Raw genomic sequence first — 115343 nt, 5'->3', positions numbered from 1 at the left:
TGCGGTTCGCAAATGGATTGCCGATAACAGCAAAACATTTGCGCCGATCGTGCGCCCGGCACCGGCAACCATGACCAAGGCGCTTGTGCCTTATGGCGATGCAACGCATTTCATGACTGTTGCTTCCGCCGAACAGCGCGCCAAGGAAGCGACGGAATGGTGGGATAATTTCTGCGCCGAGAACAACGTCCAGCTTGGTATCGGACCTTGGGGCGAAAAGCGCACTGTCTATACCGACACAGCGTTTGAATCGCGCTTCATCGAAGGGCAGCGCCGCATCCATCATCTGGGCGTCGATCTGTTCATGCCTGCCGGAACGCCGCTTTATACGCCGCTGGCCGCAACCGTCGTCAGTGTCGAAATCGAACGCGAGCCGCTCGGCTATGGCGGTCTGGTCAAGCTTGAGCATCGTCCGGAAGGCTGCCCGCCTTTCGTAACCTTGTGGGGACACATGGCGCATGAGGCGCTTGGTCGTCTCAAGCCGGGTCAGAAGTTGCAGGCTGGCGATCTCGTTGGTCATATGGGTGACATTCACGAGAATGGCGGATGGACCCCGCATCTGCATTTCGAAATGACGACGGATATCAATCTGACGGCAACCGAAATTCTGGGCGTTGGCGAAGCCGCCTATCTCGACGTATGGGCCGATGTCTTCCCGGATGTGGCGGCGCTGGCCGGTATTCCGCCGGAAACCTTCCATCAGGATGGACGCACCCGCGCCGAGATCATCGCGAAGCGCAAGGAAATCCTGCTGCCGAACCTGTCGATTTCCTATTCGGAGCCGATCAAGTTCGTGCGCGGCGACGGGACGTGGCTGATCGACAATTATGGCCGCGCCTATCTCGATTGCTTCAACAATGTCTGCCATCTGGGCCATGCCCATCCGGAAGTTGTGGAAGCCATCGCCCGTCAGGCGGCGCTGCTCAACACGAACACGCGCTATCTGCACGACAATATCGTCGCCTATGCCGAACGGTTGACGGCAACCTTGCCGGAAGGGCTGACGGTTGCGTCCTTTGCCTGCTCGGGCAGTGAAGCAAACAGCCTGATGTTGCGCATGGCGCGCAATCATACGGGACGCAAGGAAGCCATCGTTCTCGACTGGGCCTATCACGGCACCACGCAGGAACTGATTGATCTCAGCCCCTACAAGTACAAGCGGAAGGGCGGCAAGGGACGGCCGGATCACGTCTATGAAGCGGTCATTCCAGACAGCTACCACGCGCCGGAAGACTGGCCGCTCGAGGAGCATGGCAAGCGCTTTGCCGAAAGCATTGCCGAACAGATCGACACCATGCGCAAGCAGGGTTGTGCGCCGGCTTTCTTCTTTGCGGAATCCATTCCGAGTGTCGCTGGTCAGGTGTTCTTGCCGGAAGGCTATCTCAAGGAAGTTTACGCTATGGTTCGTGCGGAAGGCGGACTTTGCGTTGCCGACGAAGTGCAGGTCGGTTTCGGTCGCGTCGGCAGCCATTGGTGGGCGTTTGAAATGCAGGACGTCGTGCCGGATATCGTCACCATGGGCAAGCCGATTGGCAATGGCCACCCCATGTCGGCTGTTGTGACCACCCGCGAAGTTGCAGACAACTTTAATAACGGCATGGAATATTTCAACACCTTCGGCGGCAATCCGGTGTCCTGTGCCGCGGGTCTTGCAGTCATCGATGTGATCGAACGGGACAAGCTGCGCGAGAATGCGCTGAATGTCGGCAACTATCTCATCGACGGTTTCCGCAAGATGCAGCAGCGCTTCGATATTATCGGCGATGTTCGCGGTCAGGGACTGTTCCTGGGTATCGAGCTTGTCACGGATCGCAAGACCAAGGCTCCGGCAACGGCGCTGGCCCGCAAGATCAACGACGGCGCGCGCGAACGCGGCATCCTGATGGGCACCGAGGGTCCGCACGACAACGTGTTGAAGATGCGCCCGTCCATGGTGTTCAACCGCGCCAATGCCGATCATCTGCTCAGCGTTCTCGCTGACAGTTTCGAGGCTGCGTTGAAGTAAAGGCTTCGATATCAGGGCCGGTTTTCAAGGTCGCACCCCCATTCGGTTCGTCGGATGGGAGCGCGGCCTTTTTCGCGCTCGGGGTTCAAGGTATGGCGCTTGTTCTATCGATGAGGGGCGGGACAGCACGTTCATGCTCAACGACGTATTTTCGTCGGGAAAAGCATCTCCTCCGCCGACAATATGCCGGTCAATTCCGGCAATGTGTCGGGTCCGCAGTCATATTGCAGGATGCTTGAAAACAACGCCTGTGCGAAGCTCTGCCGATGAAGGTTGATGGCAAACCATAAGCCTAACAATAAGACCATTCCAGAGGAAAACACAAAGCCATGAATATGAAGCTCAAGACCCTGTTTGCGGCGGGCGCCGTTGCGATTGCAGCCGCTTTTTCAGCCATGCCTGCGCATGCTGACGAGCTGGAAAAGCTGAAGGAAACCGGTGAGTTGCGCGTCGCCATGAGCGGCGCCTATCCGCCCTTCAGCTTCACGAATGCTGATAACCAGGTGGTTGGCTTCGACGCTTCCATCGGAACGGAAATCGCCAATCGTCTGGGCGTGAAGGTCAAGCTCGTGACCACGCCGTTTGACGGCATCATTGCGGGTCTTCTGGCGAAGAAATATGACGCCGTCGTCGCCTCCATGACCATCACGCCGGAACGCGAAAAGGCTGTCGACTTTGTGGGACCCTACTACCATGCGGGCCGCACGGTTGTGGTCAAGGAAGACTCCTCCATCCAGAAGCTTGAAGACCTCAATGGCAAGACCGTTGGCGTGACCATGGGCGATGCCCACGAGAAGTGGGCCAAGGCACAGGGCGACCTCAATGTCCGCACCTATAAGGGTCTGCCGGAAATGCTGATCGATCTCGATGCAGGTCGCATCGATGCGCTTATCATGGACAGCATTCCGGTGAAGATCGCCGTCAAGGAAACCGGCCAGAAGGTCCGCATTCTCGATACGCCGAATATTGAAGGCGGTCGCGAGGCGCTCGGCATTGCCATTCGCAAGAACAATCCGGAACTCAAGGCTGCCATGCAGAAGGCGCTCGACGACATGCTCGCCGATGGCGGCTACGAGAAAATCTCGATGCAGTGGATCGGTAGCGATATTCGCTAAGCCGGCTTTTAATCCGGCCCGGTTTGTCCGGGCCGGCACATGCGATCTTCCGGAGTAGTTTTATGGATCTTGCGTTAATGCGGCACGTCCTCCCGTTTTTTCTGGAGGCGGCATGGGTAACCGTGCAGATTTCCGTGCTTGCTCTCGTGTTGGGATTCGTCATTGCGGGCATTCTGGTCGCCGGACGCCTTTCAAACAGTACTATTTTGCGTTTTCTATCCGGCGCTTATGTCAGCATCTTTCGTGGAACGCCCTGTCTCGTGCAGCTGTTCGTTCTGTATTTCGGCGGCCCGCAGATCGGTCTGGAACTGGAGCCTTATGCGGCTGGTGTGATCGGTCTGGGACTCAATATCGGCGCCTATATGGCCGAGTCCATTCGCGGCGCGATTGCAAGCGTTGACCGGGGGCAGCACGAAGCGGCCCGTTCGATCGGCTTTGGACGCGGACAGACCCTGCGCCTCATCATTCTGCCGCAGGCCGCGCGCCTGATGATCCGCCCGCTCGGTGTGAATGCCGTTGCTCTGGTCAAGGGTTCGGCGCTGGTGTCGACCATTTCCGTGGTTGAACTCACCTATACAGCGCAACGTTTCATCAGCTCGACCTACAAGCCGTTCGAGATTTTCGCGGTTGCTGCGGTCATTTACATGGTCATCGTCTATGTGGTGGCGTCGATTGTCGATCTGCTCGACAAGCGTTTCGCTGCACGCTGAGGGAGGACGCTATGCCAGCTCTCGATTTCAGTATCGTCGCTCCCTATACCGATCTTCTTTTGACCGGACTGTGGTGGACTTTCGTTCTTGCGGTCGCATCCAGCGCGCTGAGCTTTATCCTCGGCATCGCGTTTGCACTGGTTGTGCTTTACGCACCGGCGCTGCTCGCCTATCCGGTCCGCTTCTTCATGTGGCTCTTCATGGGCACGCCGCTGCTTTTGCAGCTCTATCTCATCTATTACGGTCTGGTGCAGATCGGCATTGATATTCCAGCACTGTTTGCCGGCATTCTTGGCCTCAGCCTGCATTTCGCTGTCTATAATGCGGATGTGTTCCGGGCGGGTATTGTCTCGGTCGATCCCGGCCAGATGGAAGGTGCGCGATCCATCGGGCTCAGCCGTGGACAGGCGCTGCGCTATATCATCATCCCGCAGGCCATTCGCAACACCATCCCGCCCATCGGCAACAACATGATCGTGCTGTTGAAAGATACGTCGCTCGTGTCGATCATCGGCATTGCCGAACTGGTTCACAGCGCGCAGATCGCCATCAGTGAAACCTATAGTCCGTTTGAGTTCTATCTGACTGCCGCCGCACTTTATTATGTGGTCAATCTCGTCATGGAAGCGGGCCTGCGGCATATCGAAAGAAAAGTGGAGGTTACGCGATGAGCGCCTTGAAGCCTATGGTTGAAGTTAAGGGCGCCCGCAAAGCCTATGGTGCGCTGGAGGTCCTGAAGGGGATCGATCTTTCGGTATCGCGCGGCCAGATCATTGCGATCATCGGCCCCAGCGGTTCGGGCAAGAGCACATTGCTGCGCTCCATCAATCATCTGGAGACGCTGAATGGTGGCGAGGTCTGGCTGGATGGACTGCAGGTCAACCAGCCGCTCAGTGGGCAGGCTTTTGAAAAGCACATCAACTCGGTGCGTCAGCAGATGGGCATGGTGTTCCAGCACTTCAATCTGTTCCCGCATCTCACCGTGCTCGAAAACATCACGCTGGGACCGACAAAGCTGAAGGGCATGTCGAAATCGGCGGCCCGCGAACTCGCGCTGGAACTGCTCAACAAGGTGGGGCTCGCCAGCAAGGTGGACGTCTACCCGTCGCGCCTGTCCGGCGGCCAGAAGCAGCGCGTCGCCATTGCTCGCGCCTTAGCCATGCAGCCGAAGGTAATGCTGTTCGACGAGGCGACCTCGGCGCTCGATCCGGAACTGGTCGATGAAGTGAATGCGGTCATGAAGCAGCTTGCCGCTGAACACATGACGATGCTGATCGTGACGCATGAAATGCGCTTTGCCGGTGAGGTTGCCGACAGGATCGTGTTTATGGATGGCGGCGTTGTGGTTGAAGAAGGTGCGCCCGCAGACGTGCTGCGCAACCCGCAGCAGGACCGCACACGCGCCTTCCTGAAAAACTATATCGCAGCCTGATCCTCTGCCCGAAATGAAAAGCCCCCGGACTTGAAGAAGTCCGGGGGCTTTGTCTTAGAGCATTTCCAGCAAAAGTGTGTAGCGGTTTTGCGTAGGATAATGCGCAAAACAAATAGATAGAGCGGTTCCACGATTCCGTTTTAACCGGAACCGCTCTGGGAAAGCAGAGCTTGCGGTCAGCTTTCCTTATGCTGTTGCGCGGCCAGTTCTTCGACGCTCATATCCGGCTCGTTACGGGTCTTGTAGAGCGAGTAGAGGACACCGCTTGCGAGAATACCGAGCGTTACCACCAGCGACAGCAGCGTGTTGATGTGGACACCCAGCGGCACCAGGAAAATCTTGATACCGATCAGCACCAGAATGATCGCCAGCGATACCTGAAGATAACGGAAGCGGTTCATGGCGGCGGCAAGTGCGAAATAGAGCGCACGTAGGCCAAGGACGGCGAAGATGTTCGACGTGTAGACGATAAACGTATCCTGCGTGACGGCAAAGACGGCGGGCACAGAGTCGACAGCGAAGATCAGGTCGACGGTTTCAACCATGATCAGGGCGACCGCAAGCGGCGTCAGCCAGGTGACCAGCTTGCCGGTTTTCGGATCGGGCTTCTTGACGGTGAAATTGCGGCCATGCACTTCGCTCGTAATATTGAAGCGCTTGCGGAGGAATTTGAAGACCGCATTCTGCTCGATATCGGGCGTCTCATCCTGATGGCGGAACATCTTGAAGCCGGTGAAGACGAGGAAGGCGCCGAACAGGAACAGGATCCAGTTGAACTCGTGCACCAGTGCCGCGCCCAGTCCGATCAGGATTGCGCGGAAGGCGATGACGCCCAGAATACCCCAGAAAAGCACGCGGTGCTGGTAAAGGCGGGGGATGGCAAGAAAGCCGAAGATCGTTGCGATGACGAACATATTGTCCATCGCAAGGCTCTGCTCGATCAGATAGCCGGTGTAGAATTCAAGGCCTGCCTGCGAGCCGCGTTCCCACCAGACCCAGCCGCCGAAGGCCAATGCGATGAGGACATAGAAACCATAGAGGAGCAGGCTTTCCTTGGCTCCGATTTCATGTTCGTCACGATGCAGAATGCCAAGGTCGAAAACCAGCAAACCCACGACGATCGTGATGAATGCCGCCCAGAAATATACAGGTGTGCCGAGAAAATCGCCCGAAAGGGCTAAAATAAGCGAATCCATCGCCGGACCATCTCCATTTGAACAAGTGGAGCAGCCCCGACATCGCCATAGCGGAAAACCATGACCAGAGGGGCCCGGCGCTGCCTTCTTCAAATGTGTATGTTTTTGTCCCGTTCAAGACCCGGGTGTAAAATTTTTGTGATGAGCCATTCCAGTCTGGAGCTAAGCCGCTCCAGACTGATTTCGTTTGACAGATCAATGCTGTGGCGCTGCGGTCTCTTCCGCGTCCGGTTCCTTGATGCGGAACCAGGCCACGTAAAGCGCTGGCAGGAACAGGAGGGTGATTGCCGTGCCGGCGATAATGCCGCCCATCATCGCATAGGCCATCGGCCCCCAGAACACTTCACGCGCGATGGGGATAAGGGCAAGGCTTGCCGCCGCCGCCGTCAGTGCAATGGGGCGCATACGATGCTGGCTGGCAATCATCACTGCATCCCATGGTTTCATGCCTTCAGTGATGTGTTCCTCAATCTGCACGATCAGGATGACCGAGTTTCGGATCAGGATGCCAATCAGCGCCAGCACGCCCAGAATAGCAACGAAACCAAGCGGTTTGCCGCTCGGCAGAAGCGCTGCAACCACGCCTATCAAGCCGAGGGGCGCAACCGCCACAACAAGGAACAGACGCTGGAAACTTTGCAATTGCAGCATCAGCACAGTCGCCATCACGAACAGCATCAACGGAACAACGGCTGCAATCGGTCCCTGGCTCTTGCCGCTTTCCTCAACCGTGCCTGCTGTCTGGATGTAATAGCCAGCCGGTAGCTTGTCGGCGAAAGCCTTGATGGCAGGACCCAGATCTTTCACGATTGTATCGGGCATCGTCTTGTCGATGATGCCTGCCGCCACAGTGATGGTCGGGATGCGCGACCGCCGATAGATGACGGGTTGCTCAAGCTCGTAACGGAAATTGGCGATAGATGCGAGCGGCACGGAAGTGCCGTTGCCCGTCGCAATCTGCAGGCTCTGCAAAGTGTCGATGGAATCGCGTTCGTGCTTTTGCGCGCGCACGATGACATCGATCAGATAGATCGAATCCCGCACCTGCGTAACGGTAATGCCGCCGACGACACCGTTGAGAGTCGTGGCAATATCCTTGGACGAAATGCCAAGCTTGCGCGCCTTGTCCTGCATGACATCGACGCGGATCACGCGACCGGGTTCGTTCCAGTTATAGTTCACCACGCCGAGCCGTTGATCGGCACTGAGAATACCGGCAAAATCCTGCGCTATGCCGCGCAGTTTCTGAATGTCAGGGCCGGAAATGCGGTATTGCACGGGGCGTCCGACCGGCGGTCCAAGCTCCAGAAATTTCACGTAAACGTCGGTGCCGACATAATCCTTGCGGAAGACTTCATCGAACTTGGCTTTCAAGCGATCACGCGCTTCGACATCCTTGGCGACGACGACCATCTGACCGAAATAAGGATTGTTCGGCTGCACGTCGAAGGAAAGAATGAAGCGGATCGCGCTTTGCCCGACATAGGTGCTCCAATGCTCGATATCGGGATTATCCTTCAACATCGTTTGTTCGAAACGCTCCATCTGCGCCCGCGTTTCGGCGATGGAGCTGTTTTGCGGCAAGGTCCAGTCGAGAACCAGTTCCGGACGATCCGATTGCGGGAAGAACTGCTGTTCGATGAAGCGCATCCCGAAAACCGAAACCGCAAACAGGAGGATCGTGGTGACGATGGTCACCCAACGATAGCGCATCGCCAACAATAGCGCCCTGGAAAAGGCCTCAAAGAAGCGGCTGCGCTTTTCCGCATGGGGCTTCATTTTCTTGGGCAGGAAGGTGACGCCGAGCAGCGGCGCAAACAGCACCGCGACAATCCATGAAACCACAAGCGAGACGGCGATCACCACAAAGAGTGTAAAGGTATATTCGCCAGCCTGACTGGAATTGAGGCCGATTGGAATGAAGCCCGCAATGGTCACAAGCGTGCCGGTCAACATCGGAAATGCAGTATGCGAATAAACGTAAGTTGCAGCCTTGTTGATCGGATCGCCGAATTCCAGTCGCGCCACCATCATTTCGACGGCAATCATGGCGTCATCGACCAGAAGCCCGAGTGCGATGATGAGCGCGCCAAGCGACACACGCTGGAGCGAAATATCCAGAAGCGACATCGACAGGAAGGTGATTGCAAGCACAAGCGGGATCGAGAGCGACACCACGAAACCGGCGCGCAAGCCAAGGCTTACAAAGCTGACCGCAAGCACGATGACCACGGCTTCGAACAGCGCGCTGGTGAAGCCGGAAACGGCTTCCTTCACGACATGCGGCTGGTCGGCCACCTTGAATACCTTGACGCCGACCGGCAGTTCCGCCGTCACCTGCTGCATCATCTTGTCGAGCGCTGCACCAAATTCGAGCAGATTGCCGTTCGGCTTCATGCCGATGCCAAGCCCGATGGAATCTGCGCCATTGACGCGGAAGATGGATGTTGGCGGATCGACATAGCCGCGCGTGATGGTCGCGACATCGGAAAGGCGGAAGAACCGGTCATTGACACGCAGATTGACTGCGCGCAGATCGGCTTCGGAATTGAACTGGCCGCTGACGCGGACACTGATCCGTTCCGGTCCTGCCTGTACGACGCCGGAGGGCGTTATTGCGTTCTGGTCCTGCAAGGCTTGCAGCACGGCTTGCTGATCGAGACCGAGCGCCGCCACCTGCCGCGTCGAGAATTCGAGATAGATCGCTTCGTCCTGCGCGCCGATCAGCTCGACCTTACCGGCATTGGGCAGCGTCAAAATCTTGGCGCGCACGTCTTCGGCATAGTCGCGCAGCTGCCGCATCGACAGACCGTCGGCGGTGAAGGCGAAGATATTGCCGAAAACATCGCCGAACTTATCGTTGTAATAAGGCCCGTAGACGCCGCTCGGCAGGTCCGGCTTGATGTCGTCCAGCATATGGCGGACTTCGTTCCAGGCGTCGGTGACCTGTCGTTTGCGCACCGTATCCTTGAGGAAGACGAAGACAACCGACTGGCCCGCAGTGGTGACACTGCGCGTATAATCCAGCGTGTCGAGTTCCTCGAGTTTCTTCTCGATGCGGTCGGTCACCTGATTGAGCGTTTCCTCAACCGACGCGCCCGGCCAGTTGGCCTGCACCACCATCGTCTTGACGGTAAACTCCGGGTCTTCTTCGCGACCGAGATCGAGATAGGATACGAAGCCCGCGACCAGAAATACGAGCATGAAATACCAGACCAGCGATCTGTGGTTCAAAGCCCAGTCGGACAGATTGAATCCCTTTTTCACAGGCCAGTTCCTTTCTGGTCCAGACGGACTTTCTGTCCTTCTTTCAACTCATGTACGCCGGCTATCGCCACATAGCTTCCGACATCGACGCCACCGGCGACGAAATTGCTGCCCTGCCGTTCGATGACCTGAACATCGTGCAGCGAAACGGTCTGCTTGTCGGGATCGATGATCCAGATGCTTGTCTTGCCACTATCCTCGCGCAAAGCCTGGATCGGCAGCCGCACCAGATTTTTTTCCGGCGTTGCCAGAGCCGCCCGAATGGTCGCGCCAAGGCGGAAACCGTCGGGCGGATTTTCGATCGCAATTCTCACCCGGCGGCTGCGCGTCTGCGCATCGGCCTGCGGGGCCACTTCTCGCACGGTGCCTGCACCGGTCACTGACGGGTCGGCCTGAAGCTGCACATTGAAAGCAGCGCCGGGCGCAAAATACTGGGTCATACTGTCGGGAATATCGACCACGGCTTCGCGAATGTCCGGGCGCGCCACCGTCATCACGGCCTGACCCGCGGACACGACCTGTCCAACCTCGGCATTGGTTGCCGAAATCACCCCGTCATAGTCGGGGCGCAACACGGCATAGCTGCGCTGGTCCTGCGCCTTTTTCAGCCCGGCGCGGGCCTTTTCCAGATTGGCGTTGGCACTGTCGCGCGCCTGTCTGGCAGCATCGTAATCGGCCTGGGAAACATTGTTGCCTTGCAGCAAAATACGCTGCCGTTCTTCACTGGCCGAGGCATTGGCAAATTGCGCCTCGGCGCTTGCAAGATCGGCCTTTGCCGACTGGATCGCCAGATCGAGCGTCGACGGATCGAGCGTTGCGACGGTTTCACCCTTCTGCACCAGATCGCCCACCTGTACCGGGCGGGTGATAATGCGCCCGAGCACGCGGAAGGCGAGGTCGGTCGAATAACGCGGCTCGATCGTACCGGCAAAACCGGCCTGCGTGGCGGGCCTTGGTTCGACAACCATGTAGAGAACCGGGCGGACGGGTTCAGCCTTGGCGTCGCCTTCATCGCTCTTGCCGCAGGCAGCAAGCGCAATGGTGGCCATCAGGACGGCGGCGCGCATGAAGGGCAGGGTAACGGGCTTTCGGATATCTCGCGTCATTGCGCAACCGCCCCTTCCTGCGTCTGCATGATTTCGGTCGGCTCACCCGAACGCAGCATCTGTGCGCCCTTCGTGACGATCAGTTCGCCGTCGTTCAGGCCGCTATCCACGATCACCCGTTCCTTTTCATAGGAAAGCACGGTGATCGGCACCAATGTTGCGACATTCGTATCTCCAGCCACCCGCCACACGGCGGCGTGCCCGGCGTCGGAGGTCATGGCGCTCCATGGCAGGACGATGACCTGACGGTTCTCCATATGCACTGTTCCGGTTACAGTCGCGCCCAGCGCCATCTGGGGCGGGGTGTGCGCGATGCCGACCTTGACCCTGACTGTGCCCGTCTGTGCGTCGACGACGGGAGAAATTTCGCGGATTTGACCTTCGGCAACCACTGAAGCGTCCGACAGAAGCGCGATTGTTACGCCCATGCCGTCCTTGGCATGGTTCACCAGCGTTTCCTGCACGTCGAAGACGGCATCGCGGGGGCCATCTTCAGCAATGGAAAATGCCGTCTGGGCGGCCTGTATCACCTGACCCGCCTCGATGTTGCGCGCTGTCACGACACCGGAAACCGGGGCGCGCAGTTCGGTATAGGACAGCTGATCGCGCGCGTCGCTCAGCTGGCTTTCGGCGCTCGCCAGCGTGCTTTGCGCGGTTTGCAGGGTCTGGTTTGCCTGATCATAGGTGCTGCGGGTCGTGAAACCCTGAGCCAGCAGCGCCTTCTGGCGTTTGAAATTCGCATCCGCCTGAACGAGCTGTGCTTGCGCTGCATCCTTCGATGCCTGGGCGACACGCAGATTTGCCTGCTGTTCGGCATCGTCGATGCGGGCGATCAGCTCGCCCTTTTCGACATGCTGGCCGATCTCTGTCTTGCGCTCCACAACCTGCCCGCCAAGCCGGAACGATGTGTTGACCAGCGAACGGGCTTCGATCGCACCGGACAGCGTCAATTTAGGTTGATAATCGCTTGCCGCGACTTTCATCACCGCAACCGCAACCACATTGCGGGAATCGGCATGGGCTGGAACGACAAATGTCATTGCCGACATGCAGAATGCAAAAGCAGCCGTGGTTCCGAATATGACGCTTCGTCCGGAGCGGAGGAAACGGAAGGAAGGTTTTGCAATCATTGAACGATCCCGGTGGTTCGCATGTCCGGGAGAATGCAATCAAACGGGTTTCAACGAAAGCTTATTTTTTTACGTTTGCGTCAAATTAATTCGGTAGCGGGCTTCGCTCAGGCGCCGCTACAGGCACGGGGGCGTTCTCCATTGGCGAGCCGTTGTTCGATTGCCTCTATGACCGGAAGGAGATCGGCAACCGTATCGATGATGTAGTCGGGCTGGTGCCGGGAAAGAACGGCAGATGCCTTTTCGCGAAGCGCGTTTTTTTCGGCTTCGCTCATTTTGGCCAGTTCGTCCGGCGTGACGCCCGCTTCGTTGCCGCTCAGCGACACGCCCACTGTCCAGCATCCGGCTTCCCGTCCTTCGTCTATCCCGACGCCGGTATCGTCAACCTTGACGACAGCATGCGCTGGCCAGACATCGAGATCGAGAAAGCACTGGTACATGTTCATCGGGGTTGGGCGGCCGTGCGGCAAATCTCCGGCGCAGACCAGATTGTCGGTTTCATACCCTTGCGCCTTGGCAAGCGGCAGGACGCGCTCCATGATCGAGCGGGTGTAGCCGGTCGTGGAGCCGATCTTGAGGCCGCGTTCGCGCAATGCGCGGGCCGTTTCTACGGCACCCGGCACCAGATCAGCATATTGATCGACGACCTTTTCGTTAAGCGGAACGAACACATCGTAGACGGCCTGAATGTCGGCCTGTGTCGGTGCGTGGCCGTGGTGTGCTTCCCATGCGGCATGAATGCGCGGCTGCGCCAGCATGGCTTCGATGTGATCCCATTTCGGACGGCCCATGGGTTCGCGCGCCTCGGCAATCGAAACCTCAATGCCGAATTGCGCGAATGCTTCCACAAACACACCCATTGGCGCGAAGGAACCGAAGTCGATGACCGTGCCCGCCCAATCGAACACGACTGCTTTGAGATGTCCCATGACTGCTCCGTTTCTATGCGTAGAGTGAATTGACGACCTGCTCACCGAGCGCAAAGCCTGTCGAAGCGCCGGTTCCGCCTGTGACCATGACGAGGCGGATATTGTCGGCGGGTTCGTCAACCATGACCACGCGGTCGCTGGCCGAAGCATAGGTTCCGCACCAGCGCCCGATGACCTCGCGACCCGGCAGATCGAATATCTGGTCGAAGGCTTCCATGATCAGCGTATCGAAGCGTTCCTGTGCGAAAGGTTCGGGGGCATTGCCATAGACATGGCTGTCGCCCACCACCAGCGAACCGTCGGCGGATTGCACGGCGATCAGATGAATGCCACCGCGGCGCATTTCGCCAAGTTCGGCATCAAGACGGTCACAGAGCGCTTTGGCTTCCGGCAGATCGGCAAAGCCATCATAGCGGCCAAAGCTCAAGTCAGACATGACGGCCGCGCCGAAACGCGCTGCTTGGGCTGGCATGACGCGCAGCATCTGCAACGTGCAGATGCGCAGATCATAGGCGGCGATGCGTTCTGGAAACAAAGTTGAAAAATCGTCGCCGGGGCACACAACTGTGGCTTCCGCTTCGATGACGCCCCGACTGGTGGCAATTTTGTTGCCATCAATGACATTGACGGCGGTGTTCCAGTGGAAGGTGACGCCGTGGCGGCGTTCCAGCCACGCGGCAATTTTCGGGATGGCGTCGCGCGATTCGACGCGCAGTTCATGCGGGCTGAAGAGCGCGCTGCGCATCCCATCGGCGCGGATTGACGGCACATGTTCCAGTGCTTCGCCGGGTGTCAGCCTGCGGCAGTCTTCACCCATCGGCGTTTTCAGAAAAGCATCCAGCACGGTTTCCGCTTCTTCGCGGTAAGCAGGCATGACCAATCCGCGATGGATGATCTCAATACCCGCATCGTCGGCGATTTCGGCCCAGATATCGCGGGCGCGCCGCGCACGTGCCCAGTGATCGCCAGCCTTCTGGCCGGATATGGTGACGAAGCCAAAATTGCGGATCGATGCGCCGACAGCCTTGGCATTGCGCTCGACAACAACGACCTTCTTGCCTTTTCGGGCTGCGGCAAGCGCGGTGGAAAGGCCGACAATGCCCGCGCCGACAACCAAAAGATCGTATGTATTCTTCATCTGGGTTCTGTCCTCACCGAAACACATATCCTGCCATGGCTGATAGATATTTCAGTTTGATGACGGTCGACATGTGATGAGGCGGACGACAGAAAGTCTTGGGGGAAAGTAAGAAGGGGTGTGACCGACGAAATTACGTCACGAAACCGTCATGAGGGGCTTCTAGTATTCTGTGCAATCGCGCGGAGCCGCTGCGGTTTCGGGGATAATCTTCAGCTTATGGTGTGAACATGTTCGAGAACAGCCATCTGGACCGTATCAAGGCGGAAATCGCCGACAGTTTCGATGAAGAGCTGGAAATGCAGATCGAGGAAGAGCGTCTGGACGCGATGGTCGCCGAGGGCATGTCCGGCCCTGCCGAGCAGACGCTGGAACGCCGCCTGTATTTCCGCGAGTTGTTTCGCCTCCAGCATGAGCTGGTCAAGCTTCAGGACTGGGTGCAGCACAAGAAGCTCAAGGTCGTGGTGCTGTTCGAAGGCCGTGATTCTGCTGGCAAGGGCGGCGCGATCAAGCGCGTGACCCAGCGCCTCAACCCGCGTGTCTGCCGCGTTGTCGCGCTGCCTGCACCGACCGAACGCGAGCGCAATCAGTGGTATTTCCAGCGTTATGTGCCGCATCTGCCGACCGCTGGCGAAATGGTTCTGTTCGACCGCTCCTGGTATAATCGCGCCGGTGTCGAGCGGGTCATGGGCTTCTGCACCAAGGACGAACTGGAAGAGTTTTTCCGCTCCGTTCCCGAGTTCGAACGCATGCTCGTGCGCTCCGGGATCATTCTCATCAAATACTGGTTCTCGATCACCGATGAGGAGCAGGAATTCCGCTTCAACATGCGTATCCACGATCCGCTGAAGCAGTGGAAGCTTTCTCCGATGGACCTTGAAAGCCGCGTGCATTGGGAAGACTACACCAAGGCCAAGGAAGAGATGCTGCATCGCACGCATATTGAGGAAGCGCCATGGTGGGTTGTCGAGGCCGTCGATAAGAAGAAGGCGCGCCTCAATTGCATTGCGCATCTTCTGACGCAGATACCTTATGAGGATGTGCCGAAGTCTGCCATTCATTTGCCGGAACGTGTGCGTCATGACGATTATGTGCGTCACCAGACCCCGTCCGAAATGTATGTGCCGGAAGTCTATTGAACATTACGTGCGAGGCCGCTTTGCGCCGAGCATCGGTATACGACATTGAACATCATTCGCGGTTCCAACATGGAACATAGTCCCGGTCTGGTGGGTGCTTATCACAAGCGCCCCGACCAGCCGGTGGTTGAACTGAAAGCCAATGAGGTGGCCGCCGCTCTGGCCGCGCATGATGGCTGGGTCTGGCTGCATGTCGATCTGGTCGATCAGCGCGCACAGGGTTGGCTTTCGGAACGATGCGGCTTGCCAGCGTCGGCGCGGGCAATATTGGAGGGGCATGACGACAGTCTGGTGCTCAGCCATGAGGCCGGGACGATCCACGGTGTCATCGCCGATATGCATCAGGACATGGAGCGCATGTCCACGACTATCGGTCGCCTGCATTTTGCGGTGACGAGCGGGCTCCTTGTCACCGGCAGGCGGCATCCGCTGGAAGCCATCGACCGGGTCCGCCATTCATTCGCAAGCGGGTTCTGCCCGGCAACGGCCTATGAACTGTTCGAGGCCGTGGTGACAGGTTTCTGTAAGAATACGGCGAAAAGGCTCAACGAAGCGAGCAAAATGCTCGATTCCGTGGAAGACAGGCTGGTGACAGAGCGGTTGAACGACGAGCGCCGGGACCTCAAGGAAGTGCGCCGTCTGGCCGTTTCACTGCACCGCCCGGTGGCCGGTATGGTGGCTTTGTTCGAAGAAGAAGACCGTCTGGACTGGACCTTACCCGATATGGGCCATGCGGTTTTGAAGCGGCTTTCCATGCGGCTTGAGCGGCTCGACCGTGAAATCGTCATGGTCAATGATCGTGCGCGGCTGCTTCAGGAAGAGATCGCGGCGGAACTGGCGGATGATTCAAACCGCAGCCTTAAAGTAATGGCGGTGATGAGCGCCTTGCTGCTGCCGGGCACGCTGATTGCCGGGATTTTCGGGATGAACACCGCCGGACTGCCCTTCACCGGCGATGGGTCCGGTTTTGGCTGGGCGATGCTGCTGGGGGTAGGCGCGACAGCGCTGTTCTATTGGCTTCTCCGCAAGGCCGGTATCAGCCTGCGGTTTTGACTAGCATCGGTGGGGGCGTGTCCCAAACAGGAGGCACCGTTTCACACGACACCTCCCATTGGGAGTATAGTTATTTCTGGGTGGGTGCCGTAGTTTCTGCGCTCGCCGTTGTTTGCGGCTTTTCCATTTTGGTAGAAGATTGCGCACTATGGTAAGTGCAGTCTGCCATCGCAGCCGTAACCGACAGAGCGAGGACAGCGGTCGTCACAAATACGACTTTCATGCCTGTCTCCATTCAATGTTAGTTTCGTGGGGCATTACATCGAGGACTGTAGCAAATGCTGCAAGCCTTGTCTCATCACTTCATATTCTAGTCTCTTGGCAGTTGCCGTGCGCCCCATTCGCTTTCGGGAATGGCGTGACCAATGGCATAGCTGAAGGACTGGATCGACATCGCCTCGGCATCGATCTGACACTTGAAGTCCACGCCATACCACTGGGCGCGGCTGCGAAACGCACCGTTGCTGACCGTCAGGCCGGTGTTGGAAACGGAACCTCCGGCGCACGCCAGCATGTCGGGGAAAGCGCCCGGTTGCTGACGGCGGATCTGTTCAAGCGCTTCGATACTGCAAATCTGGATGACGCGATCCGTTGGCGAGAGTTTGCCGAGCGCTTGTTTTACACGCGGATCGGACAGGGCATCCTTCGAATAAAGCCTGCGCGCCTGTTTGAAATTTTCAGCCTTTTGCTCCGAAACGGCCTTGGCGGCTGGCCTTTCCTGTTCTGGCTTTGGTTGCGGAACGGGTGGGTTTTCGACAGCAGGGGCCGCGGCTCCGTTGGTGTCATCGACATTTGAAGATAGAGCGCTCAGCTCAGCCGCTTCCTGTTTGTCTTCCTGCAGCTGCTCGTTCTTGGCCTCGGCAGTTGCAGGCGGAACTTCGTCGGGTTTTTCGCTAGCTTCCGGGGCAGCTGGCGGGACATCCGGTTGCTCCGGCGTCTCATCCTTGGGGTCGTTGGAAGCGGACTCAAAGGCAAGCTTCTGGGCTTGCGCCTGCGGTGGCGGAGGGGCGGGCTCGTCCTGATCCAGCTTGGGCTTTTCTTCGGCGGGCGGTGGTGGCGGAACAAGCTCTACATTGACGCTCTGTTCCTGCGCCGTCGGCAGTTCTGGCAAGCGGACGAGCAGGACAAAGGCCAGCAGCAGATGCAGGACGATCGAGCTTGGAATACCCCAGCCGATTTCTGCAGATATTTTTCTGGCCAATTGCTGCATTGTTCAGACGATCAAGGATATCCAACTACACGCGCACGGTTACTTGCCGTTGGTGATATCACATTGCAGCGTCAACAACAGGCCCAACAGCACGTGTTGGGCCGAACTATCTTCTGAGCCGGGATGCCAGGCATCCCGGCAAAGTCTTATGCGGCTTCCAATGCCTGCTCGCATCGCAGCAGCATGCCGTAGAGATCGCGGGGTTCATCGGGGTCCGCAAGCATGTCCAGTTCAGCATAGAGACCGGTTTCTTCCAGCTTGCTGCGGACATAGCGCAGGGCGGAAAAGTCTTCGGTTGCAAAGCCGACGCTGTCAAACAGCGTGATCGCCCGATCCGATGTTCTGCCCGGTAGTTTACCGGTGATCACTTCCCACAGTTCCTTGACCGGATAATCTTCCGGCAATTGCTGGATTTCGCCTTCGATACGGGTCTGCGGCGGGTATTCGACAAAAATATCCGAGCGCAGCAGAATTTCCTTGTTCAGCTCGGTCTTGCCGGGGCAATCGCCGCCAACGGCATTGATGTGAACGCCGGGGCCAACCATGTTGTCGCTCAAAATCGTGGCATATTGCTTGTCGGCGGTGACAGTCGTGATGATGTCCGCACCCTCGACAGCTTCCTGCGACGAACCGCAGATGGTAACGGCAAAGCCCTTGTCGGCCAGATTGGCGGCGCAACGTTCGCTTGCCGAGCGGTCGATGTCGAACAGGCGGAGATTGTCGACGCCGAGCAGCGCCTTGAAGGCCAGCGCCTGAAACTCGCTCTGCGCGCCATTGCCGATGATCGTCAGCGTTTTGGAATCCGGGCGGGCCAGATGCTTGGCGGCCACCGCCGAGGTGGCGGCAGTGCGCAAGGCGGTCAGAATGGTCATTTCGGTCAGGAGCAGCGGATAGCCGCTGTCCACATCGGAGAGAACGCCAAAGGCGGTCACGGTCTGACGCCCGGCGCGGGTGTTCTTCGGATGGCCATTCACATATTTGAAGCCATAGAGCGTGCCGTCGCTGGTCGGCATCAGTTCGATAACGCCTTCCTTGGAATGGGAGGCGACGCGCGGCGTCTTGTCGAACTGTTCCCAGCGGCGGAAGTCTTCTTCCACAACCACGGCCAGTTCCTTGAGAAAGGTTTCGACACCCACCGTCAGAACCAGCTTCATCATGTGATCGACGCTGACGAAGGGGACGATATTCAGCTTTTCATTGGTCATTTAAATGAACCTTTTTGTTCAGGGCGCGTGCGCCCGATCAGCGCGCGCCGTTTCCGGTCTTCGCCGTGAGGAATTTTTCAGCGATCATCGAAACGATCTGCGGCAGAACCTCGAAGGCGTAGGGCGCGTGGACACGCTCAAGCTTCTGGTGGAATTCGCGACCCCATGGGCCGATATTGACCACAGGGAAGCGCAGCGCATTGGCGGCTGGATGATCGACGAGGCGCGACACGGGCGTGTTTTGCGACACGATATCCTGTCCAAGCGTTGCCTGACCGAGAAAGCTCATGTCGGAAATGCCCTGGAAATGTGGCTTCCAGACAAGGCTCTGATCGGGGAAGGCGGCGAAAACCTTGATGGTTTCATCAATGGCTTGCTGAAACAGGCGGTCGTTGGTTTTCGTGTTATCGAGATGGCTCGCGGGATAGTGCAGCCCGGCAAAGCCGACAACAATCGCCGGTCCGGCGAGATGGGCCACACCCACAAGCCACTCAGTCAGCTGGCGGCTGACAGCCAGCGGATTGTCGATGCCGGAAAGGCGCTGTTCCTGTTCGTCATAGAGACGTTCAAAGTCGTCGCCTGCAATGTCTGCCGCCATGGCGCGCAGCTGCGTGAAGGTTACCAGCTTCGGTTCAGGAGGAGTTGCTCCGGCGCGCTTGCCGACCAGCTTGCCATAGGCTTCGGCCTGTGCGGTAAAGCGTGCAACCGCATCGACGGCGCCGGTGCGCACTTCGTCCTGAAAGCGCTTGAACAGCTGTTCGGCGGTCATGCCGTGATAGAGCCAGTTAAGCGCGATCCAGAAACGTTCCGGCGTCGTCACTTCATACCCGTCGCGCAGGTCCTTTGCCTCAAGGCAGATGGGCGGTGGGGAAATGTCTTTTTCGTCGCGATCGGCAAGATCGGCATTACCCTCGAAGCGGGTGAGAATGCCTGCGGCCATCGCCTGTGCGCTGACGCCTTCATAAGGGTAGCTGGCATGGGAGCTGCAACCGATGACCAGCGCAAAAGGCAAAAGCTTGCCGATGGTGCCGGCATAGACGGCGCGGCCTTCGCTACCGTCGCCCTGATCGGAGGTCACGTCGAGATTGATGGCAGCCGAAATATCGAGATCGAAGTCCCGGGCAATATCCGGCAGCGCGTTGCGCATGGATCGCATGCCACGGCTTTCGCGTTCTTCATCGGGCGTGACGATCAGGACCAGATTGCCGCTGCGGTCGGGATCGGCGGCAAAGCGTTCAAGGCAGGCAATACCGGCGGCAATACCACTCTTCATATCGAGCAGACCACGACCGGGAAGAAAATCGCCGCTCAGGAGGTCTTCCAGTGCGCGCTCTTCCTGCTGCGAGCGTGAGCGCTTGCCAAGGTCCTTGATCAGCGCCTCTTTTAGATTGACGCTGTCGCAGGAGAGCGATTTCAACTCGTGATAATTGTCGGTCGCAACCGTGTCAAAATGACCGGCAAGCACCACCGTCTCGCGACCCTTGCCGCGAACGAGCGCCACCACATTATGGGTCAGCGGATCGCCATGGCTGGCAACCGTGCGGATATTTCCAGGATTCTGCTGGAAATAGGGAATTTCCTTGAGCAGTTCGACAAAACGGCCGGAGAATTCCGCTTCGCCGGGCGTACCGGTTTCGCTGCGCCAGCTGACCATGCGAAGAGCCAGCTCTTCGACATGCTTCGCATCGATTTGGTTATGCGCCGCCGTTACGGCGTTTTGCGCGCCGTTTGAAACATTCGCAGTCATTGAGTAGTCTCCGTAATATGGAGCGCATCCCGAAAAGTGTGAAACGGTTTTCGGGAAAGATGCGCGTTAAAACAAAGAATTAGAGCGCCGATCTGATCCAATCAGATCGAAACGCGCTCTAGTGCGAAAGATGCTTTCGCAGGAAAGCGCGGGTCCGTTCCTCTTTCGGATTGGACAACATCTGGTCTGGCGATCCCTGTTCGACCACCACGCCGCCATCCATAAACATCACATGGTCGGACACTTCAGCGGCAAAGCGCATTTCATGGGTCACGATAAGCATGGTCATGTGCTCGCTGGCGAGCTGCTTCATCACCTGATTGACCTCTTCAACCAGCTCGGGATCAAGCGCCGATGTGGCCTCGTCGAAGAGCATGACCTTGGGCTGCATGGCGAGTGCGCGGGCAATCGCCACGCGCTGCTTCTGGCCGCCCGACAGGCGGGCCGGATAGGCATTGCCCTTGTCGACAAGCCCGACCTTTGCCAGCAGGGCGTTGGCGCGGTCCAGCGCTTCGGCGTGCGGCAGATGCTTGAGCCGCATTGGTCCGATCATGATGTTTTGCAGCACGGTCAGATGCGGGAACAGGTTAAACTGCTGGAAAACCATCCCCATTTCCTGACGGATATGGTTGATGTGTTTTTCAAAGGCATGGCCCTTGAGCGGCTTGTTGACCTGATTGCCGTCGAGCCAGATTTCGCCGCCCGAGGTTTCTTCCAGCATGTTGATCGAGCGCAGAAGCGTGCTTTTCCCCGACCCGCTGGGGCCGATGATGGAAACGATCTTGCCCCGTGCAACGGTCAGGTCGATGCCCTTGAGAACTTCATGGTCGCCATAGGATTTCCTGATCTGGCGCAATTCGATCATGGGTGTCTGTGTGTTCATCGGATAGCTTCCGCTTTCTTGGCCGCTTTGCTCAATGCCCATTCCATCAGAAGATTGACGGCGTAATAGAGCACGGCGGCGACGAAATAGAATTCGAATGGACGGTAGGTTTCGCTGATGGCGCGCTGCGCATTCAGAACCAGTTCCGTGATGCCGAGGACGGAAAGCACGGCTGTATCCTTGAGCAGGATGATGCTGTTATTGCCCACCTGCGGCAGTGCGGTCAGGATCGCCTGCGGAATGATGAAATAGCGCAGCGACATGCCCCGGCTGAAACCCAGCGAACGGGCCGCTTCCATCTGGCCATTGTCCACGGCTTGCAGGGAAGCGCGGAAAATATCGGCATTATAAGCGGCGTAATGCATGCCAAGGCCGAACACGCCGGTCCAGAAGGCCGGAACCATGATGCCGATCTGCGATAGGCCGTAATAGAGAAGATAGAGCTGGAGCAGCAGCGGCGTTCCCATGAACAGGAACACGATGCCGCGCACCGGCAGGCTGACAACCTTAGGCGCATGCAGCGTCACCAGAGCGATGACGACGCCCAGCACCACGCTGATGATGCCAGCGAGGATTGTGATCAGCACCGTCCAGAGCAGACCGATGAAGAGCAGTTCCAGATAGGAAGGAACGACCGTAAAATCGAGGCTCATGCTTCGGCCCTCCTGTCAGCGTTGAAGAAGGTTTCAATGCCGCGAACGATCATAGAAATGATGGCTATGATGACGATGTAGGCGATACCGGCGACCGTGAAGACTTCGAAGGGCTTGTATGTCGATGTCACGAAACGCTGTGCCGAATAGGTCAGCTCGACCACGCCGATTGTCGAGACAAGCGCGGTGCTTTTGGTCAGGATGATCGTGTTGACGCCGAGCGAACGGATCATCAAGGGTGCTGCCTGCGGCAGAATGAAAAGCCGCATCGTGTTGAAACGTCCAAAGCCGATGCTGCGGGCAGCTTCGCTCTGACCCTTGTCCACGGCCAGAATGGCGCCGCGTATGCCTTCCGACATATAGGCCCCGATGTTGAAGCCCATGGTGATCACACCGGCCATGAACGGGCTGAATTCCAGACCGAATTGCGGGCCGCCGAAGAAGACCAGAAAAAGCTGCACCAGCAGCGGCGTGCCGCGCATGATGCTGACATAGCCTGTGGCGAACCAGCGGAACGGCTTGAAACGCGAAAAGCGGGCGATGACCAGAACGGTTGCGACGACCAGACCAATCAGAAGCGATACGACGGTCAGCTGAACGGTGACCCAGGCAGACTGAACAATGAAGGGAAAAATCCGCTCGATAAGTGCGATATCCATCCTTCAACCTTTCTTCCCCATCGGTGGCTCATGGAATAGCCAGAGGAACCGCGACGCTTGACCGGGCCGCTTGTCGGCGGTCAAAAAGCGGGCAGGACCAAGAAGCTTTCGGGGATCAAAACCGAAGATGGGTTGCGGTCGCAACCCATCTTCTGGAGAGGGAGATTAGCGGATATCCGCGCCGATCCACTTTTCGGAGATAGCCTTGTAGGTGCCGTCGGCCATCATGTCGTCCAGAGCTTTCTGCATGGCAGCGGCAAGTTCCGGATTGTTCTTGCGCACGGCAATGCCGATGTCGTAGCGCGGCAGCTGGTCATCCTTGACCTGCTTGATGGGCGCGTTGCTCTTGGAGATGGCAACTAGAACCGGCACGTCGTCAGCGACAACCGCATCGATACGGCCCGAACCGAGGTCGAGCAGCATTTCCGGCAGGCCCTTATAGGTGCGCACGTCGTATTTGCCCTGTTCGCGGACCCACTTTTCAGAGGTTTCGCCAAGCGTCACGCCGATGGTCTTGCCTTCAAATTCCTTGAGCGAGGTGGCAGCGTCGTCCTTGCGGACGAACAACGCCAGACCCGAACGGTAGTAAGGGCCGACAAAGGCAATGGCCTTCTTGCGTTCTTCGGTGATGCCCATCGAACCGACGATGGTGTCGTAACGGCCGGTGACGAGACCGGCGATGATGCCGTCCCATGCGGTGGTGACGATCTCCGGCTCGACCTTCAGGCGGTGTGCGATTTCAGAGCCGACATCGACGTCGAAGCCGACGACCTTGTTGGATTCATCCACAAAGCTGAAAGGAGGAAAAACGCCGGACAGGGCAATGGACATCTTGCCGGCCTTCTGGATCTTTTCCAGATCGTCGGCCTTGGCCGCGGTCATGGAAAAGCTGAGGCCGAGCGCCAGAAGCGCTGTCGAGAAAAATTTCGCGGTATTCATGTAAGTCAGTTCCCCAGTAAAAGCCCCGGATATCGGGACCGTGAAATCGCCGTTTGCATGCGCTTGTTTTCGTGACCTTGTGACCGGTCCAAGCAGAGATTGGCCGGGGCTGTCCGTGTGTTTCCATCGCGTTCGACGTCTGGAAACCACCTGGGCAATCCCCTTGGCGAAAATCAATATCTGCAATCAGATTGACAAAAAAGAACATAAAGTGATTATTTTTATAAATAACTGCCGATATAGGCAGGCGTACTTACTAAAAAGAAAGAGGGGACATGGACGAACTCGACAAGAGATTGATCACGGAATTGCGTATCAATGGCCGCGCATCGGTGCCACAGCTGGCCGAGCTTCTGGGGGTGGCGCGCGCGACAGCTCAAAAGCGTCTCGACCGCATGGTGGCCAATGGCGACATCAAGGGCTTCACGGTCCGTGTGCGCGACGATATCGGCAAGGACCAGATCAGGGCTTTCATGCTGATCGAAATGTCAGGCTCATCGCTCAAATCGACAATCAGCGCGATCAAGCGCGTGCCGGGTTTGACGGGTCTCTTCAACACGAACGGCATGTGGGATGTGATTGCCGAACTGGAAGTGGCGACCATGTCGGAACTCAACGAGGTGATCTCGACGATCCGTTCACTTCAGGGCGTCAGCAAAAGCGAGACCAACATCATGCTTGGCCCCGCCTGAACCTGCTCAATCATCTCCGACCAGATCGGCATAGACCAGATAACGAAGCGGTCCGGGTGTGATTGCGTCGAACGGGTAACAGGTCGCCAGCACGAGATGTTTTCCTGTCGCCTGCGGGTCGATCGGAGCTTCGTCCCAGCGGGCTAGGGCCATATGCGTCGTGCGATAGGTGACGATCTTTCCGTCGCGCCGCGTGATGCGGATCAGGTCGTTCGGTTCGACATTTTTCAGGAAGGCGAAATGGGTGTCGCGGTGCGCGGCATAGACTGCGGTGCCCCGATCTCCTGCTTCAGGCGTGTTGTCGAGATGCCCCGGGCCGAAGGCAAGCGCCTGACCGCTCGCGCCCTTGAGCGCAATTGCGGCAGCTTCCAGTCGCGGAACTTCGATCCGTGCAACCGGCCATGTATCAGCCCAGCTCCATGGCTTGACTGGCACGCCGGTCGCGACACTCTGTGTAAAAGCGCGTTCCAGCAAGATCTGCGCGGCAAAGGCCTTGGCGTGGATCCATATGCCCTGACCGGCGAGGACCAGACCGCCTGCAATCAGAAGGCAGGCGAGGAGTGTCGAGAGGGAGCGCGCAAGCGCGCCCCCTTTGAGGATGGACTGATGATTACTCATGGCTGCCTGCCTTTTCACGACGTGTGAACCAGAAGAGAAGGGCACCGACCAGCACGGCCAACAATCCCTGAAGCATCAGAAGGGTTGCAGGTGTCGCCGTTTGCGGCAGTGGAAGGTTCGGAGAAACCGGCGACGGAGCGGCCTGAGGCTTGGCTTGGCTATTGACGCCGCTCCACTCGGCGGTTTCGTTCTCGGTTGCCTGTCCGGCATTCGCGTCACGGGTTGCGCCGATACCGAGCAAGGTGCGGTAGTCCCAGCCAGCAGGCAGATGCAGCGGAATATCGGCCTGGGTCAGCGGTATATTGGCAGCGCGAGACGGGGTTACATCCACAGCAACGAGACTGGTCAGGCGCGTCACCAGATGATGATCGAGCGCCAGCCGCAGGATACGGGCATCTGCTGCGTCCTGGCTGATCGAACCGAGCGTAGCTTCAACCTCCGCATCATCAATCTTGCGACGCGCCCAGATCTTGGAAATGCCTTCCGCGTTGCTGGCCTGATCGAGCGGTAGTGTGACGGTCCACGGGTGGTCGCCAACCATGCCGTTGATGGTCACTTCACCGGTTGCCTTGCCCATGCGGGCTGCAATGACAAGCGGTTCGCCGCGATAAAGGTCGGGCAGCAATGTCGGCGTGAGGCTGACATTCTTTTCGGAAAAAGTGGCCCGGATGTCTGTGACGGCGGGGTTTTCCAGCTTGTCGAACAGGGCGCGCATGCGTTCGTCGACTTCCGCGGTCGAACCGATATGGGTGAAGCTGCCGCGACCAAGTTCGGCGGCGCGGTTCATCAGATAGCTGTTCGGGGCTGAACCGATGCCAACCATGAAGATGCGCGAGCGTCCACGCCGGGCGGCGATTGTATCGAGAAGCTCCTGTTCGTTGCTCACGTCGCCATCGGTCAGAAACACGATCTGACGCAGGCCCTTGCTCTGGTGACTGTCATCGAGGGCGGCGTGCAGCGGCGGCAGCATTTCCGTGCCGCCGGAGGCTTCCAGCTGGCCGACAAAGCTGCGCGCGGCGGTGACGTTCTCGCCGGTTGCGGCAACGCTGTCCGGGAAGAACTTGGTCAAAGTGTCGTCAAAGCGGATGACGTTGAAATGGTCGTTCGGTTCCAGTCGCGACAGGGCATAGTCGAGGCTGGCTTTCGCCTGCGCCATGGAAGTGCCGCCCATCGAACCCGAATTATCGATCACGAAGACAATCTCGCGGCTGGTCTTTTTGGGCGCTGCCAGAACCGGCGGTGTGACATAGGCAAGCACATAGTCATCGTTGCCGACCTGCTCACGAAACAGACCGACGGTTGGCGTGGCGCTTGCCGCAGCGCCCCATTCGAGCACGAAGTCGCGATCGGCAATGGCATCGCCCTGCAATGTGATCTGGCGTGCCTCGCCATTCAGCCGGTCGATCTTGACGGGGTGATAGAGGCTCTTCAGATCATCGACCGGGAACCCGGCGTCCAGCTTGATTGCAAGCGTAACCGGGTTGGTTCGTGCGCTGTCCGGTTCGGTCAGTGACGTATGGATCGGCGCGTCATGGGTGGTCTGCGCCGTGCTGGTGGTGGACTGTCGTCCCCAGCCACCATTCAGTTCTGCGCGCTGGTCGATGGCGGCCTTGTCCTGCGGATTGTAGCGCGGCGCAACGACCAGTGGCACGCGCAGCGAAAAGCGGTTATCGGCCAGACGAACGGCCTGCTGATATTCGATCTGCACGACGACCTTTTCATGCGGGCCGATATTGGCAACGGCATTTGTGAAGACGTTGGGCCGCTGCTGCTCAACCAATGCGGCCTTTTTGCCTTCGCTGCGGGCTTGCTCATAAATGGCGCGTGCGGCCTGTTTTTCCTTGATGTCGGCCACGACAACGCGATTGCCGATGATCATTTTCAACGAGTAAACCGCGCTATCTTCGGGCAGTGGAAACACATAGAGCGCTTCAACCCAACCATTGGTGGGATTTTCGAAAGCCTGGGTAAGACGCGCCCGCGCCGTCGGGCCGCTGACAGTGATGTCTACATCGGTGGCAAGGCGCGGGGCTTCGACATATTGTCCGGCCTGTTCGGTCTGCATCAGCAGGCTGCCCGATTCCATCTCATTCGGCGTCACGAAAGCGGTTGTTTCCGCGCGCGCTTGCAAGGGGTGAAACAGGGCGAAGATAACGGCCAGTGCGGGGAGCAGGATAGCGTTCCCAAACCATAGAAGCTGGCAGAAGCGGACGAGAAAATTTCGCCGATCCCTTTGATGTGAAACAGTGATTGCGGTGTGCATGACAGGCTCCCTTCCTCGATGGAGTAACTGGAGCGATTGTCTGCAAGGCGCTGTTTCCTCGCCAGCGTCAGCTTTGACCTCTTTCGTCCGCATCTTGCCGTAAACCGTCTTGCCGCTGGCGGACATGTGTGGAATTGTGAAAGAAAGTACGCAATCAGGAAATTGGCGCATGGTCCACGGGGACCCTTATCTGTCGGAAAATCAAAGCAGTAGCGTTGCGGCGCGGGTTCGCGAGGAAATCGCGCGGCGGCGCATTTCGCGCCAGCGACTCGCGGATGATGCGCGGATCAGTCTTTCAACGCTGGAAAAAGCGCTGTCGGGGCATAGGCCTTTCACGCTTGCCACTATCATCCGGCTTGAACAGGCGATGGGCGTAGCTCTGCGTGAGCCGGGCGGGGCGCTGGCACCGAAAGCCGGGGATGCCGCCGAGCGCCCAGTCGCAAACGGCTACGGAAGTGGCCACGCGCCCGAGGAACTGGGGGCCTATTCGCGGCCTGCCGTTTCGTGGCTGGAGGGAACCTATCTGACCCTGCGCCCATCCTTCGGCGACCCGGATGTGATCTTCGCCTATTGCACGGAAATCGTCTGGGACGATGAAGGCACGCGGCTGCGGTTTCGCGAGCGCGAGCGCACCGACGCCTCCTTTTCGCAGCACGGCTCTATATCCGTCCCGCATTTGTCCGGGCACATCTATCTCGTCACCAATACATCCGGGCAATATCGGATGGTGGTTCTGTCACGGCCCAGCATTACCGGCGAGATGTTCGGCCTGCTGACCACCTTGCGGGCCGGGCAAGGCGCGCAGCTGACGCCGGTTTCAACACCACTGGTGCTTTTGCCGCTATCGACCTTCACGGAGCCGACCTTTGGGCGTGTCGCCAGAGGTGAAGATCACTACAGCGCTTACGCGGCCATATTGGGCAAAGTGCTGGCTGATAATTATGCGGCCTTTGTCAGCCAAAGCTGACAACACTCTATTCGCTTGAACGCCTTCCCGTCTTGTGCCAGCATTCAGGTGGAGGAGGATGGTCATGGTGTCGACCCTGTCGCACATCAAGGAGATTGAGCGCGTCGCCATGGGCGGGGCCTCGGATCGTGATCGCCCTGTTATTCAATCCTGGCTGCGCTGCCTCAATGATTATCGGCTTAATCCTGCCCAGACGCAGGAAGCTTATATCGTGCCCGACACATTGCTGCGGGAGCATCGTGAGCAGTCGGAAGAACTCATCCGCATCGGGCGTACCGGTCTTGAAGCGCTGTTCAGGCAAGTCGCCGATCAAAGCTATGTCCTGCTGCTGTCGGATGCACGTGGCGTCACTGTGGAATTCATGGGCGACCCCACATTCGACAATCAGCTGCGCAAGGCGGGTCTCTATCTCGGATCGGAATGGTCGGAAGATCGCGCGGGAACCTGCGCCGTCGGGGCCTGCATGGTTTCGGGCAAGCCCGTCATCATCCATCAGGACGATCATTTTGACGCCTGTCATATCGGCTTGACCTGCACGGCAGCGCCCATTTTCGATACGTTTGGCGATCTGTCGGCGGTGCTCGATATTTCGCAACTGCGCTCGCCGACTGCGAAAGCCAGCCAGCAGCTGGCGCTGCATCTGGTCGCTTCGACAGCGCGGCGGATCGAGCTTGCCAATCTGATGACCAGGGCCCGCGAGGACTGGGTCTTGCGTCTGGCGCGATTGCCGGATTTTCTCGATGTCGATCCCGATGCGGCGATTACGATTGATGGCAGCGGTACGATTACCGGCATGACGCATGGCGGTTTTGGTGCGGTCGCACGCGGCATGAACCTGAGCACAATCTCGACCAGGGACTTTATCGGGAAACCCATTTCCAGTGTCTTCGATATCGATATTGATCAGCTTCCGGCGTTGATGCGCGGACGGCCCAATGGCGAGCGCTTGCTCCGGGCGCGCAACGGTCTGGCGCTGTTTGCAAGCGCCATTGCGCCTGTCAGCAGTTTCCGCGCACCTGCGACCAGCGTCTCCGTGCGATTGCCTGCGGCCTTGCGCCAGTTGAGTTTCGGCGACCCGGCCATGGAAGCGCTTCAGGCCCGTGCGGCCAAACTGGCGGACCGGCATATCCCCATTCTCATCAAGGGCGAAACCGGCAGCGGCAAGGAATATCTGGCGCGCGCCATTCATGACAGCAACGCCAAACCCGGCCCCTTCATCGCGGTCAATTGCGCGGCAATACCGGAACAACTGATTGAATCCGAATTGTTCGGCTATGTGCCCGGCGCTTTCACCGGCGCGATGCAGAAGGGAAAGACCGGGCTTATCGAGGCGGCCAATGGCGGCACGCTGTTTTTGGACGAGATCGGCGACATGCCGCTTGCGCTGCAAAGCCGCCTGCTGCGCGTTCTGTCCGAAAGCGAAATCCAGCCTGTCGGTGCGCTGAAGCCGAAATCGGTCAAGTTCCGGCTTTTGTCGGCATCGCATCGCGATCTGGCTGCGCTCGCTGCCGAAGGGCGTTTTCGTGAAGATCTGCTCTATCGGCTCAATGCCGCGACGCTGACCCTGCCGTCGCTGCGACAGAGGCAGGATTTCGACAATCTGGTCGATCATCTTCTGCGCCGTATCGGGGAAGAAGAGGGCGAGACGATCACGCTTGATCGCGCCGCGCGAAAAGCGCTGGCGGGCTATGGCTGGCCGGGAAATCTGCGTGAACTCGACAATACGTTGCGTGTTGCAGCCGCAATTGCAACAGATGCAACAATCACCATCGACTGTCTGCCCGAACATTTTCAGGCCGAAATCGCCATGGGAAATGGTCGTACAGACCAGCAAGCCTTACGCCGCGAGCTTGACGCATGCGGCAACAATATTTCCGCGCTGGCGCGAAAACTCGGCGTCAATCGGTCGACGATCCATCGTCGTTTGAAGCAGACACACTGACGGTGCAACAGTTGCAACAGCTGTTGCATAAACCCTGTTGCATCGGTTCAGGCTGGATTCTTTCATCTAAATAAAATAACGAAAAAACAATGGCTTAGATCATAGGCCGCAACTGGCACGCGGCTTGCTATTTCCTCCTTTGACGCAACTGGAGGAGAAATATATGCGTGCGTTGCGCTTTTATGCTGCCAAGGATCTGCGCGTTGAAGACGTGCCGGCGCCGGTTGATCTTGGCGCGGATCAGGTTCTGATTGAAAACCGCTTTTGCGGCATCTGCGGGACCGATCTGCACGAATATGCCTATGGTCCGATTTTCATTCCGACTGAACCGCATCCCTTCACCAAGGCGAGTGGTCCTCAGATTTTGGGCCATGAATTTGGCGGTGTGGTCAAGGCGGTGGGGGCTGATGTTCACCACGTGAGGGTGGGCGACCGCGTGTCGGTACAACCGCTCATCATGCCGCGGGCAGGCGACTATTTTGCTGATCGTGGGCTTTATCATTTGAGCACCAGTCTGGCGCTAGCGGGACTGTCATGGCATTCGGGCGGCATGGCCGAACAGGCCTTGCTCAACAGCTATAATGTCCAGCCCATTCCCGACGATCTCAGCGATGAAGAGGCGGCGCTGATCGAGCCAACGGCAGTTGCGGTTTATGCCTGTGACCGTGGCGGCGTGACGGCTGGCAACAGCGTGCTTGTCACGGGCGCTGGTCCCATCGGCATTCTGGTGGCGATGGCGGCGCGGGCCGCAGGCGCTTCGCAGATATTCCTGTCCGATCTGAACGAGACACGCTTGCAGCTCGCGCGTGAAAAACTGGGTGACATTCGCACCATCAATCCGAAATCGGAAAATGTCGGTGATGTGGTCCGAGCGGAAACCGAAGGCAATGTCGGCTGTGATGTGGCTATCGAATGCGTCGGCAATGAACATGCCTTGAAGAACTGTACCGATGCTGTTCGCAAACAGGGCGTTGTGGTGCAGACCGGCCTTCACCCACATGAAAACCCGCTCAACTGGTTCGATGTCACGTTCAAGGATATCGATATTCGCGGCTCCTGGGCCTACCCCACCCATTACTGGCCGCGTGTCGCAAGGCTGATTGCGAGCGGCCAAATCCCGGCGAAAAAGATCGTTACCAAGACAATCGCGTTGGAGGACGCTGTTGCCGAAGGTTTCGACCGCTTGCTCGACCCGGCGGGTACGCAGCTCAAAATTCTGATCGATCTCAAAAGATAACGCATTTCACTGCCGGGCTTGGGAGAGCCCGGCGTCAATATCTAAGGGAGGAAATTGCAATGCTTGAGAAAACACCAAATGTCCGCGTGCAGGCCTTTCTCGACAAGTTCGGCGCAGCACTTGAAGCGGCCCGGATAGATGAAGCAGTTTCGATGTTTGCCGATGATTGCTACTGGCGCGATCTGGTCGCCTTCACCTGGAACATCAAGACTGTGGAGGGTCATGATCAGGTGCGCGATATGCTGCAATCGCAATTGCAGCTTGTGAAACCGACAAAATGGCTCGTCGCAGCAGGGGAGACAGCGACGGAAGCCGATGGCGTCACCGAAAGCTGGATCTCTTTTGAAACCGAAGTTGCGCGTGGTTACGGTCTCATTCGACTGAAGGGTGGCAAGATATGGACCCTTCTCACCGTCATGTCGGAGCTGAAGGGTCACGAGGAAAAGTCCGGCTTTACCCGCCCGTTGGGCGCGAAGCACGGTCAGGATCTTGGCGCCAAGACCTGGAAGGAAGAGCGCGAGGAAGAAGCCCGCACACTCGGCTATGACAAGCAGCCCTATGTGCTGGTGATTGGCGGCGGGCAGGGCGGTATTGCGCTCGGCGCACGCCTGCGCCAGCTTGGCGTGCCGACGATCATCATCGAGCGCAATGAGCGCCCCGGCGATTCATGGCGCAAGCGCTACAAGTCGCTCTGCCTGCATGATCCGGTCTGGTACGATCATCTGCCCTATATCGACTTCCCGAAAAACTGGCCGGTTTTTGCACCGAAGGACAAGATTGGCGACTGGCTGGAATTCTACACCAAGGTGATGGAGCTGAATTACTGGACACGCTCCACGGTGAAGTCTGCGCAATGGAACGAGGACAAGAAGGAATGGTCTGTGGTCGTGGACCGGGACGGCGAGGAAGTCGTTCTGCGTCCAAAGCAGCTTGTCTTCGCGACCGGCATGTCGGGCAAGGCGAATATTCCAAGCGTCAAAGGGCAGGATCGCTTCAAGGGCGAGCAGCAGCATTCGTCCCGCCACCCGGGGCCGGACGGTTACAAGGGCAAGAAGGTCGTTGTCATCGGGTCGAACAATTCGGCGCATGATATTTGCGCAGCGCTGTGCGAAGCTGGCGTGGATGTGACGATGGTGCAGCGTTCATCGACCCATATTGTTCGCTCCGAACCGCTGATGAAGCACGGGCTTGGCGCGCTTTACTCGGAAGAGGCTTTGCAAAACGGCGTCACCACCGCCAAGGCCGATCTGATCTTCGCGTCGCTGCCTTATCGCATCATGCACGAGTTCCAAAAGCCCATCTATGACAAGATCCGCGAGATCGATGCCGACTTCTATGCCGCGCTTGAAAAGGCCGGCTTCCAGCTGGATTTCGGCTCGGACGGTTCGGGCCTGTTCCTCAAATATCTGCGGCGCGGCTCCGGCTATTATATCGATATCGGTGCTTCGCAACTCATCATCGACGGCAAAATCAAGCTTGCCTCGGGGCAGATTGATGAGATCACCGAGAATTCGGTCCGGCTCGCCAACGGGACAGAGCTGCCCGCCGATCTGATCGTCTATGCGACGGGCTACGGTTCAATGAACGGCTGGGTTGCCGATATCATCAATCAGGAGACGGCGGACAAGGTCGGCAAGGTCTGGGGTCTGGGGTCGGAAACGCCCAAGGACCCGGGTCCATGGGAGGGCGAAGAGCGCAATATGTGGAAGCCGACGCAGCAGGAGGCGCTGTGGTTCCATGGCGGTAACCTGCACCAGTCGCGGCATTATTCGCAATATCTGTCGCTGCAACTGAAAGCCCGCATGGAGGGCATCGATACGCCGGTCTATGAATTGCAGGCGGTGCATCACCTGCGTTGAAGTAGATTGTAAGACGCCTTGCCCGGTCGACAGCCGGGCAGGGTTTTGTTCAGGCGCCGATGGCCTTGTTTGCGGTTGCGCGGATTGCAGCGCTGAGCGCGCGCAGCGCAGCTTTTGCCTGTTGGTCGTGCACATTGGTGTAGAGCAGCACATCACGCGACGGCAGTGGGGGCAGGCCAGCTTGCGGCCCGATATCAATGGTTCCCGCCGGTGCGACGCGGCGACCCAACGCCGCGACGGCCAGCCCGGCGGAAGCGGCTGCGCCGACCGTCATGACGCCGCCGCCAACGAAGGCTTCCGTCCACGGAATATGTGCTGCATCCAGCGCATTTGTCGCCATGCTGCGCACATTGCAAGGCGCTGCCTGTGTTGCCAGACGCAAGGGTTCACCCTTGCGATATTCAAAATCGGGCGTGGCCATCCACCCGAAGGTTTCTTCCAGTATTTTCTCGCCATCGCGCCGGATGTTGTCGTGGTGCAGGACAATGGCCGCGTCGAGAAGACCGCGCTCGAAATCTGCCAGCGTATCGCGAGAGGTGGCTATCCGCATCTCCAGTACAAGGCCGGGCTCGGCGCTGCCTAGGCGCTTCAGCAGCAAGGGCAGCTCCGCACCGACGATATGATGACTGATGCCAACGATCAGACGGCGAGGATCGAGGTCGAAACAGGCGATGGCCTCCTCATGCGCCGCCACCAGTGCGCGGGCACGCGGCAAGAAGGCATCCCCGTCCGCGGAAAGGCGAACGAGCCTTGGCGTGCGCTCCAAAAGCTTGCGTCCGATGCCGTCTTCGAGACGCTTGATTTTCAGGCTCACCGCGGCTTGCGTTGTGTTGAGCGCCTCCGCGGCGCGGGTGAAGCTGCGAAGCTCGGCGGTCAGAACGAAGGCGCGGGCGGCCTCGATATCCAGTCCCTTCATGGGCATACCATTGCAATTTGTTATCATTGAAACATCTAATGATATTCTATTCAAATGTTCCGTCGATGGCTACCTTTCTTTGCATGATGCACGACATGCAAGGACATGGGTCATGATTATTGCCAATTACGGCCACCGGCTGCCATCGAACTACGATATCAATCTGATCCGGGAACGGGCGAGCGAGCGCGGGAAACTATGGGATTCCACGCCGAGGCTGCTTTTCAAGGCTTTTCTCCTCCGCGAAAGTGGGGCACTCGGCGCGACGGCCAATCACTATTCCTCGCTCTATCTGTGGCAGGACGATGCGGGTTTTCACGATTTTCTTGTCTCGGGCGCTTACATGACGGTGACGGACAGTTTTGGCCGTGCGGATATTGCGACGGCCCTCGCACTTGATGCCCGCAAAGGTGCGGCACGGAAAGCGCGCTTCCTGTATAAGGAAGAGATTGCCGTTCCGGTCGACAGCGAGCTGACCGATGTGATTGCCGCAGAGATTGAGCGCAATCGTCTGTTGGCCGGGCAGGCAATGACTGTGGCCGCTACCGTCGGTCTGGACTCGCTCAACTGGAAACTCACGCGGGTGCTGGTCTCGTCGGAGCAGCCTGAACCGACGGCGCAAGGTATTGCGTTTGAAGTCCTACATTTCGCTCGCCCGCTTCTGGAGATTTTGCCGGGAGCAGACCTGTGATGAAGAGGCAGAACGATGATGCGGATGCAGTTTCCGCAAGGCAGATAGTGCTCGCCCATTGCGCGGCTATTCTTGCGACGGCCCTGCTGGTGCTGGCTCTTGCTCTCGCGCTGGTGCCCCTTGGCAAGGCCCTGATGCCTGTGTGATCCGAACCAGACGCCGCTCACATGCACAAAAATGGCCGGGACTCGCGCCCCGGCCATTTTCGTTTGGTCTCTCTATCTGCCTAATTAAGCGGCAAGAGCTTCATCTTCCGAGGTCGGAACTTCGGAAATGGTCTTCAGCACCTGGGAGGCGATCTGGTATGGGCAACCCTGCGAGTTCGGGCGGCGATCTTCAAGATAGCCCTTATAGCCGTTCTTGACGAAGGAATGCGGAACGCGGATCGAAGCGCCACGGTCTGCAACGCCGTAGGAGAACTTGTTCAGCGGGGCCGTTTCATGCTTGCCGGTCAGGCGCAGATGGTTATCCGGGCCGTAGACGTCGATGTGGTCCTGCAGGTTCTTGTCGAACTGGGCCATCAGCGCTTCGAAATAGTCCTTGCCGCCAACTTCGCGCATGAACTTTGTCGAGAAGTTGCAATGCATGCCCGAGCCGTTCCAGTCGGTGTCGCCCAGCGGCTTGCAATGGAATTCGATGTCGATTTCATACTGTTCGCAAAGGCGAAGCAGAAGGTAGCGCGCCATCCAGATCTGGTCGGCGGCGTTCTTTGAACCCTTGCCGAAAATCTGGAATTCCCACTGGCCCTTGGCCACTTCGGCATTGATGCCTTCGTGGTTGATGCCAGCGGCGAGGCACAGGTCGAGATGTTCTTCAACGATCTTGCGGGCAACCGGACCAACATTGCTGGAGCCTACACCGCAGTAATATGGACCCTGCGGGGCAGGGAAACCGTGCTCAGGGAAGCCGAGCGGGCGGCCGTTCTGATAAAGGAAATATTCCTGTTCAAAGCCGAACCATGCATCGTCGTCTTCGAGAACGGTTGCGCGGCTGTTCGATGCATGCGGCGTGACGCCATCCGGCATCATGACTTCGCACATCACAAGCACGCCGTTCGTGCGGGCTGGATCAGGATAGATGGCGACTGGCTTCAGTACGCAATCGGAGCTGCGGCCTTCGGCCTGCATCGTCGACGAACCGTCGAAGCCCCAGAGCGGCAGTTGCTCGAGCGTCGGGAACGCATCGAATTCCTTGACCTGTGTCTTGCCACGCAGGTTCGGTGTCGGAGTGTAACCGTCTAGCCAAATGTACTCGAGCTTATACTTTGTCATCGCCTAGTCTCTTTTATGATGGGTATTGTACCAACACAGTAGGGGCAGCCACCATCAATATGCTCTTCCCTGCTTCTGCCTATTGAAATGCAAGTGTCATGCCAGTTTCAAAAAGGGCGAGCTTTTTGTGGGGCTGGCTAGCCTATATGTTTGAAAAGACGAGATTTATTGAGGAGCTAAAATTTTGTCTTCATCTCACGGATGGGGAATGGCGATCAGCCCGACAGACAATGGAGAGGCTTTGAGAATGACGGTGATTATTATTTAGGCATTCGTCTAAATAATCGCCATTTCATGGTGGTGCATTAAGCGCAAAAAAAGGGCGAAGCCGCAGCTCCGCCCTTTGTTACATGCATTGAGTGGCGCTTTCGCTTTATGTCAGTCGAAAGGCATCACAGCGTGTTCTTGTGAATGCGCCCGTCCTTCATAATGACCGCCATAGTCTCTGCTGGCTTTTCCAAGGCGTGGATATCTTCAAGCGGATTGATGTTCAAAACCAGAATATCCGCAAGCGCATCCTTTTCAATAACGCCGAGCTTGCCCGGATAGGGATTGCGCAGGTTGGAAAGGGTGAGGAGTTCCGCGTTGCCGGAGGTGGCCATGCGCAGCGCCTCGGCATTCGAATACCACTGGCTGAGATGGGTGAGCATGAAGCTCTGCCGCGGCGCCAGCTGGGGTGAAAACAAGATGTCCGAACCCCAGGCGGTTTTGACCCCGTGCTTCCGGATCAGCTCATACATCTTGGGCGTCGCGGCAAACAGCTGCTCTGCTCTTTCGGCTGAGGGGCCGCTTAGCGTCCCGGTATCCGCCGCGCTCATGAATGGCTGCGTGCTAAGCCAGACATTCTTGTCGACAAACATTCGCGCGGTTTCATCGTCCATCAGATGCGCATGTTCGATACAACCCACGCCGACATTGAGCGAGCGTTGCACCGTGTGCGGTGCATAGGCATGCACGGTCATATAGGTGTTCCAGTCGCGCGCCACGTCATTGGCGGCGCGTATCTCGTTTTCGTCGAAAGTCGACATATCAAGCGGGCTGCGTGGTGATGAAACGCCGCCGCCGCCGACCAGCTTGATCTGAGACGCGCCCTGCATCAATTGCTCGCGCACGCGCATCTTGAGGCTGCCTGCATCGTCCACGATAGCCGCGCCGCCGATCTTTTCGCCGAGGCTGAGTTCGTTACCGCTACGTGGAACTTCAAAAGGCATTCTCAGATCACCATGACCTCCAGTCGTGGTGATCATTGCACCGGATGGATAAATGCGCGGACCCGGAATGATGCCATTATCAATCGCCTGTTTGAATGTGAACACCGGTCCGCCCATGTCGCGAACGGTCGTAAAGCCGCGCTCAAGCGTGCGTGCGGCCTCCGCCGTTGATGAGGCGAATATGCCTGCGGGATCGCCGGTTAGCAGGACATTCAACGGAACGGCTGCATAAAGAGTGTGCCAGTGCGCGTCAATCAGGCCGGGCATGAGAACGCGACCGCCGCAATCCACCACGGTCGCGTCGGCGGGCGGTGCGCTGTTTGTCGTATCCACGGCGACGATTTTGTTGCCCTCGACCAGAATCTGGACGTCGTCGCGCAGGCTGTCAGACTTGCCGTCAAACAGTTTGACCTGTCGGAACAAGGTCTTGGCCGTTGCACCCGTCGTCTGGGCATAAAGCTTTTTCGGGGTCGCTGCCGCGATCGCCGTAGCTCCAAGCCCTGCAAGGAATGATCGGCGTGAAAAATTGTCTAGTCGGCGGGAAACCTGTTGCAAGGCGGGGCTGAGACAAGAGCAGCCGGAGCCATGGACGAAGGATTGATATTTTTGTCCCAGCCGAAACATAACAATTCCTCCCTTGTTACCTGATCGGTAAATTACAATAGCATTGAATGCTATTCAGGTGCGTTCAACTTGGCTTTGTTCCAGGTGATGCTTTCGGATTTTCAGTCAGGTCGCCGGACGGTTCGTCCCAGAGAAGCGGCTTGTCATTCGACATCAGTGTGGCGATCCACGACAGTGATGGCGATGCAGCGCAAAAGACAATGACGGCGATCAGGATCGGAACGCCGATGAAAGCGCCCGCAATGCCCCACATGAAGCTCCAGAAGAAGACGGCGAATATAACCGCGAATGGCGAGATCGACAGCGAGGCGCCGGCCAGTCGCGGTTCAAGATAGCTGCCAATGACAAACTGGATGACGTTGAGGCTGAGAAACACCACGATGGCAAATTGCCAGGAGTCGAACTGCACGATGGCGAACAGTGTTGGCAATGTCGTCGCAAAGAGCGGACCGAGCACAGGAATATAGTTGAAGGAGAAAGCGATAGCGCCCCATGCGGTCGCCAGTTCCAGCCCTGCGCCAAGCGCGAAAAGCCAGACGATCAGGCCGGTGAGCACGCTGGCAAATGTGCGCACCAGCATATAGCGCCGCAGTTTCGCGCCGATGATGCGGTCGCAAAGCAGGATGGTCTTGCCATAGGGCTGGGCATAGGGCGAAGTCAGACGCTTGTTGAAGTCATCAACTTCCAGCAGGCCGAGCATCAGGAAGATGAAGACGAGAAGCAGGAAGCCGGCAAAACTGTTCAGCCGTCCCGCCATGCCCTGCATGAAGCGGACCGCCCACAGAACATCGAACCGATCAGCCAATGGCCCGACAAGTGCAATGCCATGTTCTTCCAGCCAGTCAGTCCAGCCGAGATAAATGCTCTGCAAACGGTCGGCATTGACGAAGAACCATTGTCCGAGTTTGCTGATACCCCAGACGAGCGACGATCCGACGGCGATCATCACCGCCATGGAAACCACGAGGGTTATCAGCAAAGCGAGGCCGCGCGGCATATAGCGTTGCAGGATGGACTGGCACGGCCACACCATGGCGATGATGAACAGCGCGAAAACAAGCGGCGCGAAAACCGACTGCGCCACATACATCAAGGCAAGTATAAGTATGGCCGGTACGATGACGCCGACTGTCCGCGTGCTTTCTGTCATGCGACGGGCACCCCGCCATGTGTTGGCGTGGTGCTGAAGCAAGTCCGGTCAGTTCGACAGCGACCTGTCATGACCGCAACTCAGTAGTCGACAGCGTCGCGAATGATCGGGCAGGTCATGCAATGGCCGCCGCCGCGTCCGCGTCCAAGTTCCGCGCCGGTGATGGTGATGACCTCGATGCCTTGCTTGCGCAGCAGCGTGTTTGCATAGGTGTTGCGGTCATAGGCAAAGACCACGCCGGGGGAAGCGCAGACCAGATTGGCGCCGCTGTCCCATTGCGTGCGCTCGCGCATGTAATCATTGCCGCCGGTTTCGACGACGCGCATCTTCTTTAGGCCCAGCGCATCGCGAACGGTATCGACGAAGCTACCCTTGTCCTTGTGCAGCTCGACGCCGCCCTTGCCGTCAGGGCGATAGGAGAAGGCATCAATTCCGTCGACAATATCCGGATAGATCAGCACGCAATCCCGATCAGCGAAGGTGAACACCGTATCGAGATGCATTGCAGCACGCAGTTTCGGCATGGCCGCGACGATAACGCGTTCCGCCCCACCTTTGGCAAACAGGGCTTGCGCGACCTGACTGATGGCCTGCCGGGAGGTGCGTTCACTCATACCGATAAGCACATTGCCCTTGCCGATAGGCATCACATCGCCGCCTTCCAGCGTGGCCAGGCCCCAATCCTTCGTCGGGTCGCCCCACCAGACATTGACGTTACCTGCAAAGTCTGGATGGAACTTGTAGATGGACGATGTGAGAATTGTCTCTTCATGGCGGGCTGGCCAGTAGAGCGAATTGAGCGTCACGCCGCCATAGATCCAGCACGTCGTATCGCGTGTGTAGAGCGTGTTGGGCAGCGGTGGCAGCAGATATTCATTGGCCCCGGCGGCATCGCGGATCAGCGCAAGCTGCTCGCCGCCAATCGCCTCGGGAAATTCGGTCGTCGACAGGCCGCCGATCAGCGTTTCCGCCAGTTCGCGGTTGGATAGGCCTTCGAGATAGGAGCGTACTTCATCGATCAGACCAAGCCCGATCTGGTTCGGTACAATCTGATGGTCGAGAATCCATTTCTTTGCTTCCGGTACGGCCAGCGTTTCGGCAAGCAGATTGTGCATTTCCAGCACTTCAATGCCGCGATCACGCATCTTGGTCATGAAGTCGAAATGGTCGCGCTTGGCATTGTCGACCCACATGACATCATCGAACAGCAGATCGTCGCAATTGCTTGGGGTCAGGCGCTGGTGGGCGCGCCCCGGCGCGCAGACAAGCACCTTGCGCAGTTGACCGACTTCAGAATGTACACCAAGCGGAGTGCCGTTTGTCATGGTGCTTGAACCTCCCTACGCGTGATTATTCGCCGATTGACTCAATGTGTGATGAGGCCTGTCATCAGACCGTAGAACCCGATCAAACCCGCAAGCACGGTTATGCCGAAGATCACGAGTTCGACCGTGGTGAAGAGCTGCACTTTCTGTTCGCGACGTGCCCAGAAATAGAGGATCGTGCCCGGCACGAAGAGAACCGCCACGAGCAGCACATATTTGAGCCCGGCGGCGACGAACATGAAGATGGTGTAGATGGCCGCAATCCACGCAAAAGCCTGATCGCGTCCACGTCCGCCTTCGCCCGGCGCATATCCTTCTCCGCGACGGGCAACCAGAATGCCGTAACCGGCTACAAGCAGATAAGGCAGAAGCGAGGTCACGCTCGTCATATCGAGCATGAAGTTGAAGGCATCCTGCGACCAGTAGGTCGAGATGACGAACAGCGAGACGACGATATTGGTCAACCACAACGCATTGGCCGGAACCCGGTTGTTGTTTTGCGCGGCGAACATTTTCGGCATGTCTTCCGATTTCGCGGCGGCAAACAGAACTTCGGCGCAGATCAGCGACCATGCGAGATAAGCGCCGAGAACCGAAACCAGCACGCCGATCGAAATGAACACCGCACCCCAATGGCCAGCCACCGTTTCAAGAACGCTGGCAAGTGACGGTTGCTGTACGGCGGCAATGGCGGATTGCGGCATGACGGCATAGGGCAGCAGCGTGACTGCAACCATCAGGCCCAGCACGCCAACAAAGCCGAGAATGGTTGCCGTACCGACATCGGAGCGTTTCTTGGCGAAGCGGGAGTAAACGCTCGCGCCTTCAATGCCGATGAACACGAAGACAGTGATCAGCATCGTGTCGCGCACCTGCGCGATTAGCGGCTTGGCGGGCATATCGGGGCCGCCGAAGAAGTTCTCGGCAAACTGATCGTAGTTGAATGCAAAGATCAGCACGAGAATGAAGACGATGATCGGCACGATCTTGGCCACGGTGACGATCGTGTTGATGAATGTCGCCTGTTCGACGCCGCGCAGGATCATCAGGTGAAACGCCCAGATGCCGATGAGTGACACGACAATGGCTGGAATACTGCTGCCGTCGCCGAAAATATCGGGAAAGAAGCGGCCGAGCGTGGAGCCGATCAGCACCCAGTAAAACACGTTGCCGAGACAACTGCCGAGCCAGTAGCCAAAGGCCGACAGGAAGCCCATATAGTTGCCGAAACCGGCTTTGGCATAGGCAAAGACGCCGGAGTCGATATCGGGTTTTTTCTCGGCTAATAACTGGAAGACGCGTGCCAGCATATACATGCCGGTGCCGGCGATCAGCCAGGCAATGATGGCCCCGAATGGGCCGGTAGCCGCACCAAAACGACCGGGCAGGTTGAAGATGCCTGCGCCGACCATTGAACCCACAACCATGGCAGTGAGCGCGAGAAGCGGAAGTTTTTGATTGTCGCCTGACGCCATAGTCCCCTCTCATTACGTAACGAATAAGAACAAGATACGAAAGCAGTTCCGGGCAGATGATCGAGCAGTCTGATATGGGCGAGAGTTAGCTAAAAAGTCCCTGTATATTAGCTGTTCCGAAGCTACTGCATGTCAGATGATAAGTAAACCGCCAAGACGTCGATAGCAGACGCTAATAAGGCATATGTTTCAATCCGGTACAGGCATATTTAAGGATCAATAGGCGCGCAATAGCGTTCGTCAAGGCCAGTATCGGGAAATAAATCCACTATAAATTTGTTCGCATTGGCTGTGCCTCGAGATCAGCGATTCCGGGGCTGGAAAGGTACTTTTGGAGAGTACCTGTCAGCGGCGCTCCACCATTTGCGACTTGGCGATGACCTTGACCACCCAATCAGCAAAGACGCGCAGACGATTGCTGAGATGTCGGTTGGGCGGATAGACCAGATAAATCGGCATCGGTTCGATCTGCCAGTCTTCGAGGACTGGCCGCAACGTGCCTTTTTCCAGATCCTCCTGAACCATGAAGAGGGGCGCTTGTGCGACGCCCAGACCGGCGCGGACTGCCGCCAGATAGGTGGTCGATTCATTGGCGGCCACGACATAGCGCCCGTTGATCTCGACTTCCTCCGTGCCGCGCTTGAAGTGAAACGGCATTTGCTGCCCGGTGGAGGGTCGGAAATAGCCGACCGCATAGGTGTTGCTGGCAAGGTCCGACGGGTGGTGCGGCGTAGAACAGCGATCGAGATATTCGGCGGAAGCACAGGCAATAAAATGCATGTCGCCAATGCGCCGTGCGATCAGCGACTGGTCGGTCAACTCGCCAATGCGAATGGCGCAATCCACATTCTCCGCCACATAATCAACCGGGCGATCCGAAACGCCAAGGTCGATCTGGATATCGGGATAGCGCTGGTGAAACTCGATCAGGGCGGGAATGACGATTAAATTGGCGACGGCGCTCGCCATTTCCACGCGCAGGCGACCTTTGGGCAAGGTCTGTGCGCTGGACAGGCTGCCGTCGAGTTCCTGCAAATCGGCCAACAGGCGGGCCGCACGCTCATAGTAAAGTGCGCCGTCCGGTGTTACGAGAACACGACGGGTGGTGCGATTGAGGAGTTTTGCGCCCAGATGGGCTTCCAATCCCTGAATGAGATTGCTGATGGTTGCCTTGGGCATGCTGAGTGACGCGGAAGCGCGCGTAAAGTTTCCGGTTTCGACAACCCGGAGAAAGGCGCGCATGGCCGAGAGTTGGTCCATTGATTAATAACCGTCATTGTTCGATATTTTGGATAGTGTAACCAATCCAGGGGGACTATTCCAGATAATAGACAATGCTAATATTTGACCATGGCGGTTTGCCGCTAGACATGAAAGCTAAGAAAGATGTGCGAGAAGTTCACGGTTGAAACAATGCAGGCTGGCAATTGCGCCTGCACGGCACGCATTTATCGCGGCGCCAAATTGCTTTCACCGCCACCTGTGGTGCTGCATCTCCATGGTGGGGCTTTCTCAGCTGATTGTCCAGATGCCTGCGAGGGTGTCGCCGAAGCTCTTGCCGATGCGGGAGCGGTGGTCGTCTCGCCGGAATATTCGTCGGCCTGTCTCAACCCGTTCCCGGCGGCGCTTGAGGTGGCCTATGCCATTCTGACTTCGATGCGTGCGCGTTGCCCGGAGTTTGCACACAAGAAGTCGATGCTGTTCGTTGCCGGTGAAGAGGCGGGCGGCAATATTGCAGCCGGTTTGGCGCTTATGGCGCGAGATCAGAATCTGACGGATCTTAAAGGTCAGATATTGCTTTCGCCCATGCTAGATCCTTGCCTTGCGACGGCATCTTTCCGCAAATACTGCCCGGAAAGTGCAGTGCAGACAATGTCGGATGGCTGGCAGCATTATCTGGGGCAGTGCGGTGGGTTTACCCACCCCTATGCCGCGCCTGCGCTGTGTACGCGTCTTGCCGGTCTGGTGCCGACACTGCTCGTCACCGGTGCTGAATGCCCGATGCGTGACGAGACCCAGGCCTATGCCGAGCGGCTGCGTCAGGCAGGCGTCAAGGTTCAGTCCCATGTCCTGCCGGGTCAGGCTGGCTGGATACCGGAAAGCACCGTGGCCGACCGCGAGTGGCCGCCACAAAAAGAAGCCCTTACTGGCCTGTTTTCGGATTTCTTCCGGCGGGCTGGTGCAAAAGCAATACCAGCATAACGTCGGTTCAAAAGTCCTCCCAAGCTTTGTTCTGACGATCAGAATGTAGCCGGCTCCGACCGGCAAGGAGATACAACATGACGTCGATCATTGGACGCCGGGCCCTGTGGGGCGCCGGCCTGAGTATTCTATTGTCTGCAGCTGGCGGTGGCGCCATTCTCTTTGGCGCTCCCCATCTGAAGGCGGACGCAGCGACGGACATGTCCGCGCCTCCGCCTGCCGTGCCGGTTTCAGTCGCCAAGGCGGAATCCCGCCGCATTTCGACCTGGGAAGAATTTTCGGGTCGCCTTGAGGCAATCGAGCGCGTGGAAATTCGCCCGCGTGTCGGCGGTGCTATTCTGAAAGCGCATTTCCGTGAAGGAGCGCTGGTCAAGCAGGGCGATCTGCTTGTCACCATTGATCCAGAGCCTTATGCGGCAACGGTTGAAAAAGCCAAGGCGCAGGTTTCCGCCGAGGAAGCGCGCGTGGCGCTGGCGAAGACGGAACTGGATCGCGGTCGCCAGCTTGTAACCACCCGCACGCTCGCCCAGAGCGGGCTGGACCAGCGGTCGAGCGCCTTTGACGAGGCGCAGGCAAGCCTGCGTTCTGCCAAGGCGGCACTTCGCTCCGCTGAACTCGACCTCCAATATACGGAAGTGCGCGCGCCGATTTCTGGTCGCGTTGGACGTCTGGAAGTCACCGCTGGCAATCTGGTTGCCGCCAGTTCCGCTTCGCCGGTGCTCACCACGCTTGTGTCGGTCGATCCGATCTATGCAAGCTTCAGCGCCAATGAAGAGGTTGTCACCAAGGCTCTTGCCAAGCTTGCCGCATCGCCGGGCGGTAGCGCCATTGAACGTATCCCCGTTCAGATTGGTACAGCCGCCGATGATGGCACGCCGATTTCCGGACATATCCAGTTGATCAACAATGAAGTGGACGCCACCACGGGCACGATCCGTGTGCGTGCCGCCATCGACAATCCGGATGGCAAGCTCATTCCCGGTCAGTTTGTGCGTATTCGCTTCGGCGAGCCGGAACCGGACGAAAAGCTGGTGGTGAGCGACCGTGCCATTGCCTCCGATCAGGACAAGAAATTTGTCTTCGTCGTGGGAGCGGACAACAAGGTTGAATACCGGCAGGTGGTGCTCGGTCGCAATTATGATGGCTTGCGCATTGTCGAAAGCGGCCTGAAGGCTGGCGAAAACATCGTCGTCAACGGCCTGCAGCGCATTCGTCCGGGCGTGGTCGTCGCACCGCAACCCGTCATTGAAACACTTGCCAAGAATTAACTGAAACGGCGCGTCTGACGACGCGCGCTAAACGCAAAAGCTCAGCCTATTCAATCCGCGAGAACGCATGTTTTCGCGGAACGGGAGAGTTTTCGCTCATCCGCCTAAAGGGGGATAAACAGATGAACTTCTCACGCTTCTTCGTTGACCGCCCGGTCTTCGCTGGCGTTCTTTCGGTTCTGATCTTCGTGGCCGGTCTGATTGGCATGACAGGTCTGCCGATTTCGGAATATCCGGAAGTCGTGCCACCACAGATCGTGGTGCGCGCACAATATCCGGGTGCCAACCCTGCCGTGATTTCCGAGACTGTCGCCACACCGCTTGAAGAACAGATCAACGGTGTTGAAGGCATGCTCTATATGCAGAGCCAGGCGACAGCCGACGGCGTCATGACATTGACTGTCACTTTCGCGCTCGGCACCGATCCTGATCAGGCGCAGCAGCTTGTGCAGAACCGTATCTCGCAGGCCGAACCGCGCCTGCCGGAAGAGGTGCGCACGCTCGGTGTTACTACAGCCAAAAGCTCGCCCGACCTCACGCTGGTTGTTCACCTCATCTCGCCCGATGGCCGATATGACGTGAACTATCTGCGCAACTATGCCGTTTTGAACGTCAAGGACCGCATCGCGCGTATTGCTGGTGTCGGTCAGGTGCAGATATTCGGCGGCGGCGATTATTCCATGCGCGTCTGGATCGACCCGCAAAAGGCAGCCGAGCGTGGACTTTCCGCGAGCGATATCGCAAACGCAATCCGGCAGCAGAATGTTCAGGCCGCTGCTGGCGTGATCGGTGCTTCACCGAATGTGGCCGGTCTTGATCTTCAACTGTCCGTCAATGCGCAAGGCCGTCTTCAGACACCGGAAGACTTCGCCAATATCGTCGTGAAGTCGGGTAACGAAGGCGAAATCACCCGCCTTGGCGATGTTGCCCGCGTCGAGATGGGTGCTGCGGATTACTCGTTGCGCTCTCTGCTCGACAACAAGCAGGCGGTTGGCATGGGCGTGTTTCAGGCGCCAGGTTCCAACGCTTTGCAGATTTCGGAAAATGTGCACGCGGCCATGGCCGATCTGAAGAAGACCATGCCGGAAGGCGTGGATTTCGATATTGTCTATGACACGACAGCATTTGTGAAAGCCTCTATCGAGTCGGTTATTCACACCCTGCTCGAAGCCATCGTTCTGGTGGTGATCGTGGTCATTCTGTTCTTGCAGACATGGCGCGCATCGATCATCCCGCTGGTCGCGGTCCCCGTTTCCATCGTGGGTACGTTCGCGGTCATGTATATGTTCGGCTTCTCCATCAATGCGCTCAGCCTGTTCGGTCTGGTGCTGGCCATCGGTATCGTCGTCGACGACGCCATCGTGGTGGTGGAAAATGTCGAGCGTAATATCGAACAGGGACTGTCACCGGTTGAAGCGACCTATCGCGCCATGCAGGAAGTGTCTGGCCCGATCATCGCGATTGCGCTGGTGCTGGTTGCGGTCTTTGTGCCGCTGGCATTTATTACCGGGCTTACAGGCCAGTTCTATCGCCAGTTCGCGCTGACCATTGCCATCTCGACGGTGATCTCGGCCTTCAACTCGCTGACCCTGTCGCCTGCTCTCGCAGCCCTGTTGCTGCGTGGTCATGATGCGCCGAAGGATCGTCTGACCCGTGTCATGGACAAGGCGTTCGGCTGGTTCTTCCGTGGCTTCAACCGCTTCTTCGGTGCAAGCTCGAATGCCTATGGTCGCGGCGTGGGCGCAATTCTCTCGCGCAAGTCGCTGGTGATGGGCCTCTATGTCGTGCTGCTCGGCGTCACCTTCGTTCTGTTCCGTGCGGTGCCCGGTGGCTTCGTTCCGGCACAGGACAAGCAATATCTGATCGGCTTTGCGCAATTGCCGGATGCGGCCACACTTGACCGCTCGGAAGATGTCATCCGCCGCATGACGGATATTGCGCTCGACCAGCCGGGCGTTGCCAATGCCATCGCCTTCCCGGGCCTTTCGATCAATGGTTTCACCAACTCGTCGAATTCAGGCATTGTCTTCGTCACGCTGAAGCCATTCGAGGAACGCAAGACGCCCGACCTGTCGGCTGGCGCTATCACCATGCAGCTGAACCAGAAGTTCGGCTCCATTCAAGATGCGTTCATTGCCATGTTCCCGCCACCGCCGGTGCAGGGTCTGGGTACAACGGGCGGCTTCAAGCTCCAGCTTGAAGATCGCAACGGGCTTGGCTTCCGTGCGCTTGACGATGCGACCAAGGCGTTTCTCGCCAAGGCCTATCAGACGCCCGAACTGGCCGGTCTTTATTCGAGCTACCAGATCAACGTGCCGCAGCTTTATGCCGATCTGGATCGTGTGAAGGCACGTCAGCTGGGTGTGGCGGTGACCGATGTGTTCGAGACTTTGCAGATCTATCTGGGTTCGCTCTATGTCAACGACTTCAATGCATTCGGACGCACCTACAGCGTGCGCATTCAGGCCGATGCGAATTACCGCAGCCATGCCGAAGACATCGGCAAGCTAAAGGTTCGTTCGCAATCGGGCGAGATGATCCCGCTGTCGGCGCTGATGAAGGTGGAGCAGACCGTGGGTGCGGAACGCGCCATCCGGTATAATGGCTTCCTGTCTGCCGATATCAACGGCAATCCGGCCCCCGACTTCTCGTCCGGTCAGGCGCAGGCAGCTGTCGAACGGATCGCGCAGGAAACCTTGCCTCCGGGCATCGCCTTCGAGTGGACCGATCTGACCTACCAGCAGATTCTGGCTGGCAATTCAGGCTTCCTCGTCTTCCCGCTGGCGTTGCTGCTCGTCTACCTTGTGCTGGCCGCGCAATATGAAAGCCTTGCTCTACCCCTGTCGATCATCATGATTGTTCCGATGGGTATCATGGCTGCACTCACCGGCGTCTGGCTGACGGGGGGTGACAACAACGTCTTCACCCAGATTGGCTTGATAGTCCTTGTGGGACTATCGGCGAAGAACGCGATCCTGATCGTGGAATTTGCCCGCGAGCTGGAGCTTTCCGGTCGAAGCGTGGTGCAGGCCGCTGTCGAAGCCAGCCGGTTGCGTCTGCGCCCGATCCTGATGACCTCCATGGCCTTCATCATGGGCGTGGTGCCGCTGGTTACATCCACCGGTGCCGGTGCAGAAATGCGCTCCGCAATGGGCATCGCGGTCTTCGCGGGCATGATCGGCGTGACGGCCTTCGGCATCTTCATGACGCCGGTGTTCTATGTGCTGATCCGCAAGCTGAGCGGCGAGCGTCCGCTCAAGCATTCGGGCGCGAAGATCGAAGCACCGCATCTTGTGCCGGGTGAGTGATCTATCTTCCAACAAGACAAAAGGGCCGGAGCAATCCGGCCCTTTTCATATGGGTTATTGGTTGTCGCTGAAGGCGCGGATGATTGCGTCTTTCGGACTGCCATTGGCGATCAGCGCCGCCAGCAGAATGCGCGCCTGACCGGGACGAAGTGTGCGGGCGTGGATTGCACCTGCCGCAGCAAGATCGTGCCCACCGCCACCGCCGCCATAGCCCGGCGTCAACAGACCTTCCGGGACGCGGCTTGATACGACAACCGGGATGCCCCGTTCGGTGCAAAGCTTGACGGCTTCGACAATTGCCGGAGTCGCATTGCCGGAGCCAAGCGCCGCCAGAACGATGCCGCGCGCGCCTGCTGCAACACTTGCCGCAACATGGATGGCATCGCAGCCGGGATAAATGGCAACCGTATCGACGCGGCTATCGCCAATTTTTGACGGAAGCTGCACATCCGGCAGCACATCCAGCGCACGTGCCGAATGAAATGCATCGGCGTTATCGCTGCTGGCCTTATAGGCGCCCCATGCCGGGAGAACCCGCCCGCCAAAAGCGATCAATACGCCGCGTGCAGCGTTGTCGGGGTCAATGGCAAGCCCGACCGCATTAGCAAGATTGGCAGGGCCATCGGCATGCGGATGATCGGCTGTAAATTGCGCGCCGGTGAAGATGACCGGCTTTGCAAGCCGGTGCTGGAGCTGCACCAAAAGCGCGGTCTCTTCCATGGCGTCGGTGCCGTGCAGGATGACCACGCCGTCGATGGAAGCATGGTCCAGCGCTTCGCCGACCGCATTGCTGATATGTTGCATGTCGGTCAGCGTGAGCAGCGATGAATCTTTCGCCATCAGGTCGATGGGGCGCAAATCGGCGTCGATATCCGGCACGAGCGCGAGCAGGTCTTCGCCGGATAATGTCGGCGTGCTCGCACCGTCTTCACCGCGTTTGCTGGCAATGGTGCCCCCGGTGGCGATGACCGCCACCACGGGCCTGATCGGCGCTGTATTCACGTTTTCCTCACTTGGTCAGAGTGCTTGCGTCTATAGCACGTTCTGCGGCAAGTCGATGGATACGGTCGCGCATCAGATACCATCCCATGATGAGCACGGGGATGATGATCAGCAAGGAGGCGATGGTCATGGTACCGACCGGATAATCGAACGCCATCAGAACCAGAACACCGAGCAGAAAAGCCAGCGTGAGGATGCCCGTATAGGGTGCGCCGAACATCCGGAAATCAGGCCGTTCGATCTCACCGCGCCGCGCCAGATACCAGAGCTTCAGCTGGCAGAGAACGATGACGCCCCATGCAGTGATAATGCCAAGCGCAGAGAGATTGAGCGCAATCTCGAAGGCCGCCGAAGGCACGAAGGCATTGAGGACAACGCCGATCACCGTGACGACGGCAGTGACTGCGATACCGACAAAGGGAACGCCGTTCTTGTTCATCTTGGCCAGAGCCGAAGGCGCTGAGCCGGAAATGGCCATCGAATGCAGAATACGGCCTGTGGAATAGAGACCCGCATTGAGCGACGAGAGAACTGCGGTCAGCACCACAAGGTTCATGATGATATCCGCCCCCTCAACGCCGATCTTGCCGAAGAAGGTGACGAACGGGCTCTCTCCAGCGGAATAGGCCGTGTAGGGCAGAAGCAGCGAAAGCAGCAGCACCGAGCCGACATAGAAGACCAGCAGGCGGAAGACGACAGTGCGGATTGCGCCGGGCATGACCTTGCGCGGATCTTCAGTTTCGCCAGCCGTGGTGCCGATCAGTTCGATGGAGGCATAGGCGAAGACGACGCCCTGTATGATCACGAAGGCCGGTAATATGCCGTTCGGGAACAAGCCCCCGCTATCAGTGATGATGCTGAAACCGGCGGCATGACCGTCAATCGGTGTGCCGGAGACGACGAAATAAATGCCGACCACCAGAAAGGTGACGAGCGACAGAACTTTGACGAGACTGAACCAGAATTCCAGTTCGCCGAAGACTTTCACCGACATCAGGTTCATCGCAAGAACGATGAGGAGCGCGGTGAGCGCAAACATCCACTGGTCTATCCCCTGCAGCCAGGGAACATAGTGCTTGAAGAAATTCATATAGAGCGCGACGGCGGTCACATCGGCCACCGAGGTCATCGCCCAGTTCAGCCAGTACATCCAGCCAGCCGCGAAGGCCAGCTTTTCGCCGTAGAACTCGCGGGCATAGGAGACGAACGATCCCGAGCTTGGCCGATGCATGATCAGCTCGCCCAGCGCGCGCAAAACCAGAAAGGCGAAGAAGCCGCAAAGTGCATAGACGAAAACGAGGGCAGGCCCCGCCTGCGCAAGTCGCCCGCCAGCGCCGAGGAAAAGCCCCGTTCCGATCGCTCCCCCAATCGCGATCATCTGGATTTGCCGAGGCTTCAGGGCCTTGTGGTAGCCGCTATCCTCTTCGATGAAGATTTCTCGTTCAGCCGGACCGGCTTTTACGGATTCAATCGACATTGCTCCTCCCTGTGAGCGCGTTTCGACGGAGACCATTCGCGGCATGAAACGCCACCTAGGGCGTGCTGCGGGCCATTCAATGGGGAGGGTGATATTGCACCCAATTTGGTGGGTAATCTGTAAAGCTGTATGACAGATTATGGCGCTTTAACGCATATTGAAAATGACCCGTCAAGTCACCGGCAAGCACTGGATCGTCCGCCGGAAGGAGCTGTGTTTTCTGGCAAACGGAATATCTTTTTGAAAAGAAGACGTTAGCTTTCAGCTTTCGCGCATAGCGATTTTGTCTGTCTCCCAAGATTGTCCCGGTGACAATTATCCACAGGCCGTCGCGCGACGGGTTTCGGCCCGTCAATTGCGCAAAACAGTCGGTTTGAAGGGGTGAGCTTAAGAGCTGCTGCTGCCCGTGATGGCGTTGACGGCGGTTTTAACTTTGCTCAGATGCGCCTCCATGGCGGTCCGGGCGTCGGCTTCGGACCCGGCCTGGATAGCATCGACAATCCGGCGATGTTCGATATTGGATGCTTCACGGCGACCTGCCATGAGATTGATGAGTTCGGATTGCTGGACCAGAGCGTCGCGGGCATCGGCGACGATCTTGGCAAAGAGCGTATTACCGGAGGCAACAGCTATGGCGCTGTGAAACTCGGAATCGAGCAGTTCCCATTTATGCGGGTCGGTCTGGCTGTCCATCTTGTCGCAAAGCCCAAGCAGTTGCGCGAGCTGTTCGTCGCTTCGACGAAGTGCCGCCCAGCCTGCCGCCGGAACTTCGATAATGGGACGTGCTTCAATAAGATCGCGCGCGGAATAGCCGTCATAGCTGAGTTCCGCCGAGGGCGTTGCATTCAATATATAGGTGCCGCTGCCAGTCCGGGTCTGGGTGAGGCCGAGGGTTTGCAGCGAGCGCAGCGCCTCGCGCACAATGGGGCGGCTCACGCCGAACCGGTCGGCCAGCCGGGCCTCCGAGGGCAGGCGGGTGCCGACCTGAAGGCGACCGGATATGATCGCCGAGCGTATGTCGTCGAACACGACTTCGGCGGCGTTCTTCCGGTTGACCGGATGCGCTTCCGATAACCAGTCAGCCAATTCGCTCATGCCCCAGCCTCCATTCATTGCCATGCAGCTGTCAAGGTGCTGACAGCTGCATGGCAAATCATCTGCTAGGCAATTTGGGAGGCATTTTCAATCCCGACGGGCAAAACGCGCTGCGGCAAGCGATGCAACAAAGGCGATGGCCAGCATGGCGAAGGTAAACTCCGTCACTGCGTTCCAGCCGCCCGCGATCCAGAAAATGCCGCCTGCTGATCCCGCAATGCTGGAGCCGAGATAATAGGCCAGGAGGTAAAGCGAAGACGCGTGACCCTTGGTGTGGAGCGCCAGCCTTCCGACCAGAGCGCTGGCGACCGAGTGGCTGACGAAGAAGCCGACAGTGAGAAACACGATGCCGACGATGATCAGCGGCAATGGCGCAAAGAGTGTCAGTAACACGCCCGCTGCTTCAATGCCCAAGCCGATGGGAAGCACAATGAAATGGCCAAGCCTGTCGCCCATGCGACCCGCGATCCACGATGCGGCGATGCCGAACAGATAGACCGAGAAAATGGCGCCGAGCGCCGTCTGGCTCAGGCTGTAGGGCGCGGCGACAAGCCGGAAGCCGATATAGTTATAGACCGTCACAAACGAGCCCATGACCAGAAAGCCGATGGCGAACAGCAACGGCAGGGCCGGATTACGGATATGGCCGATCCATGCACTGAGGTGAAACCGCGCATTCAGACCGGGACGCGGGGTAAAATTCTGCGAGGCGGGCAGCAGCATCAGAAAGCCGATTGCGGCGGCAAGGCCCAGAAGCCCCATGCCTGCAAGGCCGACACGCCAGGAGAAGAATTCAGCCAGCGTCCCGGTGATGACGCGCCCCGCCATACCGCCGAAGGCGTTGCCCGCGATGTAGAGGCCCATGGATGCGCCAAGACCGCGCGGGTCGATTTCCTCGGCAAGATAGGTCATCGCGACCGCCGGAACACCGCCCAGCAGAAGGCCCTGCATTGCACGCAGCGCAAGCAGCATGTGCCAGTCTGGCACAAGGGCGGCGGCGATGGTGCAAAGCGCTGAGCCGAGCAGGGAGGCAAACATCAGCGAGCGACGGCCGAAGCGTTCGGAGACGATTGCCGCAAAGAAAATCGCAAAGGCCAGAAAGCCGGTGGAAACCGAAAGAGAAAGGGAGCTTGCCGCAGGCGTGATATTAAAATCATGCGCGAAGAGCGGCATCAAAGGCTGTACACAGTAAAGAAGCGAGAAGGTTGCAAAGCCCGACAGAAAGAGCGCGACACTGGCATTGCGGAATGCGGGCGTGCCTTTGACCAGATAGTGCTTTTCTTCCGGTAGAGCTCCGGGTGATGTTGGGGCGGTGACCAACTTGAGGGTGCTGTCTGGTGTTCTAACGCTATCGAGACTGCGTTCTTGGACGCGGGACATGACTTTGCCTTTTCAAAACCTCCCGAGACTTGATCTAGTCAATGGCGCATCATTTGTCTAATATATGGAACAGACGATTGTGATATGTTTTGGATATACCGATGGAATTGCGCCACCTGAGATATTTTCTGGCTGTTGCCGATGAGGGTAATTTTACGCGCGCTGCGGCAAATCTCGGGATCGGTCAGCCGCCCTTGAGCCAGCAGATCCGCGATCTGGAGAATGAAATCGGCGTCGCTCTTTTCCATCGTGTTCCCCACGGCGCGGAGCTGACGGCGGCAGGCACAGCCTTTCGTGAGGAAGCGAAGGCGGCAGTTGCCGCTGCGGAGAAGGCCAAGCTTGCCGCGCAGAGTGCTGCGCGCGGCGAGACAGGGCGTCTGGCCTTGGGTTTCACGGCGTCATCGGCCTTCAATCCGGTGGTGAGCGGAACGATCCGACGGTTTCGTGCCCGCTGGCCGGAGGTACGGCTGACGCTCACCGAAATGAACACCAGTCTCCTGATGGAAAAACTTGTGCGCGGGGAAGTGGATGCAGCTTTCATCCGTCCCGGCCTCGAAAATCCCAAGGATGTGCGCATGAAGCGCTTGGCCGATGAGCCGATGCTGATCGCCTTACCGAGCCATCATCCGCTGGCGACGCATGAGACTTTGCCGGTTTCAGCGCTTGCCAACGAAGCCTTTGTTATGTTTCCGCGCATTGTCGGCCTTAGCCTCTATGACGATGTGGTTGCCGCCTGCCGTGATGCCGGTTTTGAAATGATCGTCGCGCAGGAAGCGCCGCAAATGCCATCGGTCGTCAATCTGGTGGCTGCTGACCTCGGCGTTTCGATTGTTCCGACCGCGATTGCACAGATCAGGCTTGCTGGTGTGGCCTATAGGCCGATTGAAGGGAAGCCGCTTTCAGCACGCCTGGCGCTTGCCTCCATGAAGAGCAATCACTCGCCGTTGATCGAGAATCTCATGAGCCTTTTGCCCAATCTCTAGCGGCCAGCCATCGTAAAGTTGAGTTAAACGATCACAAATCGGTTGATCGGGCCGAATAATGAGAAAATAAACGCCATGCTATTCAAAAACTTGCTAACAGTCGTTAGGGATGGGCGCGTGTTCAGACCCCTTTGAATGCTGCCCCAAAAGTGTAAGCCGAGATTTTGATGACCAGTTTGCTGAAGCGCTTTGCTGCCTATTATGAACCGCACAAGGGCTTGTTTGCGCTTGATTTCTCTAGCGCCGTCCTTGCTGGCCTGCTGGAGTTGGCCTTTCCGGTCGCGGTGACACTGTTCATCGATCGTCTGCTGCCGACCAATCAGCTTGGGCTGATTGCCATTGCGGTGGCCGGGCTGTTTCTGATCTATCTCCTCAACGCCGGTTTGCAGGTCATTGTGACCTATTGGGGCCATATGCTCGGGATCAAGATCGAAACCGAGATGCGGCGCAAAGCATTCGATCATCTGCAAAAACTGTCGTTCCGTTTCTTCGACAATCAGAAGACCGGGCATCTGGTCGCAAAGCTGACCAAGGATCTGGAAGAGATCGGCGAAGTGGCCCATCACGGCCCCGAGGATCTGTTCATCGCCGTCATGACGCTGATCGGCGCTTTCGCCTTGATGCTCTGGATTCATGTGCCATTGGCGCTGATTACGGCGCTGGTCGTTCCGCTGACGGCGATTGTGAGCATCCGCTATGGCAGCCGGATGACCTCGAACTGGCATGCACTTTATGGCCGTGTCGGCGAGTTCAATGCGCGTATCGAGGAAAATGTAGGCGGCATTCGCGTCGTGCAGGCCTTCACGAATGAAGACCACGAGCGCAAGCTGTTTGCCGAAAGCAACCGCAACTATCTGACGACCAAATTGCGGGCCTATAAGATCATGGCGGCTTCGATGTCGCTGTCTTATCTTTCGATGCGTTTTGTCCAGATTATCGTCATGCTCGCGGGCGCCTGGTTTGTCGTGCGCGGCCAGCTGACAGAAGGTGGCTTCGTCGGTTTCCTGCTGCTCATCGGTGTTTTCTTCCGGCCCATCGAGAAGATCAATTCGATCATCGAAAGCTACCCGAAGGGCATTGCCGGTTTCCAGCGCTATTCGGCCTTTCTCGATACAGAGCCGGATATTGCCGACAGGCCGCAAGCCGTTTCCGTGCAGCGTCTGCATGGCGATATCGAGTATAATGACGTCAGCTTCGGCTACCGTTCGGAAAAGCCGTTGCTTGCCCATTTGACCCTGTCGATCCGCGCTGGTGAAACGGTCGCCTTCGTCGGCTCGTCTGGCGCTGGCAAGACCACGATCTGCTCTCTGTTGCCGCGCTTTTATGAAGTGACCGAAGGTGCGATCAGCATCGACGGCATTGATATTCGCGACATGACGCTCAAGTCGCTGCGGTCCAATATCGGTATTGTCAGTCAGGATGTCTTCCTGTTTGCCGGAACGATCCGCGACAACATCGCTTATGGCAGGCTGGAGGCCTCGGAGGAGGAAATCCTCGAAGCGGCGCGGCGCGCCCGTCTCGACGATGTGATTGCCGCCTTGCCTGCCGGTTTGGATACGGTTGTGGGTGAACGCGGCGTCAAGCTTTCGGGCGGCCAGAAACAGCGTCTGGCGATTGCGCGTATTTTCCTGAAAAACCCGCCGATCCTGATCCTCGATGAGGCGACATCGGCGCTGGATACCGAAACCGAACGTGCAATCCAGCAATCGCTTGCCGATCTTTCGCAGGGGCGCACCACGCTGGTCATCGCGCACCGGCTTGCAACCATTGTCAATGCAGACCGGATTGTGGTGGTGGAAGACGGCCGGATTATCGAACAGGGTGTTCATGACGAGCTGGTGGCTCGTTCCGGCGGTCGCTATCAGCAATTGCACGCGGCGCAAGTGAACTGAAAGTTAGACGGCAAATAATCTGACGACAGTTCGTGAAAACCGCGACTTTAGCAAAATAGCTTGTTCCAGCTGGCGGTTTTCGACGGCATAATCGTTCATCTTATCGGCAGGGAGACCGACATGGATGTTACGATTATAACGGGCGCGTCCGACGGGATCGGAGCGGAAACCGCACGCCAGATTGCGCATCGCGATCGCGCAGGGGCTGCCCTTGTTCTGGCTGCGCGTAATGTCGAAAAGCTTGAAAAACTAGCAACAGAATTGCGGCTTGAGGGCAGCACCGTGCTGGTTGTGCCGACCGATGTTACAGATCGCAATGCCTGCATTGCCTTGATTGAAAAAGCGGCGTCGACTTTTGGCCGGATCGACACGCTGATCGTCAATGCGGGCATGTCGGCCCACGCCAATTTCGCGGAAATCAAACCGGAAGATTTGCACTGGATGCACGATCTGATGGAGCTGAACTATTTTGGCAGCATCTGGCCGATCCATGCCGCACTTCCTCACCTCGCCGAGACCAAAGGACGGATTGCGGTGGTTTCATCGGTTGCGGGGCTGATCGGCGTGCCGGGGCGCTCGGCCTATAGCGGGACAAAATTCGCGCTTTCCGGATTTTGCGAAGCGCTTCGCTCGGAACTGGAGCCGAGTGGTATTTCCGTAACGATTGTTTATCCGGGCGTTGTGAAGACGGATATTCGCAAGGTCGGCTATGGCGCCAGTGGTGAAGCGCTGGGAACCAGCGGCGTGCGTGAAGACGATATGATGTCTGTGGAAGAAGCGGTGCGTCTCATGCTCGATGGTTTGCAGAGGCGCAAACGCGAGGTACTGATGACGCGGCAAATGCGATTGGGGCGCTGGCTCAAGCTGATCGCACCGCGAATCGTGGATCGTATGGCGCTCAAGGCCCTGAAACCTGAATTTCGCCCGAAGCCGATCAAGCCGGCGCGCTGAAGTCCGGTTATCCACGTTCTTCACAACCATTACAAAATGGATTGCCGATTTTTCGCTTTTCACCAACTATCCGTTGACGGTCTTTTAACTTCGTCTACTATATATAGTGTTCTAGGTTCTTTCGATTCGATGAGTCGAAAGCTAAGAGGGAATTCGGTGAGTCGCTGCCATGAGGGTTGAGACGAAGCCGAAGCTGCCCCCGCAACTGTAAGCGGTGAGTTCTTGTTGATCATGTCACTGGCGTAAGCTGGGAAGACCGACAAGAGCGCTGACCCGTGAGCCAGGAGACCTGCCTTGAGCAATGAACGTCCACGGGCGGGGTGTCCGGTTGGTGTGCAATCAGTAAGGCGAGATGTGCTTCTTGCCGATTGCTGCCCCGAATGCCCGCTCACAAGCTTCGGGGTGAAGTCCATGTCTGACACATTGTCCAGTTTGTATTGTTCCTTCGGTTCAGGTCCACCTTTCCAGAGGTGATTTTGCGCGGTCCAGTGGTGCTCATGCATCGCTGACTGTTCCCCGATTTTGTCTGCCTTCACGCGCATGTGCCATGCGCGAACGATCTCTCATGCGCATCTGTCCCGATGGCTTGTGCCTTTGACAGCTCGCGTCCAATCCAGTGAGGAAGAAATGAACGTCACCGTCTATAGCAAACCCGCTTGCGTCCAGTGCACCGCAACCACCCGTGCCCTCGACCGTCAGGGGATCGATTATCAGGTCATCGACATTTCCGCAGATATGGCCGCTTACGATCTCGTCACGGGGCTGGGCTATCGTCAGGTGCCAGTCGTCGTGGCCGGTGAAACCCACTGGGCCGGTTTTCGTCCGGACATGATCAACGGTCTTTCGTGATCGTGGCACTGTCATGAGCTCGGCCATGGGTCTCCTTGTCTATTTCTCAAGTCGCTCCGAAAACACGCATCGTTTCGTCGAGCGGCTTGGAATGCGCGCAAGGCGCATACCCATCCTGCAAAGGGATGAGGACGACTCGAGGCCGTTGCAGATAGACGAGCCATTCGTGCTCATGACGCCAAGCTATGGCGGCGGCGGAACAAAAGGGGCAGTGCCCAAGCCCGTCATCCGCTTTCTCAACAATGCGGGCAATCGCTCGCTGATCCGCGGCGTGATTGCCGCGGGCAACAGCAATTTCGGTGAAGCTTTTGGCATAGCCGGCAAAATAATCTCTGCCAAATGTCAGGTTCCCTATCTCTATCGCTTCGAGCTTTTGGGAACCGATGAAGACATTGGCAATGTCAGGAACGGGATGGAACGATTTTGGACACGGCAGACACAACCCTGATCCGCGAGCGCGAGGCAGAGCCGGTCGCGCAGGACGCGCCGCAAGCAGCGGCATCGAACAGCCCCAAGCCTGTCAAATCTACGGATGGGCTGGACTATCATGCGTTGAACGCGATGCTCAACCTCTATGACGATGAAGGCAAGATCCAGCTTGATCGTGACAAGCAGGCTGCGCAGCAATATTTCCTTCAGCACGTCAACCAGAACACGGTCTTTTTCCATAATCTGCGGGAGAAACTCGATTATCTGGTGACGGAGAACTATTACGAACAGGCGGTGCTGGATCAGTACTCCTTCAATTTCGTGCGCGACCTTTTCGATGAGGCCTATGCCAAGAAATTCCGGTTCCCGACATTTCTCGGGGCCTTCAAATATTACACCAGCTACACGCTGAAAACCTTCGACGGAAAGCGCTATCTGGAGCGCTATGAGGACCGTGTCTGCATGGTGGCGCTGGCATTGGCGCGTGGCAGTGAGCAACTGGCCCGCGATCTTGTCGATGAGATTATTTCCGGTCGCTATCAGCCTGCAACGCCGACATTCCTAAATGCGGGCAAGAAGCAGCGCGGCGAGCTTGTGTCCTGCTTCCTGCTGCGTGTGGAAGACAATATGGAGTCCATCGGACGCTCCATCAATTCCGCATTGCAGCTTTCCAAGCGCGGCGGCGGCGTGGCCTTGAGCCTGACGAATATTCGCGAATCCGGCGCGCCGATCAAGCAGATCCAGAACCAGTCATCGGGCATCATTCCGGTGATGAAGCTTCTGGAAGACTCATTCTCCTACGCCAATCAGCTTGGTGCGCGACAGGGAGCCGGTGCGGTTTATCTCCATGCGCATCATCCCGATATCATGCGCTTCCTTGACACCAAGCGCGAGAATGCGGACGAGAAAATCCGCATCAAAACCTTGTCGCTGGGTGTGGTGATCCCGGATATCACTTTCGAGCTCGCCCGCAACAACGAGGATATGTATCTCTTCTCGCCTTATGACGTGGAGCGGGTCTATGGTCAGCCGCTGACCGAGATTTCCGTCACGGAAAAATACCGCGAAATGGTCGATGATGCGCGCATCCGCAAGCGGAAGATCAATGCGCGTGAGTTCTTCCAGGTTCTGGCGGAAATCCAGTTTGAATCCGGCTATCCCTACATCATGTTCGAGGACACGGTGAACCGCGCCAACCCGATCGACGGGCGCATCACCATGAGCAATCTGTGCTCGGAAATCCTGCAGGTCAGCGAAGCCAGCATTTTTGATGAAGACCTTTCCTATGCCCATCTCGGCAAGGATATTTCGTGCAATCTCGGCTCGCTCAACATCGCAGCCGCCATGGATTCGGCGGATTTTGGAAAGACCATTGAAACCTCCATTCGGGCGCTGACGGCAGTTTCCGATATGAGCCATATTGGCTCGGTGCCGTCTGTCGCGCGCGGCAATGATGAGAGCCACGCCATCGGCCTCGGCCAGATGAACCTGCATGGCTATCTTGCCCGCGAGCGGATTTTCTACGGTTCGGAAGAAGGCGTAGATTTCACGAATATCTATTTCTACACCGTGACTTATCATGCTCTGCGTGCTTCGAACCGCATTGCCGTCGAAGCGGGTAAGTCGTTCAGCGGTTTTGAGAAGTCCAAATATGCATCGGGTGAATATTTCGACAAATATACCGATCAGCTTTGGGAGCCAGCGACCGAAAAGGTCCGCGAGATTTTCGAAAAGGCGGGCATCTCGATCCCCACGCAGGGCGACTGGCGCGACCTGAAAAAGGCGGTGATGGAGGGTGGCCTCTACAACCAGAACCTTCAGGCTGTACCGCCGACCGGGTCGATCTCCTATATCAACCATTCCACCTCTTCGATCCATCCGATTGTGTCCAAGATCGAAATCCGAAAGGAAGGCAAGATTGGTCGCGTCTATTATCCGGCTGCGTTCATGACCAATGATAATCTCGATTATTATCAGGACGCCTATGAGATCGGGCCGGAAAAGATCATCGACACCTATGCGGCTGCTACCCAGCATGTCGATCAGGGCCTGTCCTTGACCTTGTTCTTCCGTGACACGGCCACCACCCGCGACATCAATCGCGCCCAGATCTATGCCTGGAAGAAAGGCATCAAGACGATCTACTACATCCGGCTGCGCCAGATGGCGCTTGAAGGGACGCAGGTGCAAGGCTGCGTTTCCTGCGCCCTGTAAGCCCAAGATGAGATCAGAGGAAATCCAATGAACATGCAATTCAAAACCGGCAAGGGAAAGCCCCACGGTCTCGTGCGCGCCATCAACTGGAACCGCATCGAGGATGATAAAGATCTGGAAGTCTGGAACCGCCTTACGGGCAATTTCTGGCTGCCGGAAAAAGTGCCGCTCTCCAACGATATCCAGTCCTGGGAAACGTTGAAGCCGCAGGAAAAGCAGCTGACGATTCGCGTGTTCACGGGCCTGACCCTGCTTGATACGATCCAGAACGCTGTCGGCGCGGTCGAGCTGATGGAAGATGCGGCGACGCCGCATGAAGAGGCGGTACTTTCCAATATCGCCTTCATGGAAGCGGTGCATGCGCGCTCCTATTCCTCGATCTTTTCGACGCTGTGTCTGACACCGGATGTTGATGACGCCTATCGCTGGTCGGAAGAAAACGAATTCCTGCAACGCAAGTCAGAACTGATCCTCGAACAGTATCGTGCGGATGATCCTTTCAAGAAAAAGATCGCCAGCGTGTTTCTGGAGAGCTTCCTGTTTTACTCGGGTTTCTATCTGCCGATGTTCTGGTCCAGCCGCGCCAAGCTGACCAATACGGCAGACCTTATCCGACTAATCATCCGCGATGAAGCTGTGCATGGCTACTATATCGGATACAAGTTCCAGCGCGCACTTGAAGTGCTTGGCGAAGCGCAGAAGCAGGAAATCAAGGATTTTGCTTTCGAGCTTCTGCTTGAACTTTACGACAATGAAGTGCGCTACACGGAAGCGCTTTATGACGGCGTCGGTCTGACCGAAGACGTCAAGAAGTTCCTGCATTACAATGCGAACAAAGCGCTGATGAATCTCGGTTACGAGGCGCTTTTCCCAGCGGAGGCCTGCAAGGTCAATCCGGCTATCCTGTCGGCACTTTCGCCGAATGCCGACGAAAACCATGACTTCTTCTCCGGTTCAGGCTCTTCCTACGTCATCGGCAAGGCCGTGGCGACGGAGGATGAAGACTGGGAGTTTTAACACGACATCTGCATTCTTCGTGATGCCGGGCTACAAAGAGCGCTTTGTCAATCCGCAGGTGTTTTACGCTGCGGATTGACCATTTCATCTGTCTGTACTGAATATACCGACTTCGAATCTGACCTGATGGCGGCATTCTAGGATGCTTTTGCAGGACATGGATTCATACTGACAGGTGAGTTTCATGCCGACCGACGACCGTAAGAAAAGCCGGGTTACACTTCTTGATGTGGCGCGTCATGCGAATGTTTCGCGCGCTACGGCGTCGCTTGTCATCCGCAAAAGCCCGCTTGTGGGAGCCGCGACGCGGGAGAAGGTCGAGAAGGCGCTCCAGGAACTCGGCTACGTCTACAATATGGGCGCAGCGAGCTTGCGGGCCGATCGCTCGAATACGGTCGGCGTGATTGTCCCGACACTGGGAAATCCGTTTTATGGCGAGCTTCTGGCGGGCATCGACAGTGTTGTCGGCGAGGCCGGCATGGTTGTTCTGCTGGCCAATAGTCATGAGAATTTTGCCAATCAGAACACGTTGATGCAGCGCATGCGCGAGCATGGCGTCGATGGCGTGATCGTGTCACTGACGGCGGGAACCGAGCCGGAATTTATCGAGCAGATTGCCGATTGGGGACTGCCGGTCGTGCAGGTGCTCCGCCATGTAACTGACAGGATCGACTATGCCGGCGTCGATTATGCGGGCGGTATGCGGCAGGCGGTCAATCATCTGTCCGGACTGGGGCACAAGACCATTGCCTTTGCGGTGCATGGGCCGGTGCATTCTGCCTATCGCGAACGTGTCGAGGGCTTTCGCGAGGCGATGCAGCAGAAGGGCCTGGACCCGGAACTGATCGTGCATCTGCCAAGCACCATGCCGGAAATCGCCAAGGCCGCACCGCTTCTGTTTCAGCAAGGGTCGGAACCAACAGCGGCAATCTGCTTTAACGATGTGATAGCGCTCGGCCTTTCGGCTGGGCTTTATGACTGCGGGCGAAAAATCGGGGAGGATTTTTCACTGATCGGCTTTGACGATGTCAGCGATGCCGAGGCGACACGCCCGCGCCTGAGTTCCGTCGCGACACGCCCGGTTACAGTCGGCGAAAACGCGGCCAGATTGCTGCTTTCGCGCCTTGCAGAACCGGAAATGGCTGCGCAGCGGATCGTCAGCGAGACCTATTTGCAGGTTCGCCAGTCCTGTGGACGCCCTGTGGGCTGACGAGAGATTTGATCATCTAATCCGAATTAATGATTGACGAGAGGGGTTAAACGAATTTAGATCGATCTAAATTGGGCTGATCTTGGAGGAAGACAGCCAATTCGCCGACCGGGAGGTTCCAGCATTGTACAATTTCAATTTCGCGCCAGTGTTCGCGTCGATGGACAAGCTGCTTCTCGGCGCCTGGCAAACGATCGAGCTTTCTGTCGCTGCCATGGTGCTCGGGCTGGTCGTTTCCATTGTGTGCGCCTTGGGTAAGACATCCGGCTCGAAGCCGGTGCGCTTTGTCATCGACGCCTATGTGGAGATCATCCGCAACACACCGTTTCTGGTGCAGATCTTCTTCATCTTCTTCGGTCTGCCCTCGGCAGGTCTGCGTCTGTCGCCCAATAGCGCGGCACTTCTGGCGCTGGTTGTGAATTTCGGCGCTTACGGCACCGAAATCATCCGCGCAGGCATCGAGTCCATCCATAAGGGGCAGGTGGAAGCGGGCACTGCGCTTGGGCTCTCGCGCCTTCAGGTCTTCCGCTACATAATCATGAAGCCTGCGCTGCGCACGGTCTATCCGTCGCTGACCAGCCAGTTCATCTATTTGATGCTGACATCGAGCGTCGTGTCGGTGATTTCGGCCAATGAACTGGCCGCCGCCGGTAATGATCTGCAGTCGGCGACCTTCGCCAGCTTCGAAGTCTATATCGTCATCACGGTGATGTACCTCATCATGTCCATCGGTTTTTCGGCGGTGTTTTCGCTGATCGAGAAACTGGCATTCAAATATCCACTGAGCCGATAGGAGCAAGGCCATGATCAGACCTTTCGGCTGGAACGAATTTCTCATTATCGTCTATGCGGCGCAGTGGACCATTGCGCTCTCGGCCATCGCCTTTGTGGGCGGCGGCATTGGCGGCATGATCGTAGCGCTGATGCGCGTTTCGGATAATCGTGTGCTGCGCTATATCGCGCTTGGCTTCATCCGCCTGTTTCAGGGCACACCGCTTTTGATGCAGCTTTTCCTTGTGTTCTTCGGGCTCAATATTTTTGGCCTGGGCATCAATCCGTGGATTGCAGCGGCTATCGCCCTGACCCTGCATGCCAGTGCTTTCCTTGGCGAAATCTGGCGCGGCTGTATTGATGCCGTGCCGCCCGGACAGCGTGAAGCGGCAACGGCGCTTGGCCTGCGTTACTACAACCGCATGCGCTACATCATTCTGCCGCAGGCTGCACGCATATCGGTTGCACCGACGGTCGGTTTCCTTGTGCAGCTGATCAAGGGCACATCGCTTGCCGCTATCATTGGCTTTACCGAACTGACCCGGCAGGGCCAGATCATCAACAACGCAACCTTCAGCCCGTTCATGGTCTTCGGCACGGTTGCGGTTATCTATTTCATTCTGTGCTGGCCGCTCTCGATCTTGGCTCGCAACATGGAAACCAGATTTTCTCGCGCAACCGCTCGGTAATCGGGGGCTGTGTAGGGACTGATAGCCGGCGAGGAGTCCGGTTTAACAATAGGGAAGGGAAAAACATGAATATCACCAGACGCATAGCGATGACGCTTATCGGTGCTGGCGCGCTTGCCGCGGCTTTTGCGCCTGCTGCATTCGCGCAGACCGTCGAAGGCATCAAGTCGGCCGGAACGATCAAGATCGGCATGCTGGTCGACTTTCCGCCATTCGGCATCATGAACACCAATAACGAGCCGGACGGCTACGATGCCGATGTGGCAAAGCTGCTTGCCGCCGAGCTGGGTGTGAAGGCACAGATCGTGCCGGTCACCGGCCCGAACCGTATTCCCTATCTGCAGAGCGGACAGGTTGACCTGCTGGTAGCTTCGCTGGGCATCACCGAAGAACGTGCCAAGAGCGTCGACTTCTCCCAGCCTTACGCCGGTATTTCCATCGGCGTTTTCGGGCCGAAGGACGCGGCAGTCGCCAAGCCGGAAGACCTGTCGGGCAAGACCATCGGCGTGGCGCGCGCCTCGACGCAGGATACGGCCGTGACCAAGGTTGCGCCGAAGGATGCGAATATCCGCCGCTTCGATGATGATGCCAGCGCCGTGCAGGCTCTGCTGTCGGGTCAGGTCGATCTGATCGGTCTTTCCAATGTCGTTGCCGCTGAAATCGAGAAGGCCGCGCCGGGACGTTACGAGCAGAAGATCCAGCTCAGCCAGCAGGTGCAGGGCATCGCAGTGCGCAAAGGTTCGAGCGAAATGCTCGAATTCGTCAACAAGTTCATCGAGAAGGTGAAGGGCGACGGCGAGCTGAACAAGATTCACGAAAAGTGGCTCGGTTCCCCACTGCCGGATTTCGTTTCCAAGGCGAAGTAAGTCTTTGACAGTGCCACGCCCGGTATTGGCCGGGCATGGCGGCAAACGCCGCATTCGGCGATCACGTTCAGCAAAGCGAGTTCTCGACATGAACCAGACGGCACACGATTCAGCTCAGGGCAAAGCCAGCCGGGCATCGCAGGATGCTTCCGGTACTGCGGTGCTGATGGAAGGCGTCAACAAGTGGTATGGCACCTATCATGCGCTGCGGAATATCAATCTGACTGTGGCGCGCGGCGAACGCATTGTCATTTGCGGCCCGTCGGGTTCCGGCAAATCCACGCTGATCCGTTGCATCAACCAGCTTGAGACTATTCAGGAAGGACGCATCGTCGTCGATGGTCACGACCTGACGGCGGGCGGCAAGAATGTCGACATCATCCGGCAGGAAACCGGCATGGTGTTCCAGCAGTTCAATCTTTTTCCGCATATGACCGTTCTGGAAAACTGCACGCTTGCACCGATGAAAGTGCGCGGCGTTGCCAAAGCGGAAGCCGAAAAGACGGCACGCAAATTTCTTGAGCGCGTGCGTATCCCGGAGCAGGCGGACAAGTATCCGGCGCAGCTTTCCGGCGGCCAGCAGCAGCGCGTGGCGATTGCGCGCGCATTGTGCATGAACCCCAAGATCATGCTTTTCGATGAGCCGACTTCGGCGCTTGATCCGGAAATGGTCAAGGAAGTTCTGGACACCATGATTGATCTCGCCAAGGAGGGCATGACCATGCTCTGCGTCACCCATGAAATGGGCTTTGCGCGACAGGTCGCCGACCGCGTTATTTTCATGGATCAGGGGCAGATCCTTGAAATGGCAGAGCCGGAAGAGTTCTTCGGCAATCCGAAACATGAGCGGACAAGGGCCTTTATCGGTCAGATTTCCTGACCGCTCGCATCGTTTGTTCTGACGCATATCGCGAAGGCTAAATCCCACCTTTCGCGATGTGTTTCCCCCAATCTGGAACTGGAGTTTGACGTGACGAAGGAAATTCTGCTCGTGGAGCCGATGATGTCCGCTATCGAGGAGCGCCTCGATGCGGGCTACAAGGTGCACCGGCTTTACAAGACTGAAGAAAAAGCGGCTATCGATGCGGCTTTGGGCTCGATCCGCGCGGTCGTGACCGGTGGTGGTTCGGGGCTTTCCAATGAATGGATCGAGCGTCTGCCGTCGCTTGGCCTGATCGCCATCAACGGCGTCGGAACGGACAAGGTCGATCTCCCTTTTGCCCATAGCCGCAATGTGCATGTGAGCACGACGCCCGGCGTCCTGACCGATGATGTTGCCGATACCGGCATTGCGCTGATGCTCGCGCTCCTGCGCCATGTGGCGCTTGGCGACAGCTTTGTCCGCGAAGGAAAATGGGCCGGGCGTCAGGCGTTCCCGCTGGGCATCAGCCCCAAGGGCAAGCGTATCGGCGTTCTCGGTCTTGGCCAGATCGGCAAGTCGCTGGCAAAGCGCGCCGAGGCTTTCGGCATGGAAGTGCATTACTGGAACCGCTCGCCGGTGGCAGGCACGAACTGGGTGGCCCATGCATCGCCGGTGGCACTGGCTGAGAACTGCGACGTTCTGGCGGTTTGTGTGGCAGCCAATGCCTCCACGGCGAATATCGTCAATGCGGATGTGCTGACGGCGCTTGGCAACAAGGGTTATCTCATCAATGTCGCGCGCGGCACCGTGGTCGATGAAGACGCGCTTCTGGCCGCGCTGAACGGTGGCATTATCGCCGGTGCCGGTCTTGATGTATTCGTCAACGAGCCGACGATCCGCGAAGAATTCTTCACTGCTCCAAACACGGTTTTGATGCCGCATCAGGGCAGTGCAACTGTCGAAACGCGCATCGGCATGGGTGAACTGGTGCTTGCCAATCTGCAGGCCTATTTCGCAGGCGCTGTTCCGCCCACCAAGGTAAATTGAGTTTTGCGATGATTGTCAGACAGGCTTTCTTCGAAGGTGAAATTCATGCCGGGCGCGAGGATGCGTTCAAGGCTTATGTCGCGGAAACCCTGATGCCGATGTGGCTTCAGTTTCCAGGCATTCGGGATGTGCGCGTGCTTTATGCCGTGGAACGGGACGAAGGCGCACCATCCTATCCGATGGTGTTGTGGACGGTTTATGACGGCCGACAAGCGCTGGCCGAGGCGCTGGAGTCCCCCATCCGCTACGAAAGCCGGGAGGCCACAAAGGGCCTCCTCGCAATGTTCGATGGGCATATCCACCACCACGTTTTCGACCTCGCTCTGGTAGGCGAAGTCGTCGGTTGATGAGCGTCGTTCGGCCAGCGTTTCATGCGCTGGCCGAGTGAGTCTCTCTCCGTTTTTTGAAATTTGTCCGACCGGTCAAATTTGCAGTTTTGAGCCTTTATTTAAGTATATGATCACGTAATCACATAAATGTGATTATTGTACCGATGACGGGCACGTTTTCGCCGGTTTCTGGTATTTTAGGGGCAATTTCTTCGCCGAAACGGCTGCTTCATAGCCCCGAAATCCCTCATGTTTTGCACAGCTAGGGTACAAGTTATTTGAACTGTTCTAGTCTGGTGTGTATCGAGCGCTATGTTTTTCTCAATCGCGCAATGCGGTTTCATTTCAGAAAAGCATCCCTCCGTCTTACCCACCTAACAGGCAGGAAACGACAATGACTGACCTCCCCGGATATCCGAGTCGTCGCAGTTTTCTGAAAGCCTCCGCAGCAAGCGTCATGCTTTCAGGACTGGCTGTCTCAGCGCAGGCCGAACCGAAGACGCCACCGGTTTCGCTCGAAGACTATGAACGCCAATATTTTACCGATCTTGAATGGACATTTATCCTCGCCGCGACGGCAAGGCTGATCCCCTCGGATGGCGATGGCCCGGGCGCCATCGAAACCCGCGTCCCTGTCTTTATCGATCTCCAGCTTGCCGGCGATTATGGCCGCGCTGACGACTGGTACATGGTTGGGCCGCACGATGCGTCGGCCGATCCGACACGCGGCTGGCAGACCCCGCTCAACCCGGCGCAGATTTATCGCCAGGCTATCCCGGCCTTCAATGGCTGGTGCGAACAGAAATACAGCGCCGCTTTTGCCGCTCTCACGCCTGAACAGCAGGATGAAGCTCTGACTGCGCTTCAAAAGGGCGAAGTCGGTTTGCAGCCGGAATTGCGCGAGTTCTTCGGCATTCTGCTCCAGAACACCAAGGAAGGCTATTTCGCCGACCCGATGTATGGCGGCAATCACGGCATGCAGGCCTGGACCTATATTGGCTTCCCCGGCGCGCGCGGCAGCTACAAGGAGTGGGTTGAGCGCTACAATGTCGCTTACCCGCTGGGTCCGGTTTCGATCAAGGGCGAAAGGGCTTAACCATGGCACGTCAGGAAAAGAAGAAAGACGTGGTCATCGTCGGCCTCGGCTGGACCGGTTCTATTCTCGCAATGGAACTGGCGCAGGAAGGCCTCGACATCGTAGCACTTGAACGCGGCCATGATCAGAACACCGTGCCGGATTTCAAATATCCGAACATGATCGATGAGCTGAAATACGGCGTGCGTCTGAAGATGATGCAGCGCGCCAGCCAGCAAACGGTTACCGTGCGCCGCAACGCGGAAGAAAACGCGCTGCCTTACCGCAGCTTCGGTTCGTTCCTGCCGGGCAACGGCGTGGGTGGTGCGGGTACGCACTGGAACGGCCTCAACTGGCGTCCGCAGGCCGAAGAACTGCGCCTGCGTTCCCATGTGCGCGAGCATTGGGGCGAGCAGATCATCCCGGAAGACATGCTTCTGGGTGATTACCCCGTCACCTATGACGAGATGGAACCGTTCTTCGACCGCTTCGAGCGCGTGGCTGGTATTTCCGGCAAGGCGGGCAACATCAAGGGTAAGATTGTTGAAGGCGGCAACCCGTTTGAGGGCTGGCGTTCAAACGACTACCCAATGCCGCCGATGAAGACGACCTGGGACGGACGCAAATTCGCCGATGCAGCGCAGGCTGCGGGTTACCACCCGTTCCCGTCACCGGGCGGCATTGCCTCGACCGCTTATGTCAATGAATATGGCATGCAGATGGGGCCGTGCAATCATTGCGGTTTCTGTGAGCGTTTTGGCTGCTACCAGTATTCGAAGTCGTCGCCGCAGACGACGATCCTTGATGCGCTGAAGCGGATGCCGAACTTCTCCTATCGCACGGAGTCGGAAGTGCTGCGTGTTGAAATGGCTCCGGATGGCAAGACCGCGACCGGCGTGACCTATTTCGACGACAAGACGCAGGAAGAAGTCTTCCAACCCGCCGATCTCGTCATCCTGTCGTCGTTCCAGCTGAACAACGTGCATCTGGCGCTGCTTTCGGGCATCGGACAGCCTTACGATCAGGCAACGGGCGAAGGCGTCACCGGACGTAACTATGCCTACCAGCTGACCGGCGGCGTGACGCTTTTCTTCAAGGATGAAGAGTTCAATCCGTTCATTGGCACCGGCGCCAATGGCATGTGTATCGATGACTTTGGCGTCAACCAGATCGATTTCGGTCGCGAGGGCTTCATTGGTGGCGCTTACTGGCGCACTGGTCAGACCAACGGCCAGCCGATCCGCAGCATGATATTGCCGTCGGGTACGCCGAGCTGGGGTGCTGGCTGGAAAAAGTCGATTGCCGAATGGTATGGCCACTCGATGAACATCGGAACCCATGGTTCCGTGATGTCCTACAAGACCAACCATCTCGATCTCGACCCGACCTACAAGGATCGCCATGGCCGCGCCTTGATGCGCATGACCTTCAACTGGAATCCGAATGACATCCGGATGACCCAGTTCATGAAGACCAAGGCGGAAGCGCTGGCCAAGACGATGAACCCGGATCTGATCCAGTCGTCCTTCAAGAAGGAAGGCGCTCAGTTCGACGTTCGTCCTTACCAGACGACCCACACGACCGGCGGACACATCATGTCGGAAAATGCGCGCGAGGGCGTGGTCAATCGCTTCTCGCAGGCATGGGACAAGCACAATGTGTTCATGCTTGGCGCGGGTAACTTCGTGCAGAACACCCAGTACAACCCGACCGGCTTGCTCGGCGGCCTTGCCTACTGGACGGCACATGCGATCCGCACGCAGTATCTTGCCAATCCGCGTCCGCTGGTTTGAGGAGAATGGTGATGAAAACTTTTCTTCGCATAATCGGTGTTCTCATCGTTCTCATCGTTCTCGGCATCGTGGCCTTGCTGGCTTTCCTGTTCGTTCCGGTACAGCTTACAAAGCCGACGAAGGAACTGGCCGCCGACTGGAAACCGGCCAAGGGGCAGGGCGAATATGTCATGTATGCGTCCGACTGCATGGCCTGCCACACGGCGGATGGCGGCAAGCCATTCGCTGGCGGTCGCGCCATTGCAAGCCCGATGGGCCAAATCTGGACGACCAATATTACCCCGGACAAGGAAACCGGCATCGGAAACTGGACGCTCGATCAGTTCCGCGCCGCGCTCTATGACGGTATCCGCGCCGATGGCGCGCATCTTTACCCGGCCATGCCTTACGAAAACTATCGCAAGCTGACCGAAGAAGATGTGCGTGCGCTCTACGACTACTTCATGCACGATGTGCAGCCGGTGAAGAACGAGGTTCAGCAGACCGAACTCGGCTTCCCGTTCAATCTGCGCTTTGGCATTCGCGCCTGGAACTGGCTCGCGCTGACCCATAAGGCGGGCTTCACGCCAGCGGGCAAGAACGAGGTTCAGGAACGCGGCCAGTATCTGGTCGAAGGTCCAGCGCATTGTGCGGCCTGCCACAGTCCGCGCACCAGCTTCATGGCGCAAGATGGCGTCAGCGCCGGCGACAAGAACTTCCTGACCGGCGGCGTTGTCGACGGCTGGAATGCGCCTTCGCTGCGCGGCCCCCAATCGGCTCCCCAGAAATGGTCGGTCGAGGAAATGGCTGCCTATCTCGCAACAGGTCGTAATGCGCACTCGACCGCAAACGGCGAAATGGGGCTGGCCGTCGAGCAATCGTTCCAGCACCTGACCGATGCCGATACTCTGGCGATTGCCGCTTTCCTCAAGGGCATTGACGGTGCGGCTGTTGAAGTTCCGCAGAGCTTTGCGGCCAAGGCGCCGACAGTCCTGCCAGCGGCGCCTGCCGATGCGGCTGGTGAAGCAACGGCGAAGATGCTGACGGAAGCATCACCGGATATGCCGGTGGGCGCCCGCCTTTATCTCGACAATTGCGCCGCCTGCCACTTCGTGACCGGCAAGGGTGCGCCGGGGATATTCCCGGAACTGGCTGACAACGATCTGGTGACGGGTTCGGAAGTGAAGCCGCTGGTTTCGATCATCCTGCATGGCGCGGAAGTGCCGTCGACGGCAAAGCGTCCGATGCGTCTTGTGATGCAGGGCTATGCTGATCGCCTGACGGATCAGGAAGTGGCTGACCTCGCTTCGTTCGTTCGCTCCGCATGGGGCAACAAGGCAGGCACGGTTTCGGCTGGTGATGTGGCTGCGGTTCGCAAGAGCCAGACTGCGCACTGATCGGTACTAGTGGTCTGATTCCAACATTTGCCTCCCTCGGTTCAAGCGCTGAGCAAATGTTGGAATCATAAAGACCACTAGCATTTGAAGAACAAAGGCGGCGGAGTGAAAGCTCCGCCGCCTTTTGTTTAAGCCTGAGCTACCCGGCTGCGGTGAACATGCTCGATCAGCGCACGAAGCTTCGGCGCGATGTTTTTGCGTGTCGGATAATAGAGATAAAAGCCAGCGAAATACGGGCAGTAGTCTTCCAAAATGGGGATCAGTTCGCTGCGGTCAATCCATGGGCGGAAGCTTTCTTCCATGCCGAATGCTATGCCTGCGCCCGAAACGGCCAGCTTGATCATCAGCTCCATATCGTTGGTGGTGACGGTTGGCGGCACTGCAACGCTGAACTCTTTGCCGTTTTCGGCAAATTCCCAGCGATAGGGCGACGATTTCGGGAAAGGCCGCCAGCCGACGCAGAAATGCGATGTCAGTTCCGCCGGATGGGCGGGAATTCCGCAGCGCTCGGAATAAGACGGCGCACAGACAGCAAGTTGCCGTTCTTCTCCGGCAATCGGGACGGCGATCATATCCAGCGCAATCACCTCACCCAGACGCACACCGGCGTCATAGCCTTCCGCGACGATATCGAACTCGTCGTCCGTGACCATGATGTCCAGCTCAATATCGGGATATTGTTTCAGGAAGGTTGCCAGAAGCGGCCCCGATAGAAAGCGCTCCGCAATGGACGATACGGCGAGGCGCAAGCGTCCGCGCGGGCGCTCCTTCAGCGCCTCCGTTCCCTCCAGCGCGGAGGTCATCTCCGCCACAGCTGGCGCGATCTGGCTGTAAAGTCTTTCACCGGCTTCCGTCAGGCTGACGCTACGCGTGGTGCGCTGGATCAGAGCAATGCCGAGGCTTTCCTCCAGCTTGCGGATCGTCTGGCTGATCGCCGAACGGGTCACGCCCTGCCGCTCGGCAGCAGCCCGAAAACTGCGCTCCTCCGCGACGAGCGCGAAGATGGCGAGTGCGTTCAGATCAGGAGCCATTGGTTAGTTTTACTTCCCAGTGTGGTTAAAGAATGCGCAGTTATCGAAACAATGATTGGCGCTTACAGTCAAGGCATTCTCAATTTCCAAAGAAAGGAACAGCCATGGCTGTCGATAAAGTTGTTCTCGTCACCGGCGCATCCAGCGGCATTGGAGCGGACATCGCTCGCGAACTCGCTGCAGCGGGTGCCAAGGTGGTGCTCGGTGCGCGTCGTATCGAGCGTCTCGAAGCACTGACCGCCGAACTGAACGAAGCAGGTGGGACGGCTTTCGCGCACCCGCTTCATGTCACCGACCGTGACAGCATGAATGCCTTTGCCGATGCCGCACGCGACTTGTGGGGTCGGGTCGATGTCATCGTCAACAATGCCGGTATCATGCCGCTGTCACTGATGGCTTCAATGAAAGTGGAAGAATGGGATCGTATGATCGATGTGAACATCAAGGGCGTTCTCTATGGCATTGCTGCGGTGCTGCCTGAAATGACGGCCCGCGGGTCCGGCCATATCATCAATATTGCCTCGATTGGTGCATTGAGTGTTGCCCCAACGGCTGCGGTTTATTGCGCAACGAAATATGCGGTACGGGCGATATCCGAAGGGCTGCGCCAGGAAAACAGCGCTTTGCGCGTCACCTGCATTCACCCCGGTGTTGTGGAAAGCGACCTTGCACATACGATCACCGACCCCATCGCAGCCGAAGCGATGAAAACCTATCGCGCCATAGCGCTGAAGCCCGATGCAATCTCGCGGGCCGTGCGTTTCGCGATTGAGCAACCAGACGATGTGGACGTCAATGAGATCGTCATTCGTCCAACCGCCACCACCTGAGAAGGACGAGGTGATGTCTACATGCGCTCTGCCCATGATCGCCGCGGTTGCGGTGGCTGTGAGTCTGTTTCTTTTGACCCCCAAAGGCTTCGCAATGAACAATCAGTCTGATTTGTCAGCTCCCGCTGACAAGAGCCATCCTTATTCGGGCATGTGGATCACCGGTGATGGTCATGTCCGCCATCATCTTCTCCCCAACGGACGTTATGACGAGGCGCGTGGTAGTCGTGAGAGCGCCTATCAGGGGCGTTATGAAGTTCGCGGTAACCATATCTATTACTGGGACGACACCGGTTTCACGGCTGATGGACGTTTCATCGATGATGTCCTTCACCATGGCGGCATGATCCTCTATCGCCAATAGGTTTTTAGCTACGCGTGTGTTTTGAGCGCTTGCCCCAATATCAAGGTAAGCGCTCGATGCCACGTTGTTGAGAATGATTGGCTCTTTATTGAGAATTTCATTTTCTAGATTTATGTAACTAAAAATATTTTTCAGATTATACCGTTTTAAGTCGCAATAAATATTGTCTAGTGAGATTTTTAAATTTTTTATGTGCTTAGCACATCTTTTCAGACGAGGGCGGTTCTGCATCTATTTATCGTTGAAAAGAAATTTCACGGATTAGGTATTTGTAAAATAAAGAGATTTTCGCTTGGACTAAGAATAGATTGCTATTGAAGATAAGAAAACAGGAGATTCTTGAAAAAAATATCAACCTGCTTATGATAGAGAATCATTAATTAGGCAGAGAAATGAGAAGTGAAGGATCTGGGGGGCAAGTGAACCTGAGTGAAAGGGCGGAGATTATTGCCGCCCCGACCTATAGGAGGGAATATGGTATACAGAAAATACGCGTTCCCCGCGCTTGTAGCGAGTTTTGTTCTTTCTTCGACACACGTTATGGCTCAAACGGCCACGACGACGTTCAATGTGCAGATTACGATTACTGCAGCTTGTCTTATTAATTCTGCAACCAACATGGACTTTGGTTCCAATGGTGTTTTGTCGACGAATGTCGACGCGACCAGCACCATAACCGTGCAATGCACGAATTCGACACCTTACAATATCGGCTTGAGCGCTGGCACGGGAACAGGCGCAACCGTCACAAACCGTTTGATGACGGGGCCGGCAAGCGCCACTATTGGATATTCGCTGTACACAACGACGGCCCGCACCGCAGTCTGGGGCAACACCGTCGGAACGAACACAGTCGCCGGGACAGGCACTGGTGCCGCACAGGCCTATACGGTCTATGGGCGTGTTCCAGGGCAGTCGACGCCAGCTGCGGGTGTCTATACGGATACGGTAACCGCAACGATCACCTATTAGCGTCACGGAGGGTAGAATGCGTGTTCTCACTTTTGCCGCGGCGTTATTGGCGAGCTTGTATCTTGTCCCCGCGCATGCGGCTTCCTTGCGCGTTTCGCCGGTCATCATCGATCTGAGCGCGCCAACGGCGGCTTCAAACATTCGCATCTGGAACGATGCAAAACGGCCCATCAATGTTCAGGCCAGATTATTCCGCTGGAGCCAGAGCAACGGCGTGGATACCTACACGGCAGCAACCGATGTTGTTGTCAGTCCGCCCATATCGCAGCTGAAGCCCGGCGGCGAAAATATCATCCGTATCGTGCGCACCACGAAAAGCCCGGTCAAGGCGGAAGAAAGCTATCGGCTGATTGTCGATGAACTTCCCGATAATGCGCAGCGGCGATCCGGCACGGTCAATCTGGTGATCCGCCATTCCATTCCGGTTTTCTTCTCGCAGCCCGGCACGCCGGATGCGAACCCGTCATGGAGCGTCCAGCGTCAATCGGGCGGTTATCAGGTGACCGTTAGTAACAAGGGAAACAAGCGGCTGCGTGTTTCCGATCTTGCATTGCAGGGTGCAGGCGGTCGTGCCGTCGCACAGCGAAAAGGCCTTGTTGGATATGTTCTGGGGCAATCAAGTGCAACTTGGTTCATTCCCGGAACAGGTGGTAGTCGGGGTGGTGGCTCGCTGACGATTTCAGCTCAAAGCGAAGCTGGCCCGATAAATGCGCAAGCGAGCGTCAGGGGCGGTTGATCTTGCGGTTTTGACGATTGCGTTTCTAACGGTCTGCACAGGATGTCTGAAAGCTGCGGCGCAGGAATTGCCACCTACGTCGTCGGGGACGCTTGTTTCCGACGATACCCCTCTGGAGCTTCAGCTTGAGGTCTATGTGAATGGCGCATCATCGGCGCTGATCGCTACGTTTCGTCAAACACCGGACGGATCACTTCTGATTGAGCCCGAACAGCTCAAGAATGTCGGGATCAAACCCGCCACGGAAGCTAAGCGGGATGACGGATGGATCGACGTGAACCGGCTCTCCGGGGTCAACGTCACTTATGACAAGGAGAACCAGATCGTTCGTTTCGATGCGCAGGAAAACAAGCGCGCCGCGCGTGTCATCGATGCGCAGTCTGGCGAGGAAGTCACGTCTGAAGAAGAAGACGAAAAGCCCAAGGCCAAGAGCAATTTCGGCGGGCTGGTGAATTATACGATCTATGGCGCCAGCGGCGGACAGGATTGGTATGATCTGACGCAGTTCGAAGGTGTTTCTGGTCTCATGGAAGGACGTCTGTTCGGTCCCTATGGCGTCTTGTCGTCGTCGCAGGTGCTCAGTTCATCCGGTACCGATGGTTTCGGGTCAACGCGTCTCGATACGAGATGGTCCTATTCGGATCAGGAAACGCTGATGACCTATAATGTGGGCGACTTCATTACGGGCGGCCTCTCATGGACGCGACCGACCCGTCTGGGCGGCGTACAAATCCGGCGCAATTTTTCATTGCGGCCCGATCTGGTCACCATGCCGATGCCTGAGCTGTCGGGGTCTGCGGCTGTGCCGTCAACGGTCGATGTCTATATCGACAATGCGCGTCGTGCGACCAGCAATGTTGCATCCGGTCCATTTACGGTCACCAATCTCCCGGTGGTCACTGGCGCAGGCACAGCGCGTATGGTGGTTCGCGATGTTCTGGGCCGAGAGACGGTTACGGAAACGCCGTTCTATGCGTCGTCTAATTTGCTGGCTAAGGGTTTTGCTGATTTTTCTGCCGAAACCGGCTTTGCCCGCCGGTATTACGGCACGGAATCGAATGACTATGACGAGCGCATCGCGGGAAGCGGCACCTTGCGTTATGGTCTCACCAATAACACGACCCTAGAAGGGCACGTCGAAGGTGCCGAGAATTTCTACAATGCGGGCATTGGTGGCGTTTTCAATATCGGGCCTTACGGCGTTGGAACCTTGTCTGGAGCGACCAGCAAGTTCGGTGGGCAAACCGGCTACCAGGTTGCCGCAAGCGTTGAAGCCGATCTCTGGGATGTCAAATTCTACGTGCGCACGCAGCGCACCTTCGGCGATTACAATGATATCGCCTCGATCACGGCCGACATCGACGAGACCGGGCTTCCGGACAATAGTGCCAAGCCTGCCAAAGCGCTTGATCAAGTTTCCGTTTCACTTCCTCGCATCTTCAATGAAACGAATCTGAATTTCTCCTACACGCAGATCGAAACTGTCGATTCCGAAAAATCGCGGATTCTTGGCGTCACCGCCACGCGGCCTTTTGGCAAGAAAGGCAACATGTTCATGTCTGCCTATACGGACTTCGAGCAGAAAGGCTCGTTTGGATTATATGCTGGATTGTCCTGGTCGTTCGACCATAACATCACGGCATCGACGAGTGTTTCGGCTGACGAGAATGGAACCACCGGTTCCATCGACTTGATGAAATCGGAACAGGCCGAAGTGGGAAGCACTGGCTGGCGGTTGCGCGGCTCTTATGGCCAGAGCGACATCATTGCTGCCAGCGGCAGCTATCGTAGCCAGATCGGCAGAATTGAAGCTGGTGTTGAAAAATATGATGACAATGTTCGCGCCACCGCACAGATCGACGGTGCTGTTGTCCTCGCAGGCGGAGGTGTGTTCCTTTCGAACCGCATCGACGACGCTTTCAGTGTGGTGGATGTGGGCGCACCAGATGTCGACGTTCAATTCGAAAATCGTCCCATGGGCAAAACCAACAAGAGCGGCAAGATGCTGCTGCCCAATCTGCGTTCCTATGACAAGAATGTAATCTCCATTGACCCCAGCAATCTGCCGATTGATGCCACTGTAGGTGAAACTCGACAAGTGGTAAGCCCAAGCGATCGGGGTGGCTCTGTGGTGGACTTCAACGTCAAGGCCGATACGCGAGCCGCCCTTGTCACCCTGCGCGATGAGAGTGGCGCTTACATCGAGACGGGATCGACAGCGCAGCTCAATGGCTCGCAGGAGTTCATCGTAGGTTATGACGGTCAGGTCTATCTTGAAGGCATTGAGAATGCCAACACGCTGATTGTGGTACAATCCAATAAGGGGTCGTGCCAGGTTGCCTTCAACGCGCCGCGCAACACAGGAGAACGTGTTATCATCCCGGACGCTGTCTGTAGGAGCATTCAATGAGACTTTATCGCATCGTCGCATGCGCGTTGTTCAATATATTGATTTTTCTACCAAGCTGGGCCCATGCGCAAACCTGTTCCTTCAGCATCACCAATGTCAATTTTGGCACGGTCAATCTTCTGGGGGGCGGTGCGGTTGATACGACAGCGACATTAGGTGTTAATTGCTCCAACACGCTCACAGTCAGTCTTTTTCTTCGGGTTTGCCCCAATATCAATGCGGGCAGCGGCGGCTCAAGTGGCGGCTTGCGCACCATGCTGAGCGGCACCAACGCGCTGACCTATCAGCTTTATTCCGATACGGCGCGCTCGGTTCCCTGGGGGTCTGTTACCAACACGGCATTGGGGTCGCCTCCACCCATCGACATGACCTTGCTGCCGCTCACATCCACTACCGCCACGCGCACGATCTATGGGCGTATCCTGTCCGGGCAGGCGGCCACGCCAGGCGGCGCGTATTTATCGACGTTCTCGGGTGCTCAAACCCGCTTCAACTATGCCAGCTATCTGCTTGTGGCGCCTGCCTGTACTGCTATGACGGATAATCCAACACAGCCGACCTTCAATGTGACGGCCAATGTTGATCGCACCTGTACAGTCTCCGCGACGTCTATCAACTTTGGTAATCACGGGGTTCTGACATCCAATGTGGATGCGACCGGGGCTCTATCGGTAAGCTGTACCACCAACCTGCCCTATAGTGTTTCCCTGAATGGTGGTTTGAGCAACACCACTGCGACCCAAAGGCGAATGACGCTTGGCTCCAATGCGGTCGTCTACGGGCTCTATAGTAATACGGCACGCACAACGCCTTGGGGCAACACAACCGGACAGATCGTGACCGGTACGGGAACCGGCACTGCGCAAAGCCTGACCGTCTATGGTCGTGTCGCGCCGCAGACCACACCACCACCGGGAACCTATTCGGATACGGTGGTGGTGACGGTCAGCTACTGATGCTTCAAGGGGTCTTTTTCTTGCGCGGGGGCTTCGCACTGTTGAGCGCTATGGCAGCGCGAACGAGGGCTGTCAGCGCATCGACATCGATCTCTTCGCCTTCGCGAATATCGATGGCCCGGCGCATATTGCCGTCCAGACTGGAGTTGAACAAACCAGTCGGGTCGTCCAGCGATGCGCCCTTGGCAAAAGTCAGTTTGACGACCTGCTTATAGGTCTCGCCAGTGCAGATAATGCCATCACGTTCCCATACGGGTACGCCCCGCCATTTCCATTCCTCAATGATTTCCGGATCGGCCTTCGTGATGATGGTTCGAACCTTGGCGAGCGTTTTGCCTCGCCAGTCGTCAAGCGTGGCAATGCGTTCATCGATCAGCTGTGAAGCGGATTTGCTTTCGTTGGTAGTCATCATTTGGCTCACATCTTTTCACCGGGCAACTGGCTTGCTTGCCTCACCCAGTCGGTAAATTGCGCTTCGTCCAGCACGTCGTTTTCATGGATATGGAAGTAACGTGTGTCCTGGCTCTTGGACTCCACGGGCGGCTGCGGCGTCAGGGAGAGACCGCGAAAGAAGGCGACCTTGATATATTTGGCGAAGCAATGATAGCTCAGAAACCAGCCTTGTCCTTCAAACCCGTAGAAAGGCGAGTTCCACTTGACCGCCTTGTGGACGTTTGGAACAGCTTGTTCGATGAGCGTATTCAACCGGCGTCCCACATCGCTTTTCCAACCGGGCATGGCGGCGATATAGGCATTGACCGGTGCGTCGCCTTCCCCTTTTGGAATTTGCGGGTTGCCGCCGGATAGAAGCACCGGCTTGGATGGTGCCTTTTCGGCCATTTTATTTCCTCCTCCGTACCATCTGGGAGGAATCTTAGAGCATTTTTCGCGAAAATGTGAAACGGATTTGCGTGATGGGTCGCTCTGTGGCCAATTCGGGCAGCGCTCAGGCGCGCTGCCCCACATATCGTCCGACAGCAGCCGGAACGGTCAAGCTCTTCTGGGAAAGCGCGAGGTCTTCCAGCGTTTGCAGAATGACAGGATCAGCAGCAACCGCTTTTCCTGCTTTCGTATCGACATGGAGCAACATCTGCTCCGCGCTTGCCAGTTCTGTTTCACCGCGTTTCAGCGAATGGATCAGGTGAATGCGCTTTGCATCGAAGGACAGAAGCTGTGTGTCGACATGCAACGCGTCGCCAGCTTTGGCTTCATTGCGATGCATGATGTGGGTTTCGACGGTATAGTAACTGTGGCCACCGTCCAGATAAGCGGCATCGACGCCGATCAACGCGAGAAACTGGTCGGTGGTCTGCCCAAAAAGATCGAGATACCGGTGCTCGGTCATGTGGCCATTATAGTCGATCCATTCGGGGATCACACGGACGTCGAGCAACCGCAGCGGACCAGAACGGGGCCTAGCCTCGCCATCGGTTGCGTCGAGCTGCGCTGTATACTCGTTCAGAAGCGTGCCTGCACCCCAGCCTTTGCCTTGCTGTTGCTGGGAAAGGGCGCGGATAATGGCCACCAGATTGGCGTCGCGAATGGATTCAAGATCGCGGATCGACAGGTTTTCGTTCTGCGCGTCGGACTGGCTGGCAATACGACCTATCAACGCGTCATCCAGCTCCGGAACATCTGTCAGTTTCGTCCACGGCCATTGCAGCGCGGGACCAAACTGCGCCAGAAAGTGCTTCATCCCCGCCGGACCGCCGGCGATGCGATAGGTCTGGAACAAGCCCATCTGCGCCCAGCGCAAACCAAACGAATAGCGGATGATATTGTCGATCTGCTCAACCGTGGCAATACCGTCGTTGACGAGCCAAAGCGCTTCGCGCCACAAGGCTTCCAGCAAGCGGTCCCCGACAAAGGCATCTATTTCTTTTTCGAGAATAACTGCTTCCATACCCGTGTGGCGGTATAGAGCGGCGGCCTTTTCGATGGCCTGCCGGGCGGTCTTTTCCCCCGGTACGAGTTCCACCACAGGCAGTAGATAGACCGGATTATAGGGATGCGCGATGATCAACCGTTCCGGGTGCTGCAAAGGGGCTTGCAGCTTGCTCGGCAGGAAGCCAGAGGTGGATGATGCGATGAGTGCATCGCTCGAACAGGATGCCTCAATCTCCTTAAGAACGGAGAGCTTCAGGTCGAGTCTTTCGGGCACGCTTTCCTGAATCAGTATGGCATCGCGCACAGCATCGGCCAGTGAAGGCGCGAAGGAAAGCCTGCCTTCTTCAGGCAGGCGCTTCGGGGTGAGGGCAGACAGTGCGCGCCGGGCATTGTCGAGAATGTACTCGGTAGTGGCCTGTGCATCCGGCGACGGGTCATAGACGGCAACATCATAGCCGTTGAGAAGAAAGCGCGCGGCCCAGCCGCTGCCGATGACGCCGCTGCCGATGCAGGCGATCTTGGGAGGGCGATTATTCATGGGTATCACCAACGCTTCTTGAGCTTGAGCTTTTCGCGAACTTCAGCGGGCGTGAGTATCTTGGACCCCATATTGACCGCAATGTTTCTGGCGCGTTCCACTAGATCGCCATTGGAGGCGAGGACGCCCTTTTCGAGCCAGATATTGTCTTCGAGGCCGACGCGGATATTGCCGCCAGCGAGCACCGCAAGCGCGGCATAAGGCAACTGGTTACGGCCAATCGAAAATGCCGAGAATATCCAGTTATCCGGCAGATTGTGGAGGATGGACACCAGCGTCGCGAGATCATCCGGTGCGCCCCATGGAATGCCCATGCACAATTGCACCATCACCGGGTCGTCAAGCAGGCCTTGCTGTTGCAGCCATTGGGCCAATGGCAGGTGACCCGTATCGAAAATCTCGATTTCCGGGCGCACGCCCAAACGCTGGATCTGCCCTGCCATCTCTTTCAGCATGGCAGGGGTGTTGGTCATCACATAGTCGCCTTCGCCGAAATTCATAGTGCCGCAATCAAGCGTGCAGATTTCCGGCAGAAGTGCTGCAATATGCGCAAGGCGCTCTGTCGCGCCCGCCATATCGGTCTTCGACGCATCCGGCGGCAGAGGCGCTTCGGCTGAACCGAAGACAAGATCGCCGCCAACGCCTGCGGTCAGGTTAAGCACGATATCCACGCCGGATGCCCGGATATGGTCGACCACTTCGCGAAACAGTTCCACCTTGCGCGATGGTTCGCCCGTTTCGGGATCGCGCACATGGATATGTGCGATTGCCGCGCCTGCTTCAGCGCTTTCAATCGCGGCGTCCGCGATCTGTCGCGGGGTGATCGGCACCTTGTTGGAGCGATGTGTGGTGGCGCCAGCGCCGGTAACGGCGGCTGTGATGAAGGTTTCGCGAGCGGGCTGCAAAGGCATGGTGATTTCCCTCGATTTTTGTCGAGCTTGACAGGTCGCAGATTGCTGAGATTATCATTTTACGAAATTAGTTTGGCGAAGAGCGAAGCACGTGATCTTTGAACCATCCGATGAGCAACTGTCTGTCACCCTGCTGGTTTTGCCGGATTGTTCGCTCATGTCATTGGCCGCGACGCTTGACCCGATGCGCGGCGCCAACCGCGTGACGGGTCGGCCGCTCTATTCGTGGCGGGTGGTGTCTCCGGATGGAAGCGACCCCATCACATCAAGCGGCCTGAAGATTGGTGTGAACGGAAAATTCGAGGCAACACCGCAAGATATCCTGATTATCGTCAGCGCATTTCATGCGCTGGAACACGCGACCCCAAAGCTTCTTGCGCAGCTGCGCCAGGCAGCCAAGCAGTCCCAATTGGTGATCGGTGTCGAGGCGGGTTCATGGGTGCTGGCAAAGGCCGGGCTGCTCAATGGCAGGAAAGCCACCACCCATTGGGAGGATCTGGAAGCTTTCTCCCAGCGCTTCCCGGATGTGGAAATGCAGTCGGACCGCTGGGTACGCGACGGCACTTTTCTGACAACAGGTGGTGCGGCTCCGGCGCTCGACATGATGCTGGCGCTGATCCGTGCCCGGCATGGCTATTCCATCGCGCTCGATGTTGCGAGCCTCTATGTTTATGACGAGGTACGGCAGGCTTCAGATGCGCAACCGCTGGTGTCGCTGGGCCGGCTTTTGAACCGCGAGCCGCGGCTGGCTGACGCCATCAAGATTATGGAAAGCCATATCGACCGGCCGATCCCGGTGACGCGCATCGCCAGACGGCTCGGGCTTTCGACACGCAGCCTTGAAATGCTATTTGCCAATGTGATCGGGCAATCGCCGGGCAATTACTATCTGTCGCTTCGGCTCAAGGCTGCTCGACGCCTCATCCTCGATACGCATCTTTCAATGGCGGATACGGCGGAACAGACCGGCTTTTCATCGATCAGTTCGCTTTCCCGCGCTTTCAAGCGGCATTTCGGACAGGCGCCGAGCAAGTTGCGGCAAAAATAGTTTCGCGGCTTAATAAATATTACAAGCCGAGGCCGGCCTTCACTTCAGCGAGTGCTGGCTTGCCGTCAAAAGTATTGAAACCGTCGAGCCACGCGTCGAGCTGCGCCGGGTTCTCCTTGATCCATTTCGTGACGGCATCTTTGGCTTCCATCCCGTCATTGAGGATCATGTTCATCATGGTGCTTTCCATCTCGGTCGTGAACTTCAACTTTGACAGAAAATGCGACACATTCGGGCAGTCGGCTGCATAGCTCTTTCGGGTCAGCGTCTCGACCGTGGCGGCACCGTCATTGGGACCAAAGAGATTATCGCCGTTCTCCAGATAGGTGAGCTTGTAGCGAATGTTCATCGGATGTGGGGTCCATGCGAAGAACACCACCGGCTCGTCCTTGCGCACGGCGTTTTGCACCTGTGACAGCATGGCCTGTTCGCTCGATTCCGCCAGTTGGAAATCCTTGAGATCGAAATTGTTCTTCTCGATCATCGACTGGATCGTTGCATTGGCGCTGCTGCCCGCTTCGATGCCGTAGATTTTTCCGCCGAGCTGGTCCTTGAATTTTGCTATGTCGGCATAGGTCTTGATGCCGAGATCCTTGCCCGTTGCGGCAAGACCGATCTTTGCATTTTCGAGATTGATACCGGCCTGCTCTATCTTCTTTCCTTCGAGATAGGGTTTGCGCGCTTCCTCCTGAAGCGGCATCCAGTTTCCAAGGAAGATATCGATCTGGCCATTTTCCAGTGACTGGAAGGTCACTGGTACTGAGAGAATTGTCGTCTGGGGCTGGTATCCAGCCTTTTCAAGCAAAAGCGATGCGAGCGCCGTGGTCGCGGTGATGTCGGTCCAGCCGACATCCGAAAATTTCGGCGCTTTACAGGATTCTGCCTCGGCTGCAAGAGCCGGAGCAGCGGACAGTATTGCGATACCCGCCACCAGCAAGTGATTGAGCTTCTTCATCATCTCTCCCCTTTGTTTTTTGTTGGGAACAATATGATAGGGGAAACTGACAAAGTCACTTTACGATTCACGCATCATTATTGGCGGTTTACGAAGCTACTGCCCGGCGCAAAGCCCGATTGCCTGAACGAAGCGGCGCGTTCGGCGCCGTCTCACGACGGTGAGAAAATCTTGGTTAACACCCATGCCAGCACGCCAGCGACGATGAGAGGCGACATGGTGTAGAAGACGTGCAATATGCGTGAACAGGCTGATGTGTGCTGATCTGGAAAGCATCGCCCGCGTGGGTAAATGCGGGCGCGAATTTGGTGAAATCTGTAGGCCAAAATGCTGCCTATCGGACCAGTCTCAAGAGCGTCGATTTCTTGCCGAAGATCGCATCCGACGCGACAGAACCGGATGAAAGACAGACCGTGTCTGATGTGGTGCGGCAAGCTCTAGTCGCAAAACGAAGCGCAGTTTCGCGGTCGGTAAACAATCCGCCGGTCAGGCCAAGTTGGTCAAAAACGACCCATTGGCCTCGCCTGTCCTGACCGATGGTAAATCTGGCTCGCTGTTCGGGGATAACAGTTTTCTGGATGCTGGTCATGATGGTTATACCTTAAGTATCGTTTCAAGGAATGTGTCAGCGGGGAACGACCGCCAGCTGCTTACGGCTATTGTCGTCGGGGTCACGCAAAGCGATTGGATGCGTATCGGGATCGAGCGCCGCAATCGCGCGGCGGATAGAGGCCGCGGTCTCGTCATTCGCCACGACAAGCGGTAACCGCACATCCGGCGACAGGCCGCGCGTGTGATGCAGCGCATATTTGATAGGTACTGGGTTGGTGTCTTGCTCCAGAGCCGTCAAGAGCGGCTTGAGTGCAAAGGCGAGTGAGCGCGCGCTACAGCCATCGTTGCGCTGGCAGGCATTGTGGATAGCGACCATTTGGGCTGGCACCACGTTCGAGATCACCGATATCGTGCCGTCACCGCCTTCCAGATTGAAAGCCGTGGAGGTCGCGTCATGGCCTGAAAGCTGGATAAGCCGACTTCCCATACGACGAATGAGACGCTTGGGGCGATCCAGATCGCCAGTGGCGTCTTTGATGCCGACGATCGCTGGGAGTTTGCAAAGCCGTTCGATTGTGTCCAGCGACAGGTCGACACCGGTTCGCGTTGGCACATTGTAGAGAATGATCGGAATCTGGGTGTTGTTGGCGACTGCCTCAAAGTGGCGATAAAGCCCTTCTTGCGAGGGACGGTTATAATAGGGTGTCACGATAAGCGCGGCATTGGCCCCGCATGCGGCGGCGGCACTGGTCAGGGCGATTGTCGAGAGCGTGTCATTCGTTCCTGTCCCGGCAATGACCGGCACGCGCCCGGCCGAAACCTCGACACAGGTTCTAATGAGACGGATTTTTTCGGCTGTGTTCAATGTCGGCGCTTCGCCGGTGGTCCCGCAGGGGGAGAGCGCATGGATGCCTTCTCCGATTTGCCAGTTTACGAGATCGGCAAAGGCGCGGTAATCGACTTCGCTATTGCGAAACGGCGTGACAAGCGCAGTTGTTACACCACGAAGCCTCGTTTTGAGTTCATCATAAGCCATAATCAGTGGTCTCCGCGTTTCGGGTGGGTTCCCACCCTCGCTCCGGCGCAATCGAACCGGTGGCGATGCGCAAAACTTACGACCGGGCGCATATAAATTCGAGACGGACACCCCGTTCAAAACATTAAAAACCCATCAATGTCCTGTGGTGCTTTCATAATTTCTCTAATTGCAAATGCTTATCATAATCATTCAACGCATTGATATTGCTTGACAATTTTTCCAGTTGCAAATAGATAAGCCGCATCGGGGAGTAGCCACCACCGAAGCGCGGCCCATTATGGCGGCGCTGAGATCAAGTGGGATCACGTCAACACAATCGCTGAAAAGCGTGGCGTGATCAGCCGTTCAACGGCCCGGCAAGACCGTGGTATCAGCCATCCGCCGACGGACGGATGGCCTTTGTTGCCCGGCCAATCCTCCGTCTGAGCAGACATGATGTCCCCCATCACGGTATTTTTTCTGTCCGTCAGCATGTCGGTCGATGCTTTTGCAGTTTCTGTCGGGCGTGGCACCGCCTTGAACCGCCGCCGGCTTTCCGAGGCTTTGCGCACTGGCATCGTTTTTGGCGTTGTTGAAGCCATCACCCCGTTTCTCGGCTGGGTGGCTGGTGTTCTGGCGAGCGACTGGGTTTCGCAAATCGATCACTGGCTGGCATTCGGCTTGTTGTCAGCGGTCGGTCTTCATATGCTTTACACGGTGATCTGGCCCAAGGATGACGACGCAGATGAGACGCCTCAGGGCGGTTCGTTCCTCGTCTTGCTGGCAACGGCGGTTGGCACCAGCATTGATGCGATGGCTGTTGGCCTGTCGCTTGCCTTTCTCGGCATTGGGTTGCAGGGCATCATCGCGATTTCATTGGCCATCGGTTTTGCGACATTTATCATGTCCACGATGGGGCTGATGATCGGCAAGGCAATCGGCGCCAAGTTCGGCAAGTTTGCCGAAGTGGCAGCTGCCGTGGTGCTTTGTGCTCTCGGCACGTCCATTCTCTTTGAACATCTTTCGGCATAGGTTTGCAAAAAATGACCTTGAGCAAGTTTCAATATTTCAGACGCCTTTGGGTTGGCGCAGCCGTGCTTCTCGCTTTTCTTGCACTGACGCAGGTAAAGTCTGCCTGGATCGGTGAAACCCACGAAACCATCGAGGTGGTGGGGCTCTTCCTCATTCTCGCGGGCATTGTCGGGAGACTGTGGTGCACGCTTTATATCGGTGGCAAGAAGTCGTCGGAACTGGTTCGTCAGGGACCCTATTCCATCAGCCGCAATCCGCTTTATGTCTTCTCGGCCATTGCCGCTGGCGGTGTCGGGTTGCAATCCGGCAGTGTTGTCGTCGGACTGATCTTCGCCCTTGGATGCGCGGTGCTGTTTCAGTTTGTCATCCGGCGGGAAGAAAAACACCTGGGTGGCATGTTCGGCGAGCCTTATGCAGCCTATCTGCGGGAAGTGCCGCGTTTCTTGCCGAAATTCTCCATCTATCGCGACTCGACAACCCTGGATGTCGTGCCACGTAGGGTCTATGTCACATTGATGGATGGGCTTGTGTTCTTCGCTGCCAAACCAGCTTTCGAAGCCGTTGAATATCTTCAATCATCGGGCGTGATCGACGCTTCGGCAGCGGTGTTTTGACCCCGGCTTAACGCCAGAATTTCTTGGCATCGAGGACGTCATCAAGAGCGGCTTGAGCCTTATCGATCAACTGGCTCTTATCGGCATAGAAGATCAGCTTCTGAGCCTCGGGCGTTTCTTCGATGCCATATTTTTTTAGAACGTCATGGCCTATCGCCAGATCGTTCAGGGCGCCCAGTCGGTCTTGCAGGGCCTCCATGGCCTTGTTGAAATTCTTATACCGGCGCAGTCCACGCTTGTCCGTGAAAAGCGGCGCGAAGAATTCCGCCGCATAACGCAGTTTCTTGGCGTCTTTGCGCGCCTCGTGCCTGTGCTCATCATCAATCCCGGAAAGATCGCGACCGTGCTGCTTAAGCTTCTTGCGCATCCGGTCGAGCGCTTTTGCCGCGAAATCTTCAACGGGCTTTTCGCAGTCCGGATGTTTGGCGTAATCACCGCAGAGCAGCCATTCGTTGAAGTCGAGCATCAGCGTTCGGCTGCGGGCTGAACCCAGTGCTTCGACAATCTCATCGTAAGAGCTCTTGCGTGCGGCTTCGAGTTTTTCTCGCAGCTCGCCATCGGTGGCCTTCAACAAAAGCACATCCAGATTGCGGGTCTCGCCAAGCGTATTGGCAAGCCAGCGGAATTCGTCTGAAAATCGCTTGGCGTTTTCATCGAGCAGAGGCTTGAACAGAGATAGCGCCGAGCGCAGCCGTCGCATGGCAACGCGCGCCTGATGTAGGCTGCCTGCATTGCCCCTTTGCAGCAGCAAGGTTTCGTTCAGCCGGAACTGGCGGAAACAGGACAGCGCGATCATCCGGAAGCTCTCGCCAGCATTCAGCCGTTGCTCCAGATCGATGGCTTCTGCCTTCGCTGCGCTGCGCATTGCCGACAACAAACGGTAGCCGCGCTCCGATTTGGACTGAACACCGATCTTCACCGGCACAATGGCATTGACCTTGCGGGCCAGCGCGAAAAGCTGTCTCGGCTCTCCGCCTTTCAGCTCAAGCTCGATTTCATGAAATGGCGCTTGTCGGTCGCCCGCGATCACGGTGCCGGAATCGGCTGCCACTTCGATGCTCGTCGTGCTCTCGGTCAGGTTCCAGATGCGGCGATTGGTGGCTACTTCAAACTGCACGACGAGATCACGCTCGATCGGACCGAACCGGTTGAGGAGAGGGCTGTTATAATCGAAAACGGGTATGCTCGTCTTGGCGGGGGTTTCCCACTCGGATCTGGCGAAAAGCGATGCGTTGGAGCCGGTCGCTTTCACGGTCTGAATGCTCTTGTCGCCGGACCGGCGGATACGCAAGGTGAAGCCATTATCGAAAAGCCGGCAATCGCCGGTGTCGAAATAAACTGAATGCAATTCCAGTGTCGCAGCTGGTTCTCCCAGAAAACTGGACAGAGCGATCTTTTCAAGATCAGCAGGGGAAATTTCGAGCTTCAGTTCGATTTCGGCCAATGGCATACTCCTCGTTGGTGGCCCCGACAACGCCCTCCCGACTAAGTAATCGAATCTTCTGTCAGTCTCATGACGAAGATTATGCGAGATTTACTTAAGTCTCGAGCGTCGTGTTCTGTGTATTGGCTTTTACCAGCTTTTTTCGGGTGCGCGCGTGGCGGAATCCCGCAGGATCAGCTCGACGGGCCAAAGTTCGTGAATATCGCTGGCGGCATGCCCGTCGAGCATGTTCATCAGAAGGTCGGCGCAGCGCTTGCCCGCCGCTCGCATGGAAGAGCGTGTTGCTGTCAGTGACGGCACCATATTCTCCGCGCTCAGGAACGAGATCACGTCGTCATGAGCGATGACCGAAATGTCCTTGCCGATGGTCAGCCCGAGCGACCGCGCCGCCCGATAGATCCCGAGCGCCGTCATCATCGATCCAGCCACAAAGGCTGTCGGGCGCGGGGTGCGTTCCAGAAGCTTGAGCGCAAGGCGGTAGCCGATCTCGTCGGTGAAATCGCCATGCTCCACCAGTTTTGGATCGAAGGGGATGCCCCTGCTTTCCAGCGCCTTGCGATAACCTTCGTCGCGATGGAGTGAGAATGTGAAGCCATACCGCCCGTTGATCATCGCAATGCGACGGTGGCCGAGATCGAGCAGATGAGCCGTCGAGCGGCAGACTGCGCCTTCATTGTCGATGTCGAGCCATGCATGCGGAATGTCGGTTTCCGAACGCCCGTGTACCAGAAACGGCATGCCAAGTTCATGCAGCAGGCGAATGCGCTCATCATTCGGTTTTGGGGAGGATACGATGATCGCATCGACACGGCGACTGGTGGCGAGACGACGGCAAATCTGAATCTCATCTTCCGAGCCATCGTGCGAAATGGGGCTGACAAGAATGTCGACTTCATTCTGACCGAGCCTCTCGGCCATACCGCGCATGAATTCGGCGAAGTGAAACTCGCTGTTGCGGCCCATCACAACGCCGATGGCTCCGGCGCGCCCGGTTGCGAGCCGCACCGCATTTTCATTGGGGCGGTAACCAAGGCGCACGGCTTCACCCATCACCCGCTTGCGCGTGCTCTCGGCGACTTCAGGATAGCCGCTTAGAGCACGACTGACGGTCGTGGCTGAAAGTCCCAGTTGTTTGGCAAATTCGCGAAGTTTCATTTGGTATGTCGAGTTTAAAGGCAGGCAAGGCGGCGGATTATAGCCGCTTCCTTGCGATTAACAATCGGCTCGCCGCTCGAAGGCGGCGTGACTAATTATCATTGTGCAACAAATCCAAACCGCTTTCAAGTTTGTTTCAAAATGAAGCAGGAAATTGCTGCTGTCACTGAGGGCGTTGAATTTTTAGAAAAAGTGGGTATGCCAGTAACCAATTGAAATATATACAATTTACGAAGAAAGTTATGGCGGCGTGCGATCTGTAAGAATCTGTCGCTTGACAGGAATGCGGTCCTCTGCAACTTTTTACCATCCAAACCGTTTTCGATTTTAATAATCCGCTTACAGAATGGATGGGAGGAGGGAACAATGAAACCATTAAAGGGTGTGCTCGCTGCCTGTTTGGCATTGGGCTTTGCAACGGTCAGTGCGCAGGCTGTCGAGATTTCTCTTGCTGCCAATGCGACCGGCAACAATATCAAGTTCTTGCAGGACCAGATCGTCAAGTTCGAGAAGGATACTGGCAACAAGGTCAATATCGTGACCATGCCGTCGTCCTCGAGCGAGCAGTTCAGCCAGTATCGTTTGTGGCTGGCCGCAGGCAATGCGGATATCGACGTCTATCAGACCGACGTGGTCTGGGCGCCGCAATTGTCCGACCAGTTTGTCGATCTGACCGAGGCTACCAAGGATGTGACGGGAACGCATTTTGCGTCGATCATTGCGTCGCAGACCGTTAATGGCAAGCTGGTTGCCCTGCCGTTTTACACGGATGCGCCGGCATTGTTCTACCGCAAGGATCTTCTCGAAAAATACAGCAAGCCGGTTCCCAAGACCTGGGATGAAATGACGGCAACTGCCAAGGAAATCATGGACAAGGAACGGGCTGACGGTAAGTCCGATCTCTGGGGTTTCGTCTTTCAGGGCAATGCCTATGAAGGGCTGACCTGCAACGCGCTTGAGTGGATCAAGTCGTCCGGCGGCGGCCAGATCGTCGAAGCGGACGGTGCGATTTCGGTCAACAATGAAAAGGCAGCCGCAGCGATTGAACGGGCCAAGGGCTGGATCGGTTCAATCTCGCCGCAAGGCGCGCTTGCCTATCAGGAAGAGGAATCGCGCGGTATCTGGCAGACCGGCAATGCCGTCTTCATGCGCAACTGGCCCTATGCCTATGCGCTGGGCAACAGCGCAGATAGCGGGGTGAAGGGCAAGTTCGATGTGGCGCCACTGCCTGCTGGCGCTGATGGCGATGCGCCATCGTCTACGCTCGGCGGCTGGAACCTCGCCGTGTCCAAATATTCAACCAAGCAGGATGCGGCCATTGCATTAATCAAGTATCTGGCATCACCTGAAGTGCAGAAGGTGCAGGCGGTCGAGATTTCGCGTCTGCCGACCATTGAAGCGCTTTACGATGACAAGGATGTCATCGCGGCGCAGCCTTTCATGGCCAATTGGAAGCCGATCTTCCAGAACGCGGTGCCGCGGCCATCGGCTGCGACGAAGGTCAAATATAACGAAGTGTCGTCAAAATTCTGGACGGCGGTTCACAAGACACTCTCCGGCAACGGAACCGCTGCGGAGAATCTCGAAATGCTTGAGGTCGAGCTGACCGAGCTGGAAGGTTCTGGCTGGTAGGGACCGATCAAGCCGCGTTCGGGTTGTCCTCCCAAGCCCCGCCCCCCCAAGGTGGGCAACCCGAACGCTGATATTCCTCTGAGCAGGACCAGAGCTGGATCATGACAGAGACTTCTCTCGATATTGCGGAGGCATCGCCTCCAAGGGTGCGTGTTCACTCCGATTTGCGCCGTCAGCGCATTCGGTCTGCATGGATTTTTCTCGCCCCCACGCTGTTTGTGCTGGCGCTGGTGGCCGGATGGCCATTGCTCAGGACGATCTATTTCAGTCTCACCAATGCATCGCTGACCAATCTTGGCTCGGCAGAATTCGTCGGCTTCAGTAACTATCTCAACTGGATCACGCTGAAGAGTGGACGCACCGTCTATCGTGGCCTTCTGGCAGACCCCGCATGGTGGGGCGCCGTCTGGAACACCATCAAGTTCACGCTGCTTTCGGTCAGTCTGGAAACCATATTAGGCTTGATCGTGGCGCTGGTGCTCAATGCTAATTTCCCCGGTCGCGGGCTGGTACGCGCAGCAATCCTGATCCCATGGGCGATCCCCACCATTGTTTCGGCCAAGATCTGGCACTGGATGCTCAACGATCAGTTCGGCATTCTCAATCACATCTTGCTCAATCTGGGGCTTATCAGCCAGAAGATCGCCTGGACTGCCAATCCGGACACGGCGATGATTGCGGTGCTGATTGTTGACGTCTGGAAGACGATACCCTTCATGGCGCTGCTCATTCTGGCCGGTCTGCAAATGGTGCCGACGGATATTTATGAAGCGGCCAAGATTGACGGCGTGCATCCGCTGAAAGTGTTCTGGCGGGTGACGCTGCCGCTGATCCGCCCGGCGCTGATGGTGGCCATCATCTTCCGCATGCTTGATGCGCTGCGCATTTTCGATCTGATCTATGTGCTGACGCCAAACAATGCGCAAACAAAGACCATGTCGGTCTTTGCGCGTGAAAATCTGTTCGATTTTGACAAGTTTGCCTATGGCGCGGCGGCATCGACAATGCTGTTCCTCATCATTGCAGGCATTACCTTGCTCTACATGTTCTTCGGGCGTGTGAACATCACCAGCAGGGGAGAGTAGAGATGCAGTATATAAAGTTAGCTGGCTTCTATCTCCTCGTGGCGATTATCATTCTGGTTGCGGTATTCCCGTTCTATTATGCGATCATCACCAGTGTGAAATCGGGAACGGCGCTGTTCCAGGTCGATTATTGGCCGACCAATTTCTCGATTGAAAACTATACCAGCGTGCTGACGCAGGGCGGTTTCCTGCGCAGTCTCGGGAATTCGCTTCTGGTTGCAACCGTTGTGGTCGCGTTCTCGCTTCTTCTTGCAGTAACGGCAGCCTACGCACTGGCGCGGGTGAGTTTTCGGGGCCGGGGGCTTTTGCTGCTCACTATTCTTTCGGTATCGATGTTTCCCCAGATTGCGGTGCTGGGCGGTCTGTTCGAGCTGATCCGCTTCCTCGGTATTTTCAACACGCCGCTGGCGCTGATCTTCTCCTATATGATCTTCACGCTGCCTTTCACGGTGTGGGTGCTCACCACCTTCATGCGTGATCTGCCGATGGAGATTGAAGAAGCGGCTATTGTCGACGGGGCGTCGCCTTGGGTCATCATAACGCGGGTGTTCATGCCGCTCATGTGGCCCGCATTGGTGACGACAGGTCTGCTCGCCTTTATCTCAGCATGGAACGAGTTCCTGTTCGCGCTCACCTTCACCTCGTCTGGCAGCCAGCGCACCGTGCCAGTGGCCATTGCGCTTCTGTCGGGCAGCAGCCAGTTCGAAATTCCCTGGGGCAGCATCATGGCAGCTTCGGTGGTCGTCACGGTTCCCCTCGTCATCCTCGTGCTCATCTTCCAGCGGCGGATCGTCTCCGGTCTGACGGCGGGTGGCGTAAAGGGCTAGGAGTCTAAAACATGGCAGAACTTCAATTGCGCGATGTGCGCAAGTCTTTCGGCAATTTCGATGTCATCAAGGGCGTCGACATGGATATCCGCCCCGGCGAGTTCATGGTCTTTGTCGGCCCGTCCGGTTGCGGCAAATCCACCTTGCTGCGCCTGATCGCGGGACTGGAGGAGATTTCATCGGGCAGCCTCGCCATCGATGGAACGGTGGTCAACAGCTTCACCCCGTCGAAGCGCGGTATCGCCATGGTGTTCCAGTCCTATGCGCTTTATCCGCATATGACGGTCTATGAGAATATGGCCTTCGGCATGCAGCTTGCGGGCAAGACCAAGGACGAATGCAAAAGCCGCATTCACAAGGCTGCGGAGATGCTGCAGCTGACGCCTTATCTGGAGCGCCTGCCGCGCCAGCTTTCCGGCGGTCAGCGCCAGCGCGTGGCCATCGGCCGGGCCATTGTGCGCGACCCGAAGGTTTTCCTGTTCGACGAACCCTTGTCCAACCTCGATGCGGCACTACGTGTGGCTACAAGGCTTGAGATCGCCAAGCTCCACCAGAGCATGGAAGACACCACCATGATCTATGTGACACATGATCAGGTGGAGGCGATGACACTGGCGGATCGTATCTGTGTGCTGCGCGATGGGCGCGTGGAGCAGGTCGGCACACCGCTTGAGCTTTACGAAAAGCCCAACTCGCTTTTCGTCGCCGGGTTCATCGGTTCACCGAAGATGAATTTCCTGACCGGCAAACATGCTGAGCCTTTCGGTGCACCCACGGTGGGTTTGCGTTCCGAGCATCTTGCCATTGTTCCCGAAGGCGGTCATTGGACCGGTCAGGTGATCCACACCGAAATCCTCGGTTCCGATACCTATGTTTATATCGATCTCGGCCTGGAGGAACCGCTGGTGGTCCGCGAAAGCGGCGTCGCGGTGCGCAAATCAGGCGAGACGCTCTCGGTTTCCCCGGCAGGGGACAATGTTCATCGTTTCGATGAAAAGGGCCGCGCCGTTTGACGTCGACCTCCCAAGCTCAATGACACATGAGACAACCGGGCTTCGACGCCCGCAGCAAGGAGAATATCCGTGCCTATTCGCACAATCGTCTGGGGTGAGAACATCCACGAGCAGATCAATGAAACGGTGCGTTCGGTCTATCCGAACGGCATGCACAACACGATTGCCGATGCACTGAATGCTGACAGTGGCATCAGTGCTACGACCGCCACCTTGCAGGAGCCGGAGCATGGCTTGCCGGAAGCGCGCCTTGCCGAGACCGACGTGCTGGTCTGGTGGGGACACAAGGATCACGGCGCCGTCAGTGATGAGGTGGTGGAGCGCGTAGCGAAGCGTGTCTTCGAGGGCATGGGGCTGATCGTGCTCCATTCCGGCCATTTCTCCAAAATCTTCAAGCGCGTCATGGGCACGCCCTGCGCGCTCAAATGGCGTGAGGCGGGCGAGCGTGAGCGCGTGTGGGTCGTCAATCGTGGCCACCCGATTGCCCAGGGGCTGGACGAGAATTTCGTCCTCGAAAATGAGGAAATGTATGGCGAACAGTTCTCCGTGCCGGAGCCACTGGAAACGGTCTTTATTTCGTGGTTCGCGGGTGGTGAAGTGTTCCGCTCCGGCATGACCTGGCGTCGCGGTGCAGGCAACGTGTTCTATTTCCGTCCCGGCCATGAAACCTACCCGACCTATCACGATGCCAATGTGCAGACCGTTCTGCGCAATTCGGTCAAATGGGCTTACAATCCGCAGCCTGCATGGACAGGCATCCACACCGCGCCGAATGTTCCGGTCGAAAAGGCGTTGGAGCCAATTGTCGAGCGCGGGCCCAAGTTGCACAAGGCTGGTGAAGCCGGTTATCGCTGAGGTGCATGATGCGTCTTCTTATTCTGGGTACTGGCGGCATGGCGAAAAACCATGCCGAAGCCTTCAAGGCGATTGAGGGCGTCGAGGTTGTCGCGGCCTGCGACGTGTCGGCAGAACGTGTCGATGCGTTTTCGGAAAACCACGACATTCATAACCGCTTCACGCGGCTTGAAGATGCGCTGGATTGGGGCCGCTTCGATGCGGTCGCCAATGTCACGCCGGACGCCATCCATCACCCGACCACGCTGACGTTGGTCGGGGCGGGCAAGCATGTCTTTTGCGAGAAGCCGTTGGCGGAAAGCTATGAAAAGGCGGCTGAAATGGCCGACGCCGCAGAGCAGGCCAATGTCGTCAATATGGTCAATCTGACCTATCGCAACGTCGCGCCCTTGCAAAAGGCGCGCGAGATGGTACTCGCCGGAGAAATCGGGCAGGTTCGCCATTTCGAGGCGTCCTATCTGCAAAGCTGGTTGGTGTCGAAGGCATGGGGTGACTGGAAGACCGAGAGCAAATGGCTCTGGCGTCTTTCAACGCGTCATGGGTCGAACGGCGTGCTGGGTGATGTCGGTATTCATATTCTCGATTTCGCATCCTATGCCATCGGCAGCGACGTGGAACGGGCGTCAGCACGGCTGAAGACCTTCGATAAGGCCGACAACGACCATATCGGCGAATATGTGCTCGACGCGAATGACAGCTTCGTCATGATGGCGGAATATGCCAACGGTGCGCTGGGGGTCATTCATGCCAGCCGCTGGGCAACCGGGCATCTGAACGAGTTGCGCTTGCGCATTCACGGTGACAAGGGCGCGCTGGAAGTGCTTCACACACCCACCGGATCGAGCCTGCGCGGCTCTATCGGCGAGGATATCGAAACGCCGGTCTGGCGTGACATCGATGCTGGTATCGTCGAGACGAACTATCAGCGCTTTGCCCGCGCCGTGGCTGATGGCATTGGGCTGGAGCCGAGTTTCCGCCATGCCGCCAACCTCCAACGCGTGCTGGATCATGCCATGGTCGTGGATAGACCTTTGCCGGAAGTCGCCGCAAGCTAGCCAAACGAGCGCCGGTCTGTAGCAACGGGTCGGCGCTCGTCTTTGTTAGAAATCCATTAGCGCAAAGTGCGGGATATTTCCGCCTGCGTGGCTTTCAGCGCGGGCAGATAGCGCGCAATGACATCGGCCATCGGTTCATCGGTCAAAGCCAAGCCGACATTGAGCGCGGCAACCACTTTCCCGTGGAAGTTGGTAAGCGGTACGGCCATGGAACGCAGGCCGATTTCCACTTCCTGATCAATGCCTGCATAGCCTTGCTCGCGGATGCGGGCCAGCTCTTCCATGATGCGCGTCAGATCGGTTTCGGTCCGCGGCGTGCGGGCGATGCGCTGGCTTGCTTTTAGCGTTTCAAGCGCTTCTGCATCGGGCAGGGCAGCCAGCAGCACCCGTCCCATAGAGGTGCAATAGGCGGGCAACCGCGATCCCGGCATCAGCATCACCGACATGACGCGCTGCTGCGCCGCGCGGGCGACATAGACAATTTCCGTCTCATCAAGAATGGAGACGGAAGTGCTTTGGCGGATTTCATCCGACAGGCGGTCGAGAAAAGGCTGCACGATACGCGGAAGTGGCATGGAGGCGAGGCACCCGGTGCCAAGCCGCAGAATGCGCGGCGTCACCGTGAAATATTTGCCGTCATAAGCACAATAACCAAGCTCGGCTAATGTCAGCAGGCAGCGGCGCGTCGTGGCGCGGTCATAGCCGGATAGTTCTGCCGCATCGGAAATGCTGAGCCGTGGGTGATCGAAGGTGAAAGCCTCAATCACTTTCAGCCCTTTGGCCAGTCCACCCATCATGTCGCGATCCTTGATCTGCACGCGGGCAACCTCCGTATTTGTGCGATTATCGAACAAAGTAAGCATAACGCACAAAATCATTGTGGTCGAGGGGGCGTCGTTTTATTCAATCTGGAGCGCATTTTTGAAAGACGGTTTCCGATTTTCGGCATGTGCACCGCCCGGCCCAACTTTGGCGCTGCGGTCGTCTGAGGAGAAGAATATGGACAAGACAATAGGAAGCCTTGCGGAAGCGGTTGCCGGTATCGGCGATGGTGCGACCGTGATGATCGGCGGGTTTGGTGGATCGGGCGCGCCGATTGAACTCATTCACGCGCTCATCGACAAGGGGTCGAAAAATCTGACGGTCATCAACAATAATGCCGGTAACGGTCGCATCGGCATCGCTGCCATGATCGACGCGGGACTGGTCAGGAAGATGATCTGTTCGTTTCCGCGCTCGTCCGATCCGCGCGCCTTCACGGACAAATATCTGGCCGGAGAAATCGAGCTTGAGCTGGTTCCGCAGGGAACGCTCGCCGAACGCATCCGTGCTGGTGGTGCTGGTATCCCGGCTTTCTATACGCCAACCGCTTATGGCACCGAGCTTGCCGATGGTAAGGTGATTGCAGAATTTGACGGCCGCGCTTACGTGCAGGAGCGCTGGCTCAAGGCGGATTTTGCGCTGATCAAGGCGCATGTGGCTGATATTCACGGCAATCTCAACTACCGTATGGCGGCGCGCAACTTCAATCCGCTGATGTGCATGGCGGCCGCCAAGACCATCGTGCAGGCATCCCAGATCGTGTCGCTTGGCGGCATCGAGCCGGAAAATGTCATCACGCCGGGCATCTTCGTCGACAGCATTGTCGAAGTGGCAAACCCGCAGCAGGAAGAAGAACTCATTCGGGCAGGAGTGGCCTACGTATGACCGTCGATACACGTGAGGACATCAAGCTTTCCAACGCCCAGATTGCCTGGCGCGCGGCGCAGGATATTGCCGACGGCGCTTATGTTAATCTTGGCATCGGCTTTCCTGAAATGGTTGCACGCTATCAGCCGGAAGGCCGCGAAGCGATCTTTCACACCGAGAACGGTATTCTCGATTTCGGCGAAGCACCGCCGGAAGGTGAGGAAGACTGGGATCTCATCAATGCCGGCAAAAAGGCTGTGACGCTCAAGCCGGGTGCGGCTTTCTTCCACCACGCCGACAGCTTTGCCATGGTGCGCGGCGGCCATCTCGATGTGGCGATCCTCGGTGCCTATCAGGTGGCGCAGAATGGCGATCTGGCCAATTGGCGCGTGGGCGCCAAGGGTGTGCCTGCCGTCGGCGGCGCGATGGATCTTGTCCATGGCGCCAAGCAGGTGGTGGTCATCACCGAACATGTCACCAAGAAGGGCGAGCCGAAACTGGTCGAAAAATGCGCCTTTCCGCTGACTGGCGTCGGCTGCATCACGCGCATCTATACCAGCCATGCAGTGGTTGACATCGACAAGGGCCGCTTTGTGCTGCGCGAAAAGCTTGCGGCGATGACGCTGGAAGAGCTACAGGCTATGACCGGCGCGAAGCTACATATCGATGGCCCTGTTGCCGATCTCGTTGTTCCAGAATTGTGAGGCCTGTCATGACCGAAGCCTATATTTGCGATTACATCCGTACACCCATCGGTCGTTATGGCGGTGCGCTTTCCGCAGTCCGCGCCGATGATCTTGGCGCTGTGCCGCTCAAGGCTCTGATGGAGCGCAACGCTTCCGTCGATTGGGAAGCCGTCGATGACGTCATCTTCGGTTCGGCCAATCAGGCAGGCGAAGACAACCGCAATGTCGCGCGCATGTCGCTGCTGCTTGCTGGTCTGCCGGTTAGCGTTTCTGGCACCACCATTAACCGCCTCTGCGGTTCGGGTATGGATGCGGTTATCGCCGCTGCACGCGCGATTAAGGCAGGCGAAGCGGAACTGATGATTGCGGGCGGCGTGGAAAGCATGAGCCGTGCGCCTTTCGTCATGCCGAAGGCCGATAGCGCCTTTTCGCGCAAGGCGGAAATCTTCGACACCACCATCGGCTGGCGCTTCGTCAATCCGCTGATGAAGAAGCAATATGGCGTCGATTCCATGCCGGAAACCGGCGAGAACGTTGCCGAAGACTATAAGGTCTCGCGCGCCGATCAGGATGCCTTTGCCGTTCGCAGCCAGAACAAGGCCGCTGAGGCGCAGGCCAACGGACGTCTGGCCAAGGAAATCGTGGCGGTTACCATTCCGCAGCGCAAGGGTGATCCGATCATCGTGGACAAGGACGAGCATCCGCGTGCCACCAGCATCGAAGCGCTGGCCAAGCTGCCGACGCCTTTCCGAGAAGGCGGCACAGTCACGGCGGGCAACGCGTCGGGCGTCAATGACGGCGCTGCCGCACTGATCGTCGCTTCGGAAACCGCGGTGAAGAAATATGGCCTTACGCCTATTGCCCGCGTTGTGGGCGGTGCGACGGCTGGCGTGCCGCCGCGCATCATGGGCATCGGCCCGGCACCGGCAACCAAGAAGCTCAGCGCTCGCATCGGCATTGCACCTGATGCTTTCGACGTGATCGAGCTGAACGAAGCTTTCGCCTCGCAGGGCCTTGCCGTGCTGCGTGAGCTGGGCATTGCCGATGATGACAGCCGCGTCAATCCGAATGGCGGCGCGATTGCGCTCGGTCATCCGCTTGGCATGTCGGGTGCGCGCATTGCTGGCACCGCGGCGCTGGAACTGTCGCTGAATGGCGGCAAATATGCGCTTGCCACCATGTGCATTGGCGTAGGTCAGGGCATTGCCATCGCGCTTGAGCGCGTCTGATCCTCTTCTGCATCTCCAGCGAGGTTGTGAAGCAGCTTTGCTGGAGATATTTGCGGCTTGGTAGATCAAATGGGGTTCTTGGCGGAAGAGAATGGGAGTCGAACCCACCAAAGACCGTCTATCGGCCCCTCCCGGATTTGAAGTCCGGACATGCCACCGGGCATGCATCCCTTCCATCTAATTGTATCTATTACATAATTTCTAAGTAGGTGGCAGCGTAAGTAAGCGGTTTGCTACCCATTTGCTACCATTTACTTTTTCTTCTTTCCTACAGCACGAGTGATCATCGCGTCAATCTGGGCGGCGGCATTGGCCTGCATCCCCGGCATGACATGCGAATACAGGTCAAGCGTGATGCCGATAGTCGAGTGGCCAAGTCGTTCACTAGCAATCTTCGGATGAACTCCAGCGGCAAGCAACTGCGTAGCGTGGGTGTGCCGCAGATCATGAAACCGGATGCGGGGCAGTTCTGGATTGCTTTTGATCAAGTCCTGCCATGCGTCGGTTAGCGATCTTGGCTGAAGCGGTTTCCCTTCATGGTCCGCAACGATAAAGTTGTCGTCGTTCAGCCGTATTCCGAGCAGCAAAAGGTTTTCCGCCTGTATGGCCCGATGCGTCTGCAAGGCCTTGGTCACAGATGCCGGGAGATCGACAACGCGTCCCTTCCCGGATTTGGGCTCCTTGTAACGAGTTTCTTTGTTTGTCTGTTCCGCGCTCTCGATCACGAATATCCGCGATCCTTCGAAATCGACATGCCTCCAGCGCAGGGCTGCAATCTCGCCGCGCCTCATTCCGCACATCACTGCAAGTACCACCGGCATGTGAAGCCGTTTACCTTCGACCGCCTTCAACAGTGTCGCTGTCTGGTTTGCGTCATAAGCGCCCATCGGCTTCCGAACTTGCTTCGGTGCCTTCGAAGTCGTGGCCGGGTTTCTCAGCAGCAACTCCCATGTAACGGCCTGACCAAGCGCCATGACAAGCACACGGCGAATATGACGGACGGTCGTTGGTGACAGCCCGCCTTTGCCGTCAACGCGGCCCGAAACGAGCGCCGTTGATAGTGCGTTGTCGATGCGCTCAGTTTTGAGCTTATTCAAAATGACATCACCAAGCAGCGGCTTGATGTTCAGTTCGCAGAGTTCGGTATAGCGCTCATGGGTCTTGTTGGATACGCTCGGCTTGACGTGAATAAGCCACCGCTTCAAAAAATCCGAAACCGTGGTTTTGTCCGGCTCGATGTAGACGCCGCCATTAAGTTCGGAAACCAGCCGGGCGCATTCGACCTGGGCCTGCCTTTTTGTGCCGTGGAACGTGTGCCACTTCCGACGGCGCTTGCCTGTCTCAGGATCAGGAACGTCAAGGACAATGGCCCATTTGCCGGGGGAGCGTTCACGAATATGACCCTTCATTTTTCTTCCTCGCTTTCTGCTGCATCCCAGAGCGCACGAAGCACAGGCGACTGATCGACCTCAATTTGCATGTCAGACATGGTTCGGATACCGAGGCGTCCAATGATAAGTGGGCCAAGTACATCGTAGAGCGCGCGCATTTCCGGACTGGGTTCAAAACTATTTTCGGGTGTCAGCAACCGCTCAAGTTCCTTGACTATATCCGGTGCTGCCGCTTCTAACGCAAGTCCGCCTTGAACAAGGCGTCGTACTGCTTCCGAACGTGAAGGAATGCGGTTTTCATATCGCCAATCATCGATCGCATCCAATTCAGCTTTAGTGATCTTAATGTGAAGTCGCTCGGTTTCACTGTCACCCAATTTAGGACGAGCCATCATGTTCTCCTATTTCGTGCATAAAGTGCGCACAAAATAGTTGCAGTCAAGTTAAAATACTCGTAAGTCTGTTTCGTGCGCACGATATGCACGTAACGGAGACGGAATATGACACTTGAGGAAGCACTGACAAAACCAACAATCTCAGTCGTAGATGCTGGAAGGCTCTTTTTCGGTCTTGGCCGATGCTCTGCCTACGACGCCGCGAGACGCGGTGACTTTCAGACACTTAAGGTGGGCGGGAAAATAGTCGTGCCAGTCGCACCCCTTGCTGCAAGCCTTGGCCTTCGCGCCAATATCGGAGGTCAATTTTCAGTAGGAGATGTCGCATGATCATTATCTCTGCCTCTTCGCAGCAAACCCGCGACAGCCTCCGCGCGATAGTATCGCGCCAAATGGCCGACGTTCTGATCGAGTACAACACGGACCTTGGCGACGTCGAAGCTTGCCGTCAGGCGATCGAGCGGGCGAACTTTGGTCGCCCGGCGATATCCGCACTACTCGAAACCGCTTGTGGATTAGCTGCACAGGACAGCGTTGCAAACTGGAAGCCAACGCAAGTGCAGGAGGCATAATGGACCGGCTCATTTGGCAATCGGCGACGGCGCGAGAGCGCGCCGTGCGCCAAGGCAGCGATGCATTAGACGGCTTTGCGTTCCCTTCGTCCACACCAGTCAAGCGCCAATCAAAAGCCGATATGCGCAAGGAAATTGCAGCGGCAGCACACAAGATCACGCGAGTGATCGACTGCGGATGTGGCCGCCGGGGGAGTATCGTCATGCTCACCTCGCGTTGCCATAAGAAGCTTCGCTGTTCGCGATGCGGGGCGGTCCAATGAGCGCAGACACATTTTTCTATGCGGCTGCGATCGTTTTAGTCGGCAATCTTGTTTGGAGGGAGTTGAGATGAATGCTGTCCGCAATTTCAATCCTGATGAACTTCGCGATCCTTGGATCAAATATTATGAAATTAGCCCGCCATCAGGCGGGCCAATTCCGTTTCCGGCAACCCGAAACACCCGCGAGATCGAACGGGCAGCCCGTGCGATTATTTCCGGTCGATCTCCCGGCGTAACGGGTTGGTTGCGTAAGAGGGTGACAGAACTCGCCTTATTAGGTGTCGATAAGGAAGCGGCCAGTAGGGAAATAGTCGATCTCAAAAACGCAATAGAGGCCTGCGTCGTACGCATCAGGCTTACGGATGATGCGCATGCGATCTAACACCATACGAAAAGCCAAACAGGAGCTGATCGAAGCGGAATGCGCCGCCGAAACTGCATTAGGTGCAGTTCTGGTTGCCAAAGACAATTATCGCGAGCGACTGCTTGCAAGCGCTCGTGTTGCCGACATCATGACAGTCCTGGATTATGACACCGGAGGCCGCGATATTTCTCGCCAACGGGCGATCCCTTTTGCGAAGGCATTGGCGTCCGGTTTGTTGTGGGAGCAAGCCGGAAACACGACTCTTACGGCGCGCTATATCTCAAACGCATTGCCTTGCCTGTCGACCGCCGAAATAGAAGAAATCATCGCATGTCCATGTCGGATGAGTAATCAGGACGTGGCGCGCCTTCTTCATGTAAGCCTCGAAAAACGCCAGATGCTAGGATTGTCTATGATCGGCGCTTGCGATTTGAGCGATGAAGAATTCGCCGCCTTTCGTAAGGTAGATGATTTACGGCGCAGGGCGGCACGTAAGAGACGCGCTCGCCCGCGCAACATTGACCAGCGCAGGGAAGAAGAGCAGGCAAAAAGCCTCGCCATTGCGGAATTTGCTAAGGCAAACGGGGTGGCTCCAAAGACAGTTAAGAACTGGATCGCCAACGGCAAAGCAATCGTTGAGATCGTGCGGGAAAACGGCGTCCCCTCAATAATAGTATATAGGGGGGACGCGAAAATCCCGAACTCGGCCACAGGGCAAACGCCAGCGGCGTGCAAGACCAAATTGCCTGTCATCGACTTCTCAACCGGTCCAACGGCGGGCGGGTCGGAAACCCGCCCCCGCGATGATTTCCGTATTCTTGCATTTGGACGGTTGGCACAACTTCTTGAAAAGGGGGCGGCGTCATGAGTGATAAAAATGATCAGGCCGAGCTTTTCCCCACGCTGGATTTGCAGCCAATTCTTTTTAAACGTGGTGAAGGTGTGTCCGTAAAGGAAGCCGTTTACCTGTCGCGGCTCGATCGAAAGACGATAATTCGACTGGTCCGAAACTACCAGATTTTCCGGCAATCATGCCCATCCGCTCCTATCGAAATTCATCGCGTAGCGCTTTCAATGGCGCTGCACGGAGATGCGGTCGCAATCGGCCTACTGCGCGAGGATCGCCGTGATCACCCTCGCGTGGCTCGGTATTTCGACTTGGTCGGCTTGCCGATTTAATGGGGACAGCAACGGAGAATAGAGGCGCAGGGGCGTAATGCCCCCGCGCCTTTTTTTATGGTCTGATCACTTCGTAGGAAAGGAGATCGCCATATGATCACGATCAAAACCACAGATAAAGCAGCAATTACGCTTGGCGCATCCAGCGTCACACGTTCGCCTCGCAATGCCATATTTGATGCTGCCGGGCGTCGTGGCGTCACAACGACCGAATTTGTCCTCGACGCCGCAGCGCGCCACCTGCGCTCGCAGGGCCAAGACATTTCGGGAGTTTTTTCAGAAGGCGACCTCGATCGTCCGGAGCGTCGTCATGCGTAAATCTTCTGCCCTAAAAAGCTCGACCTCCATTCGTGCCGAAATCTCCGCTCTCGAACAGCGATCCGAGGCACTGGCGGAACGTATCGAATGTACCGAAAGTGCGCTCGCTTCGGCAAAGAGAGATCGTGTTGCGGCTCTCGCGGCTGATCCAACAGCGGACATTAAGGACTTGTCCGATCGGGTTCGCAACAACGCTGACGACCTCGCTCTGCTTGAGGATGCTGCCCGCGATGTTGATGCGGAGCTTATCGAGGCTGGAAAGCGCTTGGTGCAGGCGGAGGATCACGAAGCTCGTTCCAATGCCGGTGAAAAGTTGAAATTGATAGCCGGAGCACTTGAACCACACGCGAGCACTATCGATAGGGCTTCCGCCAATATTGCGGAAGCGGTAAAGGCTATCGAAGCGCTGTTCCCCGAAGGATTTGCTCTTGCCAAAGGTGTTTACGGGCATCCCGGCAGCGGTAGATTGCATACCGACATATCAGGCCGTGATCTGGCACTCTGCATCGCAGTCGAGGCACTAGCCAGCGACCTCCACGATGCCTTTTTCCAAGGCCCATTTAGCGGGCGACGCGGCTATTTGCATGTACTTCCGCGTCTATTCGTCGAGGACGGTCGCGTCCCGAATTGGGCGACCTATGGAAAGGTTCCTGCACCAAAATCAGCCAAGCAGACAGCTAAGGTTATCGGGTGCCGCCTAATCGCCAGAGCCGAGGCGATCAACGCTGGCGAAGCCTCCCCGGATATTGGCAGGGATTAGGAGGCTCCATGTCTACATTAATTCATGTGGCGGATCGGGTTCTAAACCGTCCGCTACTGATCACGCGTGACAAGGCGCAAGTCGTTCTTTCCGTTCTGGCGGGCCGCATCGGCGTTAACTCTCCGGAGGCCAGTCGTTTCGAAGGGTCGAATTTCGTCATTGACGAGAACGGGCGAGCGAAGGAACGCCCTTACAAGGTTTCCAACGGCGTAGCGATTATCACGATCACGGGGTCGCTGGTTAATCGCGGTGCATGGGTTGGAGCGAGTTCCGGCCTTACTTCTTACGAAGGCATCCGCCACCAACTCAACGCCGCCGAAAACGATAGCGCCGTCCATTCGGTTATCCTCGACATGCATACGCCCGGAGGCGAAGCCGTGGGCACTTTTGAAACTGCCGAGCGTGTCAGGCAGCTTGCATCGAAAAAGCGCGTGATCGGCGTCGTCAACGGCATGGCTGCTTCCGCAGGGTACGCAATCGCATCGGGGGCGAGTGAGATCGTAACCACCGAAACCGGCGTTTCCGGAAGTATCGGTGTGGTCCTTTTGCATGCAGATTTCAGCCGCCAGCTTGACCGCGAGGGCATCAAGCCTTCGCTCATTCACGCGGGCGCTCACAAGGTCGACGGCAACCCGTTCGAACCCCTTTCAGAAGATGTTCGGGCGGACCTGCAAGCCGAAGTCAACGCCTTTTACGAGAGCTTTTTGCAGACGGTTTCGAAAGGACGCGGCGCGCGTCTCTCGATCGACGCCGCCCGCGCAACAGAAGCCCGCACACTGATAGGGAAGGAAGCCGTCAAAGCTGGCCTCGCTGATCGCGTCGGGACGTTTGAAACGGTCCTTGCCGACCTAACCCGCGCAACACCGCGCGTTAACTTCAAATCAAGGGGGTCCGCAATGGACAACAATTATAACCCGACGCCGGTCGCGTCGATCTCCCAAGCACAGCATGACAGCGCCGTGGCATCGGCCCATGCAATCGGCTTCCGATTAGGTGAGAGCGCAACGCTTACTAAAATCCAAACAGTTGTTTCCGCCAAAGGCATCGCGGGTAATCCCGCCCGTATGAGCAACGGGATTGATCTGGTTGCCAAGCAGCCGGCTATGTCGACGGCTGACGTCATCACGTCAGTGTGCGGTCACGCCGCCGGTAGTGTGCAGGCAACCCGCACCGGACGATTGACGACATTGGCGGTTAAGCTCGCAGCCGAGAAACCCGGTCTGGATGGTGCTGAAGGAGTGAGCCAGCCCAAGAACACAGGCGGACGCCTCACGTCCTTGGCTGCACGTCTGCATGCAGGTCGCAATGCGGGCACCGAATAGGCCGAAGGGGTAGGGTGTCGGCACGCCATGTGCCCGATACCCTGTCGACCCCACCCCACCCCCTTTAGGTACCTTTTTAGCGGTTTTTTGCCCATGCGGGAGCGCTCTACTGCCGACTTTGAGCGTTTTTAGATTTTCTCGTTTTGGTGTTTGCTTTGTTCTTACGGGGTTCAAAAAATGGCGAAAAAGCCCGCTGCAAAAGAGAAAATAACTGACACCCCGGCGTTTTCTGAAGCCGACATGATCACTGCGAGCGCCGCCGCCCTCTTGGCTGTGACAATGCAATAGCTCACGAATTCCGGACAACAAAGGCTTACGGCGCTAGTTTTGTTGTTCTTTCCTCCGTGTTTTTGTCTGCATATCGACAATATTCGGGGACGTCACATGGCGACGCTGAACTCAAAACTAATAGTGTCGCTTGTCGACAAGATTTCCGGCCCGGCGCGAGGCATTGGCGCAAGTCTTGATCGCCTTCATTCGCGCGCTAACCGTACAACCTCTGCCCTCTTGGCGGGGCCGGGTGGGTTCTCAGCAGGGAGTGCCGTTCGAAACCTTGTCGCTATTGGTGCCGGTTATGTCGGCTTGCGAGAGGGGATCGGCGGAACCCTCGGTTCCGCGATCAAGTTCGAGGAAGCCTTCGCCGACGTCCGGAAGGTCGTCGACGGCACCCCGGCGCAAATCGCCGTGCTGCGCAATGAAATCGTGGAAATGTCGAAGGTCATTCCCACGAGCGTCAAGGGCCTATCCGAGATCGTGGCCGCCGCAGGTCAATCGAACATTCCATATCAGGAGCTTAGAAAGTTCACCGAACAGGTGGCAAAGGTCGCCGTCGCGTGGGACACAAGCGAGAGCGACACTTCCGACGCCCTCGCGAAAATCAAGTCGCAGCTTGACTTAACCGTCGACGGTGTCGGCCTTTACGCCGACGCGATCAACCATTTGAGCAACAACTCGGCGGCCAAAGCCCCCGATCTGGTCGATTTTGCGAAAGGCGTAGCAGCCAACGGCAAGATGTTCGGCTTCGCAAAAAATGAAACGCTTGCTTTCGGCGGCGCAATGGTCGCCATGGGTGCCCAAACGGACGTTGCGATTACGTCGTTCCGCAATATGGGTAAGGCGCTGACAAAGGGCGATAACACCGCCAAGGCCGCCCGTGCCGCATGGGCGCGGATTGGTATTGCTCCAAAGGCTGCGGCCAAGGACATGCAAAAGAACGCGGTGCAAACCACGCTTAAGGTGCTCGACGCGATCGGGAAACTTCCGGCGTGGGAGCGCGCCACGACCGCGTTTGTTCTATTCGGCGAAGAAGCGCGCGGTCTGATGCCGATCGTTAATGACACGAAAGAGCTTCGCCGCCAATTGGGGCTTGTCGGGACCGAAGCCAATTACGCCGGTTCCGCGTTTCAGGAATACATAATCCGCGCCGACACCGCCCAAAACGTCGTTGACGTTCTCATGAACAAGCTTAGCGCTCGTGGGATTAAGTACGGCGATGGCTGGTTGCCGACCTTGAAGGAATTCTCCCTCGGCGTTGGTGACGTGGTCGACACGCTCGATAAGCGTGTCGGCGTCATAGACAAAATCCAAATGTCGCTTTCGGGCCTCATGAGCGGGTTTGGCTATGGCGGAACCGGCGGCGTTCGGGAACTGATCAACGATCTCGGCGACATTCTATTCGGCAAGGCACTCGAGGGCGATGGCTCGCAGGTCGACCAACGAATGGTCGAGCTTGCGAAAATGTCGAACAACTTCCGGAAGATCGGTTCCGACGTCCGCGCGTTCGTCAACGACATTGGTGCGGGTGATATATCCGGGGTAATGCAAAACCTCGGTGGCGCTTTTGACAAAATGTCAGGCACTATGACCGTTGGCAGCGCGTTGGCAATTGGAGCAACCGGGGCGGCAATGCTTAGCTTGGGCGGCGGAATTGCGAAACTCGTTCGCTCTCCATTTGGCACGATCACAACGGTTTCTTATGCCGTTGCAACCCTCATTGACGCGGTCAAGGGTGCAAACAGCATCGGCGAGTTTGCCGATAACCTGATGAAGCTCTCGACCGTCGATTGGGTAATGATCGGGGCCGGGTTGCTCGCAATTGCCGACCCGATGCGGTGGCTTCTAGATATTGGCAAGATGCCCTCGCCAACGACACCTATTCCGCGAGGGCCGGGGGCCGGAAATAGCCCGACTCCCGGCGGGTCTAGCGGCGGCGGAGTGTGGCGTAATCTTAAAGGCGCGGCACGCGGCGGTATCTTTGCTTACATTGCCGAACAGGCAGGCGAATACGCTATCCAGTCGGGGCTTAATGCTTTGAACGACCGGGTACAAACCGACGAGCAAAAGAAAAAGGCCGCCGATTACAACGCGACGCATAGTCGAGGCATTGCGGCGCTGTTCGATCCGACCTTCTGGAAAGGAGAGCCGAACGGGCCTTCGTTCAAAGAGGCGATGGCGATCGACGTCGGCAAGTATCGGCCAGCACCGAGCACCGGGCCGGAAAACGTCAACATCGTCGGCACGCCTCCCGTATCGATCGCGGCTCCCGTCCAAACGGTTCCGAACGGAACACAAGACGTTCGCGTCACCAACCCGCAGCCCGCGCCTGTCGTGCATGTGACTGTCCATGCGCAGACGAACGCCTCCCCGGCTGAAATTGGTGCGGCGGTTGGCAACGCTATTTCGGCGAAACTACAAGCGGCTTCGAACGGCGCTTATTCCGATGGAGGTATGTAGGTGCCGGAGCAATGCGAGACGTGGACGCCTGACCTCGTCGGCAAGGCTCTAATCGAAGCCGTACGATTTTGCATGATTACGGGCGGCCCCGAAGGGCCTGCCCGTATTCGTAACTCAATGCCCGAACTGGCAATGACACTTGCGGATCGCCTTGGCGCGGGCTGGCGTTCTGTGGAAGCAAACGAACCGGTCAAAAAACGTCGTCGTTACAGTCCGCAGGAAGTCAGCTTCTTTGAGAAGGCAATCCAATGGCCCATTGATCATTTGCCTGATCAGGATGGTCAAGCCCGAGTCCTGCAACTATGGCTACGCTGCAAGATAACTCGCCTTCGGTTTGCCGATGAAGTGTCGCGGAAAAATTGGAGCCGTGCAACGGCATATAGACAGCGGGATCGAGCACTATCGACAATCTCGATCAAACTGGATCGGCAAGGCGTTCCCGTGTTTCGGTGATGGTTTCTTAAAGCTGTTTTATTCGGGGGGAAGTCATTGGCAATTCAAACATTGCTCCCCCTTGAACAATGTCGGACTGCTTTTCGATGTTTTCCCACAAAGCAAGTAACCGTTCCATCTGCTTTACGGTCGATGACTTGTAAAGACCTTTTGAAAGAAAAAATCCGACTAAATTTGAAGCGCGAAATGCATTGTATTCTGCTTTGTTCCGAGTGATCCGGCGGTCACCAGAAATAATGATCCAACGCCCTTCGGTACTAAGATCGCGTATCCATTGAAGGTCCTTCACACCGGGACCATATCGATCCCGTGTATGAATGATTTCATGCTTTCCAGCGAAGAGCGCGTTTAACGCGCGAGCGAGGGCAGGCGGAAGGTTTTCGTCAACCAGAACCTTCATGCCGCCTTCTTGTTCGCCTTGAGTTCGGCTTCAAATTGGACGGCATCCCGCACCACGTTGACGCTCACTTCATAAAGCTTGGCAACGTATTCGACGGAACCTTCGGCTTCCACCGCGTCAGCAAGAGCCGTCGTAGGAACACCAAATTCCGAAGCGATCGGCTGCCCGAAAGCGCGCGACGGATCAATGATGATGGTCTTTTTTCCATGAAAAGGACGCCAGCGTGCTACGGTATCGTCTTCAATATCGAGGTCTTTAAACGTGCGCTCGATCACTTGTTTGAAAACGTACTGGCGCTCTTTCAGATCGAGAAGCTTGCTTTCTTCTGCTCGTTCGATGCTTTCGAGAAATATCGTACGGCCATCGGTTTGAAAGCGGCGCGTAGAGAAAGGATGTTCATCGCGAACACATTCACGGGCGTAATCAAGGCAATTCCTAATGGCGAGGAGACCCACTCCCGCGTCGACAAACGCTTTAACGAAGCGAAGCTCGATCAAATCGCGAAAACCTAATTCTAGATTGTCGTCATCGGATTTGTGCTGCGGTGTCCAAAGTGGCTGCATAAAGCGAGCCTCTTTAGTGTGATGACGATAGGAATAACCACGTAACCAACGATTGATGTTCCGCGCAGGCGTATGCAACAGACGCGCAGCCTCGGAGGCGGTGTAGGAACCTACGCCAACGTAATCGTTAAGAGAGGGTGATTTTTGCGCCGTGTTCATATGCTGCAAAATAGCTATTGTCGATCTTTATGCAAGGCATCCAGATACAGCGGATATAAAAAATCTCTAACCGGTAAGAAATAACCTGTCAGGCGGACATTTGCCGGACATTAGGCGGACAGCCGGACATGGCAGTGTCCGGCATCCCTTTATGGGTTATTTTGAAGGCGAGCGTTTCTGTTCGTCAAAAGCGTCGAGGTCTTCGGGTGCCCAATAATTACGGCGATTGATTTTCAGCGGCTTCGGAAAGCCGAGCGAAGTATCGCGTTGCCAGCGGCAAAGCGTATTCGGTGTGACGCCATACCGGGCCAACACCTGCGGGCCTGTCATGTACCTAATTGTCGACATGCGGAATTTCCTTTGAGACGTGTTTGCGTGATGGGTTGTCGCCAACGTATTTCGCTATCGTTAATTTGTTGTCTTTCGCTAAGCGATCAAACAAGCTTGTCAATCTTAACCTTGAGCGCTTCCGCGATCTTCTTCAATGCGTCGAGCGATCCTTCGCGCGCACCACTTTCAATCTGCGAGAGATAAGGCGCGCTTATGCCCGCAGCATCGGCGAGCGCCTTCGCGCTCATGCCGCGATAATCACGCCACACCTTAATTTGTTCTCACCGTCGATCATGCGATTGACGAATTCCGCCAGGATCAATTCTTCTTCGCCAGCGGCCAGTTTTTCGCGGAAAGTGCGAGCGGCGGCAATGTCTTCGCGATCCTCGAAAGCTTCGATTAGCTTATCGTAATCAGCCTTGGGGAGCATTGCGATTTCCTTCCCCTGCGGGTGCTTGTTTACTTAGAGCCTGAATCATAATGAACGTAACGATATCAGGCTCTTGCGACGCGCCGGGTAAGCAGGCGGATGTTTGCGATGTAGACCCATGCTTCAGCAGACACGATGGTTTTCTCGAAATCTTTAGCCAGTCTGCGGCAACGTCCCAACCATGCAAAGGTCCTCTCGACCACCCATCGGCGTGGTAAGAGTTTGAAGCCCGCAGCGTGATCGGATCGTTTGACGATTTCCAGCGTAAACTTTCCGACCTTTTCCAGCCTGCCTTTGAGCTTGGGTCCTGCGTATCCACCATCAGCAAAGATATGCCGTAACCACGGCCAGCGTTTGAGGATGGTTTTCAAGACATCAGGTGCACCATCTCGGTCCTGAATGCCTGCAGAATGGATCACCAGACCAACCATCAAGCCGAGTGTATCGACCACAATATGACGCTTGCGACCGTTGATCTTTTTTCCCGCGTCAAAGCCCCGTATTCCGCCACTTTCCGTGGTTTTTTACTGACTGGCTATCGATCACGCCAGCGGTAGGGCTGGGCTGCTTTCCAGTCAACTCGCGTGCTGCCATCACGAGCGCGTTGTTGATCATGCGCAGCATCCCTTCATCTCGCCATCGATAGAAATATTTTTGAACCGTGGAAAATGGTGGGAAGTCCGTTGGCAAAAGCCGCCATGCACCACCTGATGAAGCAATATAAAGCAGCGCATTTACCACCTCACGCAAATCTGTCTTGCGAGGCCGCCCAAGACGGCTCGGTGCAGGCATCATCGGTTCGATGACAGTCCATTCCGCATCCGTTAAATCGCTTGCATAGCGCGCGTTGCGTCGTCCATATTGTTGCCGAGCGGTTGCAGTCCAGGCCATCATGATCTCCATCGAATGTAAGCAAACCGATTGAATCATAACCGACTGAAATCGCTCAATCCTTTTTGGAACAGGCTCTTAGATTTAGGGTTGATCTTTTTCCGCTCATTGAGCTGAGCTTTCCCATTATGTGGGGTAACTGGGTTACTCAGCAGTCGGCACCATTTTTGAAAAGTCGATTTGTCCACTCTTTACATAAAAACGTATTTCCCAGGTCATTTATTTGTTCGACAAAACTCTTTGTCAATTAAAGAAATGCAAGCAGATCGCGAGCGTTACTCCGCTGCATCATACGTGACTTGTTCTACTCGGAACGGCTTTGCAAATAGCAAAAGTGCTATCTACTACATAATATCTAGCACACGAATCAGTACGCATACGGGGTCTTGAAGATGGCAAATTCGGATACAATCAATCGCGGTATCGATCAAAGGGTGATTGCATTCGATGAAGAGAGCAAAAATGTCATCTACATCGCCCAAAACAAAAAGTATCGCCTTAGCGATCCAGAAGAGATTGTGCGTGCGGAGTCATACGTTTCTCTCATCCTCGACTATGGCTATCCTGCAGATCAAATCACCCTTGAGTATCCGGTGCCTCACCGCGTGCCGAATATCCATACTGACATGGTTGTCTTCAAGGATGCTTCAAAGAAGTGGCCTTATATCGTCATTGAATGCAAGCGTCAGGAAGCAAGCCAAGGCGAGTTGGACCAAGCCGTCGAGCAAGGCTTCGGTTACGCAAATTCCCTCAGTGCCGACTTCCTTTGGATGACGTCCGGCATCCGAAACGACTATTTCAAGGTATCCGGGTTCGGCGGTGCCGAGCGCAGAGAGAACCGGATCGCCGATCTTCCGAAGATCGGCCAGAAGGAAGCATCTCGTGCGAAATACACCAAAGGTGGCCAAGGTGGCTTTGAACTTGAAGTGGTTGAGGAAAACGAACTCACTCGCAAGTTCAAGCAGGCTCACGATGCACTTTGGGCGGGTGGCAAGCGGAACCCGTCTGAAGCTTTCGATGAGTTAGACAAGCTGATCTTCTGTAAAATCTGGGACGAACGGACAAACAGGAGGCCGGGCTCACCGTATGACTTTCAGGTCTTTTCCGACGACAAGGGAGATGACCTTAAAAAACGCATTCAGGCGCTCTATCAAAAGGGGCGGGAGAAGGACCCCGAAGTCTTCAAAGAAGACATTCGTCTATCCAATTTTGAGCTGCAAACCGTGGTCGGCTATCTCGCTGGAACGAACCTCGGAAAAACCGATCTCGACAGCAAGGGACGCGCCTTCGAGACTTTCATGACAGGCTTCTTCAGGGGAGAGTTCGGCCAATATTTCACGCCGCGCAATATCGTTAAATTCATCGTTGACGCGTTACCTATCACGCATGATTCCGTCGTCATTGATACCTCGTGTGGCAGCGGAGGCTTTTTGCTGCACGCTCTCGACAAGGTTCGCCGTGAAGCTGATCGCATGGCCGAAGAAGGCTACTTTGAGCAGTCTTCGGTTCAACACCATAAACACTGGCACGACTTTGCGGAGAATAATCTTTACGGTATCGAAATTTCCGAAGGCATTGCCCGCACGGCCAAAATGAACATGATTATTCATGATGACGGGCACACCAATGTCATTGCTTTCGATGGCCTAGAGCCTATCGATAACATGCGAGAGCGAACCAAAAACCAGGGTTTCAAACCCAACCGTTTCGATTTCATCATCACAAATCCGCCATTCGGTGCCAAGGTCAAACTTAATGAGAAGCGGTTTTTGGAAGACTATGATCTTGGCTGCAAGGATGTTGATTGGATCGACACCAAGCTGAAAAACATCACCGTTAAACAAAAGAAAGTCGGTGAGCAGGGTCTGATCCGACGCACCTTTCTGGAAAAAGCGCGGGATCAGCAGACGACCGAAGTTCTATTCATTGAGCAGTGTCATCGCTTTCTCAAGCCGGGGGGCTACCTTGCGATGGTCATTCCGGACAGCATTCTGACCAATTCCAGCATGCAATATGTCCGAGACTGGATCGAGGAGCATTGGCGTATTGTCAGCGTCGTTTCGTTGCCGCAATTTGCTTTTGCGGCCAACGGCGCGGGCGTGAAAAGCTCTGTCCTTTTCTTAAAGAAATTCGATGACGCAACCACGATTGCCATCCAGCGCATCAAGGAGAAAGCGCAGGACGTCATCTACGCACGGAAAGACGGCGGTAAGGCACTCGAAAACCTAATCAAGGAGAAAGCGGCAAAGCTTAAGAAGGGTGACCCCGTCATCCAACAGATCGACCAGCAACTCATCGACAAGCTGGAGGCACTTGCGGCGCAAGGCACTTTGACACCAGAGGCGAAGCGTCGCCTCAAAAGCGAAGCGGATCAGACCAAAAAGGCGCATGAAGAGAAGGACGATTTCCAGCAATGGAAGGCTGCTATTTCTGAGGACTATAATGAGCGTATCG

105 protein-coding genes, 1 tRNA gene, 1 pseudogene and 2 riboswitches (2 of these 109 running past the window's edge) are annotated in these 115343 nt (G+C 56.9%); of the genes and pseudogenes, 62 read left to right on the top strand and 45 right to left on the bottom strand.

The features are described 5' to 3' along the window. The 5 genes from FHW00_RS09210 to FHW00_RS09190 all read left to right on the top strand — a co-directional run. Positions 1-2005, top strand: partial view of an aminotransferase class III-fold pyridoxal phosphate-dependent enzyme gene (locus FHW00_RS09210; protein ID WP_078338227.1) — the 3' portion only. It extends 1043 nt beyond the left edge of the window; 2005 of the gene's 3048 nt are visible here — the last part of the coding sequence; its start codon lies beyond the left edge, outside the window; the stop codon is at positions 2003-2005. 329 nt (positions 2006-2334) lie between these two features. Next, a complete protein-coding gene (locus FHW00_RS09205; protein WP_078338228.1) occupies positions 2335-3120 on the top strand; it encodes an ABC transporter substrate-binding protein in 786 nt (261 codons plus the stop codon). Positions 3121-3182: 62 nt separating this feature from the next. Further along, a complete protein-coding gene (locus FHW00_RS09200; RefSeq protein ID WP_078338229.1) occupies positions 3183-3830 on the top strand; it encodes an amino acid ABC transporter permease in 648 nt (215 codons plus the stop codon). A gap of 11 nt (positions 3831-3841) precedes the next feature. Continuing rightward, positions 3842-4501 carry an amino acid ABC transporter permease gene (locus tag FHW00_RS09195; protein WP_078338230.1) on the top strand — a complete coding sequence of 220 codons (660 nt, stop codon included), beginning with the start codon at positions 3842-3844 and terminating at the stop codon, positions 4499-4501. Beyond that, the gene (locus FHW00_RS09190; RefSeq protein ID WP_078338231.1) at positions 4498-5262 is read left to right on the top strand and encodes an amino acid ABC transporter ATP-binding protein; all 765 of its coding nucleotides are present in this window, start codon (positions 4498-4500) and stop codon (positions 5260-5262) included. Before FHW00_RS09195 ends, FHW00_RS09190 begins: the two co-directional genes overlap by 4 nt. A 176-nt stretch (positions 5263-5438) precedes the next feature. Here FHW00_RS09190 and FHW00_RS09185 read toward each other — a convergent pair whose 3' ends face one another. The 6 genes from FHW00_RS09185 to FHW00_RS09160 all read right to left on the bottom strand — a co-directional run bounded on the left by FHW00_RS09185 (position 5439) and on the right by FHW00_RS09160 (position 14028). Beyond that, the gene (locus tag FHW00_RS09185; RefSeq protein ID WP_078338232.1) at positions 5439-6458 is read right to left on the bottom strand and encodes a TerC family protein; all 1020 of its coding nucleotides are present in this window, start codon (positions 6456-6458) and stop codon (positions 5439-5441) included. A gap of 195 nt (positions 6459-6653) precedes the next feature. Further along, positions 6654-9725: an efflux RND transporter permease subunit gene (locus FHW00_RS09180; protein ID WP_078338233.1), complete on the bottom strand. Its 3072-nt coding sequence runs from the start codon at positions 9723-9725 to the stop codon at positions 6654-6656. Beyond that, positions 9722-10792 (bottom strand): efflux RND transporter periplasmic adaptor subunit, encoded by a 1071-nt coding sequence (locus tag FHW00_RS09175; protein ID WP_078338409.1) that lies wholly within the window; start codon positions 10790-10792, stop codon positions 9722-9724. The genes FHW00_RS09180 and FHW00_RS09175 overlap by 4 nt, the downstream gene beginning before the upstream one ends. 35 nt (positions 10793-10827) lie before the next feature. Beyond that, a complete protein-coding gene (locus FHW00_RS09170; RefSeq protein WP_440631213.1) occupies positions 10828-11880 on the bottom strand; it encodes an efflux RND transporter periplasmic adaptor subunit in 1053 nt (350 codons plus the stop codon). 188 nt (positions 11881-12068) lie between these two features. Beyond that, positions 12069-12890, bottom strand: coding sequence for a phosphonoacetaldehyde hydrolase (gene phnX / locus FHW00_RS09165; RefSeq protein WP_078338235.1), 822 nt, complete (start codon positions 12888-12890; stop codon positions 12069-12071). A gap of 13 nt (positions 12891-12903) precedes the next feature. Beyond that, a complete protein-coding gene (locus tag FHW00_RS09160) occupies positions 12904-14028 on the bottom strand; it encodes a TIGR03364 family FAD-dependent oxidoreductase (protein ID WP_078338236.1) in 1125 nt (374 codons plus the stop codon). 230 nt (positions 14029-14258) lie between these two features. On the opposite strand from FHW00_RS09160, the gene ppk2 reads away from it, so the two are divergent. After that, positions 14259-15167 carry a polyphosphate kinase 2 gene (ppk2, locus tag FHW00_RS09155; RefSeq protein WP_078338237.1) on the top strand — a complete coding sequence of 303 codons (909 nt, stop codon included), beginning with the start codon at positions 14259-14261 and terminating at the stop codon, positions 15165-15167. A gap of 69 nt (positions 15168-15236) precedes the next feature. Continuing rightward, on the top strand, positions 15237-16220 hold the full coding sequence (locus tag FHW00_RS09150; protein WP_078338238.1) for a transporter: 984 nt from the start codon (positions 15237-15239) through the stop codon (positions 16218-16220). 310 nt (positions 16221-16530) lie between these two features. On the opposite strand, the gene FHW00_RS09145 is transcribed toward FHW00_RS09150, so the two are convergent. The 7 genes from FHW00_RS09145 to FHW00_RS09115 all read right to left on the bottom strand — a co-directional run bounded on the left by FHW00_RS09145 (position 16531) and on the right by FHW00_RS09115 (position 23516). Next, positions 16531-17430 carry a DUF930 domain-containing protein gene (locus FHW00_RS09145; protein WP_078338239.1) on the bottom strand — a complete coding sequence of 300 codons (900 nt, stop codon included), beginning with the start codon at positions 17428-17430 and terminating at the stop codon, positions 16531-16533. 146 nt (positions 17431-17576) lie between these two features. Continuing rightward, positions 17577-18635, bottom strand: a complete 1059-nt coding sequence (locus tag FHW00_RS09140; protein ID WP_078338240.1) for an ornithine cyclodeaminase — start codon at positions 18633-18635, stop codon at positions 17577-17579. 37 nt (positions 18636-18672) lie between these two features. Next, entirely contained in the window at positions 18673-20382 is a 1710-nt protein-coding gene (locus tag FHW00_RS09135; protein WP_078338241.1) for a M20/M25/M40 family metallo-hydrolase, read from the bottom strand. 118 nt (positions 20383-20500) lie between these two features. Next, on the bottom strand, positions 20501-21265 hold the full coding sequence (locus tag FHW00_RS09130; RefSeq protein ID WP_078338242.1) for an amino acid ABC transporter ATP-binding protein: 765 nt from the start codon (positions 21263-21265) through the stop codon (positions 20501-20503). Next, the gene (locus FHW00_RS09125; RefSeq protein ID WP_078338243.1) at positions 21262-21918 is read right to left on the bottom strand and encodes an amino acid ABC transporter permease; all 657 of its coding nucleotides are present in this window, start codon (positions 21916-21918) and stop codon (positions 21262-21264) included. The genes FHW00_RS09130 and FHW00_RS09125 overlap by 4 nt, the downstream gene beginning before the upstream one ends. After that, entirely contained in the window at positions 21915-22577 is a 663-nt protein-coding gene (locus FHW00_RS09120) for an amino acid ABC transporter permease (RefSeq protein ID WP_078338244.1), read from the bottom strand. Before FHW00_RS09120 ends, FHW00_RS09125 begins: the two co-directional genes overlap by 4 nt. Positions 22578-22742: 165 nt before the next feature. Beyond that, positions 22743-23516, bottom strand: a complete 774-nt coding sequence (locus FHW00_RS09115) for an ABC transporter substrate-binding protein (protein ID WP_078338245.1) — start codon at positions 23514-23516, stop codon at positions 22743-22745. A gap of 275 nt (positions 23517-23791) precedes the next feature. Here FHW00_RS09115 and FHW00_RS09110 point away from each other — a divergent pair, with 275 nt between their 5' ends. Further along, positions 23792-24208, top strand: coding sequence for an Lrp/AsnC family transcriptional regulator (locus FHW00_RS09110; RefSeq protein WP_078338246.1), 417 nt, complete (start codon positions 23792-23794; stop codon positions 24206-24208). Between the two features lie 6 nt (positions 24209-24214). Here FHW00_RS09110 and FHW00_RS09105 read toward each other — a convergent pair whose 3' ends face one another. Together FHW00_RS09105 and FHW00_RS09100 are read right to left on the bottom strand one after the other, a co-directional pair. After that, complete coding sequence (locus FHW00_RS09105; protein ID WP_078338247.1) at positions 24215-24826, bottom strand: class GN sortase; 612 nt, start codon at positions 24824-24826, stop codon at positions 24215-24217. Beyond that, a complete protein-coding gene (locus tag FHW00_RS09100) occupies positions 24819-27089 on the bottom strand; it encodes a marine proteobacterial sortase target protein (RefSeq protein ID WP_078338248.1) in 2271 nt (756 codons plus the stop codon). The genes FHW00_RS09105 and FHW00_RS09100 overlap by 8 nt, the downstream gene beginning before the upstream one ends. Positions 27090-27258: 169 nt before the next feature. On the opposite strand from FHW00_RS09100, the gene FHW00_RS09095 reads away from it, so the two are divergent. From FHW00_RS09095 to FHW00_RS09080, 4 genes are all read left to right on the top strand, one after another. Then, positions 27259-28056: a helix-turn-helix domain-containing protein gene (locus tag FHW00_RS09095; protein WP_078338249.1), complete on the top strand. Its 798-nt coding sequence runs from the start codon at positions 27259-27261 to the stop codon at positions 28054-28056. A gap of 64 nt (positions 28057-28120) precedes the next feature. Beyond that, positions 28121-29998, top strand: a complete 1878-nt coding sequence (locus tag FHW00_RS09090) for a sigma-54-dependent Fis family transcriptional regulator (protein WP_078338250.1) — start codon at positions 28121-28123, stop codon at positions 29996-29998. Between the two features lie 163 nt (positions 29999-30161). Then, a complete protein-coding gene (locus FHW00_RS09085) occupies positions 30162-31235 on the top strand; it encodes a 2,3-butanediol dehydrogenase (protein WP_078338251.1) in 1074 nt (357 codons plus the stop codon). A 59-nt stretch (positions 31236-31294) separates the two neighbouring features. Beyond that, complete coding sequence (locus tag FHW00_RS09080) at positions 31295-33094, top strand: NAD(P)/FAD-dependent oxidoreductase (RefSeq protein ID WP_078338252.1); 1800 nt, start codon at positions 31295-31297, stop codon at positions 33092-33094. Between the two features lie 49 nt (positions 33095-33143). On the opposite strand, the gene FHW00_RS09075 is transcribed toward FHW00_RS09080, so the two are convergent. Further along, positions 33144-34010: a LysR family transcriptional regulator gene (locus FHW00_RS09075; RefSeq protein WP_078338253.1), complete on the bottom strand. Its 867-nt coding sequence runs from the start codon at positions 34008-34010 to the stop codon at positions 33144-33146. 112 nt (positions 34011-34122) lie between these two features. Here FHW00_RS09075 and FHW00_RS09070 point away from each other — a divergent pair, with 112 nt between their 5' ends. Beyond that, on the top strand, positions 34123-34701 hold the full coding sequence (locus FHW00_RS09070) for a DUF4865 family protein (protein WP_078338410.1): 579 nt from the start codon (positions 34123-34125) through the stop codon (positions 34699-34701). Then, entirely contained in the window at positions 34701-34847 is a 147-nt protein-coding gene (locus FHW00_RS09065) for a hypothetical protein (protein ID WP_162762663.1), read from the top strand. Before FHW00_RS09070 ends, FHW00_RS09065 begins: the two co-directional genes overlap by 1 nt. An 84-nt stretch (positions 34848-34931) precedes the next feature. On the opposite strand, the gene FHW00_RS09060 is transcribed toward FHW00_RS09065, so the two are convergent. The 6 genes from FHW00_RS09060 to FHW00_RS09035 all read right to left on the bottom strand — a co-directional run bounded on the left by FHW00_RS09060 (position 34932) and on the right by FHW00_RS09035 (position 43017). After that, complete coding sequence (locus tag FHW00_RS09060; protein ID WP_078338254.1) at positions 34932-35972, bottom strand: glutamine synthetase beta-grasp domain-containing protein; 1041 nt, start codon at positions 35970-35972, stop codon at positions 34932-34934. Positions 35973-36364: 392 nt separating this feature from the next. Continuing rightward, the gene (locus FHW00_RS09055) at positions 36365-37807 is read right to left on the bottom strand and encodes a metal-dependent hydrolase family protein (RefSeq protein WP_078338255.1); all 1443 of its coding nucleotides are present in this window, start codon (positions 37805-37807) and stop codon (positions 36365-36367) included. Between the two features lie 64 nt (positions 37808-37871). After that, positions 37872-38957 carry an AI-2E family transporter gene (locus tag FHW00_RS09050; RefSeq protein WP_078338256.1) on the bottom strand — a complete coding sequence of 362 codons (1086 nt, stop codon included), beginning with the start codon at positions 38955-38957 and terminating at the stop codon, positions 37872-37874. Positions 38958-39037: 80 nt separating this feature from the next. Continuing rightward, a complete protein-coding gene (gene arcA / locus FHW00_RS09045; RefSeq protein WP_078338257.1) occupies positions 39038-40282 on the bottom strand; it encodes an arginine deiminase in 1245 nt (414 codons plus the stop codon). 41 nt (positions 40283-40323) lie between these two features. Beyond that, entirely contained in the window at positions 40324-41757 is a 1434-nt protein-coding gene (locus FHW00_RS09040) for a basic amino acid/polyamine antiporter (RefSeq protein ID WP_078338258.1), read from the bottom strand. 345 nt (positions 41758-42102) lie between these two features. Continuing rightward, complete coding sequence (locus tag FHW00_RS09035) at positions 42103-43017, bottom strand: LysR family transcriptional regulator (RefSeq protein WP_078338259.1); 915 nt, start codon at positions 43015-43017, stop codon at positions 42103-42105. 126 nt (positions 43018-43143) lie between these two features. On the opposite strand from FHW00_RS09035, the gene FHW00_RS09030 reads away from it, so the two are divergent. From FHW00_RS09030 to FHW00_RS09020, 3 genes are all read left to right on the top strand, one after another. After that, positions 43144-43959 (top strand): alpha/beta hydrolase, encoded by an 816-nt coding sequence (locus tag FHW00_RS09030; protein WP_078338260.1) that lies wholly within the window; start codon positions 43144-43146, stop codon positions 43957-43959. A 77-nt stretch (positions 43960-44036) separates the two neighbouring features. Beyond that, on the top strand, positions 44037-45227 hold the full coding sequence (locus FHW00_RS09025; RefSeq protein WP_078338261.1) for an efflux RND transporter periplasmic adaptor subunit: 1191 nt from the start codon (positions 44037-44039) through the stop codon (positions 45225-45227). A gap of 122 nt (positions 45228-45349) precedes the next feature. Further along, the gene (locus tag FHW00_RS09020; RefSeq protein ID WP_078338262.1) at positions 45350-48535 is read left to right on the top strand and encodes an efflux RND transporter permease subunit; all 3186 of its coding nucleotides are present in this window, start codon (positions 45350-45352) and stop codon (positions 48533-48535) included. Positions 48536-48589: 54 nt separating this feature from the next. Here FHW00_RS09020 and FHW00_RS09015 read toward each other — a convergent pair whose 3' ends face one another. From FHW00_RS09015 to FHW00_RS09000, 4 genes are all read right to left on the bottom strand, one after another. Next, positions 48590-49537: an asparaginase gene (locus tag FHW00_RS09015; RefSeq protein WP_113534341.1), complete on the bottom strand. Its 948-nt coding sequence runs from the start codon at positions 49535-49537 to the stop codon at positions 48590-48592. A gap of 7 nt (positions 49538-49544) precedes the next feature. Then, positions 49545-51014: an amino acid permease gene (locus FHW00_RS09010; protein ID WP_113534342.1), complete on the bottom strand. Its 1470-nt coding sequence runs from the start codon at positions 51012-51014 to the stop codon at positions 49545-49547. A gap of 387 nt (positions 51015-51401) precedes the next feature. Continuing rightward, a complete protein-coding gene (locus tag FHW00_RS09005; RefSeq protein WP_078338263.1) occupies positions 51402-52109 on the bottom strand; it encodes a FadR/GntR family transcriptional regulator in 708 nt (235 codons plus the stop codon). A gap of 87 nt (positions 52110-52196) precedes the next feature. Next, the gene (locus FHW00_RS09000; protein ID WP_078338264.1) at positions 52197-53489 is read right to left on the bottom strand and encodes an MFS transporter; all 1293 of its coding nucleotides are present in this window, start codon (positions 53487-53489) and stop codon (positions 52197-52199) included. A 101-nt stretch (positions 53490-53590) separates the two neighbouring features. Here FHW00_RS09000 and FHW00_RS08995 point away from each other — a divergent pair, with 101 nt between their 5' ends. The 17 genes from FHW00_RS08995 to FHW00_RS08915 all read left to right on the top strand — a co-directional run bounded on the left by FHW00_RS08995 (position 53591) and on the right by FHW00_RS08915 (position 71842). Then, a complete protein-coding gene (locus FHW00_RS08995) occupies positions 53591-54472 on the top strand; it encodes a LysR family transcriptional regulator (protein ID WP_078338265.1) in 882 nt (293 codons plus the stop codon). 167 nt (positions 54473-54639) lie between these two features. Beyond that, positions 54640-56364: an ABC transporter ATP-binding protein gene (locus tag FHW00_RS08990; RefSeq protein ID WP_078338266.1), complete on the top strand. Its 1725-nt coding sequence runs from the start codon at positions 54640-54642 to the stop codon at positions 56362-56364. 120 nt (positions 56365-56484) lie between these two features. Continuing rightward, entirely contained in the window at positions 56485-57315 is an 831-nt protein-coding gene (locus tag FHW00_RS08985; protein WP_078338412.1) for an SDR family oxidoreductase, read from the top strand. A 96-nt stretch (positions 57316-57411) separates the two neighbouring features. Then, positions 57412-57626, top strand: a riboswitch (cobalamin riboswitch). Positions 57627-57942: 316 nt separating this feature from the next. Next, the gene (nrdH, locus tag FHW00_RS08980; protein WP_078338267.1) at positions 57943-58164 is read left to right on the top strand and encodes a glutaredoxin-like protein NrdH; all 222 of its coding nucleotides are present in this window, start codon (positions 57943-57945) and stop codon (positions 58162-58164) included. Positions 58165-58189: 25 nt separating this feature from the next. Next, positions 58190-58612: a class Ib ribonucleoside-diphosphate reductase assembly flavoprotein NrdI gene (gene nrdI / locus FHW00_RS08975; RefSeq protein WP_078338268.1), complete on the top strand. Its 423-nt coding sequence runs from the start codon at positions 58190-58192 to the stop codon at positions 58610-58612. Then, positions 58588-60807 carry a class 1b ribonucleoside-diphosphate reductase subunit alpha gene (nrdE, locus tag FHW00_RS08970; RefSeq protein WP_078338269.1) on the top strand — a complete coding sequence of 740 codons (2220 nt, stop codon included), beginning with the start codon at positions 58588-58590 and terminating at the stop codon, positions 60805-60807. The genes nrdI and nrdE overlap by 25 nt, the downstream gene beginning before the upstream one ends. A gap of 27 nt (positions 60808-60834) precedes the next feature. Further along, positions 60835-61824: a class 1b ribonucleoside-diphosphate reductase subunit beta gene (nrdF, locus tag FHW00_RS08965; protein WP_078338270.1), complete on the top strand. Its 990-nt coding sequence runs from the start codon at positions 60835-60837 to the stop codon at positions 61822-61824. Positions 61825-62008: 184 nt separating this feature from the next. Next, positions 62009-63034 carry a LacI family DNA-binding transcriptional regulator gene (locus FHW00_RS08960; protein ID WP_078338271.1) on the top strand — a complete coding sequence of 342 codons (1026 nt, stop codon included), beginning with the start codon at positions 62009-62011 and terminating at the stop codon, positions 63032-63034. A gap of 124 nt (positions 63035-63158) precedes the next feature. Then, entirely contained in the window at positions 63159-63827 is a 669-nt protein-coding gene (locus tag FHW00_RS08955) for an amino acid ABC transporter permease (protein WP_078338272.1), read from the top strand. 10 nt (positions 63828-63837) lie between these two features. Further along, positions 63838-64494 (top strand): amino acid ABC transporter permease, encoded by a 657-nt coding sequence (locus FHW00_RS08950; RefSeq protein ID WP_078338273.1) that lies wholly within the window; start codon positions 63838-63840, stop codon positions 64492-64494. A 65-nt stretch (positions 64495-64559) separates the two neighbouring features. Continuing rightward, positions 64560-65360, top strand: coding sequence for a transporter substrate-binding domain-containing protein (locus FHW00_RS08945; protein ID WP_078338274.1), 801 nt, complete (start codon positions 64560-64562; stop codon positions 65358-65360). An 88-nt stretch (positions 65361-65448) separates the two neighbouring features. Next, the gene (locus FHW00_RS08940; RefSeq protein WP_078338275.1) at positions 65449-66240 is read left to right on the top strand and encodes an amino acid ABC transporter ATP-binding protein; all 792 of its coding nucleotides are present in this window, start codon (positions 65449-65451) and stop codon (positions 66238-66240) included. A 78-nt stretch (positions 66241-66318) separates the two neighbouring features. Then, positions 66319-67269 (top strand): 2-hydroxyacid dehydrogenase, encoded by a 951-nt coding sequence (locus tag FHW00_RS08935; RefSeq protein ID WP_078338276.1) that lies wholly within the window; start codon positions 66319-66321, stop codon positions 67267-67269. An 8-nt stretch (positions 67270-67277) separates the two neighbouring features. Further along, complete coding sequence (locus tag FHW00_RS08930; protein ID WP_078338277.1) at positions 67278-67616, top strand: hypothetical protein; 339 nt, start codon at positions 67278-67280, stop codon at positions 67614-67616. 376 nt (positions 67617-67992) lie between these two features. After that, positions 67993-68694, top strand: coding sequence for a gluconate 2-dehydrogenase subunit 3 family protein (locus FHW00_RS08925; RefSeq protein ID WP_078338278.1), 702 nt, complete (start codon positions 67993-67995; stop codon positions 68692-68694). Positions 68695-68696: 2 nt separating this feature from the next. Further along, the gene (locus tag FHW00_RS08920; protein ID WP_078338279.1) at positions 68697-70466 is read left to right on the top strand and encodes a GMC family oxidoreductase; all 1770 of its coding nucleotides are present in this window, start codon (positions 68697-68699) and stop codon (positions 70464-70466) included. An 11-nt stretch (positions 70467-70477) separates the two neighbouring features. Next, a complete protein-coding gene (locus FHW00_RS08915) occupies positions 70478-71842 on the top strand; it encodes a cytochrome c (RefSeq protein WP_078338280.1) in 1365 nt (454 codons plus the stop codon). A 128-nt stretch (positions 71843-71970) separates the two neighbouring features. On the opposite strand, the gene FHW00_RS08910 is transcribed toward FHW00_RS08915, so the two are convergent. Beyond that, positions 71971-72873 (bottom strand): LysR family transcriptional regulator, encoded by a 903-nt coding sequence (locus FHW00_RS08910; protein ID WP_078338281.1) that lies wholly within the window; start codon positions 72871-72873, stop codon positions 71971-71973. 104 nt (positions 72874-72977) lie between these two features. Here FHW00_RS08910 and FHW00_RS08905 point away from each other — a divergent pair, with 104 nt between their 5' ends. The 6 genes from FHW00_RS08905 to FHW00_RS08880 all read left to right on the top strand — a co-directional run bounded on the left by FHW00_RS08905 (position 72978) and on the right by FHW00_RS08880 (position 79141). Then, the gene (locus FHW00_RS08905; RefSeq protein WP_078338282.1) at positions 72978-73703 is read left to right on the top strand and encodes an SDR family oxidoreductase; all 726 of its coding nucleotides are present in this window, start codon (positions 72978-72980) and stop codon (positions 73701-73703) included. 94 nt (positions 73704-73797) lie between these two features. Next, positions 73798-74067 (top strand): Atu4866 domain-containing protein, encoded by a 270-nt coding sequence (locus FHW00_RS08900; protein WP_445557918.1) that lies wholly within the window; start codon positions 73798-73800, stop codon positions 74065-74067. Between the two features lie 540 nt (positions 74068-74607). Next, positions 74608-75039, top strand: a complete 432-nt coding sequence (locus FHW00_RS08895) for a Csu type fimbrial protein (RefSeq protein ID WP_445557910.1) — start codon at positions 74608-74610, stop codon at positions 75037-75039. Between the two features lie 16 nt (positions 75040-75055). Continuing rightward, the gene (locus FHW00_RS08890; protein ID WP_078338285.1) at positions 75056-75775 is read left to right on the top strand and encodes a fimbrial biogenesis chaperone; all 720 of its coding nucleotides are present in this window, start codon (positions 75056-75058) and stop codon (positions 75773-75775) included. Further along, positions 75747-78185 carry a fimbria/pilus outer membrane usher protein gene (locus tag FHW00_RS08885; protein WP_078338286.1) on the top strand — a complete coding sequence of 813 codons (2439 nt, stop codon included), beginning with the start codon at positions 75747-75749 and terminating at the stop codon, positions 78183-78185. The genes FHW00_RS08890 and FHW00_RS08885 overlap by 29 nt, the downstream gene beginning before the upstream one ends. Continuing rightward, entirely contained in the window at positions 78182-79141 is a 960-nt protein-coding gene (locus tag FHW00_RS08880; protein ID WP_078338287.1) for a Csu type fimbrial protein, read from the top strand. Before FHW00_RS08885 ends, FHW00_RS08880 begins: the two co-directional genes overlap by 4 nt. Before the next feature lie 4 nt (positions 79142-79145). Here the strand turns inward: FHW00_RS08880 and FHW00_RS08875 are convergent, their stop codons facing one another. The 4 genes from FHW00_RS08875 to FHW00_RS08860 all read right to left on the bottom strand — a co-directional run bounded on the left by FHW00_RS08875 (position 79146) and on the right by FHW00_RS08860 (position 82477). After that, positions 79146-79553 (bottom strand): DUF1801 domain-containing protein, encoded by a 408-nt coding sequence (locus FHW00_RS08875; protein ID WP_078338288.1) that lies wholly within the window; start codon positions 79551-79553, stop codon positions 79146-79148. Positions 79554-79558: 5 nt separating this feature from the next. Continuing rightward, a complete protein-coding gene (locus FHW00_RS08870; protein WP_078338289.1) occupies positions 79559-79981 on the bottom strand; it encodes a DUF1801 domain-containing protein in 423 nt (140 codons plus the stop codon). 106 nt (positions 79982-80087) lie between these two features. Continuing rightward, on the bottom strand, positions 80088-81566 hold the full coding sequence (locus tag FHW00_RS08865) for a carnitine 3-dehydrogenase (protein ID WP_078338290.1): 1479 nt from the start codon (positions 81564-81566) through the stop codon (positions 80088-80090). A gap of 5 nt (positions 81567-81571) precedes the next feature. After that, entirely contained in the window at positions 81572-82477 is a 906-nt protein-coding gene (locus FHW00_RS08860; protein ID WP_078338291.1) for a BKACE family enzyme, read from the bottom strand. Positions 82478-82568: 91 nt separating this feature from the next. Here FHW00_RS08860 and FHW00_RS08855 point away from each other — a divergent pair, with 91 nt between their 5' ends. Then, a complete protein-coding gene (locus FHW00_RS08855) occupies positions 82569-83525 on the top strand; it encodes a GlxA family transcriptional regulator (protein ID WP_182514644.1) in 957 nt (318 codons plus the stop codon). A gap of 19 nt (positions 83526-83544) precedes the next feature. Here FHW00_RS08855 and choX read toward each other — a convergent pair whose 3' ends face one another. From choX to dapA, 3 genes are all read right to left on the bottom strand, one after another. Beyond that, entirely contained in the window at positions 83545-84480 is a 936-nt protein-coding gene (gene choX, locus FHW00_RS08850) for a choline ABC transporter substrate-binding protein (protein ID WP_078338292.1), read from the bottom strand. Between the two features lie 334 nt (positions 84481-84814). After that, positions 84815-85069: a hypothetical protein gene (locus FHW00_RS08845; protein WP_139364361.1), complete on the bottom strand. Its 255-nt coding sequence runs from the start codon at positions 85067-85069 to the stop codon at positions 84815-84817. A 36-nt stretch (positions 85070-85105) separates the two neighbouring features. Further along, positions 85106-86068, bottom strand: a complete 963-nt coding sequence (gene dapA / locus FHW00_RS08840; protein ID WP_078338294.1) for a 4-hydroxy-tetrahydrodipicolinate synthase — start codon at positions 86066-86068, stop codon at positions 85106-85108. A gap of 236 nt (positions 86069-86304) precedes the next feature. Then, a riboswitch (yybP-ykoY riboswitch) is annotated at positions 86305-86426 on the top strand. A gap of 77 nt (positions 86427-86503) precedes the next feature. Between dapA and FHW00_RS08835 the strand changes: the two genes are divergently transcribed. Both FHW00_RS08835 and FHW00_RS08830 read left to right on the top strand, forming a co-directional pair. After that, complete coding sequence (locus FHW00_RS08835; RefSeq protein ID WP_445557911.1) at positions 86504-87082, top strand: manganese efflux pump MntP; 579 nt, start codon at positions 86504-86506, stop codon at positions 87080-87082. Between the two features lie 11 nt (positions 87083-87093). Then, positions 87094-87696, top strand: coding sequence for a methyltransferase family protein (locus FHW00_RS08830; RefSeq protein ID WP_078338295.1), 603 nt, complete (start codon positions 87094-87096; stop codon positions 87694-87696). Between the two features lie 7 nt (positions 87697-87703). Here FHW00_RS08830 and FHW00_RS08825 read toward each other — a convergent pair whose 3' ends face one another. Beyond that, complete coding sequence (locus FHW00_RS08825; protein ID WP_078338296.1) at positions 87704-89146, bottom strand: CYTH and CHAD domain-containing protein; 1443 nt, start codon at positions 89144-89146, stop codon at positions 87704-87706. A gap of 123 nt (positions 89147-89269) precedes the next feature. After that, a complete protein-coding gene (locus FHW00_RS08820; RefSeq protein WP_078338297.1) occupies positions 89270-90295 on the bottom strand; it encodes a substrate-binding domain-containing protein in 1026 nt (341 codons plus the stop codon). Positions 90296-90661: 366 nt separating this feature from the next. On the opposite strand from FHW00_RS08820, the gene FHW00_RS08815 reads away from it, so the two are divergent. From FHW00_RS08815 to FHW00_RS08790, 6 genes are all read left to right on the top strand, one after another. Next, positions 90662-91927, top strand: coding sequence for an ABC transporter substrate-binding protein (locus FHW00_RS08815; RefSeq protein ID WP_078338298.1), 1266 nt, complete (start codon positions 90662-90664; stop codon positions 91925-91927). Positions 91928-92028: 101 nt separating this feature from the next. Further along, positions 92029-93012: a carbohydrate ABC transporter permease gene (locus tag FHW00_RS08810; protein WP_078338299.1), complete on the top strand. Its 984-nt coding sequence runs from the start codon at positions 92029-92031 to the stop codon at positions 93010-93012. Between the two features lie 2 nt (positions 93013-93014). After that, entirely contained in the window at positions 93015-93839 is an 825-nt protein-coding gene (locus tag FHW00_RS08805; protein WP_078338300.1) for a carbohydrate ABC transporter permease, read from the top strand. Positions 93840-93850: 11 nt separating this feature from the next. Continuing rightward, entirely contained in the window at positions 93851-94852 is a 1002-nt protein-coding gene (locus tag FHW00_RS08800; protein WP_078338301.1) for an ABC transporter ATP-binding protein, read from the top strand. Positions 94853-94921: 69 nt separating this feature from the next. Beyond that, positions 94922-95707, top strand: coding sequence for a ThuA domain-containing protein (locus FHW00_RS08795; protein WP_078338302.1), 786 nt, complete (start codon positions 94922-94924; stop codon positions 95705-95707). Positions 95708-95715: 8 nt separating this feature from the next. Next, the gene (locus tag FHW00_RS08790; RefSeq protein ID WP_078338303.1) at positions 95716-96762 is read left to right on the top strand and encodes a Gfo/Idh/MocA family protein; all 1047 of its coding nucleotides are present in this window, start codon (positions 95716-95718) and stop codon (positions 96760-96762) included. Positions 96763-96818: 56 nt separating this feature from the next. Here the strand turns inward: FHW00_RS08790 and FHW00_RS08785 are convergent, their stop codons facing one another. Next, positions 96819-97580 (bottom strand): IclR family transcriptional regulator domain-containing protein, encoded by a 762-nt coding sequence (locus FHW00_RS08785; protein ID WP_078338414.1) that lies wholly within the window; start codon positions 97578-97580, stop codon positions 96819-96821. Between the two features lie 181 nt (positions 97581-97761). On the opposite strand from FHW00_RS08785, the gene FHW00_RS08780 reads away from it, so the two are divergent. Genes FHW00_RS08780 through pcaF form a run of 3 tightly spaced genes read left to right on the top strand, consistent with a single transcriptional unit; the run spans position 97762 to position 100366 of the window. After that, complete coding sequence (locus tag FHW00_RS08780) at positions 97762-98469, top strand: 3-oxoacid CoA-transferase subunit A (protein ID WP_078338304.1); 708 nt, start codon at positions 97762-97764, stop codon at positions 98467-98469. Continuing rightward, a complete protein-coding gene (locus FHW00_RS08775) occupies positions 98466-99155 on the top strand; it encodes a CoA transferase subunit B (protein WP_078338305.1) in 690 nt (229 codons plus the stop codon). The genes FHW00_RS08780 and FHW00_RS08775 overlap by 4 nt, the downstream gene beginning before the upstream one ends. 8 nt (positions 99156-99163) lie before the next feature. After that, entirely contained in the window at positions 99164-100366 is a 1203-nt protein-coding gene (gene pcaF, locus FHW00_RS08770) for a 3-oxoadipyl-CoA thiolase (RefSeq protein ID WP_078338306.1), read from the top strand. A 79-nt stretch (positions 100367-100445) separates the two neighbouring features. Here the strand turns inward: pcaF and FHW00_RS08765 are convergent. The 3 genes from FHW00_RS08765 to FHW00_RS08755 all read right to left on the bottom strand — a co-directional run bounded on the left by FHW00_RS08765 (position 100446) and on the right by FHW00_RS08755 (position 102152). Then, a tRNA-Sec gene (locus FHW00_RS08765) sits at positions 100446-100541 on the bottom strand. 76 nt (positions 100542-100617) lie between these two features. Then, positions 100618-101775: a site-specific integrase gene (locus tag FHW00_RS08760; RefSeq protein WP_078338307.1), complete on the bottom strand. Its 1158-nt coding sequence runs from the start codon at positions 101773-101775 to the stop codon at positions 100618-100620. Next, positions 101772-102152 carry a hypothetical protein gene (locus tag FHW00_RS08755; protein ID WP_139364362.1) on the bottom strand — a complete coding sequence of 127 codons (381 nt, stop codon included), beginning with the start codon at positions 102150-102152 and terminating at the stop codon, positions 101772-101774. The genes FHW00_RS08760 and FHW00_RS08755 overlap by 4 nt, the downstream gene beginning before the upstream one ends. Before the next feature lie 326 nt (positions 102153-102478). Here FHW00_RS08755 and FHW00_RS08750 point away from each other — a divergent pair, with 326 nt between their 5' ends. The 9 genes from FHW00_RS08750 (at position 102479) to FHW00_RS08710 (ending at position 110116) form a co-directional block, all read left to right on the top strand. After that, a complete protein-coding gene (locus FHW00_RS08750) occupies positions 102479-102724 on the top strand; it encodes a hypothetical protein (protein WP_078338310.1) in 246 nt (81 codons plus the stop codon). Positions 102725-103054: 330 nt separating this feature from the next. Beyond that, a complete protein-coding gene (locus tag FHW00_RS08745) occupies positions 103055-103369 on the top strand; it encodes a DUF6074 family protein (RefSeq protein ID WP_078338311.1) in 315 nt (104 codons plus the stop codon). Next, on the top strand, positions 103359-104219 hold the full coding sequence (locus FHW00_RS08740) for a hypothetical protein (RefSeq protein ID WP_078338312.1): 861 nt from the start codon (positions 103359-103361) through the stop codon (positions 104217-104219). The genes FHW00_RS08745 and FHW00_RS08740 overlap by 11 nt, the downstream gene beginning before the upstream one ends. Next, entirely contained in the window at positions 104216-104530 is a 315-nt protein-coding gene (locus tag FHW00_RS08735) for a hypothetical protein (RefSeq protein ID WP_182514643.1), read from the top strand. Before FHW00_RS08740 ends, FHW00_RS08735 begins: the two co-directional genes overlap by 4 nt. A 93-nt stretch (positions 104531-104623) precedes the next feature. Then, positions 104624-104848 (top strand): hypothetical protein, encoded by a 225-nt coding sequence (locus FHW00_RS08730; protein ID WP_078338314.1) that lies wholly within the window; start codon positions 104624-104626, stop codon positions 104846-104848. Continuing rightward, the gene (locus FHW00_RS08725) at positions 104841-105608 is read left to right on the top strand and encodes a hypothetical protein (RefSeq protein WP_078338315.1); all 768 of its coding nucleotides are present in this window, start codon (positions 104841-104843) and stop codon (positions 105606-105608) included. Before FHW00_RS08730 ends, FHW00_RS08725 begins: the two co-directional genes overlap by 8 nt. 8 nt (positions 105609-105616) lie before the next feature. Then, positions 105617-106930, top strand: coding sequence for a S49 family peptidase (locus FHW00_RS08720; protein WP_078338316.1), 1314 nt, complete (start codon positions 105617-105619; stop codon positions 106928-106930). 384 nt (positions 106931-107314) lie between these two features. Continuing rightward, positions 107315-109663: a phage tail tape measure protein gene (locus FHW00_RS08715; RefSeq protein WP_182514642.1), complete on the top strand. Its 2349-nt coding sequence runs from the start codon at positions 107315-107317 to the stop codon at positions 109661-109663. Between the two features lie 72 nt (positions 109664-109735). Next, positions 109736-110116 carry a hypothetical protein gene (locus tag FHW00_RS08710; RefSeq protein WP_139364364.1) on the top strand — a complete coding sequence of 127 codons (381 nt, stop codon included), beginning with the start codon at positions 109736-109738 and terminating at the stop codon, positions 110114-110116. A gap of 7 nt (positions 110117-110123) precedes the next feature. Here FHW00_RS08710 and FHW00_RS08705 read toward each other — a convergent pair whose 3' ends face one another. The 5 genes and pseudogenes from FHW00_RS08705 to FHW00_RS08685 all read right to left on the bottom strand — a co-directional run bounded on the left by FHW00_RS08705 (position 110124) and on the right by FHW00_RS08685 (position 112889). Beyond that, complete coding sequence (locus FHW00_RS08705; protein WP_078338320.1) at positions 110124-110516, bottom strand: DUF5615 family PIN-like protein; 393 nt, start codon at positions 110514-110516, stop codon at positions 110124-110126. Continuing rightward, a complete protein-coding gene (locus FHW00_RS08700; RefSeq protein ID WP_176168308.1) occupies positions 110513-111238 on the bottom strand; it encodes a hypothetical protein in 726 nt (241 codons plus the stop codon). The genes FHW00_RS08705 and FHW00_RS08700 overlap by 4 nt, the downstream gene beginning before the upstream one ends. Before the next feature lie 156 nt (positions 111239-111394). Next, positions 111395-111586 (bottom strand): DNA-binding protein, encoded by a 192-nt coding sequence (locus FHW00_RS08695; RefSeq protein ID WP_139364365.1) that lies wholly within the window; start codon positions 111584-111586, stop codon positions 111395-111397. Positions 111587-111672: 86 nt separating this feature from the next. Then, positions 111673-111998: pseudogene (locus FHW00_RS08690) on the bottom strand (helix-turn-helix domain-containing protein). Between the two features lie 65 nt (positions 111999-112063). After that, positions 112064-112889, bottom strand: a protein-coding gene (locus FHW00_RS08685; protein ID WP_445557912.1) for an IS5 family transposase whose coding sequence is annotated in 2 segments (ribosomal slippage) — positions 112064-112522 and positions 112524-112889 — 825 coding nt in all. Because the reading frame shifts where the segments join, the coding sequence is not laid out codon by codon here. Positions 112890-113281: 392 nt separating this feature from the next. On the opposite strand from FHW00_RS08685, the gene FHW00_RS08680 reads away from it, so the two are divergent. After that, a protein-coding gene (locus FHW00_RS08680; RefSeq protein WP_078338321.1) for a restriction endonuclease subunit M crosses the window boundary here: on the top strand, positions 113282-115343 show its 5' portion. 209 nt of this gene lie beyond the right edge of the window; the window shows 2062 of its 2271 coding nt (coding positions 1-2062); it begins with the start codon at positions 113282-113284; its stop codon lies off the right edge, out of view.

This window comes from Ochrobactrum sp. P6BSIII (assembly GCF_014138065.1).
Lineage (GTDB): Bacteria > Pseudomonadota > Alphaproteobacteria > Rhizobiales > Rhizobiaceae > Brucella.
This window is presented reverse-complemented; position numbering and strand designations above follow the sequence as displayed.

Bases quoted from the DNA above. Each gene is read 5' to 3' on its own strand.
- FHW00_RS09175 (WP_078338409.1), bottom strand. From the start codon at position 10,792: ATGCGCGCCGCCGTCCTGATGGCCACCATTGCGCTTGCTGCCTGCGGC.
- FHW00_RS09005 (WP_078338263.1), bottom strand. From the start codon at position 52,109: ATGAGCGAATTGGCTGACTGGTTATCGGAAGCGCATCCGGTCAACCGG.
- FHW00_RS09205 (WP_078338228.1), top strand. From the start codon at position 2,335: ATGAATATGAAGCTCAAGACCCTGTTTGCGGCGGGCGCCGTTGCGATT.
- FHW00_RS08740 (WP_078338312.1), top strand. From the start codon at position 103,359: ATGCGATCTAACACCATACGAAAAGCCAAACAGGAGCTGATCGAAGCG.
- FHW00_RS08710 (WP_139364364.1), top strand. From the start codon at position 109,736: ATGATTACGGGCGGCCCCGAAGGGCCTGCCCGTATTCGTAACTCAATG.
- ppk2 (WP_078338237.1), top strand. From the start codon at position 14,259: ATGTTCGAGAACAGCCATCTGGACCGTATCAAGGCGGAAATCGCCGAC.
- FHW00_RS09195 (WP_078338230.1), top strand. From the start codon at position 3,842: ATGCCAGCTCTCGATTTCAGTATCGTCGCTCCCTATACCGATCTTCTT.
- FHW00_RS09170 (WP_440631213.1), bottom strand. From the start codon at position 11,880: ATGTCGGCAATGACATTTGTCGTTCCAGCCCATGCCGATTCCCGCAAT.
- FHW00_RS08845 (WP_139364361.1), bottom strand. From the start codon at position 85,069: ATGACCAGCATCCAGAAAACTGTTATCCCCGAACAGCGAGCCAGATTT.
- FHW00_RS08810 (WP_078338299.1), top strand. From the start codon at position 92,029: ATGACAGAGACTTCTCTCGATATTGCGGAGGCATCGCCTCCAAGGGTG.
- FHW00_RS09040 (WP_078338258.1), bottom strand. From the start codon at position 41,757: ATGGCGTCAGGCGACAATCAAAAACTTCCGCTTCTCGCGCTCACTGCC.
- FHW00_RS09200 (WP_078338229.1), top strand. From the start codon at position 3,183: ATGGATCTTGCGTTAATGCGGCACGTCCTCCCGTTTTTTCTGGAGGCG.
- FHW00_RS08695 (WP_139364365.1), bottom strand. From the start codon at position 111,586: ATGTCGACAATTAGGTACATGACAGGCCCGCAGGTGTTGGCCCGGTAT.
- FHW00_RS09150 (WP_078338238.1), top strand. From the start codon at position 15,237: ATGGAACATAGTCCCGGTCTGGTGGGTGCTTATCACAAGCGCCCCGAC.
- FHW00_RS09010 (WP_113534342.1), bottom strand. From the start codon at position 51,014: ATGTCGATTGAATCCGTAAAAGCCGGTCCGGCTGAACGAGAAATCTTC.
- FHW00_RS09070 (WP_078338410.1), top strand. From the start codon at position 34,123: ATGATTATTGCCAATTACGGCCACCGGCTGCCATCGAACTACGATATC.
- nrdI (WP_078338268.1), top strand. From the start codon at position 58,190: ATGGGTCTCCTTGTCTATTTCTCAAGTCGCTCCGAAAACACGCATCGT.
- FHW00_RS08860 (WP_078338291.1), bottom strand. From the start codon at position 82,477: ATGCCTTTGCAGCCCGCTCGCGAAACCTTCATCACAGCCGCCGTTACC.
- FHW00_RS08835 (WP_445557911.1), top strand. From the start codon at position 86,504: ATGATGTCCCCCATCACGGTATTTTTTCTGTCCGTCAGCATGTCGGTC.
- FHW00_RS08925 (WP_078338278.1), top strand. From the start codon at position 67,993: ATGACTGACCTCCCCGGATATCCGAGTCGTCGCAGTTTTCTGAAAGCC.
- FHW00_RS08870 (WP_078338289.1), bottom strand. From the start codon at position 79,981: ATGGCCGAAAAGGCACCATCCAAGCCGGTGCTTCTATCCGGCGGCAAC.
- pcaF (WP_078338306.1), top strand. From the start codon at position 99,164: ATGACCGAAGCCTATATTTGCGATTACATCCGTACACCCATCGGTCGT.
- FHW00_RS08865 (WP_078338290.1), bottom strand. From the start codon at position 81,566: ATGAATAATCGCCCTCCCAAGATCGCCTGCATCGGCAGCGGCGTCATC.
- FHW00_RS08735 (WP_182514643.1), top strand. From the start codon at position 104,216: ATGAGTGATAAAAATGATCAGGCCGAGCTTTTCCCCACGCTGGATTTG.
- FHW00_RS09090 (WP_078338250.1), top strand. From the start codon at position 28,121: ATGGTGTCGACCCTGTCGCACATCAAGGAGATTGAGCGCGTCGCCATG.
- FHW00_RS08820 (WP_078338297.1), bottom strand. From the start codon at position 90,295: ATGAAACTTCGCGAATTTGCCAAACAACTGGGACTTTCAGCCACGACC.
- FHW00_RS09025 (WP_078338261.1), top strand. From the start codon at position 44,037: ATGACGTCGATCATTGGACGCCGGGCCCTGTGGGGCGCCGGCCTGAGT.
- FHW00_RS08830 (WP_078338295.1), top strand. From the start codon at position 87,094: ATGACCTTGAGCAAGTTTCAATATTTCAGACGCCTTTGGGTTGGCGCA.
- FHW00_RS08885 (WP_078338286.1), top strand. From the start codon at position 75,747: ATGCGCAAGCGAGCGTCAGGGGCGGTTGATCTTGCGGTTTTGACGATT.
- FHW00_RS08930 (WP_078338277.1), top strand. From the start codon at position 67,278: ATGATTGTCAGACAGGCTTTCTTCGAAGGTGAAATTCATGCCGGGCGC.
- FHW00_RS08745 (WP_078338311.1), top strand. From the start codon at position 103,055: ATGAATGCTGTCCGCAATTTCAATCCTGATGAACTTCGCGATCCTTGG.
- FHW00_RS09135 (WP_078338241.1), bottom strand. From the start codon at position 20,382: ATGACTGCGAATGTTTCAAACGGCGCGCAAAACGCCGTAACGGCGGCG.
- FHW00_RS08730 (WP_078338314.1), top strand. From the start codon at position 104,624: ATGATCACGATCAAAACCACAGATAAAGCAGCAATTACGCTTGGCGCA.
- FHW00_RS09190 (WP_078338231.1), top strand. From the start codon at position 4,498: ATGAGCGCCTTGAAGCCTATGGTTGAAGTTAAGGGCGCCCGCAAAGCC.
- FHW00_RS09020 (WP_078338262.1), top strand. From the start codon at position 45,350: ATGAACTTCTCACGCTTCTTCGTTGACCGCCCGGTCTTCGCTGGCGTT.
- FHW00_RS09035 (WP_078338259.1), bottom strand. From the start codon at position 43,017: ATGGACCAACTCTCGGCCATGCGCGCCTTTCTCCGGGTTGTCGAAACC.
- FHW00_RS08985 (WP_078338412.1), top strand. From the start codon at position 56,485: ATGGATGTTACGATTATAACGGGCGCGTCCGACGGGATCGGAGCGGAA.
- FHW00_RS08775 (WP_078338305.1), top strand. From the start codon at position 98,466: ATGACCGTCGATACACGTGAGGACATCAAGCTTTCCAACGCCCAGATT.
- FHW00_RS08915 (WP_078338280.1), top strand. From the start codon at position 70,478: ATGAAAACTTTTCTTCGCATAATCGGTGTTCTCATCGTTCTCATCGTT.
- FHW00_RS09110 (WP_078338246.1), top strand. From the start codon at position 23,792: ATGGACGAACTCGACAAGAGATTGATCACGGAATTGCGTATCAATGGC.
- nrdH (WP_078338267.1), top strand. From the start codon at position 57,943: ATGAACGTCACCGTCTATAGCAAACCCGCTTGCGTCCAGTGCACCGCA.
- FHW00_RS08880 (WP_078338287.1), top strand. From the start codon at position 78,182: ATGAGACTTTATCGCATCGTCGCATGCGCGTTGTTCAATATATTGATT.
- FHW00_RS08755 (WP_139364362.1), bottom strand. From the start codon at position 102,152: ATGATGGCTCGTCCTAAATTGGGTGACAGTGAAACCGAGCGACTTCAC.
- choX (WP_078338292.1), bottom strand. From the start codon at position 84,480: ATGAAGAAGCTCAATCACTTGCTGGTGGCGGGTATCGCAATACTGTCC.
- FHW00_RS08910 (WP_078338281.1), bottom strand. From the start codon at position 72,873: ATGGCTCCTGATCTGAACGCACTCGCCATCTTCGCGCTCGTCGCGGAG.
- FHW00_RS08705 (WP_078338320.1), bottom strand. From the start codon at position 110,516: ATGAAGGTTCTGGTTGACGAAAACCTTCCGCCTGCCCTCGCTCGCGCG.
- FHW00_RS08920 (WP_078338279.1), top strand. From the start codon at position 68,697: ATGGCACGTCAGGAAAAGAAGAAAGACGTGGTCATCGTCGGCCTCGGC.
- FHW00_RS09130 (WP_078338242.1), bottom strand. From the start codon at position 21,265: ATGAACACACAGACACCCATGATCGAATTGCGCCAGATCAGGAAATCC.
- FHW00_RS08875 (WP_078338288.1), bottom strand. From the start codon at position 79,553: ATGATGACTACCAACGAAAGCAAATCCGCTTCACAGCTGATCGATGAA.
- FHW00_RS09095 (WP_078338249.1), top strand. From the start codon at position 27,259: ATGGTCCACGGGGACCCTTATCTGTCGGAAAATCAAAGCAGTAGCGTT.
- FHW00_RS08780 (WP_078338304.1), top strand. From the start codon at position 97,762: ATGGACAAGACAATAGGAAGCCTTGCGGAAGCGGTTGCCGGTATCGGC.
- FHW00_RS09060 (WP_078338254.1), bottom strand. From the start codon at position 35,972: ATGACAAAGTATAAGCTCGAGTACATTTGGCTAGACGGTTACACTCCG.
- FHW00_RS09050 (WP_078338256.1), bottom strand. From the start codon at position 38,957: ATGACAGAAAGCACGCGGACAGTCGGCGTCATCGTACCGGCCATACTT.
- FHW00_RS09080 (WP_078338252.1), top strand. From the start codon at position 31,295: ATGCTTGAGAAAACACCAAATGTCCGCGTGCAGGCCTTTCTCGACAAG.
- FHW00_RS09055 (WP_078338255.1), bottom strand. From the start codon at position 37,807: ATGTTTCGGCTGGGACAAAAATATCAATCCTTCGTCCATGGCTCCGGC.
- FHW00_RS09185 (WP_078338232.1), bottom strand. From the start codon at position 6,458: ATGGATTCGCTTATTTTAGCCCTTTCGGGCGATTTTCTCGGCACACCT.
- nrdF (WP_078338270.1), top strand. From the start codon at position 60,835: ATGAACATGCAATTCAAAACCGGCAAGGGAAAGCCCCACGGTCTCGTG.
- FHW00_RS08800 (WP_078338301.1), top strand. From the start codon at position 93,851: ATGGCAGAACTTCAATTGCGCGATGTGCGCAAGTCTTTCGGCAATTTC.
- FHW00_RS09085 (WP_078338251.1), top strand. From the start codon at position 30,162: ATGCGTGCGTTGCGCTTTTATGCTGCCAAGGATCTGCGCGTTGAAGAC.
- arcA (WP_078338257.1), bottom strand. From the start codon at position 40,282: ATGACAAACGGCACTCCGCTTGGTGTACATTCTGAAGTCGGTCAACTG.
- FHW00_RS09115 (WP_078338245.1), bottom strand. From the start codon at position 23,516: ATGAATACCGCGAAATTTTTCTCGACAGCGCTTCTGGCGCTCGGCCTC.
- FHW00_RS08700 (WP_176168308.1), bottom strand. From the start codon at position 111,238: ATGAACACGGCGCAAAAATCACCCTCTCTTAACGATTACGTTGGCGTA.
- FHW00_RS09030 (WP_078338260.1), top strand. From the start codon at position 43,144: ATGTGCGAGAAGTTCACGGTTGAAACAATGCAGGCTGGCAATTGCGCC.
- FHW00_RS08760 (WP_078338307.1), bottom strand. From the start codon at position 101,775: ATGAAGGGTCATATTCGTGAACGCTCCCCCGGCAAATGGGCCATTGTC.
- FHW00_RS09140 (WP_078338240.1), bottom strand. From the start codon at position 18,635: ATGACCAATGAAAAGCTGAATATCGTCCCCTTCGTCAGCGTCGATCAC.
- FHW00_RS09000 (WP_078338264.1), bottom strand. From the start codon at position 53,489: ATGTCCCGCGTCCAAGAACGCAGTCTCGATAGCGTTAGAACACCAGAC.
- FHW00_RS09105 (WP_078338247.1), bottom strand. From the start codon at position 24,826: ATGAGTAATCATCAGTCCATCCTCAAAGGGGGCGCGCTTGCGCGCTCC.
- FHW00_RS08940 (WP_078338275.1), top strand. From the start codon at position 65,449: ATGAACCAGACGGCACACGATTCAGCTCAGGGCAAAGCCAGCCGGGCA.
- FHW00_RS08900 (WP_445557918.1), top strand. From the start codon at position 73,798: ATGAACAATCAGTCTGATTTGTCAGCTCCCGCTGACAAGAGCCATCCT.
- FHW00_RS08790 (WP_078338303.1), top strand. From the start codon at position 95,716: ATGCGTCTTCTTATTCTGGGTACTGGCGGCATGGCGAAAAACCATGCC.
- FHW00_RS08905 (WP_078338282.1), top strand. From the start codon at position 72,978: ATGGCTGTCGATAAAGTTGTTCTCGTCACCGGCGCATCCAGCGGCATT.
- FHW00_RS09075 (WP_078338253.1), bottom strand. From the start codon at position 34,010: ATGAAGGGACTGGATATCGAGGCCGCCCGCGCCTTCGTTCTGACCGCC.
- FHW00_RS08825 (WP_078338296.1), bottom strand. From the start codon at position 89,146: ATGCCATTGGCCGAAATCGAACTGAAGCTCGAAATTTCCCCTGCTGAT.
- FHW00_RS08950 (WP_078338273.1), top strand. From the start codon at position 63,838: ATGATCAGACCTTTCGGCTGGAACGAATTTCTCATTATCGTCTATGCG.
- FHW00_RS09160 (WP_078338236.1), bottom strand. From the start codon at position 14,028: ATGAAGAATACATACGATCTTTTGGTTGTCGGCGCGGGCATTGTCGGC.
- FHW00_RS08750 (WP_078338310.1), top strand. From the start codon at position 102,479: ATGATCATTATCTCTGCCTCTTCGCAGCAAACCCGCGACAGCCTCCGC.
- FHW00_RS08720 (WP_078338316.1), top strand. From the start codon at position 105,617: ATGTCTACATTAATTCATGTGGCGGATCGGGTTCTAAACCGTCCGCTA.
- FHW00_RS08805 (WP_078338300.1), top strand. From the start codon at position 93,015: ATGCAGTATATAAAGTTAGCTGGCTTCTATCTCCTCGTGGCGATTATC.
- FHW00_RS09120 (WP_078338244.1), bottom strand. From the start codon at position 22,577: ATGGATATCGCACTTATCGAGCGGATTTTTCCCTTCATTGTTCAGTCT.
- phnX (WP_078338235.1), bottom strand. From the start codon at position 12,890: ATGGGACATCTCAAAGCAGTCGTGTTCGATTGGGCGGGCACGGTCATC.
- FHW00_RS08895 (WP_445557910.1), top strand. From the start codon at position 74,608: ATGGCTCAAACGGCCACGACGACGTTCAATGTGCAGATTACGATTACT.
- FHW00_RS09100 (WP_078338248.1), bottom strand. From the start codon at position 27,089: ATGCACACCGCAATCACTGTTTCACATCAAAGGGATCGGCGAAATTTT.
- FHW00_RS08945 (WP_078338274.1), top strand. From the start codon at position 64,560: ATGAATATCACCAGACGCATAGCGATGACGCTTATCGGTGCTGGCGCG.
- FHW00_RS08715 (WP_182514642.1), top strand. From the start codon at position 107,315: ATGGCGACGCTGAACTCAAAACTAATAGTGTCGCTTGTCGACAAGATT.
- FHW00_RS08995 (WP_078338265.1), top strand. From the start codon at position 53,591: ATGGAATTGCGCCACCTGAGATATTTTCTGGCTGTTGCCGATGAGGGT.
- FHW00_RS09145 (WP_078338239.1), bottom strand. From the start codon at position 17,430: ATGCAGCAATTGGCCAGAAAAATATCTGCAGAAATCGGCTGGGGTATT.
- FHW00_RS09125 (WP_078338243.1), bottom strand. From the start codon at position 21,918: ATGAGCCTCGATTTTACGGTCGTTCCTTCCTATCTGGAACTGCTCTTC.
- FHW00_RS08990 (WP_078338266.1), top strand. From the start codon at position 54,640: ATGACCAGTTTGCTGAAGCGCTTTGCTGCCTATTATGAACCGCACAAG.
- FHW00_RS08890 (WP_078338285.1), top strand. From the start codon at position 75,056: ATGCGTGTTCTCACTTTTGCCGCGGCGTTATTGGCGAGCTTGTATCTT.
- FHW00_RS08960 (WP_078338271.1), top strand. From the start codon at position 62,009: ATGCCGACCGACGACCGTAAGAAAAGCCGGGTTACACTTCTTGATGTG.
- FHW00_RS09065 (WP_162762663.1), top strand. From the start codon at position 34,701: ATGAAGAGGCAGAACGATGATGCGGATGCAGTTTCCGCAAGGCAGATA.
- FHW00_RS08725 (WP_078338315.1), top strand. From the start codon at position 104,841: ATGCGTAAATCTTCTGCCCTAAAAAGCTCGACCTCCATTCGTGCCGAA.
- FHW00_RS08815 (WP_078338298.1), top strand. From the start codon at position 90,662: ATGAAACCATTAAAGGGTGTGCTCGCTGCCTGTTTGGCATTGGGCTTT.
- dapA (WP_078338294.1), bottom strand. From the start codon at position 86,068: ATGGCTTATGATGAACTCAAAACGAGGCTTCGTGGTGTAACAACTGCG.